General features: G+C 36.7%; 98 protein-coding genes and 5 tRNA genes (2 of these 103 cut by a window edge). 76 read left to right on the forward strand and 27 right to left on the reverse strand.

Going from position 1 to position 115343, the window contains the following annotated elements:
* The 51 genes from ACYVJ6_RS03535 to ACYVJ6_RS03785 all read left to right on the forward strand — a co-directional run.
* On the forward strand, positions 1–1329 hold the end of the coding sequence (locus ACYVJ6_RS03535; protein WP_460692648.1) for a hybrid sensor histidine kinase/response regulator. 3000 nt of this gene lie to the left of the window's left edge; the window shows 1329 of its 4329 coding nt (coding positions 3001–4329); its start codon lies off the left edge, out of view; the stop codon is at positions 1327–1329.
* 115 nt (positions 1330–1444) lie between these two features.
* Positions 1445–2200 (forward strand): hypothetical protein, encoded by a 756-nt coding sequence (locus ACYVJ6_RS03540; RefSeq protein WP_460692649.1) that lies wholly within the window; start codon positions 1445–1447, stop codon positions 2198–2200.
* Between the two features lie 98 nt (positions 2201–2298).
* Positions 2299–2493 (forward strand): 30S ribosomal protein S21, encoded by a 195-nt coding sequence (gene rpsU, locus ACYVJ6_RS03545; protein WP_460692650.1) that lies wholly within the window; start codon positions 2299–2301, stop codon positions 2491–2493.
* A gap of 92 nt (positions 2494–2585) precedes the next feature.
* Complete coding sequence (locus ACYVJ6_RS03550) at positions 2586–3476, forward strand: tyrosine-type recombinase/integrase (protein ID WP_460692651.1); 891 nt, start codon at positions 2586–2588, stop codon at positions 3474–3476.
* A gap of 12 nt (positions 3477–3488) precedes the next feature.
* The gene (gene hpf, locus ACYVJ6_RS03555) at positions 3489–3836 is read left to right on the forward strand and encodes a ribosome hibernation-promoting factor, HPF/YfiA family (RefSeq protein WP_460692652.1); all 348 of its coding nucleotides are present in this window, start codon (positions 3489–3491) and stop codon (positions 3834–3836) included.
* 258 nt (positions 3837–4094) lie between these two features.
* Positions 4095–4167: transfer RNA gene (locus tag ACYVJ6_RS03560), tRNA-Thr, on the forward strand.
* Between the two features lie 83 nt (positions 4168–4250).
* Positions 4251–4331, forward strand: a tRNA-Tyr gene (locus ACYVJ6_RS03565).
* Positions 4332–4411: 80 nt separating this feature from the next.
* Positions 4412–4484: transfer RNA gene (locus tag ACYVJ6_RS03570), tRNA-Gly, on the forward strand.
* A 119-nt stretch (positions 4485–4603) separates the two neighbouring features.
* Positions 4604–4675: transfer RNA gene (locus tag ACYVJ6_RS03575), tRNA-Thr, on the forward strand.
* Between the two features lie 66 nt (positions 4676–4741).
* Positions 4742–5929: an elongation factor Tu gene (gene tuf, locus ACYVJ6_RS03580; RefSeq protein WP_460692653.1), complete on the forward strand. Its 1188-nt coding sequence runs from the start codon at positions 4742–4744 to the stop codon at positions 5927–5929.
* 114 nt (positions 5930–6043) lie between these two features.
* Positions 6044–6114: transfer RNA gene (locus ACYVJ6_RS03585), tRNA-Trp, on the forward strand.
* 17 nt (positions 6115–6131) lie between these two features.
* A complete protein-coding gene (secE, locus tag ACYVJ6_RS03590) occupies positions 6132–6326 on the forward strand; it encodes a preprotein translocase subunit SecE (RefSeq protein ID WP_460692654.1) in 195 nt (64 codons plus the stop codon).
* Positions 6327–6340: 14 nt separating this feature from the next.
* A complete protein-coding gene (gene nusG, locus ACYVJ6_RS03595) occupies positions 6341–6883 on the forward strand; it encodes a transcription termination/antitermination protein NusG (RefSeq protein ID WP_460692655.1) in 543 nt (180 codons plus the stop codon).
* A 126-nt stretch (positions 6884–7009) separates the two neighbouring features.
* A complete protein-coding gene (rplK, locus tag ACYVJ6_RS03600) occupies positions 7010–7450 on the forward strand; it encodes a 50S ribosomal protein L11 (protein WP_460692656.1) in 441 nt (146 codons plus the stop codon).
* A gap of 164 nt (positions 7451–7614) precedes the next feature.
* Positions 7615–8313, forward strand: coding sequence for a 50S ribosomal protein L1 (gene rplA / locus ACYVJ6_RS03605; RefSeq protein WP_460692657.1), 699 nt, complete (start codon positions 7615–7617; stop codon positions 8311–8313).
* A gap of 2 nt (positions 8314–8315) precedes the next feature.
* Entirely contained in the window at positions 8316–8834 is a 519-nt protein-coding gene (gene rplJ / locus ACYVJ6_RS03610; RefSeq protein WP_460692658.1) for a 50S ribosomal protein L10, read from the forward strand.
* A gap of 59 nt (positions 8835–8893) precedes the next feature.
* Entirely contained in the window at positions 8894–9280 is a 387-nt protein-coding gene (gene rplL / locus ACYVJ6_RS03615) for a 50S ribosomal protein L7/L12 (RefSeq protein WP_460692659.1), read from the forward strand.
* 172 nt (positions 9281–9452) lie between these two features.
* Positions 9453–13256 (forward strand): DNA-directed RNA polymerase subunit beta, encoded by a 3804-nt coding sequence (rpoB, locus tag ACYVJ6_RS03620; protein WP_460692660.1) that lies wholly within the window; start codon positions 9453–9455, stop codon positions 13254–13256.
* 95 nt (positions 13257–13351) lie between these two features.
* A complete protein-coding gene (rpoC, locus tag ACYVJ6_RS03625) occupies positions 13352–17641 on the forward strand; it encodes a DNA-directed RNA polymerase subunit beta' (RefSeq protein ID WP_460692661.1) in 4290 nt (1429 codons plus the stop codon).
* A gap of 120 nt (positions 17642–17761) precedes the next feature.
* Positions 17762–18604, forward strand: a complete 843-nt coding sequence (locus ACYVJ6_RS03630) for an NAD-dependent epimerase/dehydratase family protein (RefSeq protein WP_460692662.1) — start codon at positions 17762–17764, stop codon at positions 18602–18604.
* Positions 18583–19560 carry an ATP-grasp domain-containing protein gene (locus tag ACYVJ6_RS03635; protein WP_460692663.1) on the forward strand — a complete coding sequence of 326 codons (978 nt, stop codon included), beginning with the start codon at positions 18583–18585 and terminating at the stop codon, positions 19558–19560. The genes ACYVJ6_RS03630 and ACYVJ6_RS03635 overlap by 22 nt, the downstream gene beginning before the upstream one ends.
* Positions 19561–20193 carry an HAD family hydrolase gene (locus ACYVJ6_RS03640; RefSeq protein ID WP_460692664.1) on the forward strand — a complete coding sequence of 211 codons (633 nt, stop codon included), beginning with the start codon at positions 19561–19563 and terminating at the stop codon, positions 20191–20193. It abuts the gene before it with no gap.
* A 1-nt stretch (position 20194) separates the two neighbouring features.
* The gene (locus ACYVJ6_RS03645; RefSeq protein WP_460692665.1) at positions 20195–20824 is read left to right on the forward strand and encodes an acetyltransferase; all 630 of its coding nucleotides are present in this window, start codon (positions 20195–20197) and stop codon (positions 20822–20824) included.
* On the forward strand, positions 20824–21948 hold the full coding sequence (gene rffA / locus ACYVJ6_RS03650; RefSeq protein ID WP_460692666.1) for a dTDP-4-amino-4,6-dideoxygalactose transaminase: 1125 nt from the start codon (positions 20824–20826) through the stop codon (positions 21946–21948). Before ACYVJ6_RS03645 ends, rffA begins: the two co-directional genes overlap by 1 nt.
* Entirely contained in the window at positions 21945–23306 is a 1362-nt protein-coding gene (locus ACYVJ6_RS03655) for a lipopolysaccharide biosynthesis protein (protein ID WP_460692667.1), read from the forward strand. Before rffA ends, ACYVJ6_RS03655 begins: the two co-directional genes overlap by 4 nt.
* On the forward strand, positions 23287–24603 hold the full coding sequence (locus ACYVJ6_RS03660) for a glycosyltransferase (RefSeq protein ID WP_460692668.1): 1317 nt from the start codon (positions 23287–23289) through the stop codon (positions 24601–24603). The genes ACYVJ6_RS03655 and ACYVJ6_RS03660 overlap by 20 nt, the downstream gene beginning before the upstream one ends.
* A gap of 83 nt (positions 24604–24686) precedes the next feature.
* Positions 24687–24998, forward strand: coding sequence for a DUF3467 domain-containing protein (locus tag ACYVJ6_RS03665; protein WP_460692669.1), 312 nt, complete (start codon positions 24687–24689; stop codon positions 24996–24998).
* Between the two features lie 89 nt (positions 24999–25087).
* Positions 25088–26062 carry a bifunctional heptose 7-phosphate kinase/heptose 1-phosphate adenyltransferase gene (locus ACYVJ6_RS03670; protein ID WP_460692670.1) on the forward strand — a complete coding sequence of 325 codons (975 nt, stop codon included), beginning with the start codon at positions 25088–25090 and terminating at the stop codon, positions 26060–26062.
* 63 nt (positions 26063–26125) lie between these two features.
* Positions 26126–27472 carry an undecaprenyl-phosphate glucose phosphotransferase gene (locus ACYVJ6_RS03675; RefSeq protein WP_460692671.1) on the forward strand — a complete coding sequence of 449 codons (1347 nt, stop codon included), beginning with the start codon at positions 26126–26128 and terminating at the stop codon, positions 27470–27472.
* A gap of 61 nt (positions 27473–27533) precedes the next feature.
* Positions 27534–28649, forward strand: coding sequence for a GDP-mannose 4,6-dehydratase (gene gmd / locus ACYVJ6_RS03680; RefSeq protein WP_460692672.1), 1116 nt, complete (start codon positions 27534–27536; stop codon positions 28647–28649).
* Positions 28649–29578, forward strand: coding sequence for a GDP-L-fucose synthase (fcl, locus tag ACYVJ6_RS03685; RefSeq protein WP_460692673.1), 930 nt, complete (start codon positions 28649–28651; stop codon positions 29576–29578). Before gmd ends, fcl begins: the two co-directional genes overlap by 1 nt.
* A 159-nt stretch (positions 29579–29737) precedes the next feature.
* Positions 29738–32188 (forward strand): SLBB domain-containing protein, encoded by a 2451-nt coding sequence (locus ACYVJ6_RS03690; RefSeq protein ID WP_460692674.1) that lies wholly within the window; start codon positions 29738–29740, stop codon positions 32186–32188.
* A 34-nt stretch (positions 32189–32222) separates the two neighbouring features.
* Complete coding sequence (locus ACYVJ6_RS03695; RefSeq protein ID WP_460692675.1) at positions 32223–33296, forward strand: Wzz/FepE/Etk N-terminal domain-containing protein; 1074 nt, start codon at positions 32223–32225, stop codon at positions 33294–33296.
* Positions 33286–34563, forward strand: a complete 1278-nt coding sequence (locus ACYVJ6_RS03700) for a nucleotide sugar dehydrogenase (protein ID WP_460692676.1) — start codon at positions 33286–33288, stop codon at positions 34561–34563. The genes ACYVJ6_RS03695 and ACYVJ6_RS03700 overlap by 11 nt, the downstream gene beginning before the upstream one ends.
* A 3-nt stretch (positions 34564–34566) precedes the next feature.
* Entirely contained in the window at positions 34567–35586 is a 1020-nt protein-coding gene (pseB, locus tag ACYVJ6_RS03705; protein WP_460692677.1) for a UDP-N-acetylglucosamine 4,6-dehydratase (inverting), read from the forward strand.
* A complete protein-coding gene (gene pseC, locus ACYVJ6_RS03710) occupies positions 35576–36769 on the forward strand; it encodes a UDP-4-amino-4,6-dideoxy-N-acetyl-beta-L-altrosamine transaminase (protein ID WP_460692678.1) in 1194 nt (397 codons plus the stop codon). Before pseB ends, pseC begins: the two co-directional genes overlap by 11 nt.
* The gene (locus ACYVJ6_RS03715) at positions 36759–37433 is read left to right on the forward strand and encodes a class I SAM-dependent methyltransferase (RefSeq protein WP_460692679.1); all 675 of its coding nucleotides are present in this window, start codon (positions 36759–36761) and stop codon (positions 37431–37433) included. Before pseC ends, ACYVJ6_RS03715 begins: the two co-directional genes overlap by 11 nt.
* Positions 37417–38289 (forward strand): aldo/keto reductase, encoded by an 873-nt coding sequence (locus tag ACYVJ6_RS03720; RefSeq protein WP_460692680.1) that lies wholly within the window; start codon positions 37417–37419, stop codon positions 38287–38289. The genes ACYVJ6_RS03715 and ACYVJ6_RS03720 overlap by 17 nt, the downstream gene beginning before the upstream one ends.
* On the forward strand, positions 38280–39041 hold the full coding sequence (locus ACYVJ6_RS03725; protein ID WP_460692681.1) for a cytidylyltransferase domain-containing protein: 762 nt from the start codon (positions 38280–38282) through the stop codon (positions 39039–39041). The genes ACYVJ6_RS03720 and ACYVJ6_RS03725 overlap by 10 nt, the downstream gene beginning before the upstream one ends.
* 1 nt (position 39042) lies before the next feature.
* On the forward strand, positions 39043–40353 hold the full coding sequence (locus ACYVJ6_RS03730; RefSeq protein WP_460692682.1) for an aminotransferase class III-fold pyridoxal phosphate-dependent enzyme: 1311 nt from the start codon (positions 39043–39045) through the stop codon (positions 40351–40353).
* 2 nt (positions 40354–40355) lie between these two features.
* A complete protein-coding gene (gene pseG, locus ACYVJ6_RS03735; protein WP_460692683.1) occupies positions 40356–41354 on the forward strand; it encodes a UDP-2,4-diacetamido-2,4,6-trideoxy-beta-L-altropyranose hydrolase in 999 nt (332 codons plus the stop codon).
* Positions 41338–42390, forward strand: coding sequence for an N-acetylneuraminate synthase family protein (locus ACYVJ6_RS03740; protein ID WP_460692684.1), 1053 nt, complete (start codon positions 41338–41340; stop codon positions 42388–42390). Before pseG ends, ACYVJ6_RS03740 begins: the two co-directional genes overlap by 17 nt.
* A complete protein-coding gene (locus tag ACYVJ6_RS03745; RefSeq protein WP_460692685.1) occupies positions 42383–42820 on the forward strand; it encodes an acyltransferase in 438 nt (145 codons plus the stop codon). The genes ACYVJ6_RS03740 and ACYVJ6_RS03745 overlap by 8 nt, the downstream gene beginning before the upstream one ends.
* 7 nt (positions 42821–42827) lie before the next feature.
* A complete protein-coding gene (locus tag ACYVJ6_RS03750) occupies positions 42828–43841 on the forward strand; it encodes a DegT/DnrJ/EryC1/StrS family aminotransferase (protein WP_460692686.1) in 1014 nt (337 codons plus the stop codon).
* A 19-nt stretch (positions 43842–43860) separates the two neighbouring features.
* Positions 43861–44559 carry a WbqC family protein gene (locus ACYVJ6_RS03755; RefSeq protein WP_460692687.1) on the forward strand — a complete coding sequence of 233 codons (699 nt, stop codon included), beginning with the start codon at positions 43861–43863 and terminating at the stop codon, positions 44557–44559.
* 4 nt (positions 44560–44563) lie between these two features.
* Positions 44564–45229, forward strand: a complete 666-nt coding sequence (locus tag ACYVJ6_RS03760; protein ID WP_460692688.1) for a class I SAM-dependent methyltransferase — start codon at positions 44564–44566, stop codon at positions 45227–45229.
* Between the two features lie 4 nt (positions 45230–45233).
* Complete coding sequence (locus tag ACYVJ6_RS03765; RefSeq protein WP_460692689.1) at positions 45234–45947, forward strand: PIG-L deacetylase family protein; 714 nt, start codon at positions 45234–45236, stop codon at positions 45945–45947.
* Positions 45948–46498: 551 nt separating this feature from the next.
* A complete protein-coding gene (locus ACYVJ6_RS03770) occupies positions 46499–47158 on the forward strand; it encodes a polysaccharide biosynthesis protein (protein ID WP_460692690.1) in 660 nt (219 codons plus the stop codon).
* A 241-nt stretch (positions 47159–47399) separates the two neighbouring features.
* On the forward strand, positions 47400–48353 hold the full coding sequence (locus ACYVJ6_RS03775; RefSeq protein ID WP_460692691.1) for a hypothetical protein: 954 nt from the start codon (positions 47400–47402) through the stop codon (positions 48351–48353).
* A complete protein-coding gene (locus ACYVJ6_RS03780) occupies positions 48328–49071 on the forward strand; it encodes a phytanoyl-CoA dioxygenase family protein (protein ID WP_460692692.1) in 744 nt (247 codons plus the stop codon). The genes ACYVJ6_RS03775 and ACYVJ6_RS03780 overlap by 26 nt, the downstream gene beginning before the upstream one ends.
* A 223-nt stretch (positions 49072–49294) precedes the next feature.
* Positions 49295–50398, forward strand: coding sequence for a hypothetical protein (locus ACYVJ6_RS03785; RefSeq protein WP_460692693.1), 1104 nt, complete (start codon positions 49295–49297; stop codon positions 50396–50398).
* A gap of 46 nt (positions 50399–50444) precedes the next feature.
* On the opposite strand, the gene ACYVJ6_RS03790 is transcribed toward ACYVJ6_RS03785, so the two are convergent.
* A complete protein-coding gene (locus ACYVJ6_RS03790) occupies positions 50445–52430 on the reverse strand; it encodes an acyltransferase family protein (RefSeq protein WP_460692694.1) in 1986 nt (661 codons plus the stop codon).
* Between the two features lie 263 nt (positions 52431–52693).
* Between ACYVJ6_RS03790 and ACYVJ6_RS03795 the strand changes: the two genes are divergently transcribed.
* From ACYVJ6_RS03795 to ACYVJ6_RS03835, 9 genes are all read left to right on the forward strand, one after another.
* On the forward strand, positions 52694–53731 hold the full coding sequence (locus ACYVJ6_RS03795) for an acyltransferase family protein (RefSeq protein ID WP_460692695.1): 1038 nt from the start codon (positions 52694–52696) through the stop codon (positions 53729–53731).
* 32 nt (positions 53732–53763) lie between these two features.
* Positions 53764–54732, forward strand: coding sequence for a glycosyltransferase family 2 protein (locus tag ACYVJ6_RS03800; protein ID WP_460692696.1), 969 nt, complete (start codon positions 53764–53766; stop codon positions 54730–54732).
* 10 nt (positions 54733–54742) lie between these two features.
* The gene (locus ACYVJ6_RS03805; RefSeq protein ID WP_460692697.1) at positions 54743–55354 is read left to right on the forward strand and encodes a GNAT family N-acetyltransferase; all 612 of its coding nucleotides are present in this window, start codon (positions 54743–54745) and stop codon (positions 55352–55354) included.
* 19 nt (positions 55355–55373) lie between these two features.
* Positions 55374–56603, forward strand: a complete 1230-nt coding sequence (locus ACYVJ6_RS03810; protein ID WP_460692698.1) for a DegT/DnrJ/EryC1/StrS family aminotransferase — start codon at positions 55374–55376, stop codon at positions 56601–56603.
* Entirely contained in the window at positions 56587–57180 is a 594-nt protein-coding gene (locus ACYVJ6_RS03815; RefSeq protein ID WP_460692699.1) for a sugar transferase, read from the forward strand. Before ACYVJ6_RS03810 ends, ACYVJ6_RS03815 begins: the two co-directional genes overlap by 17 nt.
* A gap of 139 nt (positions 57181–57319) precedes the next feature.
* Positions 57320–59290 carry a polysaccharide biosynthesis protein gene (locus ACYVJ6_RS03820; RefSeq protein WP_460692700.1) on the forward strand — a complete coding sequence of 657 codons (1971 nt, stop codon included), beginning with the start codon at positions 57320–57322 and terminating at the stop codon, positions 59288–59290.
* Positions 59283–59933, forward strand: a complete 651-nt coding sequence (locus ACYVJ6_RS03825; RefSeq protein ID WP_460692701.1) for a hypothetical protein — start codon at positions 59283–59285, stop codon at positions 59931–59933. Before ACYVJ6_RS03820 ends, ACYVJ6_RS03825 begins: the two co-directional genes overlap by 8 nt.
* Positions 59930–61627 carry a capsule assembly Wzi family protein gene (locus tag ACYVJ6_RS03830; protein ID WP_460692702.1) on the forward strand — a complete coding sequence of 566 codons (1698 nt, stop codon included), beginning with the start codon at positions 59930–59932 and terminating at the stop codon, positions 61625–61627. The genes ACYVJ6_RS03825 and ACYVJ6_RS03830 overlap by 4 nt, the downstream gene beginning before the upstream one ends.
* An 8-nt stretch (positions 61628–61635) precedes the next feature.
* The gene (locus ACYVJ6_RS03835) at positions 61636–63267 is read left to right on the forward strand and encodes a capsule assembly Wzi family protein (RefSeq protein ID WP_460692703.1); all 1632 of its coding nucleotides are present in this window, start codon (positions 61636–61638) and stop codon (positions 63265–63267) included.
* Here ACYVJ6_RS03835 and ACYVJ6_RS03840 read toward each other — a convergent pair.
* The 3 genes from ACYVJ6_RS03840 to ACYVJ6_RS03850 all read right to left on the reverse strand — a co-directional run bounded on the left by ACYVJ6_RS03840 (position 63250) and on the right by ACYVJ6_RS03850 (position 68020).
* Positions 63250–64320: a hypothetical protein gene (locus tag ACYVJ6_RS03840; protein WP_460692704.1), complete on the reverse strand. Its 1071-nt coding sequence runs from the start codon at positions 64318–64320 to the stop codon at positions 63250–63252. The genes ACYVJ6_RS03835 and ACYVJ6_RS03840 overlap by 18 nt on opposite strands.
* Positions 64321–64322: 2 nt before the next feature.
* On the reverse strand, positions 64323–66650 hold the full coding sequence (locus tag ACYVJ6_RS03845; protein WP_460692705.1) for an SLBB domain-containing protein: 2328 nt from the start codon (positions 66648–66650) through the stop codon (positions 64323–64325).
* A 113-nt stretch (positions 66651–66763) separates the two neighbouring features.
* A complete protein-coding gene (locus tag ACYVJ6_RS03850; RefSeq protein ID WP_460692706.1) occupies positions 66764–68020 on the reverse strand; it encodes a glycosyltransferase family 4 protein in 1257 nt (418 codons plus the stop codon).
* 262 nt (positions 68021–68282) lie between these two features.
* Here ACYVJ6_RS03850 and ACYVJ6_RS03855 point away from each other — a divergent pair, with 262 nt between their 5' ends.
* From ACYVJ6_RS03855 to ACYVJ6_RS03865, 3 genes are all read left to right on the forward strand, one after another.
* A complete protein-coding gene (locus ACYVJ6_RS03855; RefSeq protein WP_460692707.1) occupies positions 68283–68918 on the forward strand; it encodes a methyltransferase domain-containing protein in 636 nt (211 codons plus the stop codon).
* A 258-nt stretch (positions 68919–69176) separates the two neighbouring features.
* On the forward strand, positions 69177–70121 hold the full coding sequence (locus ACYVJ6_RS03860; RefSeq protein WP_460692708.1) for an SDR family oxidoreductase: 945 nt from the start codon (positions 69177–69179) through the stop codon (positions 70119–70121).
* A 15-nt stretch (positions 70122–70136) separates the two neighbouring features.
* A complete protein-coding gene (locus tag ACYVJ6_RS03865) occupies positions 70137–71240 on the forward strand; it encodes a glycosyltransferase family 4 protein (RefSeq protein WP_460692709.1) in 1104 nt (367 codons plus the stop codon).
* On the opposite strand, the gene ACYVJ6_RS03870 is transcribed toward ACYVJ6_RS03865, so the two are convergent.
* The 6 genes from ACYVJ6_RS03870 to ACYVJ6_RS03895 are packed head-to-tail and all read right to left on the reverse strand — an operon-like array spanning position 71237 to position 77625.
* Positions 71237–72367: a glycosyltransferase family 4 protein gene (locus ACYVJ6_RS03870; protein WP_460692710.1), complete on the reverse strand. Its 1131-nt coding sequence runs from the start codon at positions 72365–72367 to the stop codon at positions 71237–71239. The two genes, ACYVJ6_RS03865 and ACYVJ6_RS03870, sit on opposite strands and share 4 nt — an antisense overlap.
* 1 nt (position 72368) lies before the next feature.
* Positions 72369–73328, reverse strand: a complete 960-nt coding sequence (locus ACYVJ6_RS03875; protein ID WP_460692711.1) for a GDP-mannose 4,6-dehydratase — start codon at positions 73326–73328, stop codon at positions 72369–72371.
* Positions 73328–74044, reverse strand: a complete 717-nt coding sequence (locus tag ACYVJ6_RS03880; RefSeq protein ID WP_460692712.1) for an acyltransferase — start codon at positions 74042–74044, stop codon at positions 73328–73330. Before ACYVJ6_RS03880 ends, ACYVJ6_RS03875 begins: the two co-directional genes overlap by 1 nt.
* Positions 74022–75428: an O-antigen ligase family protein gene (locus ACYVJ6_RS03885; RefSeq protein ID WP_460692713.1), complete on the reverse strand. Its 1407-nt coding sequence runs from the start codon at positions 75426–75428 to the stop codon at positions 74022–74024. Before ACYVJ6_RS03885 ends, ACYVJ6_RS03880 begins: the two co-directional genes overlap by 23 nt.
* Before the next feature lie 21 nt (positions 75429–75449).
* A complete protein-coding gene (locus ACYVJ6_RS03890; RefSeq protein WP_460692714.1) occupies positions 75450–76370 on the reverse strand; it encodes a glycosyltransferase family 2 protein in 921 nt (306 codons plus the stop codon).
* Positions 76363–77625 carry an oligosaccharide flippase family protein gene (locus ACYVJ6_RS03895; RefSeq protein WP_460692715.1) on the reverse strand — a complete coding sequence of 421 codons (1263 nt, stop codon included), beginning with the start codon at positions 77623–77625 and terminating at the stop codon, positions 76363–76365. The genes ACYVJ6_RS03890 and ACYVJ6_RS03895 overlap by 8 nt, the downstream gene beginning before the upstream one ends.
* Before the next feature lie 94 nt (positions 77626–77719).
* Between ACYVJ6_RS03895 and ACYVJ6_RS03900 the strand changes: the two genes are divergently transcribed.
* Genes ACYVJ6_RS03900 through rfbA form a run of 3 tightly spaced genes read left to right on the forward strand, consistent with a single transcriptional unit; the run spans position 77720 to position 80284 of the window.
* Positions 77720–78553 (forward strand): 2OG-Fe(II) oxygenase, encoded by an 834-nt coding sequence (locus ACYVJ6_RS03900; protein WP_460692716.1) that lies wholly within the window; start codon positions 77720–77722, stop codon positions 78551–78553.
* Entirely contained in the window at positions 78550–79413 is an 864-nt protein-coding gene (rfbD, locus tag ACYVJ6_RS03905; protein WP_460692717.1) for a dTDP-4-dehydrorhamnose reductase, read from the forward strand. Before ACYVJ6_RS03900 ends, rfbD begins: the two co-directional genes overlap by 4 nt.
* A 10-nt stretch (positions 79414–79423) precedes the next feature.
* Positions 79424–80284 (forward strand): glucose-1-phosphate thymidylyltransferase RfbA, encoded by an 861-nt coding sequence (gene rfbA, locus ACYVJ6_RS03910; protein ID WP_460692718.1) that lies wholly within the window; start codon positions 79424–79426, stop codon positions 80282–80284.
* Here rfbA and miaA read toward each other — a convergent pair.
* From miaA to ACYVJ6_RS03940, 6 genes are all read right to left on the reverse strand, one after another.
* On the reverse strand, positions 80264–81178 hold the full coding sequence (gene miaA / locus ACYVJ6_RS03915) for a tRNA (adenosine(37)-N6)-dimethylallyltransferase MiaA (RefSeq protein WP_460692719.1): 915 nt from the start codon (positions 81176–81178) through the stop codon (positions 80264–80266). The two genes, rfbA and miaA, sit on opposite strands and share 21 nt — an antisense overlap.
* Positions 81179–81263: 85 nt before the next feature.
* Positions 81264–81908, reverse strand: a complete 645-nt coding sequence (locus ACYVJ6_RS03920; protein ID WP_460692720.1) for an IS1096 element passenger TnpR family protein — start codon at positions 81906–81908, stop codon at positions 81264–81266.
* 37 nt (positions 81909–81945) lie between these two features.
* Positions 81946–83358 (reverse strand): CCA tRNA nucleotidyltransferase, encoded by a 1413-nt coding sequence (locus ACYVJ6_RS03925; RefSeq protein ID WP_460692721.1) that lies wholly within the window; start codon positions 83356–83358, stop codon positions 81946–81948.
* A 1-nt stretch (position 83359) separates the two neighbouring features.
* On the reverse strand, positions 83360–83926 hold the full coding sequence (locus ACYVJ6_RS03930; RefSeq protein ID WP_460692722.1) for an L-threonylcarbamoyladenylate synthase: 567 nt from the start codon (positions 83924–83926) through the stop codon (positions 83360–83362).
* Complete coding sequence (locus ACYVJ6_RS03935) at positions 83919–84908, reverse strand: glycosyltransferase family 9 protein (RefSeq protein WP_460692723.1); 990 nt, start codon at positions 84906–84908, stop codon at positions 83919–83921. The genes ACYVJ6_RS03930 and ACYVJ6_RS03935 overlap by 8 nt, the downstream gene beginning before the upstream one ends.
* Before the next feature lie 88 nt (positions 84909–84996).
* Positions 84997–85812: a 2,3,4,5-tetrahydropyridine-2,6-dicarboxylate N-succinyltransferase gene (locus ACYVJ6_RS03940; RefSeq protein WP_460692724.1), complete on the reverse strand. Its 816-nt coding sequence runs from the start codon at positions 85810–85812 to the stop codon at positions 84997–84999.
* A 71-nt stretch (positions 85813–85883) separates the two neighbouring features.
* Here ACYVJ6_RS03940 and ACYVJ6_RS03945 point away from each other — a divergent pair, with 71 nt between their 5' ends.
* Both ACYVJ6_RS03945 and ACYVJ6_RS03950 read left to right on the forward strand, forming a co-directional pair.
* A complete protein-coding gene (locus ACYVJ6_RS03945) occupies positions 85884–86405 on the forward strand; it encodes a hypothetical protein (RefSeq protein ID WP_460692725.1) in 522 nt (173 codons plus the stop codon).
* Positions 86406–86413: 8 nt separating this feature from the next.
* Positions 86414–86830: an RNA-binding S4 domain-containing protein gene (locus tag ACYVJ6_RS03950; protein ID WP_460692726.1), complete on the forward strand. Its 417-nt coding sequence runs from the start codon at positions 86414–86416 to the stop codon at positions 86828–86830.
* A 79-nt stretch (positions 86831–86909) separates the two neighbouring features.
* Here the strand turns inward: ACYVJ6_RS03950 and ACYVJ6_RS03955 are convergent, their stop codons facing one another.
* A complete protein-coding gene (locus tag ACYVJ6_RS03955; RefSeq protein ID WP_460692727.1) occupies positions 86910–87380 on the reverse strand; it encodes a nucleoside deaminase in 471 nt (156 codons plus the stop codon).
* A 115-nt stretch (positions 87381–87495) separates the two neighbouring features.
* Positions 87496–88089, reverse strand: coding sequence for an OmpH/Skp family outer membrane protein (locus ACYVJ6_RS03960; protein WP_460692728.1), 594 nt, complete (start codon positions 88087–88089; stop codon positions 87496–87498).
* 253 nt (positions 88090–88342) lie between these two features.
* Here ACYVJ6_RS03960 and gyrB point away from each other — a divergent pair, with 253 nt between their 5' ends.
* Positions 88343–90301, forward strand: a complete 1959-nt coding sequence (gene gyrB / locus ACYVJ6_RS03965; RefSeq protein WP_460692729.1) for a DNA topoisomerase (ATP-hydrolyzing) subunit B — start codon at positions 88343–88345, stop codon at positions 90299–90301.
* Between the two features lie 121 nt (positions 90302–90422).
* On the forward strand, positions 90423–91988 hold the full coding sequence (locus ACYVJ6_RS03970; RefSeq protein WP_460692730.1) for a hypothetical protein: 1566 nt from the start codon (positions 90423–90425) through the stop codon (positions 91986–91988).
* Positions 91989–92128: 140 nt separating this feature from the next.
* Here ACYVJ6_RS03970 and ACYVJ6_RS03975 read toward each other — a convergent pair whose 3' ends face one another.
* On the reverse strand, positions 92129–92899 hold the full coding sequence (locus tag ACYVJ6_RS03975) for a carbohydrate-binding family 9-like protein (protein WP_460692731.1): 771 nt from the start codon (positions 92897–92899) through the stop codon (positions 92129–92131).
* 123 nt (positions 92900–93022) lie between these two features.
* On the opposite strand from ACYVJ6_RS03975, the gene ACYVJ6_RS03980 reads away from it, so the two are divergent.
* Positions 93023–93361 (forward strand): PadR family transcriptional regulator, encoded by a 339-nt coding sequence (locus tag ACYVJ6_RS03980; RefSeq protein ID WP_460692732.1) that lies wholly within the window; start codon positions 93023–93025, stop codon positions 93359–93361.
* A 136-nt stretch (positions 93362–93497) separates the two neighbouring features.
* Here the strand turns inward: ACYVJ6_RS03980 and ACYVJ6_RS03985 are convergent, their stop codons facing one another.
* The 4 genes from ACYVJ6_RS03985 to ACYVJ6_RS04000 are packed head-to-tail and all read right to left on the reverse strand — an operon-like array spanning position 93498 to position 97055.
* On the reverse strand, positions 93498–93866 hold the full coding sequence (locus tag ACYVJ6_RS03985) for a hypothetical protein (RefSeq protein WP_460692733.1): 369 nt from the start codon (positions 93864–93866) through the stop codon (positions 93498–93500).
* A gap of 4 nt (positions 93867–93870) precedes the next feature.
* Entirely contained in the window at positions 93871–94020 is a 150-nt protein-coding gene (locus ACYVJ6_RS03990) for a DUF5989 family protein (protein WP_460692734.1), read from the reverse strand.
* A 23-nt stretch (positions 94021–94043) separates the two neighbouring features.
* Positions 94044–95906, reverse strand: a complete 1863-nt coding sequence (locus ACYVJ6_RS03995; RefSeq protein WP_460692735.1) for a carbamoyltransferase family protein — start codon at positions 95904–95906, stop codon at positions 94044–94046.
* Between the two features lie 12 nt (positions 95907–95918).
* Positions 95919–97055, reverse strand: a complete 1137-nt coding sequence (locus ACYVJ6_RS04000) for an SGNH/GDSL hydrolase family protein (RefSeq protein ID WP_460692736.1) — start codon at positions 97053–97055, stop codon at positions 95919–95921.
* Positions 97056–97426: 371 nt separating this feature from the next.
* On the opposite strand from ACYVJ6_RS04000, the gene ACYVJ6_RS04005 reads away from it, so the two are divergent.
* Both ACYVJ6_RS04005 and ACYVJ6_RS04010 read left to right on the forward strand, forming a co-directional pair.
* Complete coding sequence (locus ACYVJ6_RS04005; protein ID WP_460692737.1) at positions 97427–100189, forward strand: TonB-dependent receptor; 2763 nt, start codon at positions 97427–97429, stop codon at positions 100187–100189.
* A gap of 5 nt (positions 100190–100194) precedes the next feature.
* A complete protein-coding gene (locus ACYVJ6_RS04010) occupies positions 100195–100983 on the forward strand; it encodes a GLPGLI family protein (protein WP_460692738.1) in 789 nt (262 codons plus the stop codon).
* A gap of 83 nt (positions 100984–101066) precedes the next feature.
* On the opposite strand, the gene tamL is transcribed toward ACYVJ6_RS04010, so the two are convergent.
* Together tamL and ACYVJ6_RS04020 are read right to left on the reverse strand one after the other, a co-directional pair.
* Entirely contained in the window at positions 101067–103367 is a 2301-nt protein-coding gene (gene tamL / locus ACYVJ6_RS04015) for a translocation and assembly module lipoprotein TamL (RefSeq protein WP_460692739.1), read from the reverse strand.
* Positions 103368–103370: 3 nt separating this feature from the next.
* A complete protein-coding gene (locus tag ACYVJ6_RS04020) occupies positions 103371–108524 on the reverse strand; it encodes a translocation/assembly module TamB domain-containing protein (protein WP_460692740.1) in 5154 nt (1717 codons plus the stop codon).
* Between the two features lie 212 nt (positions 108525–108736).
* Between ACYVJ6_RS04020 and dnaE the strand changes: the two genes are divergently transcribed.
* Complete coding sequence (gene dnaE, locus ACYVJ6_RS04025; RefSeq protein WP_460692741.1) at positions 108737–112321, forward strand: DNA polymerase III subunit alpha; 3585 nt, start codon at positions 108737–108739, stop codon at positions 112319–112321.
* A gap of 2 nt (positions 112322–112323) precedes the next feature.
* Here the strand turns inward: dnaE and ACYVJ6_RS04030 are convergent, their stop codons facing one another.
* Positions 112324–113007 (reverse strand): phosphatase PAP2 family protein, encoded by a 684-nt coding sequence (locus ACYVJ6_RS04030; protein WP_460692742.1) that lies wholly within the window; start codon positions 113005–113007, stop codon positions 112324–112326.
* A gap of 69 nt (positions 113008–113076) precedes the next feature.
* On the opposite strand from ACYVJ6_RS04030, the gene ACYVJ6_RS04035 reads away from it, so the two are divergent.
* Both ACYVJ6_RS04035 and ACYVJ6_RS04040 read left to right on the forward strand, forming a co-directional pair.
* Positions 113077–114768, forward strand: coding sequence for an amino acid permease (locus ACYVJ6_RS04035; protein ID WP_460692743.1), 1692 nt, complete (start codon positions 113077–113079; stop codon positions 114766–114768).
* Between the two features lie 32 nt (positions 114769–114800).
* The gene (locus tag ACYVJ6_RS04040; protein ID WP_460692744.1) at positions 114801–115151 is read left to right on the forward strand and encodes a SemiSWEET family sugar transporter; all 351 of its coding nucleotides are present in this window, start codon (positions 114801–114803) and stop codon (positions 115149–115151) included.
* Between the two features lie 30 nt (positions 115152–115181).
* On the opposite strand, the gene ACYVJ6_RS04045 is transcribed toward ACYVJ6_RS04040, so the two are convergent.
* A protein-coding gene (locus tag ACYVJ6_RS04045; RefSeq protein WP_460692745.1) for a KUP/HAK/KT family potassium transporter crosses the window boundary here: on the reverse strand, positions 115182–115343 show its 3' end. 1800 nt of this gene lie beyond the right edge of the window; 162 of the gene's 1962 nt are visible here — the last part of the coding sequence; its start codon lies beyond the right edge, outside the window — the gene reads right to left on this strand; the stop codon is at positions 115182–115184.

A 115343-nucleotide genomic window follows, 5' to 3' on the forward strand; every position in this document is an offset into this window, starting at 1 on the left:
GATCTTGACCCGCATGAGTTTGAATTAAGGGTATGTGTTGAAGAAGTATTTGACCTGTTTGCCCGGAAAACTGCCGAGACCAACGTAGATTTAATATATCAAATAGACCATCGTTTACCAACACTGCTAATTGCTGATGGTATGCGTCTGCGGCAAATACTCATTAACCTGATAAGCAATGCCATCAAGTTTACGCACGAAGGCGAGGTTTTTTTAAATGTTACGTTAGCTGCACAAGATGGAAACACGCTTGACCTGGCCTTTGAAGTAGCCGATACCGGGGTAGGTATACCTCCCGAAAAATTATCGCAATTGTTTCAAGCGTTTACCCAGGTAGATTCGTCAATAACGCGTAAATATGGCGGTACCGGTTTAGGCTTAGCCATTAGTAAACGCCTTATCCAATTAATGGGCGGTGCAATTACGGTTGAAAGCGAAGAGCATAAAGGCACAACGTTTAAGTTTACTATAAAATGCGAGGCTTTGCATCACGACCGTTTGGAGGCATCCACGCTTCCGGATATTAAAGACAAGAACATACTAATAGTAGATGATAATGAAACTAACCTAAAAGTATTAAAATCGCAGTTAGAAGTATGGAAGCTGCATGCTGTTTCAGCACACTCGGCAGCCGAAGCGCTGGAGCTTTTAAAAACGGGGAAAGTATTTGATATGATAATTACCGATATGCAAATGCCCGAAATGGACGGCCTTGCCTTTACCCGTGTAGTTAAAAAGTTGTATCCGCAATTGCCGGTTATTCTGCTAAGCTCGGTAGGTAACGAAACGCAAAAAAATTATCCTAACTTATTTGCTGCTACGCTAACTAAACCGGTTAAGCAGCACCACCTAAGCATGGCCATACAAAACGAGTTTAAGCATAAACAATACATGGCCAACAATGGATTACAAACTACATCGGTGTTATCTCTTGATTTTGCTACAGAAAACCCGTCAACTATACTGGTAGCCGAAGATAACCTGATCAATCAAAAACTCATTATGCGAATTTTAGAGAAATTAGGCTTCGAAGCCACTTTGGTTAATAATGGCCAGGAAGTGCTAAACGAGTTGGATAAAAAGATGTACGATATTATATTAATGGATATACAAATGCCTGAGTTGGATGGGTTGGAGACCACGCGCCGCATACGTCAAATGGAGAATATTGATCAGCCCTATATAGTGGCTATGACAGCCAATGCCATGCCCGAGGACCGCGACGAATGTTATGCTGCAGGAATGAATAATTATGTATCGAAACCTGTTAAGCTGGAGTTACTGGTAAATGTATTACGCGAGGGCTATAAGGCTAAATTTAAGGCATAGAAATTAATGATCATTGTCATTATATATCCACATTGATTTCTTTTATTTGGATGCTCATTTAATGCAATATATGTATTTAGATTTTTGTTATATTTAGATAACCTAAATCTCAAATATGAAATCCATCTTCATCGTTTTTATAATTTGCCTGGTAGTTTATCAGGTTAACGCTCAAAATGATCCAAAAGCTAAAGCGTTTATCAATGAAATAATCATAGCACAAGATATTGCGGATAGCATATCTGTGAGCGAAATGCTTGTTCGTTATAATTTACCAAAAGACCCTCGGCCAAAAGTTAGGCGTGTTTATCAAGATGTTGTGGGCGAGGGTATCACTTATTTGCGTGAAGCTATGCAAGCCAATAAAAATGGTATTGTTTATGGTAGGAGTACTGATAGTTTAATATATATAGATAATGCCGGGAATAAAAGCCGGGTTTCGAGACAAGACACCTATAAAATGCATCCATTGCCGCTTAAAGCCCGTTTTGAACCAATTTTAGCTGATTCGATGAAAATAACTGCAGAGGAGAGAGCCTATATCAACGCTGAAATTGAAAAAATGCAAAAACATACCTGGCAGGAACGCTTGGTTTTAGATGCTCAATTAATTACTGCGGATAGTGTGAAAAAGGTTTTTGACAAGAGTAAAACCGACAAAATGTTTGATGGATGGACCTACTTCAGTAATAAAGGTGTTGATAGGATATACAATTTTAGTGTACCCATATTTTTTAGGAATGATACGTATTGTTTGTTTTATTGCGGATATGGTTGTGGTTGGTTATGCGGTTCGGGTACGGTAACCGTCTACAAAAAAGTTAACGGAAAATGGGAGCCATTCTCGACACTAGCTTCCTGGATAAGTTGATAAGTGACAAAGCCTATATATCTAATTCAAAAACCTGTTTGTAAATCAAAACATTATACGTACATTTGCCGTCCCTGAAAGGAGGTATGTAGGAAATTATGATCATTATTAACGTAAAAGACGGCGAATCATTAGACAAGGCACTAAAACGCTTTAAGAAGAAATTTGAAAAAACAGGTGTTTTAAGAGAACTTCGCAGTCGCCAGGCATTTGAGAAAAAATCCGTAGCACGTCGCCATGAGATTAAACATGCCATCTACAAACAGAACATGAACTTGGATGCTACTGTTTAATTCTTTGTAAAAAAAGAATTTCAGTAATTTCTGATAACATATAAAAAACTATTTGTACATTCCATTATTAAAGGGATGAACAAATAGTTTTTATGTTTTTAGATCGTTTTATCCAATATATTAAATTCGAAAAGCGATACTCACCGCATACGGTATCTGCATACCAATCCGACCTGGATCAGTTTATGCATTTCCTGAATCATCCCGAAATAACAGTTACGCACCCGGCACAAATCACCCATTACCTTATCCGTAACTGGATGGTTGAGTTGATGAACCAGCAGCTTACCGCGCGGTCCGTCAACCGTAAAATAGCCACACTGCGCAAGTACTTTAAATTTTTATTGCAGGATGGGCTGATCACCGTTAACCCCGCATCAAAAATTACCGCGCCTAAAATTCCAAAAAATTTACCGGTAGTAGTTGAGGATGCTAAACTTACAAGCATGCTTGATGATGGCGAGGTGTTTGCCGATGATTTTAAAGGCGTGCGCGATAAGCTGATCGTAGAAATGCTGTTTGGCACAGGCATGAGGTTGTCTGAACTATTGGGAATAAAGGAAACTGACATTAATATATACGAAGGCACCATTAAGGTTTTGGGTAAGCGCAACAAACAACGCATAATACCACTCAATAACGAATTAAAGCTATTGATAAATAAATACCTGGAGTTAAAAAAAAGTGAAAATTTTGATAACAAATCAATAACATTATTCGTTACAAATAAAGGAGCGGACGCATACCCCAAACTAATTTATTTGACGGTGCAGAAATATCTATCATACATATCAACCCAAAATAAAAAAAGCCCGCACGTTTTAAGGCATACCTTTGCCACCAGCCTGTTAAATAACGGTGCCGATTTAAATGCAATAAAAGAATTACTGGGCCACGCCAATTTGAGCGCTACTCAAATTTACACCCATAATTCAGTTGAACGATTAAAGTCTATTTATAAACAAGCCCATCCAAAGGCGTAACAAGGAGGAAACATGAAAATTACTGTGCAATCAATTCATTTCACTGCAGACAAGGGATTATTAGAGTTTATTCAAAAAAAGGTTGATAAGCTGGATACCTTTTATGATCATATTATTAATGGCGAAGTTTATTTAAAGCTGGAGAACGTAGAAGACGAGGCTAATAAAATATCCGAAATAAAAATAATGCTGCCGGGCAACCAGTTATTTGCCAAAGAACAATGCAAAACTTTTGAAGAAGCCACTGATTTAGCGGTAGAGAGCCTGCGTAAACAAATTGAAAAGCATAAAACCAAGAAAGTGATTGCAGCTGAAGCAGTTAAAAAAGCAGTTTTAGCAGCCCAGGAAGAGGAATTTTAAATATAAAATCAATATAAAATTTACCACTGGTCGGCGGGTTTTAAACCCGCCGATTTTTTTTGATAAAAAATTTTGTAGGGCATTAAATATTTGTAAATTTGCAATCCCTTTCGGAGAGGTGTGTAACGCTATTCTTTCCATAAAGAGGTTGGTTCTTTAAAATAAAAAATATTAACCTTATCAACCGGTCGGCGTATTTAGCCGGTTAGTTCCTAAGATCTTGCATTTGGATCAGTTTAGAGAAAAGGTAAAATAAAAGCCTCCTTAGCTCAGCTGGTAGAGCAACTGACTTGTAATCAGTAGGTCATTGGTTCGATCCCGATAGGAGGCTCTGTTTTGATTTCGAAATTCGAATTTTCGATTTCGGATTTTTTAAATTCGAAATTCTAAATCCGATATCCGAAATAAAAACCTGGGGGGATACCAGAGCGGTCAAATGGGACGGACTGTAAATCCGTTGCTTCGGCTACGAAGGTTCGAATCCTTCTCCCCCCACAAAGGGAGTAAGCAGTTTGCAGTAAGCAGCACGCAGTTTAACGCTGTAACTGAAAACTGTAAACTGCAAACTTGTTAAAGCGGAAGTAGCTCAGTTGGTAGAGCGATAGCCTTCCAAGCTATAGGTCGCGAGTTCGAACCTCGTCTTCCGCTCATTCGAATATCGGATTTCGGAATTGAGATTTCGGATTTAGATATTGAAGATTAGAATAAGGAAAGATTTGCCGGGTATTAAAATCCGAAATTGAACATCCGAAATTCGAAATCAACAAGCCGACGTAGCTCAGGGGTAGAGCACTTCCTTGGTAAGGAAGAGGTCATGGGTTCAAATCCCATTGTTGGCTCAAAGTATTATAAAGAGTATATAATAACAGTTTTTAAAATATAAATTAACCAAACAAAAATAAATCATGGCAAAAGAAAAGTTTGACCGCAGTAAACCGCACTTAAACATCGGTACAATCGGTCACGTTGACCACGGCAAAACAACCTTAACCGCAGCTATCACTAAAGTATTAAGTGATGCAGGTTTATCAGAAGCTCGTTCATTTGATTCAATTGACTCAGCTCCTGAAGAAAAAGAACGTGGTATAACAATTAATACAGCACACGTTGAGTACTCAACTGCTAACCGTCACTATGCTCACGTTGACTGTCCAGGTCACGCGGATTATGTGAAAAACATGGTTACTGGTGCTGCTCAAATGGACGGTGCAATTATAGTAGTTGCTGCAACTGATGGCCCTATGCCTCAAACTCGCGAGCACATCCTATTAGCACGTCAGGTAGGTGTACCTTCATTAGTTGTGTTCATGAATAAAGTTGACATGGTTGATGATCCGGAATTATTAGAATTAGTAGAAATGGAAATCCGTGAACTACTTTCATTCTATGATTTCCCTGGTGATGATATTCCTGTTATCCAGGGTTCTGCTTTGGGTGGCTTAAATGCTGATCCGAAATGGGTTGGAAAAATTATGGAATTAATGGATGCTGTAGATAGCTACATTCCAATTCCTCCACGTTTGACAGATCTTCCATTCTTGATGCCTGTTGAGGACGTATTCTCGATCACTGGTCGTGGTACTGTTGCAACCGGTCGTATCGAGCGTGGTGTAATCAACTCTGGCGAGCCTGTTGATATATTAGGTATGGGTGCTGAGAACTTAAAATCAACCGTAACAGGTGTTGAGATGTTCCGTAAGATCCTTGACCGTGGCGAAGCTGGTGACAACGTAGGTTTATTGTTACGTGGTATTGAAAAAACTGATATCCGTCGTGGTATGGTTATTTGCAAACCAGGTTCAGTAACTCCACACACTGACTTTAAAGCAGAAGTTTACGTATTATCAAAAGCAGAAGGTGGACGTCACACTCCATTCTTTAACAAATACCGTCCGCAATTCTATTTCCGTACAACTGACGTAACTGGTGAGATCACCCTTGCTGAAGGTGTAGAAATGGTTATGCCTGGTGATAACGTTACCATCACTGTAAAATTGATCAACGCTATCGCAATGGAAAAAGGTCTGCGTTTCGCTATCCGTGAGGGTGGCAGAACTGTAGGTGCCGGCCAGGTGACTGAAGTTATAAAATAATTTTACCCCGTTTTTTAACGGAGAATAACGGTTAATTTTTATGTAAAGTACCCCGATTTTTATTGGGGTACTTTATCAATATTATAAAGCACCCTAATTAGGGGCAAGGGTTACACGGGAATAGTTCAACGGTAGAATAGAGGTCTCCAAAACCTTTGATCAGGGTTCGAATCCTTGTTCCCGTGCGTAATAAGAAAGTAAAATGGCTAACGTAGCAGAATATATTAAAGAGTCTTACATAGAGTTGACCGAGAAAGTAACCTGGCCAACCTGGAGAGAGTTGCAAAGCAGCGCGATATTAGTATTGGTAGCAGCATTGATCATTGCTATGTTAATATTTGGTATGGACCAAATTATTGGTTTGGTATTGAAGAAGTTTTATAGTTCACTGGCTTAATTTTTAGATAAGAGATGAGTGATCAGTTAAAATGGTACGTAGTTAGAGCCATCAGCGGTAAAGAAAAAAAGGTTAAGCAATATATAGATGCCGAGATTAGCCGTTTAGGTATCACACATTTGGTTCCGCAGGTATTAATACCTACAGAAAAATATTACCAGATGCGCGATGGTAAAAAGATAGCTAAAGAGCGTAACTTTTTTCCGGGATATGTGTTGATGGAAGCTGAGTTAGGTGGCGAGATTGAACATATTATAAAAAATATAAATAGCGTAATTGGATTTTTGGGTGATAAAGCCGGAAATGCAATTCCACTACGTCAGGCAGAAGTTAACCGTATTTTAGGTAAGGTTGATGAGATGAGTGCACAAGGTGAAACCATGAATGTGCCTTATTATGTTGGCGAAAACGTAAAAGTAATGGATGGACCTTTCAACGGGTTTAGCGGGGTGATTGAAGAGGTTAACGAAGAGAAAAAGAAATTGAAAGTAATGGTAAAGATATTTGGCCGCCGTACGCCGCTTGAATTGAATTACATGCAAGTAGAGAAAGAGTAGTTAATATTTCGGATTTCGAATTTTCGATTTCGAATTTTATATAAAAGCATTGGGTGTTAAAACCTAATAAACAAATGTTACATAGCTTCCACTTTATAACATTGAATAATTAAATAAAAAAGCAAAATGGCAAAAGAAGTCGGTGCGATGGTGAAACTGCAAGTGAAAGGCGGTGCTGCAAATCCATCACCTCCAATTGGACCTGCATTAGGTGCAAAAGGGGTGAACATTATGGATTTCTGCAAGCAATTCAATGCACGTACCCAGGATAAACCTGGTAAAGTGTTGCCTGTGGTTATTACCGTTTATGTTGACAAGTCTTTCGATTTTATCATTAAAACTCCTCCTGTTGCGATCCAGTTATTGGAAGTATCAGGTTTAAAAGGTGGTTCGGCCGAGCCAAACCGTAAAAAGGTTGCCAGTGTAAACTGGGATCAGGTAGAGGCTATTGCTAAAGATAAAATGACTGATTTGAATGCATTTACAGTAGAATCAGCCATGAAAATGGTAGCCGGAACGGCTCGCAGTATGGGAATAACCGTATCAGGTACGGCTCCCTGGAACTAAATAATTTCGGATTTCGGATTTTCAATTTCGAATTTAAAAATTGAAAAGAAGAAGATGAGATTAGGAACATTTCGAACAAAGAAAAGGATAAAAGAGTAAATCCGACATCCCACATCCGAAATTCGAAATAATTAACAAAAATTTATACAAATCAGTTTAAGACAGTGGCTAGATTAACAAAAAATCAAAAAGTGGCACTCTCCAAAATTGAGGCTAATAAAGCATACACATTACAAGATGCAACAGCATTGGTAAAAGATCTTTCTACTACCAAGTTTGATTCATCAGTTGATATAGATGTACGTTTAGGTGTTGACCCACGCAAAGCCAATCAAATGGTACGTGGTATAGCAACATTGCCTCATGGAACCGGTAAAACTGTACGTGTATTAGTACTTTGTACTCCTGATAAGGAACAAGAGGCTAAAGACGCAGGTGCAGATTACGTAGGTTTGGATGATTATATTGCCAAAATTGAAGGTGGGTGGACTGATGTTGATATTATCATAACTATGCCTAGTGTTATGGCTAAAGTAGGTCGTTTGGGTCGTGTACTCGGACCACGTAACTTAATGCCTAACCCTAAATCAGGAACAGTAACTACCGAAGTTGGTAAAGCTGTAACTGATGTAAAAGGTGGTAAGATCGATTTCAAGGTTGATAAAACCGGTATCATCCATGCCTCAATAGGAAAAGTATCTTTCCCTGCTGATAAAATTTATGAGAATGCTTTAGAAGTATTGCAAACTATCTCTAAATTAAAACCATCATCAGCGAAAGGAACATATTTTAAGAGTATCCATATCTCTTCAACTATGTCACCAGGAATTGAAATTGAAACTAAAACAGTAGCGGGGATCTAATCATGAATAAAGAAGAAAAACACGATCTTGTTCTTGCCCTTACTGAACAAATTAAAGATTTCGGTAATTTTTATATTACTGATACATCTGATTTGACGGTTGCCAAGATCAATGACATTCGTCGTAAATGTTTCGAAAGCGACATTACGATGCAAGTAGCAAAAAATACCTTAATTAAAAAGGCTATGGAAGCTGCTGGCGGTGATTTTAGCCCAATGTTTGATGTATTAAAAGGATCATCATCTATTCTTTTCTCTAAATCAGCAACTGCTCCGGCAAAGTTGATCAAAGCGTTAAGAAAACAAGGTGATAAGCCGATTTTAAAAGCAGCTTACATTGACTCAGCAATATTTGTTGGAGACAATCAAATTGACACTTTGATCAAATTAAAATCAAAAGAGCAATTAATTGGCGAGATCATTGGATTATTACAATCACCTGCTAAAAACGTTGTTTCTGCCCTACAATCAGGCGGTAACACTATTGCGGGCCTTGTAAAAACTTTACAAGAAAGAGGTTAAACGAACACCTATAAAGTTCGATTTTAAACAAAAGTATTAAAGTAAAAAAATAAAATAAAATGGCGGATTTAAAAGCGTTTGCTGAACAGTTGGTAAACTTAACAGTAAAAGAAGTAAACGAATTAGCTCAGATCTTAAAAGACGAGTATGGTATTGAGCCTGCTGCTGCAGCTGTAGCTGTTGCTGGCCCGGCTGCTGGTGGTGGCGATGATGCTCCTGCAGCTGCTGCAGAACAAACTGCATTTGATGTTATCCTGAAAGAAGCAGGTGGTCAAAAATTAGCAGTTGTTAAATTAGTAAAAGACTTAACCGGTCTTGGTTTGAAAGAAGCAAAAGATCTTGTTGACGGTGCACCAAAAGAATTAAAAACAGGTGTAACTAAAGAAGAAGCTCAATCTCTTAAAACTCAGTTAGAAGAAGCCGGAGCAGTAGTTGAGGTTAAATAAGTTAACCACAGTACTTATAGCATCAGACTCCGACCATTTTGGTCGGGGTCTATTGCTGTTTATAAAGGTTTAGATTGTAAATACCTATACTGAAATACAAATTATCTCAGTATCAAGCATCTAAACATTACATGTCTACATAAGGTTATTAATAAACTAAAACTAAAATACCTTGGCAAACAATAATAATCAAAGAGTAAACTTTGCAACCAGCAGAAAGGTACTTGATTACCCGGATTTTTTGGATGTACAGTTACAGTCTTTCCAGGAATTTTTTCAATTAGAAACTACTTCAGACAACCGCTATAAAGAGGGGTTATTTAAAGTATTTGCCGAAAATTTTCCGATCTCAGATTCAAGAAACATCTTTGTTTTAGAGTTTCTTGACTACTTTATTGATCCGCCACGTTATGATATACGCGAGTGTATTGAACGCGGATTAACTTACAGCGTACCGTTAAAAGCAAAACTTCGCTTATCATGTAATGATGCCGAGCACGAAGATTTTGAAACCATTGTACAGGACGTTTATTTGGGTACTATCCCTTACATGACGCCTAAAGGTACTTTTGTTATTAATGGTGCCGAACGTGTAATTGTATCACAACTACACCGTTCACCAGGTGTGTTTTTTGGCCAAAGCCGTCACACCAACGGTACAAAATTGTACTCGGCCCGTGTTATTCCTTTTAAAGGATCATGGATTGAGTTTGCTACAGACGTTAATAACGTGATGTATGCTTACATTGACCGTAAAAAGAAATTCCCGGTAACTACCTTATTGCGTGCTATCGGCTATGATTCAGATAAAGACATTTTAGAATTATTTGAACTGGCTGATGAAGTAAAAGTTAGCAAATCTGGCTTGAAGAAATTCATTGGCCGTAAGCTTGCTGCAAGGGTACTTAAAAAATGGGTTGAGGATTTTGTGGATGAAGATACCGGTGAAGTTGTTTCTATCGACCGTAACGAGATAATCCTTGAGCGCGAAACCGTGTTGGAAGATGACCATATTGATATGATCATCGATGCCGGTGTTAAAACCATCATCTTAAATAAAGAAGATGCAGCGACCAGCGGAGATTATACCATTATATACAATACTTTACAAAAAGATACTTCAAACTCTGAGAAAGAAGCGGTTGAGCATATCTACCGTCAATTACGTAACGCTGAACCACCTGATGAGGAAACTGCTCGTGGTATCATCGATCGTTTGTTCTTCTCTGATAAGAGATATGATCTGGGTGATGTTGGTCGTTACCGGATCAACCGTAAATTAAAATTAAGCACATCAGACGAGACTAAGGTTTTAACTAAGCAAGACATTATTGCTATTGTTAAATACTTGATCAAGTTGATCAACTCAAAAGCCGAGGTGGATGATATTGATCACTTGTCAAACCGTCGTGTGCGTACAGTAGGTGAGCAGTTATACGCCCAGTTTGGTGTTGGTTTGGCTCGTATGGCACGTACAATACGTGAGCGTATGAACATCCGCGATAACGAGGTATTTACGCCAACTGACTTAATTAATGCACGTACCCTATCTTCTGTGATCAACTCGTTCTTCGGAACTAACCAGTTATCACAGTTTATGGATCAAACCAATCCACTGGCAGAGATTACGCACAAGCGTCGTCTGTCGGCCTTAGGCCCAGGTGGTTTATCGCGTGAGCGTGCCGGTTTTGAGGTTCGTGACGTACACTATACCCACTACGGTAGATTATGTACTATTGAAACTCCGGAAGGACCAAACATTGGTTTGATATCATCACTTTGTGTACACGCCAAAATTAACAACCTGGGCTTTATTGAAACTCCGTACAAACGTGTGGTTGATGGTAAAGTACAGGTTAATGAGCCGGTTATTTACCTGTCTGCAGAAGATGAAGATGGTAAAACTATTGGCCAGGCAAACGCAGTTTATGATGATAAAGGCGAGTTTGCTACACCAAAGGTAAAAGCACGTTTTGAAGGTGACTTCCCTATTATTGAGCCGGAAAGACTTGATTTGATGGATATTGCACCTAACCAAATTACGTCGATTGCAGCTTCATTGATTCCGTTTTTGGAGCATGATGATGCTAACCGTGCGTTGATGGGATCAAACATGCAACGCCAGGCCGTACCATTATTGCGCCCTGAAGCGCCAATTGTAGGTACAGGTTTGGAAGGCCGTGTAGCAAAAGATTCACGTACATTGATCAATGCCGAAGGTGATGGTGTTGTTGAGTATGTGGATGCTAACGAAATAAGAATTAAATATGACCGTAACGAGTTAGATCGTTTGATCTCATTTGACGGTGATAGCAAGAGCTATATCTTAACCAAGTTCAAGAAAACCAACCAAAGCACTACCATCAACCTTAAGCCAATTGTTAAAAAAGGCGAACGCGTTGAAAAAGGACAAGTACTTTGCGAAGGTTACGCTACACAAAATGGCGAGCTTGCATTGGGTCGTAACCTTAAAGTGGCATTCATGCCTTGGCAAGGTTACAACTTTGAGGATGCGATCGTGATTTCTGAGCGTGTAGTATCGCAGGATATATTCACTTCTCTTCACGTTGAAGAGTTTGAATTAGAAGTGCGTGATACTAAACGTGGTGAAGAAGAGTTAACTCCGGATATTCCTAACGTATCAGAAGAAGCTACTAAAGATTTGGACGAAGACGGTATTATCCGTGTTGGTGCCGAAGTTAAAGAAGGCGATATCCTGATAGGTAAGATCACTCCGAAAGGCGAATCCGATCCTTCTCCGGAAGAGAAATTACTACGTGCCATATTTGGTGATAAAGCAGGTGATGTTAAAGATGCATCATTAAAAACTCCGCCTTCAATTGCGGGTGTGGTTATTGATACCAAATTATTCTCACGTGCTAAGAAAACTACTAAGGCAGAAGAAAAAGCACAAATAGAAAAACTTGATGCTAAACATGATAAAGCGGTTAAAGACCTTAAATCAACCTTAATTGAGAAGTTGTTTGAGATAGTGAATGGTAAAACATCACAAGGCGTATTCAATGTTTACAAAGAGTTACACGTACCTAAAGGCGTTAAATTCACTCAGAAAATTCTGACTGAATTAAACTACGAGAACATCAACCCAACTAAATGGACAACTGATGACGACAAAAACGAGCAGATAAAAACTTTGCTTCATAACTACAACATTAAAGTTAATGAAGAATTGGGTGCTTACCGTCGTGATAAGTTTGCTATTAGCGTAGGTGATGAGCTGCCATCAGGTATAGTACAAATGGCTAAAGTTTACATCGCTAAAAAACGTAAGTTAAAAGTAGGTGATAAAATGGCGGGCCGTCACGGTAATAAAGGTATTGTTGCACGTATTGTACGTGACGAGGATATGCCTTTCTTAGAAGACGGAACACCGGTTGATATTGTGTTGAACCCACTGGGTGTACCTTCACGTATGAACCTGGGCCAGATATATGAAACTGTATTAGGATGGGCCGGTAAAGAGCTGGGCATGAAATTCGCAACTCCAATTTTTGATGGTGCAAGCCATGATGAAGTGGAAGAGTGGATCAAAAAAGCAGGCTTACCAGAATCGGGCCGTACCTATTTATACAATGGTTTAACCGGCGATCGTTTTGATCAGCAAACTACGGTAGGTATTATCTACATGCTGAAATTAGGTCACATGGTTGATGATAAAATGCACGCACGTTCTATCGGGCCATACTCGTTAATTACACAACAACCATTGGGTGGTAAAGCCCAGTTTGGTGGTCAGCGTTTTGGTGAGATGGAGGTTTGGGCACTGGAAGCATTTGGTGCATCAAACATACTGCAAGAAATATTGACCGTTAAATCGGATGATGTTATTGGCCGTGCTAAAACTTATGAGGCTATTGTTAAAGGTGAAAACTTACCAACGCCTTCAGTTCCTGAATCATTCAACGTATTAGTTCATGAATTAAGAGGTTTAGGTTTGGATATCACTTTAGAATAATTAGTGAATTAGTGATTGAGTGAATGAGTGAGTAAAATCATTCCATTCACTCAATCACTCAATCACTCCTTCACACATTAAAAAACAAGGAGACTATGTCTTACAAAAAGGATAATAAAATCAAAAGTAATTTTACCACGATTACGATCAGTTTAGCTTCTCCGGAATCTATACTGGAGCGTTCAAGCGGTGAAGTTTTAAAACCGGAAACCATCAACTACAGGACCTATAAACCTGAGCGCGATGGTTTATTCTGCGAGCGTATTTTTGGTCCGGTTAAAGATTACGAATGTCATTGCGGTAAATACAAACGTATCCGTTACAAGGGTATCGTGTGCGACCGTTGCGGTGTTGAAGTAACTGAAAAGAAAGTACGTCGTGAGCGTATGGGCCACATTAACCTGGTTGTTCCGGTTGCTCATATCTGGTATTTCCGTTCATTACCTAACAAAATTGGTTACCTGTTGGGCTTACCTACCAAAAGGCTTGACCTGATCATATATTATGAAAGATATGTGGTTATACAAGCCGGTATTAAAGAAGCTGATGGTATCAACAAAATGGACTTCCTTACTGAGGAAGAATATTTAGATATTTTGGATACTCTTCCAAAAGAAAACCAGTACCTGGACGATAAAGATCCACAGAAATTTGTAGCCAAAATGGGTGCAGAAGCTTTGGAAGAATTATTGAAACGTATTGACCTGGATGAGTTATCATTCAGCTTACGCCACCAGGCAGCTACCGAGACTTCACAACAACGTAAAAACGAAGCGTTAAAACGCTTACAAGTTGTTGAGGCTTTCCGTGGTGCACAATCACGTATAGAAAACAACCCTGAGTGGATGATCGTTAAGATCGTTCCGGTTATACCACCTGAATTGCGTCCATTGGTACCATTGGAAGGTGGCCGTTTTGCAACTTCAGATCTAAATGACCTTTACCGTCGTGTAATTATCCGTAATAACCGTTTAAAACGTTTGATCGAGATCAAAGCACCTGAGGTGATTTTACGTAACGAAAAACGTATGTTACAGGAAGCTGTAGATTCGTTATTTGATAACTCACGTAAAGTTAACGCGGTTAAAACTGAAGGTAACCGTGCTTTAAAATCTCTTTCAGATATTCTGAAAGGTAAACAAGGCCGTTTCCGTCAAAACTTATTGGGTAAACGTGTGGATTATTCGGCACGTTCGGTAATTGTTGTAGGTCCAAACCTGAAACTACACGAGTGTGGTTTACCTAAAGATATGGCTGCCGAGTTGTTTAAACCATTTATCATTCGCAAGATGATTGAGCGTGGTGTGGTTAAAACAGTAAAATCTGCCAAAAAGATAGTTGACCGTAAAGACCCATTAGTTTGGGATATTTTAGAAAATGTATTAAAAGGACACCCGGTATTATTAAACCGTGCACCTACGTTGCACCGTTTAGGTATCCAGTCTTTCCAGCCAAAATTGGTTGAGGGTAAAGCTATCCAGTTACACCCATTAACCTGTACCGCGTTTAACGCGGATTTTGACGGTGACCAGATGGCTGTACACGTACCACTAGGTAACGCGGCAATTTTGGAAGCCCAGGTTTTGATGCTGGCATCACACAATATTTTAAACCCTGCTAACGGTACGCCTATTACAGTACCATCACAGGATATGGTGCTTGGTTTGTACTACATAACCAAAGGCCGTAAAACTGATGCTGACCGCGTTGTAAAAGGCGAAGGCTTAACTTTCTACTCTGCCGAAGAGGTGATTATCGCTTATAACGAGCGTAAATTAGACTTACACGCGTTTATTAAAGTAAAAGCATTAGTTAAAGAGCGTGACGGAAGCATTGTGAATAAAATTATTGATACCACGGTAGGCCGCGTATTGTTTAACCAACACGTACCGGAAGAAGTAGGTTATATAAATGAGCTATTAACCAAAAAATCATTACGTGATATTATTGGCGAGGTAGTTAAAAACACAGGTATGGCACGCGCGGCCCAGTTCCTTGACGATATTAAGGAGTTAGGTTTCAAAATGGCATTCCAGGGTGGTTTATCATTTAACTTAAAAGACATCAATATCCCTGCTGAAAAAGTTACACTTATTGCACAAGCTTCTAAACAAGTTGAAGAAGTAATGGGTAACTACAACATGGGTTTCATTACCAACAACGAGCGTTATAACCAAATTATCGATATCTGGACACGTATCAACAACCGCTTAACCGCGAATGTGATGGACATCCTGAGCAACGATAACCAGGGCTTTAACTCGGTTTACATGATGTTGGATTCTGGAGCACGTGGTTCAAAAGAGCAGATCCGTCAGCTTGCAGGTATGCGTGGTTTGATGGCTAAGCCTCAAAAATCAGGTTCAGGTGGCGAGATCATTGAAAACCCTATCCTTTCAAACTTTAAAGAAGGTTTGTCAGTATTAGAGTACTTTATCTCAACCCACGGTGCACGTAAAGGTTTGGCGGATACAGCGTTGAAAACGGCGGATGCGGGTTACTTAACCCGTCGTTTACATGACGTAGCGCAGGATATGATTGTTGGTGAGGTTGATTGCGGAACATTAAGAGGTATTTTCACTACCGCGTTAAAGGATAACGAGGATATTGTTGAGCCATTATATGACCGTATTTTGGGCCGTACCACTCTTCATGATGTTCATGACCCTATTACTAATGAATTATTAGTAACTGCCGGCGAAGATATCACTGAAGAAATTGCTAAAAATATTGAGAATTCGCCTTTAGAAGGTATTGAAATACGTTCGGTATTAACTTGCGAAAGCAAACGTGGCGTATGTGCTTTATGCTATGGCCGTAACCTTGCCAGCGGTAAACGCGTGCAAAAAGGCGAGGCTGTTGGTGTAATTGCTGCACAGTCTATCGGTGAGCCGGGTACACAGTTAACACTACGTACATTCCACGTGGGTGGTACCGCATCAAACATCGCGGCCGAGTCACAGATCAACGCTAAATTTGAAGGTATTATTGAATTTGAAAACGTTCGTACTGTATCTTACAAAACCGCTGAAGAAGGTGATGTTGATGTAGTATTAGGCCGTTCAGGCGAGTTCCGTATAGTTGAAGAAGGAAGCAACAAAGTAATTGTTACCAATAATATTCCATACGGTTCATACCTGTATGTAAAAGATGGCAGCAAAATATCAAAAGGCGACCGTATCTGTTCATGGGATCCATATAATGCGGTTATTATATCTGAATTTGCTGGTAAGGCACAGTTTGAAGCTGTATTAGAGGGCATCACTTTCCGTGAAGAATCTGACGAGCAAACCGGTCACCGCGAAAAAGTAATTATTGATACCCGCGATAAAACCAAAAATCCATCTATACAAGTAATTGATGGTAAAGGCAACGTTATCAAAGGATATAACATCCCGGTAGGGGCACACATAGCTGTTGATGAAGGCGAAAAACTTCAAACCGGACAGATCATCGCTAAAATACCTCGTTCATCAGGTAAAACACGAGATATTACAGGTGGTTTACCACGTGTAACCGAGTTGTTTGAAGCACGTAACCCATCTAACCCGGCAGTTGTTACCGAAATTGATGGTGTTGTAACCTTAGGCGGTGTTAAACGTGGTAACCGTGAAATGACCATCGAATCAAAAGATGGCCAGATCAAGAAATACCTGGTTCCATTGTCAAAACACATCCTGGTACAGGATAATGACTTTGTAAAAGCAGGTATGCCATTGTCTGACGGTTCTATCTCTCCGGCTGATATCCTGGCTATTAAAGGCCCGGCCGCAGTACAGGAGTACTTAGTAAATGGTATACAAGAGGTTTACCGTTTACAAGGTGTGAAAATAAATGATAAGCACTTTGAGGTTATTGTTCACCAAATGATGCAAAAAGTATCAATTGAGGATGCAGGCGATACCCGTTTCTTAGAGCGCGAATCTGTTGACAGCTGGGATTTCATGCTGGAAAATGACGACATCTTTGACAAAAAGGTTGTTGTTGATCCGGGAGATTCAGAAACGCTTAAAGCAGGCCAGATATTATCAGTAAGAAGGTTACGTGACGAAAACTCAATTTTAAAACGTAAAGATTTAAAATTAGTTGAAGTACGTGATGCTATTGCAGCAACTTCAAGTCCGATACTGCAAGGTATCACCAGAGCGTCATTAGGTACTAAATCGTTTATCTCTGCCGCATCGTTCCAGGAAACTACCAAGGTTCTGAACGAAGCAGCTATAGCAGGTAAAAAGGATCTAATGCTTGGACTGAAAGAAAACGTTATTGTTGGTCACTTAATTCCGTCAGGAACAGGTTTACGCGAGTACGAAAATATCCGCGTAGGTTCTCAGGAAGAATTTGATCGCTTAATGGCTTCAAAATCTGAAGAAGTAGAAGCGTAAGCCATACTCAAATATTAATTTTAACAAAGCCTTCCCGTAAAACGGAAGGCTTTGTTATTTTAGGGGTATTGTATAATCGAGTTTTTAGGTAAATTAAGGCAGTACAATTCAACCGGCTAAATGACAATTTTAATTACAGGTGTTTATGGTTTTTTAGGATCGCGATTAGCAGAAAAACTGGTGGAAAAGCACCACGTAATTGGCCTATATAATAAAAACACCAAACCACTTGCAAGTAATAATATCACTGTTTATAATAACCTTGATGATGTAGGCATCATTCCTGATGTAATTGTAGTATGCCATGCCGCCGTTTCCTCAGGCAACCACAAGGAAGAGAGCGATGTGCTTTTTAATGCAAATGTGAAATTTACCGAAAAGGTAATTAGCAAGTTCCCTGATGCAAAACTCATCTACATTTCATCGGTATCAGTTTTTGAGAATGATGGAAATGTGATAACTGAAAATACTGTCGATAAACCTCAAACTGAATATGCCCAATCAAAACTGGTCGGCGAAAAATTGGCCATGAAAAATCCCGGTAATTACGTAATCAGGTTATCATCGTTGTACGGAAAAGGGATGAAAGAGAATACCCTGATACCTAATTATTGCAATCAGGCGCTGCAAAGCAAAACCATACAAGTATGGGGCAATGGCGGCAGATATCAAAATTATATATATATTGAGGACGCTATCAATTTGATAGAAAAGGCTATTGCATGTAAATCAATAATTAATTTCCCACTTTTAGGTGTTGCTAATAAAGAATATACCAATACTGAAGTGGCAGGAATAATTGCTGGCTTAACTGGTGCAGAAATAGCATACACAGGTGAAGATAATTCGACATCTGTTTATTATGATAATGATTTAACACGAAGTGCATTAGGTTGGAGTACTGCTACAAATTTGGCAGACGGACTAAAGGAATATATTGAATGGAAAGAAAAACAATATTAGTTACCGGTATTGGAGGTAATGTTGCACAGGGAGCCTTGCGTAATATATTATCCTTAAACCTGGATATTGATATTATCGGGGTTGATATTTCGGCATTTACCGCGGGCAACCACTTATGCAACCGTACTTATGTTGTGCCGTATGCTTACCACGAGCAGTATATCCCTATCATTAAAGAAATTATCGAAAAGGAGAAAGTCGATGTAGTTATCCCAACTACTGATTATGAGGTTTATTATTTAGCCTTAAATAAGGCGGCGTTAAACACCACTATAGCAGCCAGCGATGCTGATACCGCTAAAATCTATCTGGATAAATATTTAACTTATTTACATCATCATCAATTACAAATTTCATTCGCACAATCGTGGCTGCCAAGCGAGTATAAAAATAACGTAGACAATATTATTGTAAAGCCGCGAGAAGGCAGAGCATCAAAAAATATACATATAAACCCTTCCAACCCGCAAAGTTTTTCTGATGAGTATGTTATACAGCCCCTGCATAAAGGTATTGAAATAACAACCGCGTTTTATGTAAAGCGCGATGGTACCCTGCATGGCCTGTTTACTATGGAAAGGGAATTAGCCAACGGCGCTACTTCAAAATCAATCACCACTAATAAGTACGATGCGGAGTTGGGAAAGATCATCAATAAAATGATAGCCAGTAAGGGATTGTATGGTAGTATCAATCTGCAATCCATAGTAAATGATGAGGGAACTATTATACCATTTGAAGTTAATTGCCGTATATCGGGCACTAACTCTATCCGCCATAACCTGGGTTTTCGGGACGTGGTTTATACCGTCCAGGAATATTTGCTAAACCGGCAGCCCGAACCTATAAATGCTATTGAAGGTGTTGCGGTAAGGATGCTATGTGATGTAATATATCCTAATGCAACCAGTACAGATCAGCTAAATAATAACGCCTCGCCATATATACTATATTAAATGAAATATTTACTATTAGATGTAGCCGGTACTATATTACACAAACCCGCCCTGTTTACCAAAATGCAGGGGGTGTTAACCAGTCACGGGCATGTGATAGCTTTAAATAAACTAAAATACAATCATAAATTATTGTCAGAAAGTATAATATTTCCTGACAGGACATACAGTGAATTTTATAGGAGCTTTAACGCCGAGCTACTTTACTCTGTTGGGATTATCCCTACGGACATGATATTGAACGAAATATTTGAAGCATGTTCATACCTGCCCTGGGAAAAGTTTGATGATACAGAGGCCCTAAAAGCCATTAATATCCCAACAGGTATTTTATCAAATTTTAACTCATCTCTTAAACAACAACTAACTCAATTATTCGGTCCCATTTTTTCGGATATCTTTGTTTCAGAAGAAATGGGCGTGGCTAAACCGTCTGTTGAGTTTTATAAACTCGCCCTTGATAAAATAAATGTTGATACAAAGGATATACTATATATTGGCGATTCGTTTAAATTAGATATGGAACCGGCTATGCAGTTGGGCATTAAATCGTATGTAATTGATAGGGATAATTTTTATCAAAACAGCCCCCATACGATTACATCGTTGTTTGATATTGAAGATTTAATATAAGATGAAGATATTAGGTATAATAGGCGCAGGCGACTTAGGGCAGCAAATAGCACATTATGCTATAGCAGACGGGCATTATACCGAGGTGGTTTTTTTTGATGATTTTACCAAATCCATTAAAATTAATGGACATGAAGTTATAGGCAAATTATCAGCTATTAACGGAGCTTATGCTGATAAACAGTTTGATGAGTTAATTATAGCCATAGGCTATAAGCATTTAAAAATACGAAAGGAACTATATCAACAATTTGCAGGTACAATAGCTTTTGGTAAAATAGTGCATTCATCGTCCTGGGTTGATTATTCAGCAACAATAGAAGATGGGTGCGTTATTTACCCACGTTGTGCTATTGATGCTAAATCGACCATAAAAGCTAACACTATATTAAATATAGGTTGTACCATTGCGCATGATACGGTTATAGGCAGCCATTGCTTTTTATCGCCACGGGTGGCAATAGCCGGTTTTGTGAATGTGGAGGAGCAATGCATAATCGGTATTAACAGTACGATTATAGATAATATAAATATTAAGCAAAATACCCAAATAGGTGGCGGCGCAGTTGTAATAAAAACCATAGAAAGTAGCGGGCTATATGCAGGTAACCCCGCTAAGTTTATTAAATAATGATACCATTTAACAAACCATTTTTAACGGGTAAAGAAACGGCTTATATTACCGAGGCGGTACAGTCGGGCAAAATATCCGGTAATGGAATGTTTACGCAAAAATGCCATGAGTTTTTTCAAACCAAATATGGTATGAAAAAATGCCTGCTCACTACATCATGTACCGACGCGTTAGAGATGTGTGCCATGCTGATCAATTGCGGGCCCGGAGACGAAGTAATTGTGCCTTCATATACCTTTGTATCATCCGCATTGGCATTTGTGCGCCAGGGGGCAAAGGTAGTATTTGCTGATTCGCAAACGGATAGCCCTAATATTGATGTAGCACAACTGGAATTATTAATTAACAATAACACAAAAGCCATAGTAGTGGTGCATTATGCGGGTATAGCGGTGGATATGGACGCGATTATGAAATTGGCTACTCAACATAATTTGGTGGTTATTGAAGATGCCGCCCAATCAATAGACTCGTATTATAAAGATAAACCATTGGGAAGCATAGGCCATTTAGCCGCATTCTCCTTCCACGAAACCAAGAATGTAATATCAGGCGAAGGCGGACTGTTGGCTATTAATGACGAAAAATATATTAAACGAGCGGAGATCATTTGGGAAAAAGGCACCAACCGAGCATCATTTTTCAGAGGTGAGGTAGACAAATACAGTTGGGTTGATACGGGCTCATCGTTTTTGCCTTCAGAGGTTATTGCGGCCTTTTTATATGCACAGTTGGAGCAGTTGGATAGGATACAAACCCGAAGAAAACAAATATGGAATAAATACTATGATGGGCTACTGGCACAATCTAATTTGGGGGCGTTTAAGTTACCGGTTATCCCTACTTATGCTACTAACAATGCCCACATGTTTTATTTGGTTTGTAATAATATTGGAGAGCGAAGCGATTTAATAGAACATTTAAAACGCGATGGCATTTGGAGCGTGTTTCATTACTTGAGCCTGCATAAAAGCGAATATTATAAGGACAAGCATGACGGCCGGATTTTAGCTAATGCTGACAGATTTGAGAGTTGCCTTGTCAGGTTACCATTCTATTTTGAATTAACAGATAAGCAACTTGATAAAATAATACAATCAGTTATTTCTTTTTATAAATGATCAAATCCGGCATAAATAAATTACAAACATATTTTAGCCGGGGGCATACACGTAGCCTTCAAGCCAAAATAAACGTTACAGGAGGATTTTTGCTTAAAGGATTAGGGGTGTTATTAAGCATGCTTATTGTACCCATGACCATAAATTATATATCGCCTAATGAATACGGGGTATGGATAGCCCTTTCATCTGCAATTTTATGGCTTAGCTTTTTTGATATTGGTTTTGGTAATGGCTTGCGCAACAAATTTGTTGAAGCCATTGCACACGGTAATAAAGAATTGGCAAAAATATATGTAAGCACAACTTACGCCATACTGACTATAATAATTAGTATAGTTTGGGTGGTTGCCTTTATCGGATCTTACTACGTTAACTGGGCCAGCTTTTTAAATGCACCCCCAAATATGTCAAATGATTTGATCAAAGTGGTTTTAATTGTGCTGACAACCTTTGCGCTTCAATTTATTTTAGGGCTTATAACTACTATTTTAAATGCCTTGCAAAAATCAGTAATGGCGTCATTGTACAATACGGTAAGCCAAATATTAGTGCTAATTGGAATTGCCATTTTAACCAAAACTACACAAGGCTCATTGGTATATTTAGGTTTGTTAATGGGTGGTGTAAACGTGTTTGTTTTAATTGTATTTTCTATATGGTTTTATACGCATGATTTGAAAGAATATTTGCCCGGGTTAAAGTATGTCAAATTCGCCTATGCAAAAGATTTGATGGGGTTGGGTTTAAAGTTTTTTTTGATCCAGATAATTGCCTTGGTTTATTATGAAACCAATAACATTATTATTATAAAAATATTAAGCCCGGCCAGTGTATCAGTGTATAATGTTGGCTATAAGTACATGTCGGTTATTGGCATGTTTTTTTCCATAATAATAACCCCGTTTTGGAGTGCTTTTGCCGAAGCGCAGGCATTAAATGATTATCGATGGATGAAAAATGTAACCAGGAAATTAAGATTAATAACCTTGGCAATTGCAGCAGGGGCATTGGTATTAGTTGCTGTGTCGCCATTTATTTATAAAATTTGGTTGCATCAAATGATAGTTATTCCATTTACTTTGACGCTATTATTAGGTGTTTGGCAGATTTTTCATATCTGGAACACCTTACATTCTACTTTGATTTATGGTATAGGTAAAATTAAATTGCAATTAATAGGTTCGTTATTTGTTGGTATGATAAATTTACCCATAGCTATTTATTTTTGCAGCAGATGGCAATTAAACGGAATTGTATTTTCTCAAATTTTAATGTCGGCTTCTATATCATGGATAGGGGCGATACAGTTAAATAAGTTACTAAATAAATCGGCCCATGGCATCTGGGACAGATAAGCTAAAAATATTACTCATATCCAGCAGCAGCCCGTCTGATTATTCACCCCGGATGGTGTTGGATATGGCGCAAGCTATTAAAGCTGGCGGACACCACATTGATCTGCTTTTAAAATATCCCATAAAAGACCAAACAGTTAACACGTTATCCGTATTACCAAAACGATACACTCTATTGGAAACGCTTACTTACCAGATAAGAAGGCGATTACGTAAAATGAGGAAAATATTAAATTTGGATAAAGGCACCCCCGATTTTAATTATTATTTTAATAATAATTATACCAATGACGAAAGCCGGCCATCAGTAAATCCGAAGTTGATTTTAAGACAGATAAAAATTCAGTACGACCTGGTATTGGTATTTTTTTGGAAGGACATGATCACTGCAAAAACGCTCCAGGAAATATATAACAAGTTGCATGTGCCTATTTTTTTGATAGTTGCAGATATGTTCCCGATGACGGGGGGCTGCAGCTATTTTTGGGATTGCCGCAATTTTGAAACAGCTTGCGGTAAATGCCCGGCGTTAAAGTCGGATAACGAATACGATTTTACACGAAAAGCATTTTTATACAAAAAGCAGGTTTATAATAATATCAACTGCGTTTTTTTAGGCAATACCTGGATGCATAACTATGCCGAAAAAAGTAAATTATTTAAACATATAGATACTATATACCCGGTAATAAATGAAAATATATTTAAGCCACAGGATAAAAAGAAACTAAAACACAGCCATGGTTTAGCCGATAAAATTGTTTTATTTATAGGTTCGGTACATGTAACGGAAGAACGAAAAGGTTTTAAGTACCTGGTAGATGCCTTGCATATATTATATAAAAATGCGCCGCATTTAAGTAATGATGTGGTTTTGATAATTGCGGGGCTATCCAGCGTTGATCTGCAATCTTTTTTTGATTTTAAAGTAATACAGGCAGGTAGTTTACCTTATAATAAACTGGCCGAGTATTATGCTATGGTTGATGTTTATTTAAGCGGGTCAATTCAGGATGCCGGGCCGATGATGATAAACCAGGCCCTAATGTGCGGAACACCAGTGGTAGCTTTTAATATAGGCACCGCTTGCGATTTAATAAATAGCACCACCGGATATTTGGCAAAATACCTGGATGCCAATGATTTTAGTGATGGTATTTTTAAGCTGATCAATTTAAATGATGACGAAAAAAGCAGCATGTCTGCCCAATGCCGCCAGGTTGGGTTAGATACATCTTCCTATAAAGCATTTGAAAATCAGATAACTAAAGTGTATAAAAAAATATCAAATAATTAATTACAGATACGGTAATTTGAGCTAAAAAGCATTAATTTTAACAAAGCCTTCCTCAAAACAGAAGGCTTTGTTATTTTAGCATTATGGAAGAAGAAAACGAACATCAGTTAAGCATTGAACTTTCTGAGGAAATAGCCGAAGGTACTTATTCAAACCTGGCTATAATTACTCACTCCACTTCAGAGTTTGTAATTGATTTTATACGCGTGGTACCAGGTGTGCCCAAAGCAAAAGTAAAATCAAGAATAATATTAACGCCGGAACATGCTAAACGTTTAGTAGCAGCATTGGAAGAAAATATAGAAAAGTTTGAAACTGCAAACGGAATAGTTAAAATGCAACAAGGGCCAACGGGATTCCCTATGAATTTTGGTGGTACTATGGGTCAGGCTTGATCTAATAACAGTTTGTCGTTAAGTATTCTAAATTATCAGCTACAATAGCGATATTTGCGGCTATTAACTTTACTTTGTTGTCATAACAAATGCCATTATTCACACTTCCGGATCATAACAAAGCAAGAATTTGTGTAATAGGGGATATGATGCTTGACCATTATATAAATGGTTTATGCGAGCGTATTTCGCCTGAGGCGCCGGTGCAAATAGTTGATGTAAAGGAAGATGTTTACAGTTTAGGCGGGGCAGGCAATGTGCTAAGAAACTTAAAGGCATTTGGCTGCGATGCCTCAATTATCACCATAAGTGGCAATGACGATGCCAATCCGATTGTATTAAGCGAGCTTGAAAAAATTAAACCGGCCTTTTATCATTTGGTGAAAGACAGCGAACGCCGCACTACAATTAAAAGTCGTGTAATTGTAAACCGCCATCAACTAATAAGATTAGATAAAGAGGATAAATTTAATTGTAGCAACAATATAGCCGACGAGATACTCCAGTTTTTAAAATCAAACATTACAGAAATTGATATAGTAATATTATCAGATTATTGCAAAGGCGTATTAAGCCCATACCTAATAAAGGGTATAATAAATTTATGTGCTGATAATAAAATCCCAACTGTTGTTGATTCAAAATATAAAGACTTATCAAAATATTACGGTGCTACATTGATCAAACCTAATAAGAAGGAAGCTGCCTTAGCATCAGGTATTAACATTGTAGATGATAGCACGTTGGAGCAAGCCTGCAAAAAAATTGCAGAAGTTACAGGTGCCCCAATAGTGGTTGTAACATTATCAGAAGATGGTATAGCTATTTATCATCAAAATAAATTAACCAAAAAGCCAACAAAAGCAATTGATATTTTTGATGTAACAGGTGCCGGCGATACTGTTATTGCGGCATTAGCTTTTGCTTTGGCCAATAACCTATCCATATCAGAAGCATGTGATTTTGCAAACAGCGCGGCCGCCATTGTTGTAGCTAAATTTGGCAGTGCGGTTGCAACACTTGATGAAATAAATAATCTAAATAACCTAAATAGCAGTAGTTAGCATACAATGGTATATAGGTACGCTACTTTTATAAAAGCCATCAATCTTTCAATTGATTATATCATGCTAAATATTAGCATGATTATAGCCTATGTATTAGTTGATCGTAAGTACAACTGGGCTGATGAAAGTAAATACCTGCCTGTAATGTTGGTATTTAATTTAGTGTGGCTATTATCCACCAATATTACCGGTTTATACGAGCGTGTATTAAACAGAGATTCTATTCGTACTTATCAGTCGTTTTTTAAAACCTATCTGCTGTTTGTATCATTTATATGTTTTATCATTCTTACGGCAATTGGTGCGCAAACCTATCTAATTACACGTGCTTACCTATTTTATTCACTTGTTTTATTCGGATTATTAGTTGGTATATGGAAACTGATATTTTTGGCTATACGAAAGAGCAACCGAAACCTATTAATGGATTCCAGATCCATCATTATAGTTGGTTCGGGACGTGTAGGACAGGATATTTTTGAGTATTTTGAACATTATAAACACAGCGGCTATAAAGTTTTAGGTTTTTTTGATGATAAGGCTGCCCGTGTTGCTGATATAGGTTTATACTTAGGCAGTATAGATGATTGTATTAGTTACGTGCTTGAAAATAATGTAGACGAAATTTTTTGTGCGCTTCCGGTATCTCAATCTGATAAAATAGAACAATTAATGTTAGATGCAGACAAACATTTAATACGTTTTAAAATCATACCCGAGTATTATATTAATTCTAAAAAAAGGTCAATGGTGGTGCAAAATTTTGACCACATTCCTGTAATATCTATACGATCCGAACCGCTGGAAAATATGTTTAACCGGATGATAAAACGACTGTTTGATATTGTTTTCTCATTGTTTGTGATCATATTTATCATTAGCTGGCTTTTTCCTATTTTGGCTATTCTAATAAAGTTAGAATCAAAAGGCCCTATATTTTTTGTTCAGAAACGTTCGGGCAAAAACAATGTTCCATTTAAATGTTATAAATTTAGAAGCATGCGCGTAAATCTCGATGCCGATAAAAAGCAAGCAGTTAAAGGAGATAAAAGAATTACCAAGATAGGCGCATTTATAAGAAGAACCAGTTTGGACGAGTTTCCACAATTTTTTAATGTATTAATTGGAAATATGTCTGTAGTAGGCCCCCGGCCGCATATGCTTAGCCATACTGAAGAGTATTCACGACTGATTGATAAGTTTATGGTTAGGCACTTTTTAAAGCCTGGCATAACAGGATGGGCTCAAACCAATGGCATGAGGGGTGAAACTAAAACTACTGAACACATTTTACAACGTGTTGAAGCAGATGTATATTATCTTGAAAATTGGTCTTTTTTATTAGATATGAAGATTATATTTCTAACTTTTTGGAATGTTGTAAAGGGCGATGATAATGCATTTTAATATTTTTATAACCTCAATAAATAATCTAATTTTACTCCAAATCAGATTACGTATATAATACATGAAAAAAATAGCGCTTATAACAGGTATCACCGGACAAGATGGAGCGTATCTGGCAGAGTTATTACTGTCAAAAGGATATGAAGTACACGGTATAAAGCGTCGTAGTTCATTATTTAATACCGATAGGATAGACCATTTATATCAGGATCCGCACGACACCAACAAGAATTTAATTTTACATTATGGCGATCTAAGTGACAGCACTAACCTAATACGTATTGTACAACAGGTACAACCAGATGAAATATATAATTTAGGTGCTATGTCTCACGTTAAGGTGAGTTTTGATACTCCTGAGTATACAGCTAACGCTGATGGTATAGGTACATTAAGGATATTGGAAGCTGTACGTATACTGGGGTTAACTAAGAAAACCAAAATATACCAGGCATCCACATCTGAACTTTATGGTTTAGTACAAGCTGTACCTCAAAGTGAAACTACCCCGTTTTATCCACGCTCGCCATATGCTGTGGCAAAAATGTATGCCTACTGGATAACCGTAAACTATCGGGAAGCGTATAATATGTACGCTTGCAACGGCATATTATTTAACCATGAAAGCCCGTTACGTGGCGAAACATTCGTGACCCGAAAAATCACCAGGGGGGTAGCTAAAATAGCAATGGGATTACAAGATAAGTTATACTTGGGTAATTTAGATGCACAGCGCGACTGGGGACATGCGAAAGATTATGTGGAAGCAATGTACCTGATATTACAGCAAGAAACACCTGAAGATTTTGTAATTGCCACTGGCGTAACTACACGCGTTCGTGAATTTGTAAGAATGGCATTTGCAGAGACAGGAATTGAGATTGAATTTAAAGGCGAAGGTGTAAATGAGAAAGGAATAGTTATAGCATGTAAAAATCCCGAATATCAGATAGAAATAGGAAAAGACGTAATAAATGTAGATCCACAATATTTTAGGCCAACTGAAGTTGATTTGTTAATTGGCGATCCAACAAAATGCAATCAGAAGTTGGGCTGGAAGCCTAAATATGACTTGCAGGGATTAGTGAGAGAAATGGTAGCTGCTGATTTAAATCTTTTTGAAAAAGAAAGGCTTTTAAAAAACTCAGGTTATACCATCAAGAACCAGTTTGAATAATGAATAGAGATTCAAAAATCTACATTGCCGGTCATAGGGGGATGGTTGGTTCTGCTATACATCGTAAACTTATAAATGAAGGGTTTAATAATATAGTAGTGCGTACATCTACCGAGCTGGATCTGCGCAACCAACAGGCAGTTGCTAATTTTTTTGAAACAGAAAAGCCTGAATATGTTTTTTTAGCAGCTGCTAAAGTAGGCGGAATTGTAGCAAATAATACATACCGTGCAGAGTTTTTATATGAAAACTTGCAGATACAAAATAATGTTATTCATAATTCTTATTTAAATGGTGTAACTAAATTATTGTTTTTAGGGTCAAGTTGTATTTATCCAAAAATGGCCCCGCAGCCACTTAAAGAAGAATATTTGCTTACAGGTTTACTTGAAGAAACCAATGAACCTTATGCTATAGCAAAAATTGCGGGTATAAAGATGTGCGATGCTTACAGGGCACAGTATGGATGTAATTATATTTCAGTAATGCCTACAAATTTGTATGGTTATAATGACAATTATCATCCGCAAAACTCACATGTATTACCGGCATTAATAAGAAGGTTTCATGAAGCTAAAGAGCAAAATGCTACTGCTGTAACTATTTGGGGAAGCGGTACACCTAAACGTGAATTTTTATTTGCTGATGATATGGCCGAGGCTTGTTATTATTTAATGCAAAATTATGATGAGGCAGGACTAATTAACATTGGCACAGGTCAGGATTTATCAATAAAAGAATTAGCATTATTGGTGAAGAGAATAATTGGCTATGATGGAGAAATTGAATTTGATGTCTCTAAACCTGATGGTACACCACGAAAATTAATGGATGTAAGTAAATTACATAGTAAAGGTTGGAAACATACTGTTGAGTTAGAAGAAGGCATTAAATTGGCTTATAATGATTTTTTAACAAACAATAATTAATACAAGCTGTTGACGCAACTGGTTTACATTTAATTTAAACCAACAGAGTGGAATTACCTGGTTCCGAAATACTATTTTCATACAAACAAGTAGTTATATTTGCTTATAATTGCGAAAAATTTAATTTAAAATATAAATGTCGCTGACAATAATAAAATAATGACTTATATAAAATCATATTTATCCATTTTAATTATTTTTGTCTGTTTTTTAACATGCATTACAGCAGCAGCTCAAACTTTTTCGCCAAATACTAATATTGATGAGTATTCAGATGCTCAAATTATTCATGTTTTACAACAGGCACAATCTCAAGGTATGACTGATGCCCAAGTAATTCAGCAGGCACAAAGTAGAGGTATGTCAAATGTGCAAGCACAAAAATTACAGTCTCGAATATTTGAGATCAGGCAAAAAGACGGTAATGCAACATCGGGCATTACTACTGATACTACCAGACAAGCAGGAAGGCAATATAATAATAAGGATACAAGGCCTGTAAATGAACCAAAAAATGATGATTTATTTGAAAATTTAACCCCTAAAATTTTTGGAGCAGACTTTTTTAGAAATAGCAAAGCGAATACGTTTGAACCAAGTTTAAATATACCCACCCCTGTTAATTACATGCTAGGTCCAGGTGATAAAATTATTATTAATTTGTATGGAACTTCAGTAAATAACTGGAATCTATTAGTTTCTCCGGAAGGAAATATTCTTATTCCCTCAGTTGGCGTATTAAAAGTTGCAGGTAAAACCATAGAACAAGCAAGTTTAGACATTAAAAGTAAGTTAGCCGTATATTATCCAATAGGTAGGGGCTCATCAGTGAATATTCAATTAGGAGACATTCGCAGTATTAGAATTAATATAACAGGGCAGGTTGTTAAACCAGGTACATACACTATCTCATCTTTGTCTACTGTAATGAATGCATTATTTCAAGCAGGAGGGCCAAGCGATATAGGCTCATTTCGTAATATTGAAGTTATAAGAAATAACCATGTATATCAGCGAATGGATATATATGATTTTTTAGTAAAGAATAGTCAAAAAGGTAATATTGTATTACATGATCAGGATATTATACGTGTACCAACTTATAACATAAGGGTTGAATTAAAGGGTGAGGTAAAAATACCTGCATTATTTGAACCTGTATCCGGAGAGACATTACAGGATATAATAAATTTTGCCGGAGGATTTACAGACCAAGCTTATACTGCACGTATTAAGGTTGATCAGGTAAGTAATCAACAACACCGTTTAATTGATGTTGTAGAAGATGAATATAAAAGCTATACGCCATTACGCGGTGATAAATATGTTGTTGAAAAAATATTAAATAGATATGAAAACCGTGTAGTTATTAAGGGTGCAGTATTTCACCCAGGAGAATTTGAACTACAAAAAACGCTAACATTATCTCAATTAATAAAAAATGCAGGAGGTTTAAAGGAAGATGCGTTTACTGGTCGGGGAAGCATAGTTAGACTTAACCCTGACAATACAACGGCGAGTATAGCATTTAATGTAAATGATGTATTAAACAAACCCGGTTCAGATATAGTTTTACAACGTGAGGATCAGGTAACCATTTCATCTATTTTTGATTTGCGTGACGAGTATAAAGTAACCATTAAAGGCGAAGTTAGAAAACCCGCGGATTTCCCATATAACGACAGTATGACGGTTGCTGATTTGATAATTAGAGCCGGTGGTTTATCAGAAGGTGCAAGTGTAAAACGTATTGAAGTTTCCAGGCGCATATTTAATGCCAACCCACGGCAGCGTGATAGTAAAGTGGCAGATGTTTTTACCGTAAATGCTGATGATGCGCTTGTATTAAAGCCTTTTGATATTGTATCAGTTTATAGTTTACCGGGATATGAAACTCAAAAAACAGTTAAAGTTGAAGGGGAGGTAATTTACCCGGGAGAGTATACCATATTAAAGAAAAACGAAAAAATTTCAGATATAATTGCGCGTGCGGGCGGGTTAACAGGATCTGCAGATGTGGATGGTAGTAATTTAAAACGAGATAACGCGGCTGTTTTAGGTGTAAGTAAATCAAAAATTGATACAGCCGAATTAAACAAAGAAAGATTTGACCTTTTAACCAGGTTAAAACAAACTTATAAAGACTCAACCAATACAGATACATCTCAACATCGTAATAATTTTGTAGGTATTAATTTAAGAAAAATTTTGCAAAAACCCGGTTCGGAGGATGACCTTATTTTAGAAAACGGAGATGTTTTAAGGGTGCCTAAACAGCAACAAACAGTACGTGTAAATGGCGAAGTACTTTTCCCTAGCGCCGTTGTTTATAAAAATGGTAAAAGCTTTAGAGGGTATATTTTAAATGCAGGTGGCTACTCGCCGATTAGTTTAAAGAGCGGCGCCTATATAGTGTATGCTAATGGTACAGTTAAAGGAACTAAGAAATTTCTTCTATTCAATATTCACCCCCGTGTTAAACCTGGAGGCGAGATTTTTGTACCTAGAAAACCAGCCAAAAAGGATAATTTACCCGCAATATTAGCACTTACAACAAGCTTTGTATCTATGGGGGCCATTATATTGGGCATATTAAGTTTACACAAATAAGCAATATTATATGACTCATCATAATAACCAAAATATGGATACCGATTCTAAAGAGGTTTCTTTAAAAGAATTTATTTTGGGAGTAAAGTATTGGTGGCGTTTTATTTTTAAAAAATGGATGTTAATTGTAGCTGTAGGTTTAGCAGGCGGAATTATTGGATTAACCTATGCGTTGCTTAAAACTACCACTTATAATGCAGTATTGACTTTTGTTTTGCAAGATGAAAAAGCAAGCGGTGGAATGAGCGGCGCTTTGGGTTTGGCTAACCAATTTGGAATTGACCTTGGTACCGGCGGTGCAAGCGGTGAATTTTCTGGTGATAATTTAATAGAGTTGATGAAATCGCGGTCAATGGTAGAAAGAGCGTTGTTAACCAATGTAACTATCAACGGAAAGACGCAAACCCTGGCTGAATATTATATTGATTTTAATAATGTTAGAAAAGAATGGAGGGGTAAAAGCGATTTAGAGAATATGCATTTCGTCGCCGGGGCCGACCGTTCAAAGTTCACACGAAAACAGGATAGTATCTTAGGAAGATTTCATGAGTCTTTAATAAGCAGTAATGTTAAAATAGGTAAAATTGATAAAAAATTAAGCATTATCTCAATAAATGTCAATTCAAAAAATGAACTATTTGCAAAGTATTTTGCCGAAGTACTGGAAAAAGTAGTTTCTGATTTTTATATACAAACCCGTACAGAAAAAGCCGCCAAAAATGTAGCTATACTGCAGCATCAAACTGATTCTGTAAGCAGCGCACTATATGGGAGTATTTCAGGGGTGGCTTCATCAATTGATAATACACCAAATCCAAATCCGTTATTGGTTTCATTACGTGTGCCATCACAACGCCGCCAAATAGATGTACAGAAGAATACCGCAATTTTAACTCAGTTAGCTGCAAATTTGGAAATCGCTAAAATGTCTTTATTACAAGAAACACCTTTAATACAAGTGATAGATAGGCCAATATTGCCATTAGAAAAAAAGATGATGGGAAAAGTATCTGGTATAGCTAAAGGAGGGTTAATGGCCGGATTTTTAATAGTGCTATCATTAACTGGTATATATTTTTACAAACGAATAATTTCAGATGAATCATAGAATAGCGATAATTGGCTTAGGTTATGTTGGCTTGCCATTAGCTTTAGAATTTGCAAAAAAATACAATGTATTAGGGTTTGATATTAATAGTGAAAGAATTGAGGAGCTAATTAAAGGCAATGATGTAACTAAAGAAGCTAATCTTGCCGAATTAAAAACTGCTACATCATCTCAATCTTCAGATTTTGGATTAAAATTATCATCTAAAACCGATGACCTTAAAAACTACAATATTTATATTGTAACAGTACCAACACCTATTGATCAATTTAAAGCACCTGATTTGCGACCGCTTATTAGTGCTTCTCAAATGTTAGGTAAAGTGCTTAAAAAGGGTGATATAGTAATATATGAATCAACCGTATATCCTGGTTGCACAGAAGAGGATTGTGTACCCGTTCTTGAAAAGTTTTCAGGATTTAAATTCAATGAAGATTTTTATTGCGGGTATTCGCCTGAACGTATTAATCCGGGCGATAAGGTTAATACCTTAACCAAGATCAAAAAAGTAACCTCAGGTTCAACACCTCATATTGCTGATGTGGTAGACAGCCTCTACGCAAGCATTATAACGGCAGGTACGCATAAAGCTGCCAGTTTAAAAGTCGCAGAAGCTTCAAAAGCTATTGAAAACGCCCAGCGTGATGTAAACATATCTTTTGTAAATGAATTGGCTTTAATTTTTGACCGCATAGGGATTGATACCACTGATGTTATAGAAGCAGCCGGAACAAAGTGGAACTTTTTAAAGTATAAACCGGGTTTAGTGGGAGGACACTGCATTGGTGTTGATCCTTATTATCTGGCTCATAAGGCGGAGTCTTTAGGCTATCATCCCCAGGTTATTTTATCTGGCCGACGGGTAAATGATAATATGGGCATGTTTGTAGCTAATAAGGTTATTAAATTAATGATTCATAAAGGGCAAAAAATACAGGGTTCAAAAGCCTTAATTTTGGGGATAACATTTAAAGAAAACTGCCCGGACATACGCAACTCAAGAGTTATAGATATTTATACTGAATTGCGGCAATTTGGATTGCAGATAGATGTATATGACCCTTATGCCAATCATGACGAAGTAAAAAAGGAATATGATATATTATTAACTACTACCATTACCCAAAAATATGATGCTATTATTCTTGCTGTAAGCCATTTAGAGTTTTTGAAAATGGACTATAGCAAATTAAAAAATGGCGATAGTGCAATAATTTTTGATACCAAATCATTTCTTGACAGAACAATTATAGACTCAAGATTATAAAACATGTTAAACAATAAATCAATATTAATTACAGGTGGTACCGGCTCACTAGGGAAGGCACTTACTAAAAGAATTTTTAAAACCTGGCCCGACGTAAAAAGAGTTGTGATCTTTTCAAGGGATGAGCAAAAGCAATTTGAGATGGCCCAGGAATATCCGGAAAGCAAATACCCCCAAATAAGATTTTTTATTGGTGATGTAAGAGATAAAGAGAGACTTATAAGGGCATTTAAAGGTGTGGATTATGTGATACATGCAGCAGCAATGAAACACGTGCCAATAGCTGAATATAACCCTGATGAATGTATTAAAACAAACGTTAATGGCGCCCAAAATGTAATTGATGCCTGTTTTCAAACAAACGTGAAACGTGTTGTAGCGTTATCAACAGACAAAGCATGTGCGCCAATTAATTTGTATGGTGCTACTAAACTGGTATCTGATAAATTGTTTGTAGCTGCTAATAATATAAAAGGCGATAATCCTATCACATTTTCAGTAGTGCGTTATGGTAATGTTATGGGTTCAAATGGTTCTGTTATTCCGTTTTTTCTGAAAAAGAAACAAACAGGTGTTTTACCAATAACTGATCCTAACATGACTAGGTTTAACATCTCTATTGATGGGGGCGTTGATATGGTAATGCATGCTTTAGAATATGCGTGGGGCGGCGAAATTTTCATTCCAAAAATACCATCATATAAAATACTTGATATAGCAACATCTATTGGCCCTGATTGCAAACACAAAGTGGTAGGCATCAGGCCCGGAGAAAAGGTTCATGAAGAGATGATTACCCCTTCAGATTCATTTTATACCTATGATCTGGGTAAATATTATACCATTTTACCTGCTACACATAAATGGGATCTGGAGGATTTTAAGAAAAAATTTGCTGCCAGCTTAGTTCCCGAAGGTTTTTCATATAACTCTGGAAATAATAGTGAATGGGAGACAGTTGAATCACTTAGCGAATCAATACAAGAATATATAAGCGATAACTTTAGCGATAGTGAAAAATAAAGTAATCCCCTATGGTAAGCAACACATTACACCTGATGATATTCAAGCGGTAATAGATACACTGCAATCAGATTTCCTTACACAAGGGCCAAAATTAGCGCAATTTGAACAGGCATTTGCATCCTACGTAGGGTGTAAATATGCTGTTGCCGTTTCTAATGGTACTGCAGCACTGCATCTATCTGTACTAGCGTTGGATATGAAAGAAGGTGATAAGGTTATTACAACACCAATAACCTTTGCCGCATCAGCAAACTGTGTTAAATATTGTGGTGGTGAGGTGGTTTTTTCAGATATAGATGCCAATACATATTTATTAGATATTAAAGGTGTACGTAAATTATTAGAAGCAGCATCAAAAGGAACCTATAAGGGATTAATTCCTGTTGACTTTGCCGGAAGAGCGGTTAATCTGGAGGAACTTAAGCAATTGGCTGATGAATATGGTTTGTGGGTAATTGAAGATGCCTGCCACGCACCTGGAGCTTATTTTGAAGATAGTAAGGGTGCTAAACAACTATGTGGTAACGGAAAATTTGCAAATTTATCCGTATTCTCCTTTCATCCGGTTAAACATATCGCATGTGGCGAGGGTGGAATGATTACTACTAACGATGAAAACTTGTATAAAAAGCTGTTGTTTTTAAGAACTCACGGTATTACTAAGGATGAGCCGGCCTACCAAAATTCGGCTGATTTTGCATCAGCCGGCGAAAGCACCATTTATCCTGCGTGGTATATGGAAATGCAAATGCTGGGTTATAATTACAGGTTAACAGATTTCCAGGCAGCATTAGGATTAAGCCAGTTAAACAGGGCCGACGAAGGGTTGAAAAGAAGGGTTGAACTGGCCAAAAAATATTATAACGCATTTAAAGGCCAATCATTTTTAAAAGGTCAATCAGGAGTAGTTGAGGGCCATGCATACCATTTATATGTTTTAGAAGTTGAGAATAGGATGAAATTGTATAATCATTTGCGCGAAAACAATATTTATGCGCAAATACATTATATACCCTGCCATTTGATGCCTTATTATAGACAGTTAGGAAGTAAAGAAGGCGATATGCATGTAGCTGAAAACTACTACAAGCATTGCATAAGTCTGCCAATGTATCCTACACTTACAAATGAAGAACAAGATTTTGTAATTAAAAGTATACTACATTTTTATGGAAAATAAAAAACAAAGTACTGCATTCCTTCAATATGAAGCAAACGCCTGGTTTGATAGAAATAAAGATGTTTTATTAAGCTATTCAAAAGACAAAGACAGGGTAATAAGTTTAATAAATGACTATAGGCTTAATCCCGGTAAAGTTTTAGAGATTGGGTGCTCTGCAGGGTATAGGCTGGATGCCATAAAAAATTTGCATAACGATTGTGAAGTTTTTGGCATTGAACCATCAGAAAAAGCTATTGAATATGGTAAATCAAAATATCTGGATGTAAATTTTATACATGGAACAGCTGAAGATTTGAGCTGTTTTGAAAATGAATCAATGGATATTGTAGTAGTAGGGTTTGTTTTTTATGTTATTGACAGAGCTATTTTTTTTAAGGTAGCTGCTGAGATAGATAGAGTTTTAAAAAATGGCGGAATACTTATCATTGTAGATTTCTTTTCAGAGTCATCGCTTAAAAATGTTTATGAGCATATAAGCGAGTTTAGTGCATTTTCATTTAAGCAAAACTATGATGAGTTTTTCACCGCTTCAAAATTATATTATCTTTTAGATAAATCAACCTGGAGCCACTCTCAAAAGCTTTTAGATGCATCAGAAGATTATTACGATAAATACAGTACTTCTCTCTTAAAAAAGGATATAAGTGCAAGCTACAAATAAATTAATATTAGGCACAGTGCAATTTGGGCTTGATTATGGCATAAATAATACTTCAGGTAAGCCAGATCAAGATTCGGTAAACAGTATACTTAATGCAGCTTACCAGGCAGGCATAACTACTTTAGATACTGCCGAAGTTTATGGTAATGCGCATGATATCATAGGCAATTTTCATAAAAAATATCCTCATCAAATATTTGATGTAATTACTAAGCTGCCTGACGAAGTGGGTGAAGCTATTGATAAAAAAATAGAACTTTACCTGCAACAATTAAACATTACCCAAATACATGGCTTGCTGTTTCACTCTTATAATTCTTATTTAGAAAATATTGATTCATTACCATTATTAAGTGAATATAAAAATAAGGGTAAGATAAAATACTTAGGGGTTTCTATATATACCAATGCACAAATGGAAGTTGTTATTGATGATGACAGGATAGATATCATCCAACTTCCGTTTAACTTATTTGATAACGTAAATACCAGGGGAAACCTTATAAAAAAGGCAAAAGAAAAGGGAAAAATTATCCATACCCGGTCGGCTTTTTTACAAGGATTATTCTTTTTAAAGTTACACAGCGATAATAAAATTGTTAAAGCTTTACATAAAGAATTAACCTATATACACCAGCTTAGTGATAATTATAAAATACCTTTGCAAAAGCTAGCACTAAACTATTGTTTGCAACAACATAATATTGATAATGTATTAATTGGAGTAGATAATTTATATCAGTTATCTCAAAACGTATCATACGCAGATAATAATTTAAATAATCAAGTAATTGCTTCTATTGATGATATTGTAGTTGAAGATGTTGATTTACTAAATCCATCATTATGGAACTAATAAAAACATTATTATTAACCCAGGCACGTACAGGCAGTACGCGTTTACCCGGCAAAGTGCTTTTAAAAATAGGCGGCGATGAATTGCTGAAAATACATGTTGAGCGTTTAAAACGGTGTAAACTGGTAGATAAAATAATAGTAGCAACAACAGTAGCGCCCGAAGATGATGTTATATCAATTATAGGCAAAAAATGCAATGTAGAAACCTCCAGAGGGTCAATAAATGATGTTTTAGACAGGTTTTACCAGGCATCTAAAAATATTGCTCCTGAGTGGGTAGTACGCGTTACGTCAGATTGCCCGCTAATTGACCCGCAATTGATTGATGCAGTAATAGCACTGGCGCAGGTTAATGATGTAGATTATTGTGCAAATGTTTTGATTGAAGAGTTTCCGGATGGGCAGGATGTAGAAGTGTTTAAATTTTCTGCATTGAAAAAAGCATGGAAAGAAGCAAAACTAAAATCAGAAAGAGAACACGTTACACCATATATAGTAGATAATACTAATTTTAAAGGCGGTAAGTTATTCAGCGCGGTAAATTTCCCTTGTTTTGCAAACTTTTCTTCCATCAGGATGACGGTTGATGAGCCCCGCGACTTTGAATTGATACAACGTGTTATTAATGATTTGGGTACCGGGCAAAACTGGATAACGTATACCAATCATATTATAAAAAATGAATTATATAAAATTAATTCAGATATAATCAGAAACGAAGGAATGTTAATTTCACTTAAAAATGATTAATATGGGCACAGGACAAGATCTATATAAAAAAGCTAAAACATTAATACCGGGTGGCACAATGCTGCTATCAAAAAGACCAGAATTATATTTACCTGATTTATGGCCGGCATATTTTTCAAAAGCTAAAGGATGCAAAGTGTGGGATCTGGACGGCAAAGAATTGATTGATATGTGTATAATGGGCATAGGTACAAATACATTGGGTTACGGTAACGATGAAGTGGATGCCGCTGTAATGGAAACCGTAAAAAACGGTAATATGAGCACCCTAAACTGTCCTGAAGAAGTTTATTTGGCCGAGAAATTAATAGAAATAAACCCTTGGGCCGATATGGTTAGATTTGCCCGCAGCGGAGGCGAGGCAAATTCAATAGCTATACGTATTGCACGTGCGGCTTCTGGTAGAGATAAAGTGGCCATATGTGGCTATCATGGCTGGCATGATTGGTATTTATCAGCAAATCATAATGGTGGCGGTGATGATTTGTCGGGCCATTTACTTCCGGGACTGAGCCCTAATGGTGTACCAAAAAATTTAAAAGATACCGTTTACCCGTTTCACTATAATAATTACGAAGAGCTACTATCAATTGTAAACAACAATGATATTGGTGTAATAAAAATGGAAGTGGTACGAAATTTTGGTCCGGAAGACAACTTTTTACAAAAAGTTAGAGACCTGGCAACAGCTAAAAACATAGTATTAATTTTTGATGAATGTACTTCGGGTTTCAGAGAAACATTTGGAGGGATTTATAAAAAATATGGTGTTGAACCAGATATGGCCATGTATGGTAAAACCATAGGCAATGGATATGCTTTAACAGCTGTTGTAGGCAAAAGGTCGGTAATGGAAGCGGCACAAAATACATTTATAAGCAGTACATTTTGGACAGAACGTATAGGCCCAACCGCTGCGTTAGCCACACTAAAAGTTATGGAGTGTGTTAAAAGCTGGGACATAATTACCGCTGTTGGTAAAAAAATGCAATTAGGTTGGCAAAAACTGGCCGATGAATGTAAAGTAGCAATTGAAATATCTGGCATACCTGCATTAAGTACTTATAGTTTTAATAGCGATAATGCCCTGATCTATAAAACCTATGTTACGCAGGAAATGCTAAAAAGAGGGTTTTTAGCAAGTACCGATTTTTATGCTTGTACAGAACATACCGACGATAAATTTGAAATGTATTTTAATGCATTAAATGAAGTTTTTGCAACAATTTCCAAATGCGAAAATGGTGATCATAATGCTGATAGTTTATTAGAAGGACCGGTATGCCATTCTCGATTTAAACGATTGAATTAATTTTGAAGCAACAGGGAATTTTTATCAGAGCAGATGGCAGCGATCAAATTGGCCTGGGGCACTTAGTACGCTGCATGGCTTTAGCAGAAATGCTTAAATTTGATTATGATATCACTTTTGTTTGTAAGCAAATACCTGGTAAAAGCGCAGATGTTATAAAGGAATTGAATTTTAAGCTATTGGTAATTGATGAGGAAGAAGCATTTCTATCGAGGCTAAAAGGTAATGAAATTGTAGTGTTGGACCACTATGGATTAGGTTCAAGCTATCAAAATATAATAAAGCAAAAAGGGTGTAAATTAGTATGCATTGATGATTTGCACCAAGAACATTTTTATGCAGATGCTATTATTAATCATGCACCGGGTGTAAAAAGCAATCAGTATGATGCCGAAACTTACACTCGTTTTTATTTAGGGTTAGATTATGCTATGTTAAGGAGCGAGTTTCGTGAGCAAGCAAATAACAGCAGAAAAATAGAGAATATTGATAGAGTACTAATTTGTTTTGGAGGGGCAGATCCTCAGAATTTAACATATAAAGTTTTAGAGATCATCACACAGTCTGGAATGTTTAAAAATATTAATGTAATTGTTGGCAACTCCTATAATTATATTGCAGAGCTTTTGCAGTTTTGTGCTAGCCATAAAAATGTCCGGTGTTTATCTAACCTTAGTGCTAGTGAAATGGTTGAGGTAATGCACAATACCGAATTGGCAATAGTGCCCGCTAGTTCAATCGCTATTGAATGTCTTTCAGCAAAGCAGGTTTTACTTACCGGTATAACCGATGAAAATCAAAATGATATTCATAATGGCCTGGTAAAATTTAATTCAGTGAAAACAATTGGCGATTTTAGGAACCTGGATCATGAAATATTACTTAACCAATTAAAAACAATAAAAGAACAAACAGGTGAATTTAGCTTCAGCAATATAGGCGATGCAGCAAATTCAATTAAAAATATATTTAAGTCATTAAGTTATGATAAAAATCAGTAATAAAGAGATTAAAAAAGATGGTGTCCCGTTTATTATTGCCGAGGTAGGCATAAATCATAATGGCAGCCTTGAAAAAGCCTATGAAATGATCAAGGTAGCTAAAGATACCGGTGTTGATTGTGTAAAGTTTCAAACGTTTAAAGCACATGAATTTGTTGGCAACCCTAACCAGATGTTTACCTACAAATCTCAGGGAAAAGAGGTTACAGAATCAATGCTTGAAATGTTTAAGCGTTATGAATTTAGCGATGATGAGTGGATAGCTATAAAAAAGAGGTGTGACGAAAAAGGCATCATATTTATGTCAACCCCGCAAAATAAATCAGACCTTGACCTATTACTTCAAATAGGTATCCCAGCCATCAAAGTAGGATCTGATGATTTTACCAATATTCCATTACTAAAAGAGTATGTAAAAACAGGTTTACCTGTTATACTATCTTGTGGCATGGCCGATATTTCTGAAGTTTACCAGGCATTGGATGTAACTGGCGCACTGGATGGATATCCAATAATGCTATTGTTATGTACATCAGAGTACCCAACCCCGTCAAACCATGTTAATATTTTAAAATTAAAAACTTTAAGAAACTCATTTCCAAATTTGATTTTGGGTTTTTCTGATCATACGCAAGGGCCTTTGGCAGCCTCATTGGCGGTAGCTTTAGGAGCAACTGTATTTGAAAAACATTTTACTTTAGATAAAGATCTGGAAGGACCGGATCATTGGTTCTCTGAAGATCCAGCTTCTTTAAAAGTGTGGACTGATGCCATACGCAATTCTTATACGATGCTGGGCAATCCATTAGTAAGGCCTACACCGGAAGAAAAGAAAATGCGCGTTTTAGCCAGGCGAAGTGTTGTTGCTATCAAAGATATTGAGGCAGGTGATAGCTTAAATGAATCAAACATTGGGTTAAGACGCCCCGGAAATGGAATTGCACCTATGTTTTTTGATGAAATTGTTGGCAAAAAATATCAGAAGGCAATTAAAAAGGGAAGTTTAATTAAGTGGGAGGAAATGGCAAATGGATAAAGAAGATTTTAAAGATCAACTTTCTGAAGCCATTAATTTCAAACCCAATCAGTTCCATCCACTAGTTTGGGTTTTAGGCGAGCCCGAAATAGGAGAGAATGTATATGTGGGGGGGATGTCAGAAATCAATGCTAAAGGCGCCAGAGTATCTATAGGCGATAACTGCGATATTGCATCGTTTGTAACAATTAATTGTGCCGATTCACATAAAAAATGCATTGGTTTGGTAGACGATGTAGACAGGAAAGATATCATTATAGAAAATAATGTTTTTATAGGCTCGCATAGTGTAGTTAAGGGTGGTGCACAAATTGGACATCACAGTGTAGTTGCCGCCGGAACTATAGTCGACGGAGTTAAAATACCGCCATTCTCACTAATTATTGGTAACCCAATGGTTGTGAAAGAGAATTATTATTCAAAGGGGTAATACGTTTATGATCCAGCATAATAAACCAACCTTAGATACTTCAGAGGAAATTGCGGCTACCCGCGTTATCCAATCTGGTTGGTTGGCGCAAGGCAGTGAAGTTGCAGCGTTTGAAAACGAATTTTGCGATTTCATAGGTTTGCCTCATGGTCATAGCATAGCAGTAGCAAACGGTACATCAGCATTGTATGTTGCACTTGCAGCTTTGGGTGCAACAGGTAAAACTGTTGCATTTCCGGCTTATGTGTGTGCTGCTTTAAGGAATGCGATTGGGTTAAATAAAGCCGTTGAAGAGTTAATAGATAATGATACCGACTCAGCCAATTTATCAATTGATAAGCTAAATGCCTCTAAAGCTGATATAGCAATCGTTCCGCATACTTATGGTATACCTGTTGATATTGGTAAGATCAATAATAAAATAATAATTGAAGATTGCTGCCAGGCGCTTGGCGCTACATTAAATAATAAACAGGTAGGTTTGCATGGCCATATTGGGGTATATTCTTTTTACGCGTCAAAATTAATGACATCTGGGGGGCAAGGAGGCATGGTCGTATCAAACAATAAGGCTTTGATTGACGAAATGAAAGATATCCGTGAGTTTGATCAAAGAACAGATTCAAAGATCAGGTTTAACTTTCAACTTACCGATTTGCAAGCTGCGATAGGCCGTGTTCAATTAAAAAAATTACCCGACTTTATAAAAAGACGCCAGGAAATTTTTGATATGTATAAAAATGCAGGGCTAGAAATTCTTGATACTGAGAATGGCGCATCTAAACCGGTTAGATATCGTGCAATTCTTAAAACTCAAAAGCCTATAGCCATACAAGAAGCATTATTAAAAAAGGATATTAAAACCATTATACCGTTAGAAGATTGGGAGCTTTTGGGCAATGGAAGCGATTTCCCTAATGCGTTAGTATTTACAAGGACCTCATTATCATTACCCTTATACCCTTCGCTTAGCAATTCTCAAGTAAATTATATTATACAAAATATTCAAGAAAATCTTTAATCAGGTAGTACATAACAGCATGAAAGTTTCAATTAATCAACCTGCATTTTTTCCATGGCTAGGGTATTTTCACAGAATAGCTATTTCTGATCAGCATATTGTTTTGGATGATGTTCAATTTGAAAAGAACAGCTACGTAAACCGTAACAGAATTAAAACCCAGGGTGAGCCTTTGTGGCTTACTGTGCCGTTACTTACTTCTGGTAAATTTGGGGATTTGGCCATTAATAAAGTAGAGATATCGCATATCTCAAAATGGCAAAAAAAGATCATCGAATCAGTTAGGCAATTTTACAGGAAAGCCCCTTATTTTAATGATTACTTTCCATTTTTAGAAGATGCTTTTTTAAATCATGAATGGGTTTTATTAAATGACCTTATAAAGCATTTGAATAAATATTTTCTTAATGCCCTTGAAATAAATACACCACTTATATATTCAACAGATATGCAGGTTGAAGGTGCAAAAAGCGAATTGGTATTAAACCTTTGCAAAAAAGTAAATTGTACAACCTACATATCGGGCCCGTTTGGTAAAGATTATTTAGATAAAGAATCATTTGATGCTAATGGCATTGACATTTATTATCACGAATATAGTCATCCCGTGTATCCGCAATTGTATACAGGTTTTACACCAAATCTTTCGGTGGTTGATTTGTTGATGAACTGTGGGTCCGAAAGTAAAAATGTACTTATGTCAAATCAAGAAAAATAATTGTATGAATAATTTTTCAACCGAATGGGACGATACTTATAAAGAAGGCAAGCATGCAAGTGTATGGCCCTGGAGTGACTTGGTCTCTTTTGTATACCGTTTCAGCAAACCTGATAAGCAGCCTTTTAAAGTTTTGGAGATAGGATGTGGAGCAGGCGCCAACATATCTTTTTTTAAGGCGTTGGGCGTTGAGTATTTTGCAGTTGAAGGTAGCGCTGCGGCTGTTAGTAAGCTGCACGCAAAATATCCTGAACTGCAAAACAATATTAGTACAGCCGATTTTACCGCTACAATTCCTTTTGATGAAACTTTTGATTTAATTGTAGATAGAGCATCATTAACCCATAATAGTACTGCTGCAATTAAAAAAAGTATAGAGTTACTAACAGATAAATTAAAACCCGGTGGTACGTTTATTGGAATTGACTGGTTCTCAATAGCACATTCAGATTATCAAGAAGGAGAAGTTGCCGAAGATGAATTTACTAAAACAAACTTAATGAACGGGCAGTTTGTAGGTCTTGGCAGGGTTCATTTTGCTAATCAGTCACATTTAGAAGATTTGTTTTCAGAGTATGAGATATTAGTAATGGAGCATAAAACTGTAGTAACAACTATACCAACAGTAAATCATACATTTGCTTCATGGAATTTTGCTGTAAAAAAGTAACAATATGATTAATTTTTTTAAAGGAAAAAAAATTATGCTGGTTGTAGCGCATCCCGATGATGAGCTTCTTGGTTTGGGTGCAACCATGCATAAATTAATAAAAAAACATAATGCTACAGTGCATGTAGTAATACTTGGCGAAGGTATTACTTCAAGAAGCGAAGTAAGAAATACTGATGCATGGCAGAAGGAACTGGAAACACATAGGAGTAATATAAAAAATGCGCAAGCAGCCATTGGTTATCAATCATTAAGCATTTACGACTTTGCTGATAATCGGTTTGACTCTGTAGACCTGTTGGATATTATAAAAGTAATTGAGAAGGAAAAAGAGAAATTTAGCCCTCAAATTATTTTTACCCATCATGGTGGCGATGTTAATATAGACCATCAGCGTACTTTTGAAGCTGTAATTACCGGGTGCAGGCCAATGGCACATGAAGGTGTTAAAACAATTATTACATTTGAAACACCTTCAGGAACAGAATGGCGGGCATCTAGCGACCCTCGCCATTTTATTCCAAATTTTTTTATTGAAGTAGATATACAAGATATTGATGCAAAAATTAAAGGGATGGAATCATATGAGTATGAAAAACGCCAATTTCCGCATCCGCGTTCTCCTGAAGCATTAAAAATACAAGCTCAGAGATGGGGTGTTGCTACAGGTACATATTTTGCCGAAGCATTTTGTTTAATTAGAGGTATCTGGTCATAATTCAGATGTTAAACAAATCTGTAGTATATAACTTAGTAGGGTCTGTTTTTGATAAGGGTCTGCCAATGATAATTTCGGCACTGTTAACTAAATTCATGACCACACAAGATTATGGTAGCTGGTCATTACTCTATACCTTTATTCTTATATCTAACTCATTTAGCGCATCACCTATACTAGCTATTTTTGCCCGAAAGTTTTTTAAATATCCGCCAGATGAACAAAAAATGTATCTATACTTTTTTAAACTGGTATCGATACTGCAAATACTTAGCCTTGTTGTATACTATATATTTTTTAGCCCCTTTACATACTCAGCGTTATTAGAAATACCAGCATTGGTGCTAATGAATTTGTATGCCTATTTCGCTTTGTTTTTAAGGTTTCAGGGTCTTGATCTCAAATATATGTGGCATTCACTTGTAAGGCTAATAGTTTTTGCAACTATACTATTGATAAATATACTGATATTTAAAAAGGTTTCTTACAGCACGTTAATCGCAATATTTCTGATGTCACATGTCCCTAGTTTTATTAAAACGATAAAATTATTGGCTATCTCAACAGAAAGTGAAAAGGGTGACCTAAAAGAGTTTATTTCTTTATCGGCTTATGGCCTTTCCACCTCATTGGTAAATGGTGTAGATAGATTTATAATGGTAGCCTCGGGTTATAGCCTCAGTTTTTTAGGTTATTATTCTTTCTTGTATTCACTGGGTAATACACCAACTATTTTGGTTGAGGCATTTAAAAAATCAATTAACCCTATAATGTATAAAGAGCTATCTACAGATGGTCAATTATCAAAATCAACCAAAAAAAATGTACTCGCAATTTGTGGTATATTATTTATAGTGCAACTAACTGTACCTGCAGCAGTTTATTTTGTTCTGAAGTATCTGAATTTAATAAATCCTGAATTTATAATGGATAAGGCGTATATATACATATATATTCTTTCAATAGGGTTTTTCTTTCAGGGAGTTTATCATTTTTTAAATCCATATTATTTTTTCTTCAGAAAATCGGGTTTATTATTGCTGATCCAGGCTATATGTATGGGCGTATATTTCTTAGTGATAAGGTATATATCAACCCCGCTTGATTATTCGGGCTTTATGTGGGTAAAAACAGGTTTATTAGTTTCAATTACAGTGTTATTGTTATTGGTAAAAAACAATGTAAATCAGGAGGAGAAAAAGGTTGATTAGCGGTTCTTTTAGATATTATAAATCCTTTGGGGTTTTTATGCGTGATTTTGACCGGGGCATGTCAAAATATCAGTACAATTTTATAGTTGTATGTTTTAGCATTTTGTCTTTTCTGGGCATATCAGTTATAATTAAATTTTTATTTAAATATAAAATCAATCAAAAAAAAATTACAGATAGCGATATTGTTTCATTTGTTTACAGTAACAATCATAAAATAATTTATGAACAACTTCATAACATGGGTTTTAAGTACCCCGTCTATGATTTTAGCGGAAAAGGAATATTGGGACATAAATCTTCAGTTTTTTCGCCCACATTAATATTTATTGCAGCAATTATAAATATTAAGCGAACGCTATATGAATTAAAAGCCGCTAAAGACGACCCTTGGTTATTTACAAATAACGTACGTATAATAAAGCTTTGCGGCGAAGAATATATTTATAATATATTATTAAAGGATTTAAAGGTACTTATCAAGTATAATGATCATGGTCCTGATGTTGTACTATTATCTGATATGGCAGAACAGCGGAACGTTAAAACCGTTTATATACAGCATGCTCCTGTTAACGAGGAGTTTCCGCCGCTTTATCATGATCTAAACGTATTATTTAGCGAAGACAGTGTTAACAAGTATAGAGTTGCACATGAAACAATAAAGAAGTTTGTATTGTTTGATGTAAGGTTTGTTGACCGAAAATTGAAACCTTTTGAACCGGGAAACAATACAGTTTTAATATGTACAAATGATCAAGATGATATTGAGATAGTAAAAAGTCTTGCATTGAAATTAAGCGACAAATTTAAAGTGATATTGCGCCCTCATCCCGGTGACAGAAGGAGTTGGAAAGGTGAATATGAATTATCAACTAATAACTCTGTATGGGATGACTTAGAGCAAGCAAAATATGTGCTTACCAATGAATCGGGTGTGTTGTTAGAAGGTGTTTATTCTGATAGATTATGCTACAAATGTGCGTTTTTTTCTCCGTCATTTGATAATTATGGTTTTCTGAAAAAAAGGTTAATTTTGAAGGAGTATGAATCTGAAGCAGACCTTGTCACAGCTATTAATAATGATGTAATAGTAAGTGATAAACAAATACTGCCTTATTTTATTGGCCAAACAGATCAAAAAGATCATAAAATAAAAGAATTAAAAAATGAAATACTTGCTCTCCGAAATTAAATATAAGGTAAATGAATTTTTTACCGCAATTGACTCTAAGGATAAAAAAACTTATGAGACATTAAAAACGTATGGATATGTAGCAATTCCTGGTTTTATTGACAGTGATAAATGCCAGGAACTCATTGAAGGCCTTGAAAGTAAAGTAAGTTTAGATAAAGCTTGGAAAGACGAAGAGGGAAGCGATTCGAGAATTTTTGGTATTGATAGGGTAGATGGTTCTTTTAAAGATCTTTTTGAAACCGCCAGCTTAAAATCTATTTATAAAAAATATATTGACAGGTATTGTCGTTTCCATTTTGTAATGGCAAATAAAGTTTGTTTTAAAAATGATAACGTAGGCAGCGGCGGAGGCTGGCACAGGGATGTTATAAACAGGCGACAGCTAAAGTTTATAATGTATCTTAATGATGTAGACGAAAACAATGGTTGCTTTCAATACATTAAATACTCACATACAATTCCTGAAAAATGGAAAATAAACCGGATTATAGGGCGAGGGCAAAATGATGTGAGGTACACCGAGAAGGAAATTGATTCTTTATTAGAAAAAGGTTATCAACTCGTTGATCTCACTGGTAAAGCCGGTACATTAATAATTGTTGATACCAGTGGCATACATAGAGGCAGCCCGTTAAAAGAAGGTTTAAGATATGCTGCTACCAACTACATGTCTGATACTAAGTTTGGCGAAAGTATGACCGAACTATTAGTATAATAGTATGGGTAACCCGGTTGCTATAATTAATGCAAGACTCAAAAATAAATATCGAATAAACAGATCTGTATATGCGATATTTTTCCTTTTTATTTTTTTGTTTTATTGTCTTCCATTAATAGTTAATTTATTCTATCCAGACGAATACGCGGCCCTATATGTAGGTACTGAACCAAAAACGCCAATACTTTATGTTTTGCCGTTTTTGCTATTAGTGCTTTTTATGGATATTGCCATACCCAATTTGCGCATTATTGATTTTAGGGTAATGGGGAAGCTGTTTGAATCAGCAGCTTTTAATTTCATTTTAATTCTTGCTTTTTTAGCTTTAGCTGTAAACTTTTCTTTGAAGTACAGCCTTGATTTTAGACAAAATCCCGAAAATAATTTAACCTCTGCCGGCTCAGAGGTAATTGTTATGCTGGCCTTAAGGGCATATGCAACAGTATATATTCTTTATATTTTGCTTAAAAGAATAAACTCGCTCCGCGTATATATTTACCAAAAAATACTGTTAATAATAATAACCTTAGGGTATGTGCTTACTCTAACGGGTTCTATTGATATGCTTTTTATTTTGTTATCAATATTTCTGATATTAAATCAAGAGAAATTGTTGTTTGTTAAATATAATGTCAAAAAGAAAGTAAATGGTGTTATTAAATTTTTAAGAAGCTTTTTTATTATAGTATTTCTGCTTTTACTCATAATTTCAGTTGTTTTTATTGGCAATGCAAATAAAACCGGCTTTAATGAAACGGTTGATATTTTTACAAATAAGGAAAACGTTAGTTTCATTTTTGTATCTACTTTATTACGCACATCTAATTGGTATGCCTCTCTTTTGGCGATAGGTAACCAACATGTTTTTGATAATACAATTGCTTACACTACCCTGTCGGGCATATTTAATAACTTCATTTACCAATTAGGTGTTATAGTGGGGTTTGATTGGGGTAAACCGGCTATATGGAGCGCCAGCCGCATGAGTTATGTACAAACCTATGTAGACCTAAGCAGTCCTACAACCGGGTCATCTCCGGGATTAGTAGCCTCAAGCTTTTATATCCCGTTTTTTCCTTTAGGGATGTTTATCTTGTCATTTTATACGGTAGTAATTTTACGAAACTTAAGTAAGGCCTTTAACTATGCGCGGGTTAGGTTAAATGGGTTAGCATTATTAATTTTAATATTTTATATACTTCCATTTTTTGATAGCCCACTGGATATGTTAAACATTTTTAACCCCTCAGTTGTGTTTGCTGTTTTCTTTCTTGGCGCAACCAACAAAATTGCTACGCTAGCTATTGCCAATAAACTTAAGTAATCTATCAATGTCAGTACGCCTAGACACATCGTGCCATCTGATGAAATTATTTTTCAAAAAAGTTTGACTTAACAAAGGCAACAAAGAATGGGGTTAACAACTTACTAAAAGCTTCTGTTAAATGATCATCATCCTTATATATTGCCTTACCAGCGTTAACGTTTCTGCAAATGTCTGATGTGCAAACCTGATTAAAGATGTCCCATATTTTAAAATTAGAATGTTGGCCCTCCAGTTGTTTTAACTTTTGCATTATTAAACTCCGGTACTGTAGATTTTGAGTTTTACTTACAGAACACTCCTCTTTTGAATTATTATATAAACACTTAAAAGTTGATACCCGCATTTCGGGTATAGGAGCCATAAAAATAACTTTTATATTAGCTTTTTGCAGCCGCCCTATAAGGATGTTTAAATTTGTAAAATAATTTTCAACCAAATCATCTTTATGGTTTTCAATAAACTTATCTCCAAATAATACACCTTGAACAGGAAAGTCTTCGCGCGAAATCAGTTCCGGAAGTAGATATGCTACTGATCTCATTCCCATAAAAATTATTTTTTTGTGAGTTGTATCGGTGATCACTTTTGAAAAAAAGGTTGTCAAATGCTTTTTACAATCATCTTCAACTTGGCCGTTTTTGTCTATATAGCTTATGTTGTCGCCTATAATACATCCGCTACCAGTCTCATCTGCCAAATTTAATGACAACTGGATGGAAGCTTTATTAAATACGGGCGCTAGCATTTGTGCATGCGAATCGCCCACTATGTAAAGTTTAGCTAATGCCTTTTTATTAACCCTTTGTTTTATCGGATTACGAACAGTTAAATCTGTTTTATACAATTTACCTAAGCTGACGTAATTGTTGAGGAAAAGAAAAGTCAGTCCTATAACAAAAGTAATTATAGTATATAACAATAGTTTGCGTGCGTGATATACTGATAAACCTATAATAGAAGTGCTGTTTTTATATTGAAGAATAAACTTTTGTTCAATATAATGGTAATTTAAATGGGCCATCACAAATAATACAATGCAATAAACCATTATTACAGGCAAATTTACTGTGCTCGTAATGTCAAAATAATACTCAGTTAGTTTAAGTAGAGGGAAATGAAACAGATATAAGGAATATGCTAGTCGGCCTATGTATCTTATTAAATTATTTTTAAGCAAGATATTGGTGGGGGTGTAATTTGTGCCCGGCAATAATAATATGCAATTGAATAAGGTAAAAATCAGCAGTTCAATCGTTGTAACACGGCTTTCTTTAATATAAATAAAGAATAAAATAATTATAAAAAGCGCAAGTACTTTTACTACAGGCAAAATTATTTGAACCCAATTTTTAACGGATAATTTATTAATAAATAAAAAAGTAAGCGCCCCAAAACCAAATTGCCAATATCTTGATAAGGGATTAAAAAAGTATTTGGGGCTAAAATGTACGGGCCAAATAAAAGCAAAAAACAGGCTTATAAGTGTAATAAGAAAAATAAAATTTAAGACGGATATAATTTTTTTGGTAAAAAAAAGAAGCAGAATAAAACTTACATAAAATTGATCCTCTACTGATATAGACCAAAGATGTAAAAATGGGTTATAGCTACTACCCGGAGCAAAATAATCAAACCCGAATTTATAAATTACAATGTTACTAACTCCAATAATGCTTGATAACGCCGTATAAAAAAACGGAATATGAAGGTCAGGAATTAAGAAGAAGGAAAAGACAATACAAAACAGACCAACGCAAACAAGCAATGATGGGAAAATTCTGAAAAAGCGTCTTAAAAGAAATTCTTTGATCAATTTGGTGTTTTGCAAGTAATTTTTCCTGATTATTTGTTGTGTAATTAGATAACCCGAAAGAATAAAAAACATGTCAACACCAAGAAATCCACCAGACAAAAATCTTGAACTAAAATGATTAATAATTACAGGAATGATAGCGATAGCTCTTATTCCTTCAATATCCTTTCTCCAAAAGCCTGTGTTATTATTTGAAATGTTTTCGTAGGCTTTCATATTATTTTAGTATTCAATTTAAAAGGATACAGTTAAAGCACTGTGTTGTATGTGTATATTATTTTTAATTTTTGATGTTAAATAGAAAAGTTAAATATAAATTTGAACAGATTAATATGTTTAGAAATATAACAATAATTACCTATGTTAATCTAAACTGATTAACATTTTCTAGTATCATTCAACTATACAAGTATCAAACTTTTAATGTCTTCTAACAAAATATATTGTTTATTAAGCATGCCAAAAAGCAGTTTCCGTAGATGAGATTAAATTCCTTAGATTATTTAAGGGGTGTAGCTGCAATAGGTATCATGTTATTTCATTTCTTTTCTTGGACCTACGGAGAATATACTTCGCAATTTATGCTAAGCCGGTTTGGCTTGTATGGCGTTTCGCTGTTTTATATTTTAAGCGGCTTAACACTGGCACATGTTTATACAAATAAACTAACATCAGGATCTGAAACTGGTAAGTTTTTTATTAAGCGGATTGCAAGAATTTTACCATTATTATGGTTGGTTACTATTATTACCATATTTAGTGCCCGTCAGCATTTTTCAACCTGGGAAATTTTATTAAATTTAAGTGGATTGTTTGGCTTTATAAGTCCTGTTTCATACATAGCCGGGGGGGCCTGGTCTATTGGTAATGAAATGGTTTTTTATGTGTTTTTTCCCATATTGATCTTTTTATATAAAAAAAATGCCAGGTATCTCCATTTAGCTGCTTCACTGGTATTTTTAATGCACCTGTATTTTGCATTTAAGGTGTTACATGTTAACCAAACTATTATTGCTCAATGGGAGATATATATTAACCCATTTAACCAGCTAACATTTTTTATTGCCGGCATATATATGGGGTTATATAAAGATGCATTTAACTTAAATAAAGTACAGTTAACAGTGCTGTTCATGGTTTCTGTGTGTATTTTCATTTTTTATCCTGTTAGTGGTAACCCTATCAATTTAGTAATAGGCTGGCCACGGTTAATACTAACTATAGATTGCTTTATATTAACTTTGCTGGTATCAAAGCTTAGTGCAATTCCTTATATAACTTTTCATCAAATATTTAAGTGGTTTGGAGATGTGAGTTATTCACTTTACCTTATTCATCCGTTGGTTTGGGCGGTCACGTTAAAAATCGCACATCGTATTTCATTTTTACAACAATCAAATTTTTTTAATATTTCGCTGGGTATAATACTAACTTTAATATCAAGTGGATTTGTATATAAATACTTTGAAGTACCTATAATTAAATTAGTAAACAAAAAATTGTCACGTTCTAAATAATGAGTTTTTTATTTAGATTTTAGGTCATAACCATGCTTTTATCTGTCATTTGTCCAACGTATAATGAATCTAATTATATCGAGGATGTACTATCGTTTTGTATTAGTGCCTTCCCAAAAGATAAAGAAATAATTTTCATTGATGGGGGATCTAAGGACAATACGTGCGAAATAATTAATAAATGGATAGCTACCTATCCTAATATCAGATTATTAAATAACCCAAATCGTACGGTTCCTTTTGCGCTTAATATTGCTATACCAGAATGCAAGGGCGACGTTATAGTAAGATTGGATGCACACACAAGCTATGCGCCCGATTATTTTGAAGCTATACTGGCAACGTTTGAAAGAACAGGAGCCGACATTGTAGGCGGCCCCACCAGAACGGCCTATAAAAATAAAACGCAGGAGGCAGTTGCTTATATAATTTGTACAGCATTTGGGATTGGTGGCAGTAAAGTACATGATGCCGATTATGAGGGCGAAAATGATACTGTTACCTTTGGTGCATGGAAAAAGGAGATGTTTGCTTATACCGGGCTTTTTGATACCAGCCTAAAAAGAAACCAGGATGACGAGTTTCATTACAGGGCCAGAAGCAAAGGGTTAACTATTTATCAATCATCCACAATCAAATTATATTATTATCCCAGATCAACCCTTAAATCATTATTTAGTCAGTATTATCAGTATGGGCTATACAAACCACTGGTATTATCTAAAATTAAATCAGGCATAAAACTTAGACATCTTATACCTGCAATTTTTGTACTATATCTACTAATGCTATGTATCGGTTTTGTGCAGCATATTGTATCATTAGTATATATTTTGCTGCCATTAATATTATATTGTCTAATAGCAGCTTACTTTGCTATAAAAAGCGGCAAACATTACACTGTTAAAATAAGAATTTTTTTAGCTTATTTTGCCTTACATATAAGTTACGGAACAGGGTTTTTACTAGGCCTTTTTAAGGTGAAAAAAATCTTAGAATAAAATACCAACTATGACCCATAATAAAATACAGGTAGCGCCATTTACTAATACTGATATAAAAGACATTATACCCGTACATATTAAAGCGTTTAAAGGATACATGAATGCTGGCATGGGACATCGATACATTCAAGAGTTTTTGTCATGGTTTCTTGCCTACCCTGAAACTATAACATTAAAGGCCGTTATAAATGGAAGCACTTGTGGATACGTTGTAGGTGCTCCTTTGGGCTATGATAAATTTATAAATAAAAAACTTTTAAAGTTTGTCATAGTTGGAACAATTACACATCCCTTAGTGTTATTCCACAAAAATTTTTTCAAAGTAGCTTTCAGAAAAATGATACTTATTTTTACAACGCCCTCAGTTGCCAAAATTACAAATCCAGATGGCAAGGGCATTTCATTGGTAGGTATTGGTATTGATGAGAATTATGCAGGTTTAGGTATTGGCCAGCAATTAATGGTGGCTTTTGAAGAAAAAGCCAGGGAGTTAGGTATGGACTTTATGCGGTTATCGGTATATGATTACAACCTAAAGGCAATTCACGTGTATGAAAAATGCGGATGGCAAAAGCTTGCAAAAAAGGAAAACGTGTTTTACTACTTTAAAACACTTTAAAAAAATAATTAAATAAATCATGAAAATTCCATTTTCGCCACCTTATGTGGATGATGATATCATTGAGGAAGTTGTTGACACTTTAAAATCAGGATGGATAACTACTGGTCCTAAAGTTAAAGCATTAGAGGCCGAGGTTGTCAAATTTACACAATGTAAAGAATCATTATGTGTAAACTCATGGACATCAGGAGCCATGCTTGTCTTAAAATGGTTTGGCGTGGGCCCGGGTGATGAAGTTATTGTGCCTGCTTATACTTATTCAGCTACTGCTTTAAGTGTTTTGCATTGTGGTGCAACACCTGTAATGGTAGATATAAATAATGATTTTACTATTAATCCAGAAAAAATAAAAGCGGCAATCACAAATAAAACAAAAGTAATAATGCCTGTTGATATAGCGGGATTGATGTGTGATTACGATGCGATTAATCAATTAGTGATTCAAAACGAAGTTAAATCTTTATTTATCCCAGGTTCAGAAAAGCAAGCACAATTGGCTCGCATTTTAGTTGTAGCCGATGCCGCCCATTCTGTAGGTGCTACATACAACAATAAGCAATCAGGTAATGTTACTGATATAAGTATATTTTCTTTTCATGCGGTAAAAAACATAACCACTGCTGAAGGTGGTGCAATTTGCCTTAATTTGCCCGCAGGGTTTAGCAATGCGGACGAATATAATTTAATGCGTTTGTGGTCATTAAATGGGCAAACAAAAGATGCCTTTACCAAATCAAAAGCGGGTGGTTGGCGATATGATATTTTATTTGCAGGTTTAAAAGTAAACATGCCCGATTTATGTGCTGCGGTAGGTTTGGCCCAAATCAAAAAGTATGACAGTGTTCTTTTAAAAGAACGTAAAAGAGTAGCTGATGCTTATTATTCTTTTTTTGCAGATAAAAAATGGGCTCAAAAGCCAATTTTAAAAGACGAGAAAAGAACATCATGTAACCATTTATACCCTCTAAGAATAAATGATATTACTGAAACCCAACGCGACCAAATGATAGAGAACATTACAAACGATGGTGTTGCTGTAAATGTACATTTTGTACCTATGCCCATGTTAACAATTTTTAAAGATTTGGGTTACAATATTAATAATTACCCAGTTGCATACGATAATTATTCAAGAGAGATATCTTTGCCTATATATCCTCAGCTTAGCGCCAGCCATATAACATATATATGCCAATCAGTTGAAAATGCATATAACTACTTAAAAATTAATGAAAAGGTTATTTGATTTTACTGCATCATTAATAGGATTAATTTTATTATTACCTGTTTTTTTTATTTTGATCATAGCAATTAAAGCTACATCAAAGGGAAGCGCCTTTTTTAAACAAACCAGAATAGGGCAATACAGAAAAGAATTTGAACTTTATAAATTCAGAACAATGTATGTTAATTCGGCAGGGAAGGGCCTTTTAACTATTGGTGAAAGGGATGGAAGGATAACACCTGTTGGATATTATTTAAGAAAATACAAGTTAGACGAACTGCCCCAACTTATAAATGTTTTATTAGGAAATATGAGTTTGGTTGGGCCAAGACCTGAAGTAAAAAAATATGTTGATTTATATGATAATGAACAATTAAAAGTGTTGCAATTAAAACCTGGAATCACTGATATGGCATCAATAAAATATAAAAATGAAAATGAAATGTTGGGCAAGTCAGATAATCCGGAATCAATTTATATCAATGTAATTATGCGCGATAAGATAAAAATCAACCTAGAATCAGCAGCGTTAAACAAAAGTTTATCTGGTTCAATTAAAATAATACTGCTAACTATTAAAGCTATATCCATTAAATAAATATTATATTTTAATAATTACTTACATTATTTAACTCAGATAACCTATAAGCTGCTAATTTAGTATAATTTACAAATACAATGATAGTTTTGTTACTTTTGCAAACATTAATACATTTAGCTTGTTAACTAATGTGAATATGGCAAAAATGAATTCATCTACTTTGTTTAACCAAATCAACATAGTCCCCCGCTGGCTTATTTTTTCACTTGATTTAGTAATTACTTTTTTTTCGCTGGCAGTTGCTTACTTAATAAAGTATAATTTTGACCTTTCAAGTTTAAATCATGTTGAATTTGGACGTAATTTATTAATCTTAGCTATAGTTAGTGCAACAGTTTTTTTCGCAGTAAAAACCTATATTGGTATTATCAGATACACAAGCATACAGGATTTATTTAGAATATTAACAACTGTTTTAATTACTAACGGAACATTCTTTTTAGTCAATACAATTTCAGTTGTATATACTAATACTGCATTAATTTCAACCAATTTATTGATAATAAATTGTCTTGTATGTTTCTTGTTAATGTTATCCTATAGAATTATAGTAAAATACTTTTTTTTGTACATAAAAAATTTAAAGCTAGATAAGAAAAAGGTAATTATTTATGGCGCTGGCCAAGCCGGAATAGCTGCAAAAAGAACGTTTGATCATGATCATAAAGTGAATAAAAGAATAATGGCTTTTGTTGATGATGATCCAAGAAAGGTAGGCAAAACAATAGATGGTATATCCATTTTGGATTGTAAAGATCTGCCCCAATTAATTAAGGAGCATAAATTGGATGAAATAATTTTCGCATCATATACTATACCAATTGAACAAAAAAATAAGGTAGTTGATATATGTTTGGAAAATGAGGTTAAAGTATTAAGCATACCATCGCATGATGCATGGACAAGCGGGAAACTGCAAGCTACTCAAATTCAAAAAGTAAATATAGAAGAGCTTTTAAATAGAAAATCTATTGAAATTGACATTACCAATATTCAAAAGGAATTAAAAGGCAAAAGAATATTAATAACTGGTGCCGCTGGCTCAATAGGAAGTGAAATAGTAAGGCAGTTATTAAAGTTTGATACAGATTTAATTATTATGTGTGATCAATCTGAGACTGCATTACACCATTTATATTTAGAGGTTGAAGAAATGTTTACGGATGCCAATTTTCATGCTTTTATTGGTGATGTAAAGGATGAGACAAGAATGGATTATCTGTTTGAAACATATAAACCTCATTATGTATATCACGCCGCAGCCTATAAGCATGTTCCTTTAATGGAGGATAATGCTTCAGAAGCCGTAAAAACAAATGTTTTGGGTACTAAAACTATTGCTGATCTCGCAGTTAAATATGCAGTGCAAAAGTTTGTTATGATTTCAACAGACAAGGCTGTAAACCCAACAAACGTAATGGGGGCATCAAAGCGGATAGCCGAAATATATGTTCAGTCATTAAATAAATTAATAAGTAATAAGGACTTTAGCTTTACTAATGGTTTAAGTCATTTAAATACTAACAAACCAAATACCAGATTTATTACTACACGTTTTGGTAATGTATTAGGTTCTAATGGATCTGTTATACCCAGATTTAGGCAGCAAATTGAAAAGGGGGGACCGGTTACAGTTACACATCCTGAAATAACCAGATATTTTATGACTATACCCGAAGCTTGTCGCTTAGTGTTAGAGGCGGGGTGTATGGGTAAAGGCGGTGAGATTTTTATATTCGATATGGGCAAATCTGTAAAAATTGTTGAGCTGGCAAAAAGAATGATTCGTCTTGCGGGGCTTGTTCCTAACCAAGATGTTAAAATTGAATATACCGGATTAAGACCTGGAGAAAAATTGTTTGAAGAACTGCTTAATGATCATGAGAATACTCTGCCTACTCATCATGAAAAAATAATGATAGGCAAGGTTAGAGAATATTTATTTAATGAAGTTGAGGGACAAATTTATACTTTAATAAACCATGCCAAAAGTAACGATGACATGCAGGTTGTAAAATCCATGAAGCAAATAGTACATGAGTTTAAAAGTAAAAATTCTGTTTTTGAAGAATTAGATATGATTACTCAAGCACTTTTAAATGAATAAAATTTTAATACCTATTTTTTTTCTCTTCGTTCTTATCAATTCGTGCAAAAATCAAGTACAAAGCGAAGTTGTAGTATATGATAACAATTTTGAAAGTAACAACTTATTAGGTATAAAAGGTGCAGTTATTGGTCAATTCAATAATACTTCCGTTTTAGGTCAATACAACAATGGTGGTTTTGAGTTAAACCTAAATAATTTACCCCGCCATCATTTAATCTCAATATCATTTGATTTATATATACATGATAGTTGGGACGGCAACAAATTATCACCAGATGGCCCTGACATATGGCAAATGTTAGTAGATGGTAATACGTATATAGATGCTAGTTTTTCTAATTCTCCATGTATTACAGGTAGTGGGCTTTTTTGCCCTCCACAATCATACCCTCTTAATTATCCTAATAATTATAACAACCCCAAAAAAGGTGCTTATAAAACCGACTTACCAGGTGTTTGTCATTTGGTCAATGATCCAAACGGAACAACTTTGTATAAAATTGTAAAAACCTTTAAGCATTCAGATAGTACCTTATTGTTGCAATGCTTAGATAAATTGGTGCAAACTAATACATCTACCCCTAAGTGCGATGAAAGCTGGTCGGTTGACAATATAGTTATCAAAGCCATTACCTTATGAAGTTTGCAAAACTTATAGTAGTTATATTTTTTTTAGTTTTTATACACAATTTAGCTTATACTCAAACTTTACCTGTTGGTACAGTGGGGCTGGAGGATTATTATAGAAGAAGCCAACTAACAGGAACCGCAGATACAAACGTATCATTTACTGTTAGGCCAATAGTACCTTCATTTATTAATCCTAAATCAAATCCATTTTATCCTGATAGCACTGAAAAAAGGTATAATTTATTGAATGCCGAAAGTTCATGGACAGCACCAAATGGAAAGCTCAAAACTGAAGTTCTCCCCATAACATTACAAACACAATTTAATACCCATCATCCTTATGGTTGGAACGATGGAGCTATGATACCGGCAAAGGGACTGCAAACATTAATGAGTGGTGGTATTTATATGCAATATGGTATTTTAAGCGTACAGTTCCGCCCCGAAATTGTAATCGCTGCAAATTCAGACTTTGAAACATTTAATCAAAAGCATTATGATGTGATTTTTGCACGGTACTATGATATATATAATAATATTGATTTGCCCGTTAGGTTTGGTACAGAACAGTATAACCAAATTTATTGGGGCCAAAGTAGCATCAGGTTAAATTATAAATCATTTTCATTTGGTTTATCAACCGAAAATTTATGGTGGGGGCCAAGTATTAGGAACTCGTTATTAATGAGTAATAATGCACCTGGATTTGCACATTTGACATTGAATACAAGGAAACCTGTAAAAACATTGATAGGAACGTTTGAAGGCCAGATAATTGGAGGAAGATTAGAAAATTCTAAATTTCCGCCATTAATTCCTGATCATAGTTTTTTTAATACAAATTTATATATACCTAAGCCTGATAATTGGCGATATCTATCCGGTATTATTATTACATGGCAGCCTAAATGGGTGCCTGGGTTATTTTTAGGTTTTAACCAAAGTTCACAAAGTTATGGAAAGAACCTTAGTAGACTAGGTGATTATTTTCCGTTTTTTTCTTCGGTTAAGAAAGTGAATGCACCCGATGATCCTGTCAATGGATTAGATCAAAGAAGTTCATATTTTATGCGCTGGTTATGGCCTCAAGAACATGCCGAAATTTATTTTGAGTGGGGCCGTAGCAATACAACAGCTGATTTTAGACAAACACTTTTAGCACCAGAATTATCCCGAGCATATGTTTTTGGTTTACGTAAATTTATAACAACTAATAATTCGATAGATCAGGGTATATTGATAGGCGTTGAAGCAGCACAATTACAACAAAATTCAATAGAGAAAATTAAATCTGGTGATGGCGGGTGGTATGTTAGTAAATATATCAGGCAAGGATACACTAATAACGGTGAGGTTTTAGGAGCAGGCATTGGCCCAGGCGGAAACCTGCAATCCTTGAATGTTAGTTGGGTAAAAGGAATTAAAAGAATTGGGCTGCAGCTGGAGCGTTATATTCATAATAATGATTTTTATAATTATGCATTTTATGACAGTGGAGATCATAGAAGGCATTGGACAGATTTAAGCTTAGCTGCTAGTGGCGAGTGGAATTATAAAAATTTTATTTTCAACGGTAACATTTCAGCTATTAAAACCCTTAATTACCAATGGTATTTAATACAAAATCCCGGTGATCCTTATTATGTAAAAGGAACCGACGCATTTAATTTGCATATACGTACAGGTGTATCATATAGGTTTTAATTAGTAATATGAAAAGGGTATATTTTATATCAACCATACTAGGGGTAATTGCCTGTTTGTTGTTTAAAACCAATGTAAATGGCCAATCTATCCCGGTGGGCACACCTGCGTTTGAAGACTATTACAGAAGAATGCAGTTATTAGGCGAGGTAGATCCAAATATTTCGTTTACCGTACGACCAGTTCATCCTGATTCAAAATTCAAGAAGAATATTTATGATCCTGACAGTACTTTGAAAAATGATAATTGGATCAATGTTGAGCCGGTTTCATTTGCTAAAAGGTTGGGTTCTTTTCAGTTACTACCTGTACATATTCAACAGCAATTCAATAGCCACCATCCATATGGATGGAATGATGAAGCGATGATACCTGCTAAGGGATATCAATCAATGGTAAGTGGTGGTTTTTATTTAAAATTTGGGCCGTTAAGTATTCAATTACGACCCGAGTATGTTTATGCCGAAAATCCAGATTTTGAGGGATCAAATTATACAACTTATTCAGGAATAGATTTACCCACTCGTTTCGGAAACACTGCGTATAAGCAAGTAACCTGGGGTCAAAGCAGTATCAGATTGACTGTGGGCCCGGTATCATTAGGATTATCAAATGAGAGCTTATGGTGGGGGCCGGGCACACGTAACTCATTAATATTGAGTAATAATGCACCTGGTTTTAAACACGTTACTTTTAATACGGTAAAGCCAATAAAATCATTTTTAGGGTACTTTGAGGCGCAAGTTATTGGCGGTCATTTAAAGGCTTCAGGTTTGCAACAGGAGACGAATGTATATACACCTGATCCACTGGAATCAAGGTATTTTGCAGGGTTGAATATTAATTATCATCCAAAATGGGTGCCGGGCTTAACTTTAGGGTTAATCAGAACATTTAATTCATATAGTCATTATGTTAAAACTTTTGGTGAATATGTACCTTTCTTTTACCCGTATCAAAAATCAAGTACAAATAGTGTTGGCGATCCTATACCGCGCGATCAAATTACCTCTGTTTATACCAGATGGCTATTTGTTGATGCCAAAGCCGAGGTTTATTTTGAATATGGAATCAATGACAATTCATATGATATCAGGCAATTACTAAACAGGCCTGATCTTGCAAGGGCTTATCAATTTGGTTTTCGTAAAATGGTTCCGCTTAGAGAAAAAAGCAAGTATATTATATTTGACGCGGAGATTACTCAATTGTCCCAATCTGTAGATAGGATACTAGAAAATCATGGAAGCTGGTACACACATGCTGAAGTATTAGCTGGTCATACTAATAAAGGTAAAATTTTAGGTGCAGGTATAGGTCCCGGGGGTAATAGTCAGTCTATAGATGTTAGTTGGGTTCACGGATTGAAAAGAATAGGGGTTTCATTTGACAGGTATGAACACGAGGTTGACCGTACTAAAGATAATATTGATGGTAATAGCCGTAAATGGGTTGACTTTGCTTTTGGCCTACAGGGTGAATGGAATTATAAAAATTTATTGTTTAATGCTAAATTACAGCATATCAAATCTTTAAACTATCAATTCATTTTGAAAAATTATGTGCCCGGGCAATATTATATACCACATAATGATGTATATAATTTCCATGGCGAATTAGGCTTAACTTACAGGTTCTAGTTTTTTACGGGTTAATAAAATATAAAAAACAGCTATTAAAAAACCTATAATAATTCCTCCTACTATAGCTATGGAGTACTTAAGTTTATTCCTTTTAAGGGGAAGTTCTGGTTCATCAACAATTTGTACGGTAGGGGTTTCCTGGGCCAGCATAGATTTGCTTGATTCCAGGTTTTTTACTGTTTCTGAAAATATAGTTGATAGCACAATTTTATCGCGCTCCTTTATTTCAACATTAGCACTGGGCGCGGTATAAGCCGGGTTTATATCTAACAAACTTTGATTGGCTGATGACAATGAAAAAGTTCTGCGATTTAAAATAGCACCAATACTATCAGCGCGGTTTTGTAACCTGCTAATATTATTTTTCAATCTTTTTGTTTTAGTATCAATAAAAAAGTCTGTGGCTTGTTTAATTATTCTATTACAAAAAAGCAGAGCCAACTTTTCATCTTTCATAGTTGTATTTACTTCAAAAAAACCTAGTTTTTTATCAGGTTTGGCTATTCCAAATTCGCCCGACAGAATTAAAATAGACATTTCGTGCAATAAACTATCCTGTAGTCGGGTATTATTAATCCCGCCAAGAGGAAAGCGGGTTATTTTACCATCGGGGCTATACTTTAGCCACTTTTTATTAAGCTTATTTACAGCTGCATAACGGTCTGCCAAGGTTTGTGTACTATCATAAGCAGTTAACAAGGTGGCTTTAATAAGTTTTTGGCTTTTAACAAGTTCAAGTACATTGTCGCCAGCTAATACGCCGTTGCCGCCACTTAATATATCCATATTTATTCCAAAAGTTCCGGCAAGGGCAGACAAACCACCACCACCGCTTGATTTGGAGTCATCAATTACAAAAGTAAGCCTGGCTGTATAGGTTGGTGTCCATAACCAGGCAGTTAACGCACCTGCCAAAGCCCCAATAATGGCTAATGCAGCTATGATTTTTTTAAATGATAAAACATATTTAGCATCATTAAATCTATCGTTAAGAAGCTTTTTCATTGAGAACTCAGGCTCATATGGATAGGGAAGATTTTCCTGACTCATGATTACTTTTTAGATAAAATAGCAATAATACTTACCAATGCAGTTAACGCGGCAGCAATACCGCCCAAATCTCCAATTCCTATTTTTATTTTGCTAGGTGATTTTTCTGGCACTACAATTTTGCTTCCGGGTTTAACTATAGGATAGTTGCGGAAGAATAAGAAATGCCTAACCGGCTTGCTTAAGCCATCAGGATATTTAATATAAGCCCCTTTAAGCCTCGCATTCTCAGTAACGCCACCTACTGCATTAATATAATATTTAAAGCGGCGGCCATTATAACTTATATATTGCGGATTGTTTACTGAACCTGCAATCTCTACATAGGATATCACCCGAGGCACATAGATACTATCACCGGGCAATAATATCATAGTTTTTTTGTCCTCGTTAGACATATTAGAACTTAACTTCAGATTCACGCGTGTACCATTACGGTATATTTGCGTGTTTTCAAGAGAACCATAAGGTGTTACTCCCCCTGCTCTTTGCAAAAGTTCAATAGCAGTTTCATCCCGTTTTTGTACAGCAAAATCTCCCGGAGAAACCACTTCGCCTTCAATCTTAATGGTTCCTAAAGTATGATAATTAGGTAATCGGGGCACGTTAACTACATCCAATGGTTTTAATTCCATCTCGCGGTTCGGATCTGTAGTGCTTTGCATGTCAACAATTATGTTTCTAACCAATTGATTAGCTACGCTATCGGTTTCGTTTTCTATAACACGGCTTACTTCTACCCGGTGTTCAGCAGCCTCATCTGCAAAGCCACCGGCAATGGCAATAGCATCCGTTAATTTTAATCCCTTGCGATAGGTTAATACTGTTTGGTTTTTAACAAAACCACGTATAATTACTTTTTGGTTAGTTACAAATATATCGCGTCCTAATATGATAACCGAGTCTTCGCGCATCAAAGGATAATCAGTTTTTCCGGCTATAACATCGGTCGGGTTAAAGGAAATTTGAACCTTATCTAAATTAGGAAGTGTTCTTTTAATATATCCCAGTTCTGTATAAGCATCAGGCCTTAAACCCTGAGCAATTTTTAGCAGCTGACTTAAAGTAAGCCCTGCTGTAAGCTCAAAAGGACCAGGGTTGTATACTGAGCCTTCCAGCACAATTCTATTGCTGTAGCGGTTGGTAATGGCGTCTATTTGCACCTTGTCTCCATTACGCGGGGTATAATTTTCAAATAGATTGGCCGGTACTGTTCTAACTTCGCGCTCGATTGTACCTATCTGGTCAATACGTGCATTACCTTTATAGGCAATATCAGTATACCCTGCGGCATAGGTTATCAGATCACTTAGTTTTTCATTATCCTTTAATTCGTAAATCGCGGGCCTTTTTACCTCACCGGTAATAGCCACACGTTTGGTATAAACAGGTATATCAATTACATCTTGGTCCTCAAGACGTATGTTGCCATCTTGCAATCCATTAAGTAAAAAGGTATAAAAATCAACAATTTTATATACTTTGTTATTACGTATAAGCCTGATGTTTCTTAATGAACCATTGGCAGTTGGCCCCCCAGAAGGATATAAGGCATTAAAAAAAGTAGAAAGGGATGAAAGTGTATATGATCCCGGTGTTTTTACTTCGCCAACAATAGTTATTTTGATGCTACGAGTATTTCCCAAATTAACATCTAAACGTGTTTGCCCAGAATTTAAAGCAGGATAAACTTTAGCAAGTTTGTTTTTTATTAACGTAGTTGCCTGCTCAATAGTAAAGCCGTTGACATAAACTAAACCGGCATTAGGTATTTGTATATTACCATCAGGACTAACTTTAGTGCGCACTACCGTTTCATTCAACCCGGTTACTAATACCAATACTTCATCGCCGGGGCCCAAAACATATCCTTTAGGTGTAGCCATGGTTGAGTTTGGTTCAAATTTAACGGCAGATTGGGTAAAGAAATCTGTACCAAAAACAGTTAAACCGGGCCTTGTCTGCTGTGGTAATGGTTGTGGTTTGATAACAGTATCATTAACGTTTCTGGTATAATCTTCCGTTTTTTTCTCTACAATTTTGGTGGAGGTTTTAGACGTTTTGTTTTTTAATCCTAATAAAGCAACACGGTCTTTAAACGCTTGAATTTGATCTGGCGCAACACCTTGTGCAGCCATTAATTTATAGGCTTCCTGTTCAGACAGGCCAGAATCTTGTAGCTTTTCCCAATATTTAGTTATGTCTTCATCGCTGGCTTGCTCTACCTTTAAATTCTGAATATTATTTAAAGATATTTCCTGTGCAAAAGCTGGTCCTGAAGAAGCTGTTAAGACAAAAAATAAAAAGTATATGATGTATTTAATTCGCATGCAAATTGATTTACTAATTGTTACAAATATAAAATATTATATCATTGGAAATGCCATAAGTAGTATTAAGGCTAAGTTGGTAAAATGCGGTGTCATGTTGGCCATCTAACAACTTATAATGGTAATGGTTTAACTTCATATAACGAAGGGATAAGCCTTTGTAAGCCCCTAAAATGCTGTTCGTTATTAATTAACTGACGAATATGCTGATAGGCATTATTGCCCATTGTACCAATTAATGATTTGTTAGTATACAATAACTGAATGCATGCTGCCAGTTGTTGTGCATTACCAGGCTCAAATAGCAAACCGGTATTGTTATTAATAACCATTTCGGGTATGCCACCAATTGCAGCGCCTATTACAGGTTTACTTAGCGCCATGGCTTCAACTACGGTAAACCCTAAAACCTCATAACACTCTGAGGGGCATATTAAAAATTCGGCACCATTAACTATTTGTAAAACCTCTTGTTTGCTTTTTTTACCCAAAAAGGTAACATTATTTAGGTTGTTATCTTCTTTAAATGCTTTCAATTCGTCCTCTTGTAAACCACTTCCCACAACTTTTAGATTGATATTGGGGTTGCTTAGCATAGCCTTTAATAACGTTTTAATCCCTTTTATTTTTTCAAGCCGGCCTACAAATACTATATAGCGCTCTTCATCATGTATTGGAATTAGCTTAGCTTGTTCAATTGCAGAATAGTCGTATCCATGATATAATTGAACCAGCTTCTCTTTAAAAAAACCAAATTGCTTATATTTTTCATATTGGAAAACAGACGGGCAAACATAATAATCTACATATTTATAATAATTAAGGTACTTGTGCACATAGTTTTCTAATGCTGCAACAGTACTTGCCAGATAGGAGCCCTTTTTGCAGGAGTGAGTTATGCAATTATAAAATTTACCTCCAAAGCACCGTTCGCAAATTTCTCCGTGGCTTACAAAAATACTATCAGGACAAATTGGAGTATATTCATGTAGTGTCCAAATAATGGGGATGTTTTTTTGCTTTAATATTTTTAAAATGACAGGAGTAATGTAATGATGGATAACGTTAATATGTGCAAAATCTATATGGACATCTTCAAGAAGCCTGGCAAGTTTATTCATGGCTTCATGCGAGTAGATACTTTTCATTACTACTTTAACGCCATCAGCTATGCTGTTTTTATTAACCTTTTTATAATCAATGTTTTCTATGAAATATTCACTATAAGCGGTTGGTAAATTCCTTTCATCTTTCATTGAAAAAGGTATAACCGTATGCCCCTGTTGCTGGTAAATATTTACTACATTTTCAACGTATGTCCAATCTCCTCCGGTTGGGTACCATGCCCAGTTTACAACAAGAATATTCATTTAGAAAAAACTAACATAAGTTATGCGATTTTATCACCACCTATTTTAATTATTGATTTTATTTTTTTACCGAGCACCTATTTAGCAAAAATAGGTTAAAGTTACTATTTAATAATGTAACTGGTAGTTATATGTATAAATAAATGTAGTATACATTGTTTTTTATCCGTAGGCTCAATTGTACTATCAAAATCAAACAAATGGTTATATTTGGAGCTTTGGTTACAAAGTACTACCTATAGTTATTATGCTGAAAAGCTTCTTGAAAAATTTGGCTATTAATATTTCTGTAAAAAACAGGCAAAAAAAATATCAATATTTTCTTGATCAAATACAGCCAGGTAAAGATTCTAAAATTTTAGACGTAGGTATTACTGAAGATGATGCTTATTCGGGTGTTAACTTTTTAGAAAAACATTATCCATATAAGGAGAATATTACGGCACTTAGTATTGAAGATGCACCAAATTTTAAAAAAAATTTTCCTCAAATTACTTTAATTAATTATGATGGAAAATATTTTCCTTTTGCTAACAAGGAATTTGATATCGCATGGTCAAACGCAGTAATTGAACACGTAGGTGATTATGATAGCCAATTACTTTTTTTGAGCGAGTTATTACGCACAAGTAAAACTATATTCATTACTACACCTAATAGGTGGTTTCCTATTGAGGTTCATACCAGGTTGCCGTTTTTGCATTTTTTACCTAAAAGTTATTTCGACAAAATATTACCTTTAATAGGTAAGGGTTGGGCGGCCGGAGATTACATGAATTTGTTAAGCGTGAGCGATGTTGAAAAAATGCTGCGAACTCTTAATGTTAAGAATTATATTATAAAACGTAATAGGAAATTTTTTATGACAATGGATTTTGTTTTAATTGTAAAGCAATAAGCAATATCTGAAAATATTTCCCTATGGTTTTTTAATTTATGGTGATGTTTAAAACATATTTAAATCTTCTGTGTTTGTAAAATGATGCCCGATTAATTGGCATTTATATTAGTAATTTTGGTTTTGGTTGCAATTTTTTAATAATATCAACGATTGTGAAGCAAAATATGCTAAATTTGAGAGATTTAAAAGTCGTTTTTAAAAAGGTTTGTACTATCGTAATACTCTACTGACTGACGGTAGCACTATTATCTACATATGAAAAAAAAAATTTATATTGCTGGTGCGGGAGGTATGCTTGGAGAAGCTTTTTACCGCATATTTAAAGATGATTACGAGGTTAAATGTACAGATAAGGATGTAAATGAAAAGTGGTTAAGTTTTTTAGACTTTCGTGATTTTGAAAAATATAAAAAGGATGTGTATGACTACAAGCCTGATTATTTGTTTCATTTAGGTGCTTACACTGATCTTGAATTTTGCGAGTTAAATTTAGACGATACTTATTTAACTAATACAACAGCAGTTGAAAATGCTGTTTTCATAGCTAATAATTTAGATATCCCGTTGTTATATATTAGTACAGCCGGGATATTTGATGGCACAAAAGATTTTTATGATGATTGGGATGAGCCCAATCCGTTAGGACACTATGCCCGTTCAAAATATATGGGCGAACGTTATGTACGTGAAAACGCTAAGCGTTATATTATTTGCCGTGCAGGCTGGATGATGGGTGGTGGACCGGATAAAGACAAAAAATTTATTAATAAAATTATTAAGCAATTAGCCACCGGAAAGCGCAATTTGCACATTGTTAATGACAAAGATGGCACCCCGACGTTTACTGTTGATTTTGCTAAAAATGTTAAACTTATTTTAGAGCGGGAATATTGGGGCCTATATAACCTGGTATGTAATGGCGAAACCAGCAGACGTGAAGTTGCGGAAGAATTGGTGAAAATATTGGACCTTGAGGATAAGGTTACATTTCATGAAGTAACCTCAAGTTATTTTAAGGACACTTATTTTGCTCCAAGGCCACCTTCAGAGCGTTTGATTAATAAAAAGCTTGAGCTGAGAAACATGAATATAATGCGCGATTGGAAAGTTGCATTACATGAATACATTAGTGATTATTATATGGATTACTTAAAGGAAAACAATATTAATCGTACTAAAGAAGACATCATTGCCCAATAATACATATTTTTAATAATGCGTATTGCAGCCTTTGGCTTTAGGTCAATTCCCCCAGCAAATGGAGCGGCCGGAGCTGATAAATTTGCTCTTGAACTATTTCCGCGACTGGTAAAAAGGGGCCACACCGTTACGGCTTATAATCGCAGGTATCCGGATGTTTTTGTAAATGTTACTGATTACAAAGGTGTAAAAATCAAGACATTTAAAACTACGTCTAAAAAAGGGTTTGACACCCTTTTGCATTCCTTAAAATGTACTTTTGATATTATTGTTAATAACACCGCCGATATTGTACATATACAAAACGGTGGCAATAGTATTTGGGCATTACCACTGCGTTTGTTTGGTAAAAAGGTATTTATAAGCCAGGATGGGGTTGATTGGAAACGAGATAAATGGGTATGGTATGCCAAATTGTATCTTAAGATATCGTCATTTATTACAGCTTACATACCTAACGAAGTAATATTTGATAATGTTATTGCCAAGAAGCTTTTTGAAAATAAATTTAATAAAACATTTAAATTTATCCCTTTTGGCAGTGAGGTTGAACCAAGCGATGCAGATACAAGTATTTTGCAAAAACTTGACCTTCAAAAAGGCGGTTATTATTTATTTGTAGGGCGATTTATTCCTGATAAGGGCTTGCATTATTTAATACCGGCATTTAAAAATGCGTGTACCGATAAAAAATTGGTTTTAATTGGCGGCTCACCTAACCCATCATCCTACGAAAAGCAAATAATGGATATGGCCAGTAACCAAGTGTTTTTTCCGGGATATGTTTATGGTGATGATGTGAATGTATTAATGTCTAACGCCTATTGCTATATTCAGCCATCAGATGTGGAGGGATTATCGCCGGTTGTATTAACTGTAATGGGTTTAAACGTGCCAATGATTGTAAGCGATATTGAAGAGAATGAGTATGCTGTTTTAAATACTGCGCGCAAATTTAAAAAAGGGAATATAGACTCGTTAACAGAGGAAATTAATTTTTGCGAGAATAATTACTCCGAAATGCTGAGCCTTGCTCAAATGGCCTACAAACGGGCCTTGAGTGCATTTAATTGGGAAACAGTGACGGATGAGCATGTTGAGGTTTTTTTAAATAGTTAAACAGTTTTTTTAAAAACTTCTATTAACTGTATGGCTGTTTTATGCCATGAATAATTAGTTAAACGTTGCTGTCCTTTATTAATCATTTCATTACGTAATTTTTCGTCATCTAAAACAGTCTTGATTTTTCTTGCCATATCGTCAATATCAAACGGATCAAAACTGACAACTGCATCGCCGCCAACCTCGGGCAAACAGGTGTTATTAGCTACCAAAACCGGTAAATTATAATTAAATGCTTCCAATATAGGTATACCAAATCCTTCATTTGTAGAAGGGAACACATACATTAAGGCATTTTGATAAATACTACTTAATTCGGCGTTACTCAAATGACCTGTAAGAACAACATCGTTTTGTAGGTTTGCATCGTTAATAGCACCTATAATTACCTCATAATCACTTTCGGCTTTACTTATCGCAACAGGGCCGGCTAGTACAAGTTTTAATTGCTGGTGTCCGTGGCTTTTCAATTTAGCGAATGCTTTAACTAACGCGGGAATATTTTTTCGTTTAAAAACAGCCCCTGTATGCAATATATAATTGCCGGTGCTTAATGAGTATTTTTCTAATATATTCTTGGAGTCATTGTTACCAGTTATATTATGAAAATTTTTGCCACCCGGAGATACAACTATTAGTTTGTTTTCAGGGATGCCCGTGTAGTAATGAAGTTGTTTTTTTGACCAAGGTGTTAGTGTAACTATAAAAGACGACCTTTTTGCAGCCGGAATAGCAGTGTGTAAATATAACCATAGCCATAATTTGCCATAATTTTGCGGTGATTCAAACAAAAAAGCGTCATGTATTGCTTGAACAGTTTTATATCCCAAGTGTATAAAGGGCACACATTCGTCAGCGCAAAAAACAACGTCGCTGCCTTTTAAAAATGCCTTAACTGGTAATATTACTTGTTTCCATACCTGGCCCCTTAAATATTCAAGCCATCTAAAAATTTTATTATTGCCGGTATAAATAGGCAAGTTGCTATCTAAAAAATAGAAATGAAATTCATTGCTGTTTATTTTTTTTAATTCATTGCATATTTCTTCAAGATAGGTGCGAGAGCCGGTTTGAGCTACACGCAAAAAACGGATATCAATTGCTATTTTTAAAGGCTTATGCATATTAATGATAGTTTTTTCTTTCTTCTTCAATCAAGACATCCAAAACATCAAAAAAGGATTTGTTATATTCCCAATTAAGTAAGGTTTTGGCTTTTTTATTATCTCCATACATATCATTAATATCAGTTGGCCTAAATAAGAGTGGGTCCTCGATTAATTTGTTTTTACTAATGCTTAAGTATTCAAAAACATAACTAATAATGTCTCTTAGATAAATTGATTTTCCTGAGCATATTAAATAATCTTCGGCTTTAGTTTGCTGTAATGATAACCACATAGCCCTTACATAATCAGGAGCAAAGCCAAAATCTCTTTTCACATCAATATTACCCACACTTAAAGATTCTGTTCTGTTGTTTTTTATATCTAATGAGGTTTTAATAACCTTTTTTACAAAATAATTTGAACCGCGTAAAAAAGATTCGTGGTTAAAAAGTATACCATTAACACAATGCACCCCGTATGATTCGCGGTAGTTTATTCCTATCCAATAACCAGAGGCTTTTGATATGGCATAAGGGCTTAAAGGGTGTAAAGGTGTGATCTCGCTAACAGGTAATGATGCTACCTGCCCAAACATTTCGCTGCTTGATGCCTGGTAAACTTTAGTATCAAGTGTTAACAGACGTATGCTTTCAAGTATATTAAGTACAGATTGCGTGTTATAGTTTATAGTGCCTATTGGTTGCTCAAATGACATACCAACCGAACTTTGTGCAGCTAAATTGTAAAACTCATCAGGTTTATATTTTAGTAATATTTTTATAATGCTCGAAAAATCTAACAGGTCGCATTCTTCGATAATAATTTTATGGTCAATCTTAAGATATTTTAAACCACTGTTATTAAAGTTGTTGTAGCTACGTGTTAATCCAACCACTTTATAGTTTTCATTAATTAGTAGTTGTGCAAGGTATGCACCATCTTGCCCTGTTATACCTGTAATAATTGCTGTTTTCATTAATTGCCTGTAATTTTATTTGCGTCTGAACGACTTTTAATAGCTTTTGCAGGTACACCACCCATTACCGTATTTTCAGGAAAGGATTTATTTACCACGCTTCCGGCAGCAACCACACATCCATCACCTAATGTAACCCCGGCTAAAATAGTGGTCCCGCCACCAATCCAGCAATTGTTGCCAACTTTAACCGCTTGTTTTATCACACCTTGATCTTTAATGTTCTTATTGGTATCGGCAAAGGCATGATTTTCTGAAAAAATTTGAACATTTGGCCCCATAATAACATCATCGCCAATGGTAATGCCACCTTGTCCGGCCAGGTATGCGCGGGCACTTATACCGGTACGGTTACCAATTATTATTCCAGTACCCTTTTGGGCTATCACACCAGTGCAAAATAATATAGAATCTCTGGCTATTGAAACATGATCGCCTAATATAATACCATTAAAGGACAAGGCATTTATACTTACATTGTCTTCCAATATTAAATTTTTTCCGGCTGATAGTTGATAACCGTGCCTTACTATAACATTTCTGCCTACAAACACCAGCCCAACCGATTGCTTTAAAAAAGGCTTCAATAACAAACCTCTTAAAACTTGTACAGATCTGTTTAGGCCAACACAAAGCATATCCCTGGTTGTGTAAGCCGATTCCCATTTATAATTAGGATCACTTTTGAGCTTTCTAATTATTTTCTCTATGACCATCGTATACGGATAATTGTTTGGTACTTGCTTGTGTAATTATACTAATTAATAAACCAGATAAAAACCAGTTCATATATGATAAATAAGTTGACGACTCAATTTCAGACGTTAGGCTGGATAAGAAAAGCCCGGTTTTTATCAATAAAACAGCCAAACAAACCTTTCTTTCTTTTCCTTTTAAATGTGGCAACCATTTTATGCTTGTTTTAAAAAACATAATAATTATTGACAGATATAAAATAGCGGCTATTATCCCAGCTTGCACAGCCAGTATAATATATTGATTTTCTCCCCCTGTATTCCCCCCCGCACTGGCACCTACTCTTCCTGATGTTCCTAAGCCTAAGCCAAATGGATTTTGGATTATTGCTGCCAGGCCCTCTGCCCACTGTGCTAAATGTCCCACGCTTGATGGATCACTAAAATCTATAGTATTAAGAACAAGTGACATGATATTGTTATTTGTTCTTTCAAATTGTACCAATAGATATATAATATACAGGCCTGCTATTGCAAAACTGGTATGAATAGTGTTAACTATCATTTTTTTATTGGTAATAAGTGCATACACATATAAAATGATGCAATAACTTACCATTGGCGCTCTTGAAAATGAAAGGATCATAGATATAACTGTAGCCCCCAGGGCAAGTATACTAAGGTTGCTAAAGGCAAATTTGTTATCATCCCTGGTATATAATCCTAAAATTATTGATAAAGCAAGTAAAGTAGCCCCAGCGTGTTCAAGCGGGCTGGTAAAAAAGCTTGGATAACGCATCAGGCCACTATCAGAATTGAACATGGCGCCTAAACCATAGTCACCACCAGTGTCAAGGTTTAAAAAATAATAGCTGTACTCAAAAAAACCCGATATGGTAGGCAGTGGGGTATGAGTAGCTGCTTCAATAAGTGTTACTGTAGCTGCTGCAATGGTTAATAATATTACATAGTTAAAATACTTATTTACATACACGGTTTTGGGATCAATAAACCGCCCGATAAAATAAACCAATACAAAAAATGAGGTGCTTTTTAAAGCCAATAAACGGTTAACAAGCCCCTGTTCGCCAATGGGTAATAACGCAAATAGCGTAAGATAAAGCAAAAATACAAGTATGATATAATCAATTAAATGAAATCTTGGCCTAACTCTTAAACTGAACAGGGTTGCACCCAGGGCAATAATGATTAATAGCTCTTTAAATGACTGTAAATACGGGATAAAGGTTTTTAATCCAAGATCAAAAGATACAGACATAGCTGTAAAATATACAGAGATGCCAAATATTATAAATGTGAGTATGCCATCATTTTTACCCTTATATATCTCTTTTAATGCGATATAAAAAGAAACTATGTAAAAGAGTGGAAATATGAATAACATGCTTATTGATACTTATAATTGTTATTTAGGCCAAATTAAGTTTTTAGGGGCAAAAAGCCCTTCCTTTACTCCTTTAAATAAAAATTGGGCTTTTTTATTACGTCCTTTTAATATAAAATAAATCCATAACGCTAAATAATATATGGCACTGGTTATAATATATACAGGATAATAAAATACGTTGCCATAGTTACGCAAAAACCATATACGGTTCCTGCTGATGTAGTAATGAATGACAGGACTTAAAAAGCCTTCTTTTGCCGGAGCGCCTACTTGTGCAGACACACCAGCTTCATGGTACATTTTACATGATGGCAAATAATGTACTTCATAGGTACGGTCTCTTAACCTGTAGGATAGCTCAACATCCTCATAGTATAAAAAAAACTCTTTGTTAAATAACCCTGTTTTTACCAGGGCCGAATTTCTTAAAAGCATACAGCAACCTGTTACCCATTGTGCAACTTCAAATTCGTCTGTAGCCTGTGGGATATTTTTACCGGTAAATGTTATGCCCAGCAACTGATTAAAACCACCTTTGCCGTTCCATATTTTAGTTTTATCATGCAGCCAAAATATGGCCGGCTGCACTGCAGCAGCTTCAGGGTGATTATTTAAATGATCGCTTAATTTAACAACTATATCTTCATCAACCAGGGTATCAGTATTTAATACTAATGAATAAGGATAATCATGGGCTATACTATATTCAATTCCCCTGTTGTTTCCTTCAGCAAAGCCAAGATTTTCGCCATTTTCAATATATATCAGATCGGGGTATTGAGCCTTGAGTATAGTTATTGAATTATCCGTTGACCCGTTATCAACCACAATGATATCAAAGTACTGCTCATTACAGTATTGCTGTAATGATGCAATGCAATTTGCGGTATGCACAGGCGTATTCCAGTTAAGTAATATAAGTGCAACCGGTTTAGGCATTTTGTTTATATGATTTTATAATAACATACTCATACATGGCCCATGCGCTTGCCTCAACAATAAGTGTAAAGATTGCAACAAGCAGGGTGTTTTTGCCAATGCCAACTAAAAGCAATGCCGTTAAGGGTGCTATAACAATTAAAATTATTGCAATTTTAAATATGGCAATATTGTTGTTTTTTAATAACATATCAAGCATGCTAAAAACATTTAATGCTGATATAACAGGTACAAATGCCATTATCCTTAATATCATCATTGCATTAGCATCATGTTTTGTTGATAGAGTATATATTATTAAATCAGCAAATATATATATTAAAATAGCCCCAATTAAAAATACACCTGCAAATAAGTATTTTGATTTTTTCCGGTAAGCATCCCAAAACGCTGTGTTTTGCTGATAAATTGTAGCTGCATGCGGATAAACCGCATTTACAACCAAATTAAGTAAATTTCTGCACTGCCCGATTATCCTATCGCTTAAAGCATAAGCACCCAGCAAAATTGAATCACTGTAATTTAATGCAAATATAATTATGGATTGCTGCAGATTAGCAGATAGGCTATTTACGGTAAGATAAAAATTATTCTTTCCTATTTTTATTATGTCGCTTTTTGCCGGAATGTGAAAGCGTAACTTATACCGGAAAGCAAAATATATTAATAAACCCGCATAAATAATAATATTACTTGTGCCTAAAATAAAATTAACCCAAGGCGCATCACCGGGGCCTTTTATGAAAAGCATTATAGCCAAAACCGCAGTTATATTTGCTGCCATATTACAAACATTAAAAGTTTTTATTTTTTCAATGCCTATATAAAAGCAAAGAGGATTAATTACTTCGGCTAAAACTATTGGAGTTGATAGCAAAATATAACTATAATCATCTATAGCTAACCAATATGAAACAATCATTCCGACCAGAAATAGAGAGAATATCAATAACCTGATAAATACTGTATTGTAAAATACAGCACTTAGTTTTTTTGAATCATTAAAATTAAAGGCTGTATCTCTTACACCTGACTGTACTGTGCCATAATTGATAATTCCGCCCGCAAGAATTGAAAATCTGTATGCGTTTGTAATTATGCCAAACCCTTCAAACCCAACTTTACCATTTATTAAACGTATGGTAATAAGTAGCAATAATATATTTGAAACCTGTATGCTGCTTAAATTGAAAAAATTCGACAGTATATTAGTCGACCTTAATTTATTTAGCGTTTTTTTTATACGTTGTTTCAAATTGGCTTTTTGTAAAGCCAAATTTAGCTTAATTGTAGACAAAATTGAGTAATAAGTATAATATAATTATCTTCGTAAACCAATTGAAAAATAAATGAATTATCTAAATCCTAATATTAAAGATCTTAAACAATTTGGAAAAGAAAAGCATGAAGAGTATGTAAATGCGAAGCCTTTTCCAAGTATTGTGTTAGATAATTTTTTTAACGAAGATTTTTTAAGCCAAATAGCTGACGAGTTTCCGGACCTTTCAAAACAGCAGGACGTTATAACTTATAACAATCAAAACGAAAAGAAATTTGAAGCCAAAGGCGAGAAATATTTTAGTGAAAAGACTAAAGCATTTGCTCATTTTCTGAACTCACAACCGGTGCTTGAATTTTTACAGGAACTTACCGGCATAAAGGAAAAATTAATATCCGATCCGTATTTTGTAGGCGGCGGTTATCATGAAATTAAACCGGGAGGCTTGTTAAAGGTACATGCTGATTTTAATAAGCATGATTATTTAAAATTGGACCGACGGATAAATCTATTAGTATATTTAAATAAAGATTGGGACGAAAGCTATGGTGGGCATTTTGAATTATGGGATAAAAAAATGACTAAAGCAGAAACTAAGGTTTTACCTATATTTAACCGGGTAGCCATATTTTCAACTACTGATTTTTCTTACCACGGACATCCTAACCCGCTTACCTGTCCTCCTGATCGCAGTCGTAAATCATTAGCGCTATATTATTACAGCAATGGCCGCCCCAAAAGCGAGATAAGCTACAAGCCACACAGTACCCTGTTTGTTAATCGTGCCGGCCTAAATGATGATGTTATAAAAGAGCCGATGACTGTAAGAGATTTTATATATGAAGTAACACCTCCTTTTTTACTTAAAGCAATAAAAAGAGTTGTAAAAGGAACCAATAAATGAACAATAATTCCATAATTGTTTTTGGAGCATCGGGTCAACTTGGGCACTGTATAAAAAGTGTGGCTGAACATAAGGGCGTAAATAACATTATTTTTCCAATCGAATCAGAAGCTAATATTTTAGATACAGATGTTTTGAACGAGGTGTTTGAAAAGTATAAACCTGCGTATGTAATTAACTGCGCAGCTTATACAGCTGTTGATGAAGCGGAAGAAGATTCTGATTTAGCGCACAGAGTTAATGTGATTGGTGCCGGAAATCTATCGCTGCAGTGCAAAAAGTATAAAGCCATTTTGATTCATATTTCAACTGATTTTGTTTTTAAAGGTGATAAAGCCACACCACGCGTTGAAACCGATGAAGCTAACCCTATAAGCATATATGGTCAAACTAAATTAGATGGCGAAAAAGCCATTGAGGCAATGTTCCCTAACTATTTTATCATTCGTACCGGATGGCTGTATTCTGAATATGGAAATAATTTTGTTAAAACCATGCTTAAGCTGGGCGCCGATAAAGATGAAGTTAAAATTATAGCCGACCAGGTAGGTACACCAACTTATGCCATTGATTTGGCCGCGTTTATTTTGCATATCATTGAAGTTAATAGCAAAGCGTACGGCACTTACCATTATAGTAATGAAGGGGTAGCCTCATGGTTTGATTTCGCACGTGCCATATTTGATATATCATCAACTGATGTTAAAACTATACCAATTCGTACAGATGAGTATCCGACAAAAGCAACGCGCCCTGCTTACTCTGTAATGGATAAAAGTAAAGCAAAGCAAACATTTAATATTGAAATACCTTATTGGAGAGATAGCCTGATAGCTTGTATCAAAAGATTACAACAATAACTACCATTATATGAAAGGAATTATTTTAGCCGGCGGCTCCGGTACCCGGTTATATCCAATAACCAGGGCAATAAGTAAGCAGTTAATGCCTATTTATGATAAGCCGATGATCTATTATCCACTATCGGTATTAATGTTAGCGGATATTAAGGATATATTGATAATTACCACGCCCGAGGATAATGATAGTTTTAAACGTTTATTGGGTGATGGTAAAGATATGGGTTGTAATTTTGAATACGCCATGCAGGAAAAGCCTAATGGATTAGCGCAGGCATTTGTTATTGGCGAAAAGTTTATTGGTGTCGACAAAGCGGCGCTTATTTTGGGCGATAATATATTTTATGGCAGCGGTTTTAGTAAACTCATACAAAGTTTTAATGATGTTGATGGTGCTGCAATATTTGCTTACCCAGTTGCCGACCCTGAACGGTATGGAGTAGTAGAGTTTGATGAAAATTTTAAAGCTTTATCTATTGAAGAAAAACCTAAGCATCCAAAATCAAACTTTGCAGTACCGGGATTATATTTTTATGATAATAATGTAATTGAAATAGCCAAAAATTTAAAACCATCGCCACGCGGTGAATATGAAATAACGGATATAAATAAGCATTATTTGGAGCAGAGTACTTTACAGGTTGGCGTAATGGATAGAGGAACGGCTTGGTTAGATACTGGTACTTTTGATTCTTTAAGTGATGCCAGCGAATTTGTGCGTGTTATTGAAAAACGCCAGGATACTAAAATTGGTTGTATTGAAGAAGTGGCTTATAACATGGGCTTTATCGACAAAAAGCAGCTAAAGGAGATTGCTCAGAAATATATTAAAAGCGGCTACGGCCAATATTTACTGAAGCTGTTGAAGTAGATATTCTAAAAGGTTTTGATAAAGATTTTCATTAGCCTCAAACCAGTGAAAATCTTTGTCTTTCCTGAACCAGGTCAATTGCCTTTTGGCAAAGCGGCGGGTGTTTTGTTTGATCTTTTCAATCGCAGTATCTAAACTAATATTTCCGTCTAAATAATCAAATATCTCGCTGTAACCTACGGTATTTAGCGCATTTAAATGGCGATAGGGAATAAGTGACCTTACTTCATCCAACAGTCCTTGCTCCACCATTACATCCACACGTTGGTTAATGCGACGATATAAAACCTCTCGGGGCATATCTAAGGCTATCTTAATGACATTAAAGGGCCTTTTATTAGTGTTAGCTACACGGTAGGATGAAAATGGCTTCCCGGTGCTTTCAAATACCTCTAATGCCCGTATTATGCGTTGCGGATTATGGATATCAACCTCTGCATAATAATCAGGGTCGGATTGCTTTAATTTTTCTTGCAGGTAGGTTATTCCTTTCTGTTCCAGTTCAAGGTTCAACTTTTCTCTAACACCTTTATCAGCAACCGGGATATTATCAAATCCCTCACAAATGGCTTTTATATAAAGCCCCGAGCCACCAACTAGTATAACAACGTTATGTGTTTTAAAAAGCTCTTCTAAGAGCTGCAACCCCTGTTTTTCAAAATCACCTACAGAGAATAGTTCGGTTATAGAATGTGAGTTGATAAAATAATGTTGTGCCGCAGCTAATTCTTCTGTAGTTGGTTTTGCTGTGCCAATAGACATCTCCCTATAAAACTGGCGCGAATCGGCAGATAAAATAGCCGTTTTAAAATGTTGCGCTAATTGGATAGCCGCCGCTGTTTTACCAATAGCGGTAGGTCCTGCAATGACTACAAGGGTTTTAGGAGAGTTCATGGTTTATGGATGATAGTTCATAGCTATTGTTGGGCATTTAAAAATACTAAATACCATGAACTATGAACCATCAACTATAACCTAATTAATAATCGTCATGCGATTTGCTATCGTCTTCAAAGTTTTCGTCATCGGCAAACTCGCTTCCAAATTCGTCCTCTTCTTCAGCATCGTCGGGCGAATCGGCAACTACTTCTCCGCTTTCATCTACTTCCGAAAACTCGTCTGCATCGTCATGGTTATAAGCCATTTCATTCAAAAAATCAAAATCATCATCACCTGCTGCAGCAGGTAAGTCGGTTGGTATAACACCCGGTATAATTTGCCTTGGTGCTTCGCCTACTGATTTTATCACTGCCGGATAAGTAACGCCGGGGGTTTCGTCCAGTATAATTTTCATTAATTCTACATGAAAATCATAAGGGCGGTCAAAATTAAAGGTGTAATAAAATTTTTGATGCGGATCATCAATAAAGCTGCTTAGCTTTACTTTTTCCATTAATGACACACCGCGGTCTATCCTGCGTTGATTAGGCAAGTAAGTAATTTCTTCACCTTTTATCCATTGATCATTGCTTATATAAAATGAGGAAGGAAATTCAGGGTTATACCCGGTCGACTGGTGAATCGCTTTATGCAGATCAAGGAATGTTTGATTTGATTTAATATCAATATCCCTGCTTACTTCATCATAATCTTCAAAGGTGACTTTAAACCTGTATAGTGCCATTGTTTATTTATAGAATTGTAAAAATATAAGTTTTAATTTAATTTCTGTTCGCCACAACTTTTAAGCCAATTTCTTCACCTTTTAAAATTGTGTAGTTTATTGCCGCTTCGCGTGAGTTGGGTATCTCGCCTTCAAGTATAGCTTCGCGTATTTGGTTTTTAATGATGCCTACCTCACGGCCCTCTTTTATACCAAATAATTCCATTATATCAGTACCGGTTATAGGGGGCTGCCAGTTACGTATGCTATCGCGCTCCTCAACATCTTTTAATTTTTGCTGAACAGATTCAAAATTATTACGGTACTTTTTAACCTTGTACTCGTTTTTTGTGGTGATGTCTGCTTTACACAACAGCATTAATCCTTCAATGTCATCGCCCGCTTCAAATAGCAACCTGCGCACGGCCGAATCAGTCACAATAGATTGCGATAACACAATAGGGCGCAGGTGCAATTGTACCAGCTTTTGTACCTGCTTCATTTTCTCGTTAAGCGGTAGTTTTAGCTGCGCAAATATTTTAGGGACCATACGTGCGCCGCGGTCCTCGTGGCCATGAAACGTCCAGCCGTGGCCGGGTTCAAAGCGTTTGGTGGCGGGTTTGGCAATATCATGCAATATAGCGGCCCAGCGTAACCAAAGGTCGTCGGTAGTTTCGCAAATATTATCTAATACCTGCAGGGTATGGTAAAAGTTGTCTTTATGCCCCTTGCCATCAATATAGTCAACGCCGAAAAGCGCCGTCATTTGCGGGAATATTTTATGCAATAAACCCGTATCAAACAAATAATTAAAGCCGATGGATGGTAAAGGCGATAAGATGATCTTATTCAACTCATCCGTAACCCGCTCCTGCGATACGATGCTGATGCGGTCAACATTATTTTTGATGGCATCAACGGCTACCTGATCGATCTTGAAATTTAATTGGGTAGCAAAGCGTATCGCACGCATCATCCTTAAAGGATCATCCGAAAAAGTCTCCACCGGGTTAAGCGGTGTGCGTATCAGTTTTTGCTCCAGGTCATTTATGCCGTTAAACGGATCTAATAACTCACCAAAACTATCGGGGTGTAAAGATATAGCCAGCGCGTTAATGGTAAAATCGCGGCGTTTTTGGTCATCTTCTAAAGTGCCATTCTCAACAATAGGCTTACGTGAATCTAACCGGTACGATTCTTTACGTGCACCCACAAATTCAATCTCCAGATCCTGGTATTTTAACGATGCTGTACCAAAGTTTTTAAATACAGCTAACTTTACTTTTAATTCGGCTGCAACAGTTTCTGCAAAGGTAATGCCATTGCCTATTACCACAATATCAATATCTTTTGAAGGACGTTTTAAAAAAATATCACGCACAAAACCGCCAATAGCATAGGCGTGCAAGTTTTGCTTACCCGCCAATTGCGATATAACGGTAAATACCCTATGTTTTAGATGCGCTTTCAAATTATCTTCTTATAAATTCAAACCTGCCATCAGGCGATAGTTTCATGATGGTTGATGGGTTTTTTATTTCCATACTGTGTTGGTCCAGATCAACTACATAATCAACACCGTTAATTATTTCCTGGTCTATCTGGCTAAAATATTGTGGCGATGGTTTGCCGCTTACATTGGCCGATGTAGATACCAGTGGCTTGCGCATTCGCTGTATTAACTGCTGGCAAAACGGGTGCGATGATATACGTATACCCACGCTGCCATCCTCGCTTATTATCGCTGGCGATAGATTTTTAGCACCAGGCATAATTAGAGTTAACGGGTTTTCAGCAAACTCAATAAGGTCATAAGCCAGATCGGGTACTTCGTTGATATAGCTTGGCAGTTTGGCATCAGTATCCAATAATATCAGCATACTTTTTGCTTCACTGCGTTGTTTAAGCTGGTATATTTTTTTAATAGCCTCGGTATTTGTCGCATCGCAACCTATACCCCAAATGGTATCGGTAGGATAGAGGATAATGCCGCCTTCCTGTACTATTTTAAAAGCCTTAGCTACTTCGTCTTTAAGCATGATTTAAATATAAGCTTACCGCGTTAATTATTTGTAGTTCATCTAATAGTTTCATGCACTTAGGCATGCCATATAATAAGCAAGTGTTTTTAACACAAGGTTCGCATTCTAACCGCCCTGCACGTATCACGGTTAAGTGATCTTTGTTATAGGGTGCTGTATTATGTTCGTTTCCGGCTCCAAACAAGGCTATGGTAGGTGTGCCTACGCTATTAGCCAAATGCGCCGGACCCGAATCTGTGGTTAGCACAACTTGTGATTCGGCCATTAAATTCGCCAGGCCAACAAGGTTAGTTTTACCCGCATGGTTTTCAACTTGGCTGGCATTATCAGCATTTACAACAAACTGATCAACATGCGCTATATCTTTAGGTCCGCCGATAAATGCAAAGGTAATACCCGGAAAAGCATTAATAAGCGCATTGGTCAAAATAATACCCTTACCCGGCGGCATTCTCCGTGATTCGGCTTCCGAATTGAAATTTACAAGTACCCGTTTACTGTTTTTTTCAGCTACATTGCCTGCATTTAATTTTACTTGTCTGTTGATAATAACCTTACCCGTAAACTGCTCTAATAGCGCAATATATTCATCCGTTCGGTGCATATTGGCTGGTCTTTTACAGGCTTTGGTTAGCAAAAAAAAGCCGCCCTCTTTACCAAAGCCAACACGCTTTTTTGCCCGGGTTGCCCAGCCCATGGTTGCTGCCGAAATAGAATCGGGCAGGGAAAAAAACAGGTCGTATTTATAATTGCGCAAATTTTTGCCAAAACGGTAAGCACCACCTAAACCCGGAAACTCTTGTTTTGAAAATGAATGAATTTGATTTAAACCGGAAATTAAAGCCGCGATGCCACTCAACTCTTTTTTGATAATGACATCAACCAAGGCATCAGGATAAAGCTGCTTAACCGCCGCGATGAAAGCCGTACTCATAACTACATCGCCAAGCCAGTTAGGCAGCCTTATCAGTATCTTCATGTTTTTATGATTAAAGATTGAAGAATAAAGATTAAAGATAGTTGGTGTGGTTATTCAGCAACTATCTTCAAGCTCTAATCTTTATTCTTTATACCGCCACATTATTTTCTCTCAACGCGTCGTTTAATGACGTTTTTTTGTCGGTTGATTCTTTACGTTTACCAATAATCAAGGCGCATGGTACCTGGTAATCTCCTGCAGGGAAAGATTTGGTATATGAACCCGGTATAACTACCGACCGTGCCGGCACAAAGCTTTTATATTCAACAGGCGATTCGCCGGTAACATCAATAATTTTTGTTGACGCGGTTAATACTACATTCGCACCTAAAACGGCTTCTCTTTCTACGTGTACACCCTCAACTACAATAGCACGTGAGCCTAAAAAGCAGTTGTCTTCAATAATTACCGGGGCAGCTTGCACGGGTTCTAAAACACCCCCAATACCAACACCGCCGCTTAAGTGCACATGCTTGCCAATTTGCGCGCATGAGCCTACAGTGGCCCAGGTATCAACCATGGTACCTTCATCCACATAAGCACCAATGTTTACGTACGATGGCATCATGATAACACCTTTGGCTAAATGAGCGCCATAACGGGCAGTTGCCAATGGCACTACACGTACTCCCGCTTCTTTAAAATCAGTTTTTAGTTTCATTTTATCATGAAACACAAAAGGGCCAACTTCAATTTCTTCCATCTGGCGGATAGGGAAATATAATATGACCGCTTTTTTGATCCAGTCGTTAGTATGCCAGCGGGTACCAATCAGTTCGGCCACACGCATTTCGCCTTTATCTAAACGTTCAATAACGGTTTCAACAGCGTTTATATATTCTTTATATTCTAATAGTTTCCTGTCTTCCCAGGCATCCTCAATTAATTTTTTAAGATCTTGCATCGGTAATTTTAAACTTTTGGCAAATTAAAGGATTTTTGAGCAATTTTGTTTGCTTTTTAGACAATCATCAATTGAGACACATAATCAAACTATACCTGACCTTGTTTTTTATTTGCCTAATATTTGCTGCAAATGCTCAAAGTACCGATGAGTATTGGGTGAAATGGGATAAAAATTACACTTTGGTAGATATTGATGATATATTAAAATTTGAACACATGTACGCGGATAGTGTTGAAAAGCATAAGCGTATTGCATCCTATTATTTTAGACGGGATGGTTATAGATTCAAAGCAACATTTTTAGGCGAGATAAAGCCTATTAATAAAGATGTAATAAACTCTATAAAAAGAATTTTTAAGCTTACTGGTACAGAACCTGATTTGATTGATCAAATATGTAATACCGCTGTATTAATGAAAGCAGGAAATGAACAAATATGGATGCCTATACAAACACAGATATTAGAAGCTTTTAAGGAAGAGGTCGTAAAAGGAAATGAAATAACATTGTATTGTTTATATCTAAATGAACATACCAGTAAGAATGTATTATATAATAATTTTGTGATCTCTGAATTTATTAAGGAGTGATTTATATTATGCCCGAAAAAGAAAAACTCCGTATAGATAAATATTTATGGTCCATCAGGCTGTTTAAAACCCGTACGCTGGCATCTGATGCCTGCAAGGCTGGACGTGTAAAGCTGGATGGCAATAACATCAAACCATCGCACGAGGTTAAAATAGACGAGGTGTACCAGGTATCCAAAGGCCCTGACCGTAAAGTAATACGCGTAACCGGATTATTGGAGAGCCGCACTGATGCCAAAACAGCCGTAGGATTTTATGAAGATATTACCCCGGTTGAACAAACCCCGGCATTTAAATCCATGTTCCATGCCCCGGTACTAAAACGCGACCGCGGCACCGGCCGCCCCACCAAGCGCGACAGGCGCGAGATTGATGATCTGCAGGATGGGTTTTTTGTGAAGGATGAAGAAAAGTCTGAACCATGATTTTTAGGATTTGATGATTAGCATGATTAGAAAAGGAAATCCTAAAATCTTATAATCATGCGAATCCTGGTTCAGACAATTAATATTCCTTCCTTCCCTCAAACTCGCTCCAAAGTTTAAAAGCATTCATGGCTTCATCACGCATGATCTGAACTATGGGCAGTTTGCGCTTATTCATGGGTTTATCCAGTTCCTCGTAAATAAAGGCATCGTCAAAACCAATGGCAGCGGCATCAGCTTTGGTATTGGCGTAATGTATCTTGTCAATGCGTGCCCAGTATATGGCACCCAGGCACATGGGGCAGGGTTCGCAACTGGCATATATTTCGCAGCCCGACAGATCAAAAGTATTTAACTCCTGACAGGCCAGGCGTATAGCCAATACTTCGGCGTGGGCGGTAGGATCATTACTGGGTACTACTTTATTGGCGCTGCGGGCAAGCACCATCCCATCCTTAACTATAACGGCACCAAACGGGCCGCCTTGTCCCAGGGTTACATTATTTTCGGCCAGTTCAATAGCCATCCGCATAAAAGCCTCGTGTTTCATATATTCCACCCTAAAAAGAAAAACCTCAGCATTGAGCTAAGGTTTTCTAATATACAATTATAACGGGCAACTGCATCCCGATAGCTATCGGGATGCATCTGCATATCCGCACATTTTATTTTCTCTCTTTCGCGTAAGCGTCGTTCAATTTTTTTAACACATCAGCAGTTACATCTAACGAAGGATCGCCGTATAATACGGTTGGGTTAGCTTTTGAATAGGTTAATACCATTTTATAGCCTTTTTCTTTAGCATAGGTTTTAGCAAAATCAGCAATTTTATCATACAATTTACCGTTTTCGGTAGCCTGGCTGTTTTGAAATTCGGCAGTAGCATTTTGCTGATAGGTTTGTAATGATTGCTGCTCATTTTGTAAGCGAGCTTCCGTTTTCTGGCGCTGATCGGCGGTTAACGTACCCATGTTTCTTTGATATTCGGCTACCTCACGTTGAAATGACTGTCCCCTTGATTCAATATCTTTCTGAGCTGTTTTACCTTTTGTCTCTAAGCGTTTAGCTATATCCTTAGCATACTCATAATTTGTTAATAAAGTATCAGAGTTTACATACACTATCGCTTCTTTATCAGCCGACGGCGGAGTAGTTGATGTAGTGGTTTCGGCAGATTTATTTTTGCTACAGGCAGCTATGCTTCCGGCAATTAATAAACCCAATGTAATTTTTGTAAAAAAAGAAGCAGTAGTTTTCATTTTAAAAGGTTGTTTTTTGTTTTAAAGAGGCTTTTTTTAGCTCTGTATTTGATTTATAATTATTGATTTTCCTTTAACAATAGTAGCAGGAATTTTTGATATTTTAACTTAAAAAAATTTCACAAATATAAACTTTAGCAATCACTATCCTAATCATTAAGTATAGATGTATTAACACGGTCATATTTATCCACATTGCGCGGTTATTTAAGGTATAATATGTACTTTCGGAGGTTATTTTTTAAACCCAAATATGAGCGAAGAAAATCAGGACAAATCAAATTATTCAGCAGATAATATACAGGTTTTAGAAGGCTTAGAGGCGGTGCGTAAGCGCCCATCCATGTATATTGGCGATACCGGTTTTAAAGGCTTACACCATTTAGTATATGAGGTAGTTGACAACTCAATAGATGAGGCATTAGCCGGGCACTGCGATACCATAAATGTTACCATACATAAAAGCAACGCCATAACAGTTGTTGATAATGGCCGGGGTATACCAACAGGTATTACTACTAAAGAGAAAGTATCAGCCCTACAAATTGTAATGACGGTATTACATGCCGGTGGTAAGTTTGATAAAGATACTTACAAAGTATCGGGTGGTTTACATGGTGTGGGTGTAAGTTGCGTTAACGCGCTATCTATCCACATGAAAACCGTTGTTGAGCGCGAAGGCAAAATATTTACGCAGGAATATGAAAAAGGTAAGCCTTTGTTTGAGGTAAAGGAGATTGGAACGTCAGACCGTACAGGTACTACTCAAACCTTCCAGCCCGATCCGGAAATATTTACTTTAACTACCGAGTATAAGTTTGAAACCTTAGCCGGCCGTTTACGCGAACTGGCTTACCTGAATAAAGGGATACGCCTAACCTTAACAGATGAACGCGAGACTAACGATGACGGTTCTTTCTTATCAGAAGAGTTTTATTCTATCGGTGGCTTAAGCGAGTTTGTTAAATATTTAGATGGTACCCGTACTTCTATCATCCCCGAGCCAATTTACCTGGATGGAATAAAACAAGGTATACCTGTTGAGCTTGCACTGCAATATAATGATACCTATAGCGAGAATGTTTACTCGTACGTAAATAACATCAACACTATTGAGGGCGGTACACACGTTGCCGGTTTCCGCAGGGGGTTAACCCGTACTTTAAAAAGCTATGCTGATAAAGAAGGCTTGTTAAAGAATATGAAGATAGAGATTACCGGTGATGACTTCCGCGAGGGGTTAACTGCTATTATCTCAGTAAAAGTACAGGAACCGCAGTTTGAGGGCCAAACCAAATCTAAGTTAGGTAATAACGAGGTGATGGGTGCGGTAGATATGGCCGTAGGCGAGATTTTAGGCAACTACCTGGAAGAACATCCAAAAGAAGCCAAAATGATCGTAAATAAGGTTATTTTAGCTGCTACGGCCCGTGCCGCTGCCCGCAAGGCACGCGAAATGGTGCAACGTAAAAGCGTTATGGGTGGCTCGGGTTTACCGGGTAAACTATCTGATTGCGCAAACAGTGATCCGGCATTATGCGAATTATATCTTGTCGAGGGAGACTCGGCGGGTGGTACTGCCAAACAGGGTCGCGACCGTGAATACCAGGCTATATTACCGTTAAGGGGTAAAATTCTTAACGTGGAGAAAGCCATGGAACATAAGATATATGAGAACGAGGAGATAAAAAACATGTTTACCGGCCTGGGCGTAAGCCGCGGTACACCTGAAGATGATAAAGCTTTAAATTTAAGCAAGCTTCGTTATCATAAAATTGTGATCATGACGGATGCGGATGTGGATGGATCGCACATTACTACGCTGATATTAACTTTCTTCTTCCGTTATATGAAGGAGCTGATTGAAGCGGGATATGTGTATATCGCATCGCCGCCATTATACCAGGTTAAAAAAGGTAAGGATTTTGAATATTGCTGGAATGATGCACAGCGTGATGCCGCTATACAAAAACTAAAAGGTGCAGGTAGGGAAGATAGTGTACATGTACAACGTTACAAAGGTTTGGGCGAGATGAACGCCGAGCAGTTATGGGAAACTACCATGAACCCATCAACCCGTACGTTGAAAAAAGCCAGCATTGAAAACGCCGCTGAGTGCGACCATACCTTTAGTATGCTAATGGGCGATGAGGTTGCCCCGCGCCGTGCATTTATAGAGAAGAATGCGAAGTATGCCAAGATAGATACATAGCCAATTCGGAATACAAGCAAAAGTATAAAGCCGCTCATTGAGCGGCTTTATTTGTTTGAGTTAGGTGGTGTTTTAGAAAAATTATATATTTAAAACTAAATAGTCTTATCACTCTATTCACATGTCTAAAAAGTTATTCATCCTTTTATTTGCCTTTATAATTTACAGTCGCGTTAATGCGCAGGAGCAATTTATAATTTATAATAACGACGCCGAAAGGCTTGCTTTGAAATCGGTTAATAGCCCTGCCGATTGTATAAAGACGGCCATGCTTGCGGATGTTAGCAGCGATGCGGCTAATAAAATTATAAATAATTTGGATAATGCCCTGAACACCCTGGGGCAGGAATTGGGTAATATTAAGCAGGCTGATAAAAGGCTGAAAGCAATAACAGATAAGTTAACAGCGGTTTATTTGAAAAATTATGATAACAGCGCGACCTTTAGCGGTATGTTTGTTAACGGTAATTATCGGGATGTTGAGGCTTCTGTTTTATACGCGTATGCATTAGAGCAATATAAAATTCCGTACCAGATAAAAACGACGGAGACCTATATTTATGTGGTTGCCTACCCCGACACATATAATATCACATTAGAAACAACAGATCCTAAATTGCAATATGTTGCTGTGACCGACCAGGGTAAGCAAAGTATTGTAAACCTGTTGGTTAAATTTAAATACCTTAATGAAGATGATGTTAATAACGTTGGCGCTCAGCAAGCATACAACGATTTCTTTTATAATAAGGAAAGCATGGTGCTATCGCTAAAAGAAGCGACAGGGCTTTTGTATTACAACAAAGCCACCGATAACCTGGATGCAGAAAAATATGAACGTGCTTATTCAAACATACTGAAAGCCCAGATATTATACCCGGCAAAAAGAGTAGAGTTTTTAAGAAAAATAATATTAAGTGACTTGATAGGAACCTTAAAATTTAATGAGCTGCGCGATTGGGCCGCGATAGCTAATGCAACCACCTACCCGGGGGTTGATGACAAAGCAAAGGAGTATTTAAAAAATCAATTTGATAATATAGTACAAAATAAATTGTGGAAAGAAGGGCGTAAGGAAACGGTTGACCAGGTATACAATTTATTAGCGCGAAGCTTAAAAGATACCACCTTAAGAAATGATCTTGATGAATTTTACTATACTGAAGTTGGTCGCTATAATATAGTTGCAAATAACTACATCGAGGGATTGGACTATTTAAGCAAAGCCATTGCTAAAAACCCTAATAATGTTGTAGTCAAGTCAATGATAATAAATGTTATTGGTCAAAAATTATTAAATCAAGGCATTGGCTCGATAAATAATATTTCCATTCTTGATAAATACTCAAAGCAATTTTCATTTTTTGCAGCAGACCCAACTGTTCATTCTAGTTACATCTATAATTATTCATATCTAAGCTATTATGCTTTTGAAAAAGAAGATAAAGTGAACGGCGAAAAATATCTTCAGTTAATGCGGACAAAATTAGATAATGCGAAGCCCGAAGTAATAAAAAACGAACAACAAATAGGAAACGTTTTTGGAAAAGCAAGCGAGTATTATTATCGTACACAAGGCAAACAAAAAGCCCTGCAAATTTTAAATGCCGGCATCAAATATGCACCTAATAACGAAACGTTGGCCCGGAAAATTAAGGTAATTGTCGATAGCAATAAAAAGCGATAACATTTATGTACAATATTAGAATTATAATAAAAAGGCTCAATCACTAATGATTGAGCCTTTTGTTATTTAGCACCCTTTTTCCGCGCAGCGAAGAGAGGGTCGACGAGTGAAACGATGTCGGGTGAGTCAGAATATTGTTATTATTTTGGAATATCCTGAAATTCAAGTAACCCAAAGCGGTTTGGCTGATGCACATCCAACCTGGCATCATAAATAGGGAATAGTGTTGCTGTAGATCGGAACCGGTCATCAACAGCATTTCTATCCTGGCGCACTGCCTGGAACGCCCATTTTGAACCGGCTCGTGGTCGTTGAAAATTGCCTAATGCCGAGAAGGGTATAGACATTTCCAGGGTCCAGCCTTTGTCGGTATCCTTATCATCGTTTATAGTGCCATCTGTAGTGAAAGCAACTTTATAATTTTCGGCATTGTATTGTTTTACAAAAATGTTTTGTTTGTTAACATATTGCCAAAACATTATATAATCATACATGGCTTTATTAATGTTTACCTCAAAACCAAAATGCATATTCAAGCTATCGGGCACGGGCAGAACGAAAAATTCTGCACAATCATCCAGGTAGGGCCGGGCATCAGGCTGCGTTTCGCGAAAGGTTAATGATTTGTCTTCGGCTGCGTAAAACAGATACATATTGGTATTGTCCCACATCATCTTGAATTTGGTTTTTTGTTGATCAATAGGTTTGCCATCGCTCCGGTAAAAATAATCGAACGATACTTCTTGGGCATTTGCCCATGCTGCTTCGTCCATTTTGCCATCTATGGTAATAGCTTCCGTAGTCTTAGCTACCTTATATAGTGGCTGCTCACCTATAACTAATTTTTTTTGCGCATAGGTAATAACGCTTACAGCGATGCAGGTAAGTGTTAAGGTCAGTTTTTTGATCATGGGTTATAATTTGGTCTCACTAAAAGTAGCTAAAATACTTGCAATAATGATTGCAACATTCCTGTTAGAAAAAATTATATACATAATTTTCTTATGTATATAAAAATATTATATATTTGTTGCATGAGTACAAACCCAATGCTAAAAGGCACCCTACAAACTATAATTTTAAAGTTGCTGGAAGATAACCGCGAAATGTACGGATATGAGATTACCCAAAAGGTAAAAGAGGTTTCGGGCGGTGGTATAGTGCTTACCGAAGGGGCATTATATCCTGCGCTACATAAATTAGAGGCCGAAGGTATGTTAGAAACCTATACCCAGGTAATTGATAACCGGGTACGTAAATATTATAAGCTGACCGAGCAGGGTGGAAAAGAAGTAACCAGTAAGCTCAAAGAAGCGGGCGAGTTTATTGAGCAACTGCAGGCGTTGCTAAGCCTTAAACCTATACTGAAATAAAATAATTATTAAATATTTTTTGCTAAGATATAAGATAAACGTAGAGAGAAATAAATTTATTTCTCTCTACGTTTACGTTTATCAGTATAATAGACTGTATATACCTAAATAATAGTAGCAATTAAGTAGCAAATATTTACCAGGTATTTTCAAAATCTGCCGGTATGTATTTATGATTTCTTATACTAAAAACGGAAGCCAGTTGCTTTCTTTTTAATAAAAGGGTGTCATTCTTTTTGACAATTTTGGATAACCATGAAAATGGTAAAACTATTAAAAAAAAGATAGCAGTAAGTAGTATCCTCGTGTTAATCCATCCCAATACCACACTAATCTTAAGCCATAAATTTAAAATTAAAGATTCTAACGGTTTTATAAATAGAAAACAAAATCCTAATATCAAAGAGGCATACAACAAATAGTTTACTTTAAAAATCAAATAGAATACTGCAAAGCCCCAGACTATTACCAGTGATGTTTTTGTACTTTCTTTTATATTGCTCATACTACTAAAATAAGGCATAAATAAAAGGGGCCAGGGCAGAACTTCCTCCTATAACTATAAGTAAGCCTAATAAAAGTAAAGCTATTATTACAGGAGCCAACCACCATTTACCGCGTTGCTTAACGAAATTAAATAAATCTTTTAAAAAGTCCATTTTTTATATTAGTAAAAATTATATTAATCTATTACGAATTCTTCTTTCCAATTATCTTTTTCTTTCCATTCAGGCTGAGTTGTTTTTTCAAAGAAAAAATTACCTACAACCAAATAATCCATCTCTGTCCGCATAAAGCAACGATAGGCATCTTCAGGAGTACATACAATTGGTTCGCCCCGGACGTTAAAACTTGTGTTAACTAATATTCCATGTCCTGTAATGCCTTTAAATTCATTAAGCAAAGTCCAAAATGGAAGATTTGTTTGTTTATTTACGGTTTGTATCCTTGCAGAATAATCAATATGGGTGATTGCCGGTAACTCTGAACGTTCATAATATAGTTTTTCCTTTAATGGTAATTGATGATAGTTATCTGGCACAGGTTTTCTGATACTTTCTACTACCGGTTTTACTAAAAGCATATATGAAGAAGATGAATCGATCTCAAAATATTTACTCGCATCTTCAGATAGAACGGAAGGTGCAAAGGGCCTGAAAGATTCTCTGTATTTGATCTTAAGATTTAATTTTTTTTGCATTTGTTCATTCCTTGCGTCCCCCAGTATACTTCTTGCACCTAAAGCCCGTGGGCCAAATTCCATGCGACCTTGAACCCATCCAATAACCGCACCATCTGCTATACAGCTCGCAGTTTTTCTTGCCAAATCTTCAAAATTTGGAAAGTATTCATATGATGCATTATATTTTGCTATTAAATGTTCAACATCAATTTCTGAAAATTTTGAACCCAAATAGGAGCCTTTAAGCGCATCCAATTCGTAATTGATAATTCGATCTTTCTCAAAATAAATATAATATGCAGCTAATGCAGCGCCTAATGCTCCTCCCGCGTCTCCAGCTGCAGGTTGAATAAAAATTTCTTTGAAAAGCTTTTCATCCAACAGCTTCCCATTTGAAACACAGTTTAGTGCAACTCCACCGGCCATACATAAATAATCCGAATTAGTAAGTCGCTTAGCCTCTTTGGCCATATTTACAACTACTTCTTCTGTAATTGCCTGTATGGCTAAACCAAGATTACAATGTTGCTGTGTTAGTTCAGTTTCCGAATCTCTTTTTGGAAAACCAAACAGCTCATGCCATTTTTTTTCTTTAACCATTTTTAATCCGGTAGCATAATCAAAATAGGTTTGGTTTAACCAGATAGAACCGTCGTCCTTTATCTCAATTAATTCTTTTTTTATTAACTTGATAAAATCTTGAACTTCTTCGCTTTTAGGATCTCCATATGGAGCTAATCCCATCAACTTGTATTCTCCGGAATTTACCTTAAAACCTAAATAATAAGTAAAAGCCGAATAAAGAAGCCCCAAAGAATGGGGGAACTTTAATTCTTTTAAGATTGAGATATCCTTTCCTTTTCCGTGGCAAATAGAAGCTGTTGCCCATTCACCAACCCCATCAATTGTGAGAATAGCAGCATCCTCGAATTTTGAAGGATAAAAAGCGCTCGCCGCATGCGAAAGGTGATGTTCAGGAAAAAGCAATTTGGTTTTACTTTTTTTAAAATCCTGTATCTTGCCTAACTCGCTATATATTAATCTTTTTAGAAATAGTTTTTCATTCAACCAAACAGGCATAGCCTTCATAAAGGAGGTTAAACCCCGTGGAACAAATGCATAATATGTTTCTAACAGCCTTTCAAATTTCAATAATGGTTTATCGTAAAAAACTATTGCATCTAACTGATCTAAGGTTAATCCGGCATATTCCAGACAAAATTTTATAGAATTAGACGGGAATGCAGGATCGTGTTTAATTCTCGTAAATCTTTCTTCTTGTGCTGCTGCAATAATTTCTCCATTTTTCAAAATTGCTGCAGCGGAGTCGTGATAAAAAGCAGAAATGCCTAAAATATTCATTAAATGTAGTGTTTAATTTTTGTCTATAAAATTGCCGGGTAAGTTTTTAAGTATTAAACCAGCGGCAGCCTGATGGCCCATATTATTAAAATGATTATCACCTTTTAGATAAAGATCAATGTTGTTATTCTTTTGTATGTAGCTCCTTAAATCAGGTAATAATTCATAATAAGGAATATGTTTAGTAAAACAATAATCTCTGACGTATTTTTGTGGATAATTTAAGTCAAATGTAACCCCAGTCATGGTGGTTGAGTAAACCTGTTCAATATAAGGTATTGTAACTATCATTAACGGAATTTTTTCTTGATTGCATAGGAGATTGATTTTATTGAGATATCCAATAGAAATATTCTTTGCATCAGTACTCACTTTGGGATAATTACGCATACTCCAAAAGCTGCTGCTTAGAAATTTATTTTCAACCTTAAATGCAATCTGTTCACGCCTGTCAGTTTTCTGAATGTCTTTAGAAAGAAAGACCTTTGTGGTTATTATCAGATAATTAAATAATACAGAATATTCTTTTAAAAAATTTTTTGTTTTTTGAAAAGTACTCTCGGTAGATAAATATTGCTTTGGAATTTTATTTTCTAAAACAGGCTTATTCCATAAAGCGACACCATCTTTAAGAATAGTTTTATTTAAACCCAGGTAAGTATCTCTAAAATCATTTTCTGTTGAACAAAATACAACTTCATCTATTTGAAACTTGGCCAATGTTTCCTTCATTAGTTCATACGAGTTGTCGTATCCATATCCTCCACAACCAAAATTTATCACTTCAACAGAATCATTTGATACTGATTTAGAAATAATTCCTACGAAGGATTTTGTGTAATCTGTTGCCCAACAGCCAAAGGTAAAAGAATCACCATAAAATGCGATACGTTTCTTATGCGGATTCTTTTTTAATACAATATCCTCTCCTGCCAGGCCATAATTATTAGTTTTTACTTCAAAAAAGGGGCCTTTCCAGGTATAATTGGGCTTGTTAAAATAATTCTTTCCGCGCTCTTCAAAAACACGTACTTCTTGATTGTAAATATGAGGATAAAGATACTCGTATATACGTAGGCCAACTTCTAGTATTACTAGCACTATAACTAACTGCAATACAAAAAAGCGAAATTTTTTGAAAAAAGGCATAAGATTTATGAATGATAAAGGTAGAAAAAAAAATTATACTTTAAAAAAGTACTTATCAAAGTAATGATTAAAGCGTTAACTTCTAGCTTATGGGCTTTTACATGATGGACTAATATACGAATGAAATTGTACAACGAATAAATTTATTTTATGCCATAAATATTTAAAAAATATTTTGTAGATGAAAAAATAAATATACATTTGTAGTGTATTAGTTAAGTAGTACACTATAAATGTATATTTTATATTGTTGTAATGATTGTAACATTTTACCTACTAATACATCAAATGTTAAAATAAGTTAAACGATATAAATACTCCCTAATGTACTTATATCTTGCAGTGCCTAAACCTTATCACAATTATAAAAAATGAAAGCCACCATCCTGGCGTTATTCGCCGTTTTTCTAATTAGTTATTCTTCCTTTGCGCAAGGTACGCATGGCGTAAAGGGGGTTACTATCGACTCGGTATCCAAAGCCAAATTAAGCGGCAGCGTAAGTGTGCTTGATGCTAAAGATTCTGTTTTACGCAAGTTTACTTATGCCGATGATAATGGCGCGTTTACTATCAACGGCCTGTCCGAGGGTAAATATTTATTGTTTGTAACCTATCCCGGTTATGATGATAAAATGAAGCCATTTACTCTGGGTCCGCCAAATGAAGTGAGCGACCTGGGTAATGTTAATTTGGGTGTTACCAATATGTTAGGCGAAGCAACTGTAAAAGGGCCGGTGCAAGAGATCAAGATCAAAGGTGATACTTTGGAGTTCAATGCCAAAGCCTATGTTATACAACCCAACTCAAAGGTGGAGGACCTGCTGAAGCAAATACCGGGTATACAAATAGATAAAAATGGTAAAATAACCATGCAGGGCCAGCCGGTGCCTAAAGTGCTGGTGGATGGTGAGGAGTTTTTTGGGGATGACCCAACCTTGGTTACCCAGAATTTAAGGGGTGATATGGTTGATAAGATACAGATATATGATAAAAAAAGCGACCAGGCAGCATTTACCGGTATTGATGATGGGATTAAAACCAAAACCATTAATGTTAAGCTTAAAGAGGATAGGAAGAAAGGTGTATTTGGAAAACTACTAGCAGGAGTCGGTACCGACGAATACTACGAAACACAGGCATTATTTAACAAGTTTACAGCCCGCAGCAAATTTGCCGCTTACGGTACAATAGCCAACACAGGTAAAACAGGCTTGGGGGTAGCGGATAATTCAAGAATTGGCTCAACAACCGGTGTGCAAATAGGTGATACAGGAGGTTTGCTGGTGTCCGGTGGTGGAGATGATGACCTTGACGCAAGTGGTGGTAACTATAACGGAAATGGTTTGCCCCAGGCAAAGGCAGCAGGTGCCCATTATGATAAAAAAATAAAAAATGATGCAACCATAAATGGTAATTACAAAATAGGTGCATTAGATGTGGAGGGTAAATTTGTTTCATCAAGCCAGATAAATTTGCCGGGGGCTATACAAAGTAGTGCCACTAACCGTAATTTTAAAAATGAAACATTCAGGCAAAATGCAGACTTAAGTTATTACACTAAACTGGATACCTCATCAACCCTTAAAATAGATGTTAATGCCATTGATAAAAATTTAAAAACTACCAATAATGCCTTAACAACTATTAGAGATGAAAATGGCAATCTAATATTAAGTGAAACCAGGAGAACATTTAATGATTCTCGTCAAAAATCGTTTGGTATAAGTGCCTTGTACACCAAAAAGTTTAGTAAACCACGACGCACATTTACCTGGAATCTGAGCCAGACTTACGCAGAAAATAATGCTGATGGATATTTATTTTCAGAGATTACTTCGGCAAACAGTGCTACAACCGACCAGTTAAAAACAGTAAGAGCAAATAATACCAATATAAGTAGTAACATGACTTATAGCGAGCCATTAAGTGCTTTGTGGTCACTACAATTTAATTATGGTTTAGGCATAAACAATACTATTAATACCAGGAACTCATTTGACAAGTCAACAGCTACCGGTCAATATGATATTCTAAATACCGTATTTAGTAATGATTTTAAAACCAACCAGGTAACCAATCAGGTAGGCGCCATGTTTAATTACAGGAAAGACAAAACCATATTAGTATTTGGTACACGAACCTCAATTGTTGACTTTGACCAGTTAGAACGATATGGTAACAGAAACTTTAAACGCAGTTTTGTTAACTGGATACCACAGGTAGTATATCAATATCAAATGTCTTCACAAAAAGCTATACAGCTATACTATAACGGTAGTATGCGACAGCCAACGGCAAATGAGCTACAACCTATTCCTAACAACGCCGACCCTTTACGTATAGTTTTAGGTAATGCAGATCTGAAACCGGCTTTTACTCATTATTTTCAGGGTAACTATCGTTCACAACAGATCATAAGCAGGCAATCTATGTCTATACAGGCAAGCTATAACTTTGCAGAGAACGAAATAATTCAAAAACTCGCTATTGATAATACCGGTAAAACTACTGTACAAAGTATTAATCTAGGTGATAAAAGACCTGATTTAATAACAACTAGTATATCAGGTAGCCGCAGAATTAGTGGTACAGAAATAGATGTAAGCTTTGGCTTAGGTTTTAGAAGAAGCACCAGTTATACCGACGTTAATAACGTGCTGAATAAATTTACAAACTACACTTATCAAGCGTCTTTAGGTGTACAAACAGTTAAGTTGCAAAAATATGAGTTTGGTTTAAGGTTTAGTCCAACTTATAATCCTACCAGATATTCTATAACACCGCAAAGTAATAATAACATTGCAGGTGGCAATATCAACTCAAGAATAAAACTATTCTTGCCGGCTAAATTCATCTTGGAGTCTGAGGTTTATTATGTTTATCAGGCAAAAACTCAAAGCGTACAGGCGTTAAATTTAACTACGTTAACGGCAGCATTAAGCAAAACATTCTTACCAGACCAAAATCTAAAGGTATCTGTATCAGGTAACAACTTATTAAATGCTAATCCATCTTTAAATAGAAGCATAAACTCAACTGGGATATCGCAAAGTAATTATAATACTATAATGAGGTATTTTTTACTAAGCGTAACATGGGATTTCACAAAATTTGGTACTACAACCACAAAATAATCATCATGAAAAAGACAATCATAACCATTATAATCATATTTTCAAGCGGGTTGTTATTCGCTCAAACCGCAAAATTTATTACCACCGGGACAATTCAATACCAGCGCCGCGTAAATACCTACCAGGTTATACCATACCAGATACATAAAGATGCGGATGCGCGTATGAAAGCACAGCTACAGCAAGTGTTGGATCAATATAAAAAAACAATGCCCCAGTTTGCTACATTTAATAGTACATTAAGCTTTGCCGATAATAAAATGTTGTTAACGCCCATCAAGCCGCCAACACCTTATCAAAGTTTTCAACTAAACCCGCTTACGGCAGAATCAAATACTATCTATACCGATTTATCTGCAGGTACTATTGTAATGGAGAAAGATGCCATGGGTGAGCAGTTTTTGGTAAAAGATAATATGCGGCAGGCTAAATGGAAAATAACAGAAGAGACGCGTGATATATTAGGCTATACTTGTCGTCGCGCCAATGGCTTAGTATCCGATTCGATCTATGTTGTAGCTTTTTATACTGATAAGATACGTGTTTGTGGTGGCCCCGAATTGTTTTCAGGGTTACCGGGAATGATATTGCAATTGAATATCCCACATGAAAATGTATCATGGACGGCTACTAAAATAACAGAAGGCACTCCTGCAAAACCAATAGATCCCCCTAAAAAAGGCAAGGTAACGGATACTAAAACACTGTTATCTACCATAAGAAAGGGTATGGCCGCCTATCAGGCACAAGGTATTAATGTTGATTACTATATTAAAATACTGGGATTGATGTAAAATGGTGAGTGGGTAGTAGCAAATGGTTAATAAAAATAGTAATACACCAAAAATTCACAACTGACCACTCACTATTCACCACATTAAAAAGGATAGCCTATTGCCAGGTTGAACACCAGGTTTTGTCCGCGCCATTTGGCATCTCTAAAATCTATCTGATTGATAACTACACGTTTTCCTTCAGGTAGATTTGGTTTGATGATAGGGAAGGCCAGGTCAGTACGTAACACCAAAACGGATAGATCAAAGCGTAAACCTACACCCACATCGGCGGCCATTTGCTTTAAAAAGTTTTTGTCAAAAGCCGCCCCGGGTAAGCTGGCGTTAGGGCGTAATAACCAAATATTACCGGCATCCATAAATACAGCACCTTCAACTATACTGAACAGTTTAGGGCGGTATTCAAAGTTCGCTTCAATTTTTATATCACCCGATTGATCGGGCAAAAAGTTGGTGCCCTGTGTCAGGTATGCAGGCGGGTTATATTCGCCAGGGCCCAATGACCGTGCCGGGAAACCGCGTAAGCTGTTGGCCCCGCCAATAAAAAATTGCTGGCTGTAGGGCATTACTGTTGAGTTACCATAACTTAACCCGGCACCCACCATAAAGCGGGCTGCTATCTTACTTTTAGGGCTGATACGACTGTAGTATCTTATTTCGCTTTCCAGCTTTACATATTGGTTGAATGGGGTACCAAATAGCTTGCTTACCTTGCCACCCAGCGTATCAGCACCAGTTAATAAACCTAATAAGTTGCCAGATAAACTAGCCTTACCCATAAAGTAAAACGTGTTTTTACGATACGCTTCGGTGGTATTTGTAATGGTATACTGGTAGCTTGGCCCAAATGTAAATTGGTTATCAATTACATGCGTAAGTGTGGGGTTACGGGTTTTAGTAATGCTGTCGCGATAAAGCTGTGAAACACTTGTAGCATTTACATAATTAATTTCAAGGATATTCAAATTATGTTGCTTATGCAGGTTGGGTTTCCACTCATATCCAAATGATGCATTAAAGGAGTTAAGCGTATATAGTTTGGTTCGGCTGATATAAGTATAGCCCGTTCTTAAAATGGTACGAGGTATAAATGCTGTATTGTTAGTAAAGTCAATAGGACTTATAAACCTTGGCCAGGTAATGGATGGTTTTATGCCCACCTGGTAAACGTTAAAGCCATTATTACGGCTGCCGTATTGTATGTCGCTACTTCCAAATAAAGTAATGGCAAATAGTTCGCCACCTTTAAAAGTGTTCCTGTTTTTAAAATTGATGTTTAGCTGTGTACCGTTGTAATTAGCCGAAGTTTGACGGCCCAAAATCTCTGCCTGTAAGGATTTACGCTTGTATTGGGTTAAAAAATAATAAACATCTAATTTAGGCGAATCTAAACCTACCCCTTCAAATCTGTTTTTAACATGCTGAAATGGTCCTAACTCAATAAAACGGTTTAATGATTTGGTATGCTCCGTACGGTTATAAACTTCGCCCGGGCGCAATAACACTGTGTTTTTAAACATAAACGAACGAACCGTTTTTTGGGGGTCAATAACATTATACCAACGGTATTTTTCTGCCGAATCCAATTTTAAAGACGTATCTCTTAATGTATAATTAGGATATACATAAATGTTATTGATCTTATATATCCAACGTGCTCGTTCAGATGTTTCGTCTTTAACTTTTACAAATAAGTCAACTTTATGATCGGTAATAGTACTGTCATACTGCATGATCAGGTTTTCGGGGGCGAAATAATAAAAGCCTTTTTCCTTCAAACGCGCATCAATACGCACACGCTCACCTTTTATCACATCCAAATTGTATTTATCGCCAATCTTTAATAAACTCTCATTGGCTGTGCGGGCAATTTCTGTATTCAGACTATCCGTTCCGGTAGGAAACGTAATGCTACGGTAATGATAAACCGGGCCGGTTTGTACAGTATAAACCGCTTTAGCGGTCCTATTTTTACTAATAGTATCACCGCTTACCTGCGATACAAAATAGCCTACATTTTCAAGCCTGTTTTTAAGTATTTTGCTGTTGTTGTCCAAATCAACACTGCCTGCTAAAACAGGTGCTTCACCGAATTTTTTATTGATCCATTGCTTTAATCCACGCTTTTTATTGGTACGTGTTTTTTGATAGATATATAATTTTACCCTTAACCCTAAAATTTTACTGTTTGGTTTGGGGCGCAGCAAACTTTTTAAATCGGTTGTTAACTCAGTAGCCTCATTTTTTGTAGTATATTGTTTATCTATGATCTTAAGTTCGGCACCTGTATACAACTTCTGCCCGGGCGGCAAATCTTTTGTGGTGCTGCACGCGCTTATAAAAAGCGCAATTAAAATAATATATATATAACTGTGCTTAGCCATAGGTTAGTTTGCTATTTGTTTTTGTTTTTCGGGCTGAGCTGCAGGCTGTACATCAGGCACAGTGGCATCATGTTGTTTGTCTGCTTCTTTTTGCTCTTCCTTTTTCTCTTTTTGATCTTCTTTATATTGCTTTTGCAGCTCTTTTTCTCTGCGCGATCTTTTTCGGAACAGTTCCATAAACTTATTGTATTCATAGGTTACTGAAAAACCTAAGCCGGTTTCAATAACTTGCCCCTGCACCACTACATACTCATTACGCCTGTAGGCACGTATCATATAACGTCCATCAGCAGTAAGCTTATAGTTAACAGACAAGTTGCCAGCAATATTAGAAGCTTTTTGCCCCGGCTGGTTTTGGCCTTCTAGGTTAAAGTTATTACCTACTGTAACAGTAAGCCGGTCATTTAAAAATTGTTTGGATAGGCCAACATTTAGGTCCGTTCGGTTCTGTTGTACCCCCGTAGCATAGTCTGCTCCTGATGTTAGGTCAAAACTTAAAGCTACGCCGCCTATCAGGTCGCCGGCAAGTTTATTTAGTTGATCTGAGAGCAAGCTGCTTACACTATTACGTATAGCGCCACTTACTCCCGTGCTTCCGGCCTGGCTTTGTAACGGGTTGTCGCCAATAAAATGGCCCAGTACTAATACACCCAGCACCTGTTTATTCATTTCATTAGGCACCTGGCGTATTTGCGATAAACGGGCATTTACGGTAGAAATTACATCGGGCGATACTGTGTAATTACTGTCAGGTAAAACAATATTAAAAGTAATGTCCGGCTTCATTAATTCATTCTTTAACATCAAATTCACGTTAAAAGGCAGTTTTTGTTTGTACATTGTCGTGTTTCGCACATCGCCGCCCAATTGATCGCTCACCAAATCAATAGGAGGTATATTGGCAACGTAAGTAGCGGTCAAATCTATGTTAGCAGTAGTTGGGTCGCCTGTCCAGGTAATGGTGCTTCCCTTTTTAAATTTGAAAGTACGTTTAACCGTAGCATACGATAAATTATACGATCCGTCTTCAACCACATAAGTACCGGTAAGGCTTATTTTTCCGCTCGGGTCAATACCGCCATTCAATCGTGCCTCGCCCCGAAGTTGCACCATATCCCCGTTGCGTGGGTCAATAACTACATTAAACCTGGCATCTTTATTTACTGTAACAGTAGCGTTAACATCTAATCCCCTTAATTCTGATTGTTTAAGTGAGTCTAGCTGCCGGGCCAGTAATATCGAGTCTAGCTTAGGGGTGCTCTGGTCAATTACTTCAACAACACCTTTTCTGTCTTCAACTCCCGGATCCGTGCTTGGTAATACAATAGTAAAGTCGGTTTTATCATTCACGGTCAGGTTCGCATCAATAATGGGCTTATTCATATCACCGCGTATTTTAATATTGGTGTTTACATATAGCTGCCCGTAAAACAATTTATTGTCAGCTGCGGTTGAGTTAACCGCCCTGAAATCATTGGCGTTGATATCAATCCCGAACCTAAAATCCTGGTAAGTTTTGGTATAAACTGTACCCGTAACTACTGCTTTGTTTCCGGTAGAATCAACCAGTGTAAAATCATTTAAACGGATACCATCATTATTAAATGTAATGCTCTCCTGCGGCATAGTGAAATAGGAGTTCAACATAGCCACATTAAAGCCAACTTTATTAAAATTGATATCCCCGCGTACTGATGGGGCGTCAGTTGTTCCGGTAATTTTAAGCTGCCCGGTAATTGTACCGGTTGAATTACGGATGCTACCAAAGCTAAAGCCCTGTACACTTTTCATATTCAACTTTACAATGTTCAGGTTCAAATCAAACCTGCTTTCGGGTGTCGCATAGTAAATGCCGTTCATGTCTACCTGGTTGCCATAGCCCGTTATAGCCATGTTTGCGGTATAGGCATTGGCAGTTAGGTTATCTACTTTCAGGGCGATGTTACCTACCGTATCACCTTTAAAGCTAAAGTCTTTAACATCCAAAGCTGCTGTAAACTGCACTGATTTTTGCAGGTTACTTAATTCGGCGGTGCCGTTTATTATACCGCCTACCTGCAGGGAGTCTTGCTGGGCCATGCGGGTAATAGTTTCTATCTGGAAGTTCCTGAAATCAATTTTTATAGGAGAGTTTAGTTCATTGGATGTACTATTGGCACTTAATACCTGGTTGGCGTTGGTCATGCTAAAATTGCGCGCTAACAGTCCCAGGTTGCCAAATTGGATGGCGTTATCCGGGTTAACGGTCCACGGAATGTAGTTTAGCAGTAATCCATTTTGCACAAAGCTAAACTGGTATTGGTTTGGTAGAACACTAAATACACCGGCTATAAGGTAACGTTCTTTTTTGTCAATATCCCTTACCTGTAAGCTGATATTCAATTTATCGTTTTGGGCATTACCGGTAACACTGGTATTTAAAAAATTAATTGATGAACCTGATTTGATCTGGTCTGCAGTCAGGCTATAATTTAATGCATTATTACCGGTATTAATAGCCAGTTTTGCATTGTTAACGGTGTTGGTGCCATAAACCACCCGTGGTATAGTACCATTAACTACCAATTCACCAGAGGCACTGTTAAACCTGCCATTTAAATTTATAGGGTCAAGCTGTTTGAGGTCGGGCGCAAATTGGTTGATCAGGTCAGTTTTAACAATTTTAGCATTAAAGGTAAACTGTTGTGGCGGGTAAACAGGTTTGGCTTTTGCAGTAGCCTGATTAGCCAGATCTGTATTGAAATATTTATTGATCAGGTCCAGTACCGCCGGGCCAACTTTAGTTAGTTGGTATTTGCCGGCCATACGGGCATTCAACATGGGTCCAACTTTTAAAGCCAGGGTGCTGCTATCAGCATTGGCTGTTGACACCAACATTACCGAATCTAATTTAATACGCTGATCTTTATTAACAATCAGCAAATCGGTTGCCTGTATATTGGCGTTCAGATAATCCGGGTCGGCGGTTTGTACATCGGCAATAATTTTACCGTGAAAGCGCATTTCTTCCTTAGTGAAATTTAAGTTCTTAAGGTTGATACTATCTACTAATAAAGTACCGCTAACTGATGGGTATTTTTTATTCAGATTGGCTTTAGCATCAAGGGTAAAGTTGATGTTAGGGTCCTTCATACGGGCATTAGCCACATAGCTGCCACTTTTGGCAGTACCTTCAATCAACAGGTTTTTATAAGTATAGCCTTTTACATAAGCCTGGGTTACATCACCATTAAATTGCAGGCTGGCAGTTTTTGGGTCCAGGCCAACACCTTTTACATTAGCTACAATAGTAACTTTGCCTACAGTTTGCGGCTGTTTGATTAATGCGCCCACATTCAAATCATTGGCTTTTATGTCGGCTGTATAAGATGCGGTGCGTTTGTTAGTGCCATTCTTCATACTGGCTACTAAATCCATTGAGCCATAGGTTGAACGTAGATTCAAATTAGTGTTAAAGTTTTGCATACCACCTTTAAATGTGCCCTTCAAGTTCATGCTTTCGGGTATGCTTACAGATGCCGGTATGGTGCCTGCCGGAACCAGTTTAGCAATATCTGCCTGGCTGGTATTAAAATCTATCAGATTGACATTGGCATAAATTTTATTTATATCAGGCAAGCCCTTTATGGTGGCCGATGCTTTGATGCGGGTATTGTTTAATCCGGCAACTTCAAAATTGTCAACCCGCAAATTATTTACCTGCCCTGCAACTTTGCCATTTATTTTAAATACCGAGTTTGGCGAACTTTTAAATGGCTCCATGCTGCTCATGGTTGGCATTAACAGTAACACATCTTTTAAACCTAATTTACTGCCGTTTAAATTAGCGTTAACTGTAAGTAAACCAATGTTTTTGCTGATGGCAGCCACTGATGGGTAACTCACCCGCACTTCTTTTTGCAATACCGTACGCGGGGTTTCTAAAAGCAGGTCATTTAGGTAAGCACTTTTGGGTCCATAAAAAAACGTGGTATGGAACTTTTTAATGGATAAGCCGCTTTTTTCATCAAACGTAAATTCATTGATGCGGCCCTTTATTTCTTCGGCGCTATAAGCTATATCTTCTGCGTCAGCATTTAAATTACGTATATGCATATGCGAGTAATCCACGCCTTTAGTAACCGGTTTTATCGCGTTGTTGTCATATTTAATATCGTTATTTATAAAAGTGATCAGGCCCAGGGTGGCTGTCCACGGACGCGTGTTTTGTGCCGATACAAGGGTGTCCAATTTCTTAGCCGCATTTTCGGCAGCTTTGACAACCGTTTTTGGTTTGGCAAAGGTTAGCGCTGCTTTGGCATTACTTAACTCAATGTTTTTAATGCCTACATTTTGGTTTTTAAGGTCGATGTCGTCCATCTCCACCAATAGCTTATTCATATCAACTTTGGCGGTCATTTCGCTGCTGCGGTAATCAACCTTTATTCTTTGCAGATCAAAAATACCCAGGTCAAGCAGCATATTAATAGGCTGAACAGCTGTATCTACTTTGGCGGTTTGATCGATGCTTGATCCTGCCGGGGTTTGAATAATACGCGCATCCACATCATATAAATTCACCCGAGGGACGATGAACTTCATTTTATCCAGGTCAAAATCTTTGATGCGGGTATCAAAATGCCCCAGCCTAAATTTTACATCGTTACCGGTGGTCAGATCTTTATAACCAACGTTTATTCTGTCCAATATGATCTTATCAACCGAAAATTTCATGGTTGATGCAGTAGTATCAGGCACTTTCTTTTGCTCACTGGCAAAAGCTTTTATAATGTAGTCGAAATTAAAAACGCTGTCGCGGCCGCGGTAAATATTAGTGGTTATACCTTGCAGGTTGATCTCATTTATCTCTACCTGGTTATCCAATAACTTCAGCAGGCTGATATCAACCTTCAATTTATCCCCGGCTAATAAGGTGTCCCTTTGCTGATCTTCAAAAAAAACATCCTCTAAAACCAGCAACTTAGGCAGCCCTAAACTGATATGGCCTATTTCAACTTTTGTATGAATTTTATTTTGTAAAAAAGTTACCGCTTTATCTTTTGCAAAATTCTGCACAGCGGGTATCTGTATTAAAATAACTACAAGCAACACCAATAAGATGACGCTGGCAACTATCCAAAGAATGGTTTTTAAAGCTATACGTCCAAATTTCCCCAATTGTATATGTATTTCAAAGGTTATGCGTTAATTTACTATATAAACAAATAGCATGCTAAAGGTTGATTTAAGAACCAGAAAGCAAGAATTAAGATTAATGGCGTCATTCTTGGCTCCTGACCTCCTTTACTAACGTTTATTGATTTTTCAACAACCGAAAACGACAACTTGTTTTTTGGTAGATTTGTGTTCTTCCATATTTATTATTAAAAATGCCGGATTTTTCGCACTTACACGTACATACCCAATTCTCGTTACTTGACGGGGCAGCCGATATATCAAAGTTATATAAAAAAGCTGCTGCCGATGGTATGAAAGCTTTGGCTATTACCGATCATGGTAATATGTTTGGCGTGTTTAAGTTTGTAGCCGAAGCCGGTAAGCATAACGTAAAGCCCATTGTGGGTTGCGAGTTTTATGTGGTAGAGGATAGGCATAAAAAACAATTTACCAAAGAGAAGAAGGACGTTCGTTGCCACCAACTATTATTAGCTAAAAACCCCGAAGGATATAAAAACCTGGTGAAGCTTTGCTCGTTAGGATACATGGAGGGGCTTTACAGTAAATGGCCGCGTATTGATAAGGAATTGGTTTTAAAATACCATAAGGGGCTTATAGCAACTACCTGCTGTATTGGTGCATCGGTACCGCAAGCCATATTGCGTAAAAGCCCTGCCGAAGCAGAAGAAGAGTTTAAATGGTGGCTGGATCTGTTTGGCGAAGATTATTACATCGAATTACAGCGTCACGATATCCCAGAGCAAAATACGGTGAATGCCGTATTACTGCAGTATGCCAAAAAGTATAATGTTAAGGTGATATGTTCTAACGATTCGCATTATGTGGATCAGCAGGACTCGAATGCTCACGATATTTTACTGTGTGTAAATACCGGCGATATGCAGAGCACGCCGATAGCTACGGATGAAGAGGGTGGTAAGGGTTACCGATTTGGTTTCCCTAACGATCAGTTTTATTTTAAAACGCAGGCAGAAATGGGCCAGCTGTTTCATGACCTGCCTGAGTCATTAGACAACACCAACGAAATAGTTGACAAGGTTGAGGTATTAAAGCTAAAGCGCGATATATTACTGCCCAACTTTGTTATCCCTGACGAATTTAAAATACATACCACCCCCGATGCGGATACCCTTAACCAATGGGAGTATTTAAAGCATTTAACGTTTACCGGAGCTAAGGAGCGTTATATAGATATTAGCCCCGAAATTGAAGAACGTATCAATTTTGAACTATTCACCATACGTACCATGGGTTTTGCCGGTTACTTTTTAATTGTAGCCGACTTTATAAAACATGGCCGCGATATAGGCGTATTTATTGGTCCGGGCCGTGGTTCGGCAGCGGGATCGGTGGTAGCCTATTGCACAGGGATAACCAATATAGACCCATTAAAGTATAACCTCCTGTTTGAGCGTTTCTTAAACCCGGATAGAAAGTCGATGCCCGATATTGATACGGATTTTGATGACGCGGGCCGCCAAAAGGTTATTGACTACGTGGTTGATAAATATGGCAAAAACCAGGTAGCGCAAATTATTACCTACGGTTCTATGGCCGCACGTACCAGTATACAGGATGTAGGACGGGTGTTGGATATGCCTTTATCTGATGTAACTGCTTTAAAGAAATTAGTACCTGAAACATTAGGAATTACCCTACAAGGTGCTATTGACCAGGTGCCAGAGTTGGCAGCTATTTATAAAGCTACCGATCTGCGAGGTATTGTACTGCGCGAGGCTGCAAAGCTGGAAGGTTCGGTACGTAATACAGGTGTGCACGCGGCAGGTATTATCATCGCGCCTTATGATTTGACGGATATTGTTCCGGTGGCTACGGCGAAGGATTCGGACCTGTTGGTTACGCAATATGATGGCCGTGTAATTGAGGATGCCGGTGTAATTAAGATGGACTTTTTGGGATTGAAGACCTTAACCATTTTAAAAGATGCGTTAAGGCTCATCAAGCAAAATCATGATGTAAGTATTGATATTGATTACATCCCACTGGATGATCAAAAAACCTTTGAACTTTACCAGCGTGGCGACACCAACGGGACGTTCCAGTTTGAGAGCGAGGGTATGCAAATGTACCTGCGCGAGTTAAAGCCGGATAAGTTTGAAGATTTAATTGCCATGAATGCCCTGTACCGCCCGGGGCCGATAGAGTATATACCCAACTTTATTAGCCGTAAACATGGACGCGAGCCTATCACCTTTGATTTGGATGATATGGAAGAATACCTGGGCGAAACCTATGGTATTACCGTGTACCAGGAGCAGGTGATGCTTTTATCGCAAAAATTGGCAGGCTTTAGTAAAGGTGATGCCGACGTATTGCGTAAAGCAATGGGTAAAAAGCAAATTGAGGTTTTGAATAAAATGGAAGCCCAGTTTATGGATGGCGCCATGGCTAAGGGCCACGCCAAAGATAAACTCACTAAAATTTGGAACGACTGGAAAGCCTTTGCACAATACGCTTTCAATAAATCGCACTCCACCTGTTATGCGTTTGTGGCTTATCAAACCGCTTATTTAAAGGCGCATTACCCATCAGAATATATGGCGGCGGTTTTAAATAACCAAAACAACATGGAGAAGATCACCTTCTTTATGGAAGAATGCCGCCGCATGGGTGTTGAGGTTTTGGGCCCGGATATTAATGAGTCGGATATGGCTTTTGCGGTAAACAAAAAAGGACAGGTACGTTTTGGGTTAACCGGGGTAAAAGGGGTAGGCGATAAAGCGGTGGAAAGCATTATTGAGGAACGTAACGAGCGTGGCCCGTATAAAAGCATATATGATTTTGCCCAACGGTCAAATACGCGTAGTGTAAACCGTAAATCATACGAGAATTTGGTTTATGGCGGTGCCTTTGACGAGTTTGGTTTGAACCGTGCGCAGTTTTTTGCTAAAACAGAGAACGGTTTGCTTACCGGTGTAGAGCGGCTTATCAAGTATTCTAACGATTATCAGAATACACAAAGCACTACGCAATCATCTTTGTTTGGTGGTTCAGTAGCGTCTTATATCCCCGAGCCAACTATGCCTGAGGCAGAAGAATGGCCACTGATTGAAAAACTGAAGTACGAGAAAGAGGTTATCGGTATTTATTTAACCGGCCACCCGTTGGATAATTATAAGCTGGAGATGGATAAGTATTGTAATACTACCCTCAGCGAGTTAAAGAATATGCAAAAGGCACGTTCGGGCGAGGGTGGCGAAGAGGTAATGGCGGCATTTGCCCAGTTACGTAAGCGCGGTGAAGTTTGCATTGGCGGCTTGGTAAGTAACGTGCAGCATAAAATGACCAAAACAGGTAAGCCGTTCGGCACATTTGTGCTGGAAGATTATAATGAATCGTACGAATTCGCCTTGTTTGGTGAGGATTATGTCAAGTTTAAAAACTCTATTGCCAATGGTTACTTCCTGCATATAAAAGGGGTAATTGAAGAGAAATTCCGCCAAAAGGATAACTGGGATATGCGTATAACTGCCATCTGCCTGCTATCTGAAATGCGCGACAGATTGACCAAATCATTAACCGTTCTGTTGGACTTGAATAACCTTAATGACTCTTTATTAGCCAACATACAAGAAGTAATTGCCACCAATAATGAAAAGTACCCGGTAAAAAATTGTACCCTGCGTTTTGTTATAAAGGATAGGGAAGAAGCGATGTTGGTAGAGATGCCATCAAAAACCTACAAGGTAAACCCAAGTGATGACCTGATGGCGGATATTATGAATTTAACTAACGCGCAGCCGGTGTTGAATTGAGCTTACTTCTTGTTTAATAAACCTTTGTTCCAGGGATTTTGGTGGATAAACTTTTTACTATCCATAAACCATATCCAAAATATCGTAACTACAACACCTAATACCGAGCCGGCGGTTACATCCTCAAAAAAATGCTCGCTTAGGTACATGCGCGAGTAACCAATACACACGGCTGCCAGTAAAAATAGTAAACCCCAATTTTTATTTTTAGCCAGGTAAGTGAGCACCACCGCGGCAGAAAAAGCGGTTACTGTATGGCCCGAAGGAAAGCTATTGTAACTAAAAATCTCCACACCCTTTACAAAATAAATTTTATCCAGTTGGTCCGCAAAGTATAGTTTGGGGCGTGGCGCATTAATAAAGTGTTTAATAATCTGTGCAACTATGGCGGTAACGCCATAGCTGGTAGCTAATAAAAAAGCATTGCGGTAATTAAATAAGGCAATTATAGCCGACAAGATTACTACGGTTAGCCCAGCGCCTGTTGCAGTAACATAAGGGGCAATAAAATCGACAGAAGTATTGTGTATAGTATTAACCGCGAAAAAGATATCCTCGCGGCTGTAAAGCAGTTTAATAATAAAACACCCGCAAATAAGGATAAGGTAAGGGATAAATAAAAACCTTATCCGATATAAAATGTCTGTTACCCTTAAATTCATGATGTCTGTTACCCTTAAATTCATGCTGCAAAGTAAGCATATACTTATTCACTGCAAAAAAATGGTTATGTTTGGTTTTGCTAAAATTAACTGATGTCAAATAGTATATTCCGAAAAAAATCTATTGATAAAATATTAGCGGATGTTGCAAGCGGTTTCAGCGATGGCGAAACGCAGGCAAGTCACCTAAAAAAGGAATTAAACGTTAAGGACCTTACCTTAATGGGCATTGCGGCTGTAGTAGGCGCGGGCATATTCTCCACCATCGGCGAAGCCTCTTTTCATGGCGGGCCGGGTGTTTCATTACTTTTTATAATTACAGCAATTACCTGCGGTTTTTCGGCATTGTGTTATGCCGAGTTTGCCTCACGTATTCCGGTTTCGGGTAGTGCCTACACTTATGCTTATGCCTCATTTGGCGAGTTGATAGCCTGGATAATAGGCTGGGATCTGTTAATGGAATATGCTATTGGCAATATAGCTGTAGCTATATCATGGAGTGGGTATTTTGTAAATCTGCTGGAAGGATTTAGTATTCATATACCTGATTATTTAACCATGGATTATTTCTCGGCATTTCGTGCGCATGAAAAAATACAGGCACTTACCGCCAGCGGTGGGGTAGCTGATATAACCGCCCGTATGCAGACTGAGGCCATGGCATGGAACACGGCACCAAGCATAGGTGGTATAAAACTAATAGCCAATATTCCGGCGTTGCTAATTGTTGTAATTATTACCTGGCTGGTTTATATCGGCATACGCGAAACCAAAAAAGCTACCAATGCCATGGTTTATTTAAAAATAGCTATTGTATTGGCCGTAATATTAATAGGTTTTTTTTACATAACACCTGCCAACTGGCACCCGTTTTTACCTAATGGTTTTGGTGGCATGATGAAAGGGGTATCTGGTGTGTTTTTCGCTTATATAGGGTTTGATGCCATATCCACCACTGCCGAGGAATGTAAAAATCCACAACGTGACCTGCCACGCGGAATGATCTACTCGCTGATAATTTGTACGGTGTTATATATTTTGATCGCGCTGGTACTTACGGGTATGGTAAGTTATAAGGACCTGCGCGTAGGCGATCCATTAGCATTTGTATTTAAGCAGGTTGGGTTAAATAATATCAGTTATGTGATATCCGTAAGTGCGGTTATTGCAACAGCGAGTGTATTGTTGATATTTCAATTAGGTCAACCTCGTATATGGATGAGTATGAGTCGCGATGGTTTATTGCCAAAAGCATTTTCGCGTATCCATCCTAAATATAATACGCCATCATTCTCCACCATTATTACAGGCATTGTAGTAGCTGTACCGGCCCTGTTTATGAACCTTACCGAAGTTACCGACCTGACCAGTATAGGAACCTTGTTTGCATTTGTATTGGTTTGCGGTGGTGTTTTATTATTACCACGTGAAGGAGCTAAAAAGGGCAAGTTTCAGATACCTTACATTAATTCAAAATGGATAGTGCCGGTATTATTTATAATGGGAATGGTATTTTTCTGGCAACCTATTGTTGAGCTTTTTTCTGTAGATAACGCACATGAGAATTTTCCGCTATTTCTTTTCATTATCCTATCATTCGCATTAACTGTATTGGCATTTATAAAAGACTTATCGCTTATACCGGTACTGGGCTTACTAAGTTGTTTTTATTTAATGACCCAATTGGGATATACCAATTGGCTGCGCTTTTTGGTATGGTTAGCAATAGGGCTGGTTATTTACTTTAGTTACAGTTATAAGAATAGTAAGTTAGGGAGAGGGTAGATGTGCAGATATGCAAATAAGTAGATGTGCAGATGCCTATCGATTTGTTATATATCAATACATCAAAAAAATCATCTGCACATCTGCATATCCGCATATTTGCACATTTAAAGTATCTTTGCCGCCATATGAATTATATTGACCTAATTGGTTATTTGGCAGCGTTTGGAACTACTTTATCCTTTTTACCGCAGGCAATTAAAACCATCCAAACCAAAAACACGTCCGGTATTTCTTTATACATGTATGCCTTGTTTACCGGCGGAACATTGTTGTGGTTAATTTATGGTGTACTGAGTGGTGCTTTACCTGTTGCTATATGCAACGCGGTCACGTTTGTATTTGCCAGTATAATTTTGGCTTATAAAATCAAGTATAAATAAAAAGAGACGCATTTGCGTCTCTTCAATATTTTAAACGGGTTGGGTATTGGTTACCCGTGTTAGCTCTACCGATTCGGGGGTGACTAACATTAACGGAACGGTCTCTACTGTAACAAAGCTTAAGTCCAGCCCAAAGCCGCGCTCTTCTGATAAACTTACCTTTTTAAGCTGGGCGTAATAATCCATGATAAA

This window comes from Mucilaginibacter puniceus, assembly GCF_054783175.1.

What these genes read in the sequence shown, in the direction of transcription:
- tamL (WP_460692739.1), bottom strand. Translation starts at nt 103,367, where the DNA reads ATGGCTAAGCACAGTTATATATATATTATTTTAATTGCGCTTTTTATA.
- ACYVJ6_RS03645 (WP_460692665.1), top strand. Translation starts at nt 20,195, where the DNA reads ATGAAGATATTAGGTATAATAGGCGCAGGCGACTTAGGGCAGCAAATA.
- ACYVJ6_RS03795 (WP_460692695.1), top strand. Translation starts at nt 52,694, where the DNA reads ATGAGATTAAATTCCTTAGATTATTTAAGGGGTGTAGCTGCAATAGGT.
- ACYVJ6_RS03835 (WP_460692703.1), top strand. Translation starts at nt 61,636, where the DNA reads ATGAAAAGGGTATATTTTATATCAACCATACTAGGGGTAATTGCCTGT.
- ACYVJ6_RS03930 (WP_460692722.1), bottom strand. Translation starts at nt 83,926, where the DNA reads ATGCTTAAAGACGAAGTAGCTAAGGCTTTTAAAATAGTACAGGAAGGC.
- ACYVJ6_RS03875 (WP_460692711.1), bottom strand. Translation starts at nt 73,328, where the DNA reads ATGAAAACAGCAATTATTACAGGTATAACAGGGCAAGATGGTGCATAC.
- ACYVJ6_RS03845 (WP_460692705.1), bottom strand. Translation starts at nt 66,650, where the DNA reads ATGCGAATTAAATACATCATATACTTTTTATTTTTTGTCTTAACAGCT.
- ACYVJ6_RS03755 (WP_460692687.1), top strand. Translation starts at nt 43,861, where the DNA reads ATGAAAGTTTCAATTAATCAACCTGCATTTTTTCCATGGCTAGGGTAT.
- ACYVJ6_RS03850 (WP_460692706.1), bottom strand. Translation starts at nt 68,020, where the DNA reads ATGAATATTCTTGTTGTAAACTGGGCATGGTACCCAACCGGAGGAGAT.
- ACYVJ6_RS04035 (WP_460692743.1), top strand. Translation starts at nt 113,077, where the DNA reads ATGTCAAATAGTATATTCCGAAAAAAATCTATTGATAAAATATTAGCG.
- ACYVJ6_RS03550 (WP_460692651.1), top strand. Translation starts at nt 2,586, where the DNA reads ATGTTTTTAGATCGTTTTATCCAATATATTAAATTCGAAAAGCGATAC.
- ACYVJ6_RS03635 (WP_460692663.1), top strand. Translation starts at nt 18,583, where the DNA reads ATGGAAAGAAAAACAATATTAGTTACCGGTATTGGAGGTAATGTTGCA.
- ACYVJ6_RS03540 (WP_460692649.1), top strand. Translation starts at nt 1,445, where the DNA reads ATGAAATCCATCTTCATCGTTTTTATAATTTGCCTGGTAGTTTATCAG.
- ACYVJ6_RS03825 (WP_460692701.1), top strand. Translation starts at nt 59,283, where the DNA reads ATGAATAAAATTTTAATACCTATTTTTTTTCTCTTCGTTCTTATCAAT.
- ACYVJ6_RS03950 (WP_460692726.1), top strand. Translation starts at nt 86,414, where the DNA reads ATGCCCGAAAAAGAAAAACTCCGTATAGATAAATATTTATGGTCCATC.
- ACYVJ6_RS03655 (WP_460692667.1), top strand. Translation starts at nt 21,945, where the DNA reads ATGATCAAATCCGGCATAAATAAATTACAAACATATTTTAGCCGGGGG.
- ACYVJ6_RS04010 (WP_460692738.1), top strand. Translation starts at nt 100,195, where the DNA reads ATGAAAAAGACAATCATAACCATTATAATCATATTTTCAAGCGGGTTG.
- ACYVJ6_RS03935 (WP_460692723.1), bottom strand. Translation starts at nt 84,908, where the DNA reads ATGAAGATACTGATAAGGCTGCCTAACTGGCTTGGCGATGTAGTTATG.
- ACYVJ6_RS03715 (WP_460692679.1), top strand. Translation starts at nt 36,759, where the DNA reads ATGGAAAATAAAAAACAAAGTACTGCATTCCTTCAATATGAAGCAAAC.
- ACYVJ6_RS03785 (WP_460692693.1), top strand. Translation starts at nt 49,295, where the DNA reads ATGGATATTGCCATACCCAATTTGCGCATTATTGATTTTAGGGTAATG.
- rplL (WP_460692659.1), top strand. Translation starts at nt 8,894, where the DNA reads ATGGCGGATTTAAAAGCGTTTGCTGAACAGTTGGTAAACTTAACAGTA.
- rpoC (WP_460692661.1), top strand. Translation starts at nt 13,352, where the DNA reads ATGTCTTACAAAAAGGATAATAAAATCAAAAGTAATTTTACCACGATT.
- ACYVJ6_RS03730 (WP_460692682.1), top strand. Translation starts at nt 39,043, where the DNA reads ATGGGCACAGGACAAGATCTATATAAAAAAGCTAAAACATTAATACCG.
- ACYVJ6_RS03640 (WP_460692664.1), top strand. Translation starts at nt 19,561, where the DNA reads ATGAAATATTTACTATTAGATGTAGCCGGTACTATATTACACAAACCC.
- ACYVJ6_RS03900 (WP_460692716.1), top strand. Translation starts at nt 77,720, where the DNA reads ATGAATTATCTAAATCCTAATATTAAAGATCTTAAACAATTTGGAAAA.
- ACYVJ6_RS03700 (WP_460692676.1), top strand. Translation starts at nt 33,286, where the DNA reads ATGAATCATAGAATAGCGATAATTGGCTTAGGTTATGTTGGCTTGCCA.
- ACYVJ6_RS03725 (WP_460692681.1), top strand. Translation starts at nt 38,280, where the DNA reads ATGGAACTAATAAAAACATTATTATTAACCCAGGCACGTACAGGCAGT.
- ACYVJ6_RS03830 (WP_460692702.1), top strand. Translation starts at nt 59,930, where the DNA reads ATGAAGTTTGCAAAACTTATAGTAGTTATATTTTTTTTAGTTTTTATA.
- ACYVJ6_RS03880 (WP_460692712.1), bottom strand. Translation starts at nt 74,044, where the DNA reads ATGGTCATAGAGAAAATAATTAGAAAGCTCAAAAGTGATCCTAATTAT.
- rfbD (WP_460692717.1), top strand. Translation starts at nt 78,550, where the DNA reads ATGAACAATAATTCCATAATTGTTTTTGGAGCATCGGGTCAACTTGGG.
- tuf (WP_460692653.1), top strand. Translation starts at nt 4,742, where the DNA reads ATGGCAAAAGAAAAGTTTGACCGCAGTAAACCGCACTTAAACATCGGT.
- ACYVJ6_RS03885 (WP_460692713.1), bottom strand. Translation starts at nt 75,428, where the DNA reads ATGTTATTCATATTTCCACTCTTTTACATAGTTTCTTTTTATATCGCA.
- ACYVJ6_RS03970 (WP_460692730.1), top strand. Translation starts at nt 90,423, where the DNA reads ATGTCTAAAAAGTTATTCATCCTTTTATTTGCCTTTATAATTTACAGT.
- ACYVJ6_RS03960 (WP_460692728.1), bottom strand. Translation starts at nt 88,089, where the DNA reads ATGAAAACTACTGCTTCTTTTTTTACAAAAATTACATTGGGTTTATTA.
- ACYVJ6_RS03745 (WP_460692685.1), top strand. Translation starts at nt 42,383, where the DNA reads ATGGATAAAGAAGATTTTAAAGATCAACTTTCTGAAGCCATTAATTTC.
- ACYVJ6_RS03985 (WP_460692733.1), bottom strand. Translation starts at nt 93,866, where the DNA reads ATGAGCAATATAAAAGAAAGTACAAAAACATCACTGGTAATAGTCTGG.
- ACYVJ6_RS03810 (WP_460692698.1), top strand. Translation starts at nt 55,374, where the DNA reads ATGAAAATTCCATTTTCGCCACCTTATGTGGATGATGATATCATTGAG.
- ACYVJ6_RS04005 (WP_460692737.1), top strand. Translation starts at nt 97,427, where the DNA reads ATGAAAGCCACCATCCTGGCGTTATTCGCCGTTTTTCTAATTAGTTAT.
- gyrB (WP_460692729.1), top strand. Translation starts at nt 88,343, where the DNA reads ATGAGCGAAGAAAATCAGGACAAATCAAATTATTCAGCAGATAATATA.
- ACYVJ6_RS03665 (WP_460692669.1), top strand. Translation starts at nt 24,687, where the DNA reads ATGGAAGAAGAAAACGAACATCAGTTAAGCATTGAACTTTCTGAGGAA.
- ACYVJ6_RS03750 (WP_460692686.1), top strand. Translation starts at nt 42,828, where the DNA reads ATGATCCAGCATAATAAACCAACCTTAGATACTTCAGAGGAAATTGCG.
- ACYVJ6_RS04040 (WP_460692744.1), top strand. Translation starts at nt 114,801, where the DNA reads ATGCCTATCGATTTGTTATATATCAATACATCAAAAAAATCATCTGCA.
- rfbA (WP_460692718.1), top strand. Translation starts at nt 79,424, where the DNA reads ATGAAAGGAATTATTTTAGCCGGCGGCTCCGGTACCCGGTTATATCCA.
- pseB (WP_460692677.1), top strand. Translation starts at nt 34,567, where the DNA reads ATGTTAAACAATAAATCAATATTAATTACAGGTGGTACCGGCTCACTA.
- ACYVJ6_RS03760 (WP_460692688.1), top strand. Translation starts at nt 44,564, where the DNA reads ATGAATAATTTTTCAACCGAATGGGACGATACTTATAAAGAAGGCAAG.
- ACYVJ6_RS03955 (WP_460692727.1), bottom strand. Translation starts at nt 87,380, where the DNA reads ATGAAACACGAGGCTTTTATGCGGATGGCTATTGAACTGGCCGAAAAT.
- ACYVJ6_RS03780 (WP_460692692.1), top strand. Translation starts at nt 48,328, where the DNA reads ATGAAATACTTGCTCTCCGAAATTAAATATAAGGTAAATGAATTTTTT.
- ACYVJ6_RS03865 (WP_460692709.1), top strand. Translation starts at nt 70,137, where the DNA reads ATGCGTATTGCAGCCTTTGGCTTTAGGTCAATTCCCCCAGCAAATGGA.
- ACYVJ6_RS03990 (WP_460692734.1), bottom strand. Translation starts at nt 94,020, where the DNA reads ATGGACTTTTTAAAAGATTTATTTAATTTCGTTAAGCAACGCGGTAAA.
- hpf (WP_460692652.1), top strand. Translation starts at nt 3,489, where the DNA reads ATGAAAATTACTGTGCAATCAATTCATTTCACTGCAGACAAGGGATTA.
- fcl (WP_460692673.1), top strand. Translation starts at nt 28,649, where the DNA reads ATGAATAGAGATTCAAAAATCTACATTGCCGGTCATAGGGGGATGGTT.
- ACYVJ6_RS03890 (WP_460692714.1), bottom strand. Translation starts at nt 76,370, where the DNA reads ATGCCTAAACCGGTTGCACTTATATTACTTAACTGGAATACGCCTGTG.
- rplK (WP_460692656.1), top strand. Translation starts at nt 7,010, where the DNA reads ATGGCAAAAGAAGTCGGTGCGATGGTGAAACTGCAAGTGAAAGGCGGT.
- ACYVJ6_RS03870 (WP_460692710.1), bottom strand. Translation starts at nt 72,367, where the DNA reads ATGCATAAGCCTTTAAAAATAGCAATTGATATCCGTTTTTTGCGTGTA.
- ACYVJ6_RS03740 (WP_460692684.1), top strand. Translation starts at nt 41,338, where the DNA reads ATGATAAAAATCAGTAATAAAGAGATTAAAAAAGATGGTGTCCCGTTT.
- ACYVJ6_RS03975 (WP_460692731.1), bottom strand. Translation starts at nt 92,899, where the DNA reads ATGATCAAAAAACTGACCTTAACACTTACCTGCATCGCTGTAAGCGTT.
- rffA (WP_460692666.1), top strand. Translation starts at nt 20,824, where the DNA reads ATGATACCATTTAACAAACCATTTTTAACGGGTAAAGAAACGGCTTAT.
- ACYVJ6_RS03695 (WP_460692675.1), top strand. Translation starts at nt 32,223, where the DNA reads ATGGATACCGATTCTAAAGAGGTTTCTTTAAAAGAATTTATTTTGGGA.
- miaA (WP_460692719.1), bottom strand. Translation starts at nt 81,178, where the DNA reads ATGAACTCTCCTAAAACCCTTGTAGTCATTGCAGGACCTACCGCTATT.
- ACYVJ6_RS03860 (WP_460692708.1), top strand. Translation starts at nt 69,177, where the DNA reads ATGAAAAAAAAAATTTATATTGCTGGTGCGGGAGGTATGCTTGGAGAA.
- ACYVJ6_RS03820 (WP_460692700.1), top strand. Translation starts at nt 57,320, where the DNA reads ATGGCAAAAATGAATTCATCTACTTTGTTTAACCAAATCAACATAGTC.
- gmd (WP_460692672.1), top strand. Translation starts at nt 27,534, where the DNA reads ATGAAAAAAATAGCGCTTATAACAGGTATCACCGGACAAGATGGAGCG.
- dnaE (WP_460692741.1), top strand. Translation starts at nt 108,737, where the DNA reads ATGCCGGATTTTTCGCACTTACACGTACATACCCAATTCTCGTTACTT.
- rpsU (WP_460692650.1), top strand. Translation starts at nt 2,299, where the DNA reads ATGATCATTATTAACGTAAAAGACGGCGAATCATTAGACAAGGCACTA.
- ACYVJ6_RS04000 (WP_460692736.1), bottom strand. Translation starts at nt 97,055, where the DNA reads ATGCCTTTTTTCAAAAAATTTCGCTTTTTTGTATTGCAGTTAGTTATA.
- ACYVJ6_RS03690 (WP_460692674.1), top strand. Translation starts at nt 29,738, where the DNA reads ATGACTTATATAAAATCATATTTATCCATTTTAATTATTTTTGTCTGT.
- ACYVJ6_RS03980 (WP_460692732.1), top strand. Translation starts at nt 93,023, where the DNA reads ATGAGTACAAACCCAATGCTAAAAGGCACCCTACAAACTATAATTTTA.
- ACYVJ6_RS03775 (WP_460692691.1), top strand. Translation starts at nt 47,400, where the DNA reads ATGGGTTTTAAGTACCCCGTCTATGATTTTAGCGGAAAAGGAATATTG.
- ACYVJ6_RS03675 (WP_460692671.1), top strand. Translation starts at nt 26,126, where the DNA reads ATGCTAAATATTAGCATGATTATAGCCTATGTATTAGTTGATCGTAAG.
- ACYVJ6_RS03815 (WP_460692699.1), top strand. Translation starts at nt 56,587, where the DNA reads ATGAAAAGGTTATTTGATTTTACTGCATCATTAATAGGATTAATTTTA.
- ACYVJ6_RS03920 (WP_460692720.1), bottom strand. Translation starts at nt 81,908, where the DNA reads ATGGCACTATACAGGTTTAAAGTCACCTTTGAAGATTATGATGAAGTA.
- ACYVJ6_RS03765 (WP_460692689.1), top strand. Translation starts at nt 45,234, where the DNA reads ATGATTAATTTTTTTAAAGGAAAAAAAATTATGCTGGTTGTAGCGCAT.
- ACYVJ6_RS03790 (WP_460692694.1), bottom strand. Translation starts at nt 52,430, where the DNA reads ATGAAAGCCTACGAAAACATTTCAAATAATAACACAGGCTTTTGGAGA.
- ACYVJ6_RS03805 (WP_460692697.1), top strand. Translation starts at nt 54,743, where the DNA reads ATGACCCATAATAAAATACAGGTAGCGCCATTTACTAATACTGATATA.
- ACYVJ6_RS03940 (WP_460692724.1), bottom strand. Translation starts at nt 85,812, where the DNA reads ATGCAAGATCTTAAAAAATTAATTGAGGATGCCTGGGAAGACAGGAAA.
- ACYVJ6_RS03800 (WP_460692696.1), top strand. Translation starts at nt 53,764, where the DNA reads ATGCTTTTATCTGTCATTTGTCCAACGTATAATGAATCTAATTATATC.
- ACYVJ6_RS03660 (WP_460692668.1), top strand. Translation starts at nt 23,287, where the DNA reads ATGGCATCTGGGACAGATAAGCTAAAAATATTACTCATATCCAGCAGC.
- rplJ (WP_460692658.1), top strand. Translation starts at nt 8,316, where the DNA reads ATGAATAAAGAAGAAAAACACGATCTTGTTCTTGCCCTTACTGAACAA.
- ACYVJ6_RS03995 (WP_460692735.1), bottom strand. Translation starts at nt 95,906, where the DNA reads ATGAATATTTTAGGCATTTCTGCTTTTTATCACGACTCCGCTGCAGCA.
- ACYVJ6_RS03840 (WP_460692704.1), bottom strand. Translation starts at nt 64,320, where the DNA reads ATGAGTCAGGAAAATCTTCCCTATCCATATGAGCCTGAGTTCTCAATG.
- ACYVJ6_RS03670 (WP_460692670.1), top strand. Translation starts at nt 25,088, where the DNA reads ATGCCATTATTCACACTTCCGGATCATAACAAAGCAAGAATTTGTGTA.
- secE (WP_460692654.1), top strand. Translation starts at nt 6,132, where the DNA reads ATGGCTAACGTAGCAGAATATATTAAAGAGTCTTACATAGAGTTGACC.
- ACYVJ6_RS04030 (WP_460692742.1), bottom strand. Translation starts at nt 113,007, where the DNA reads ATGAATTTAAGGGTAACAGACATCATGAATTTAAGGGTAACAGACATT.
- nusG (WP_460692655.1), top strand. Translation starts at nt 6,341, where the DNA reads ATGAGTGATCAGTTAAAATGGTACGTAGTTAGAGCCATCAGCGGTAAA.
- ACYVJ6_RS03630 (WP_460692662.1), top strand. Translation starts at nt 17,762, where the DNA reads ATGACAATTTTAATTACAGGTGTTTATGGTTTTTTAGGATCGCGATTA.